This is a genomic window from Streptomyces sp. NBC_01003 (assembly GCF_045162695.1).
Taxonomy (GTDB): domain Bacteria; phylum Actinomycetota; class Actinomycetes; order Streptomycetales; family Streptomycetaceae; genus Streptomyces.
In genome coordinates, this window is sequence record NZ_CP108707.1 from 5659959 (window position 1) to 5773682 (window position 113724).

Consider the following 113724-nt stretch of genomic DNA (forward strand, 5'->3'; position numbering starts at 1 on the left):
CCGCTCGGCCGTGCCGTCGATCGCGGCGGCGATCTGCGGGAGCTGCTCGGCGACGGCGGTGGGGACGCTCGCGTCCTCGCCGTTCATGATCTGCGCGATCTCCACCGTCGACAGCCGGTCGATCTCGGAGAGCTCCGGGCGGAACGCCTCGGTGGTGAGCGTGGCGAGCTGGGCGCGCAGTTCGCTGTAGTTGTCGGCGGCGTCGGTCGTGGAGGTCATGACGTGTGCGGCTCTTTCCGGTGCGGCGGTGGGGTCCGGTGCGGCAGTGGCTTCGGGGTCGGGCGTGCGTCGCCCTAGCGGGAGCCGCGCGGCGTGTGACGGTGCGCGAGCGCCTCGTACGAAGCGGACAGGGCAGGGGCGGCCGTCTCGTACGTACGCTGCGCGACGCCCACGAACAGGCAGTCCACGACGAGCAGCTGACTCGTGCGGGACGACATCGCGGCGGGCCGCAGCTCGCTCTCGCGGGCCGTGGACGTGGTCAGTATGTGGTCGGCGTACTGCGAGACCGGGCCGTCGGGGCGGCCGGTGATCGCGATCGTGGCGGCCCCGTGCTCGAAGGCGACGCGGAGCGGCTCGATCACGTCGCCGGTCGATCCCGAGTGCGTGATCGCGATGGCGACGTCCTTGGCGCGCAGCTGCACGGCGTTGGTGATCGCCAGGTGCGTGTCGCCGTGGGCGTGGGCGATCAGCCCGATGCGCAGGAGCTTCTGGGCGAGGTCCTGGCCGACGAGACTGGACGCGCCGATGCCGTAGATGTCGATGCGGCGGGCGCCCGCCAGCGCGTTCACGGCCGCGCCGAGCTGCACGGTGTCGAGTCCGGCCGCGGTGTCGGCGAGGGTCTGCTGCTCGTCGTACGCGAGCTTCGCGACGACGTCGGCGATGGGGTCGTCGACCGCTATGTCCGCGGTGACGGCGGGGGCGCGGCCCGACTGCTGCTGGGCGGCGAGCCCGGCGAGGGCGAGGCGCAGGTCCCGGTATCCGGGGTAGCCGAGGAGGCGGGCGGTACGGACCACCGTCGCCTCGCTGGTGCCGGTGAGCTCGGCCAGGCCGGTGACCGTGAGGGCCGCGCAGCCGGCCGGGTCACCGGCGACGGCCTCGGCGACCCGCTGCATGGAGCGGGTCATCGACGGCGCGAGGGTCCGCACCTTGGCCGCGAGGGCGGCCGGGGCGGGCGGCGCGTCGCCTGCGAAAATTTCCTTCACGTTGCTGGTCACGTTTGAAAGATATTTTCAGGGGGGTGCGGCGTCAAGAGTCCCTCGGCTGTGCCGTACGGCACGTCTTCCCGGCCCCTCCGGCCGTGTCGGGGGTGGGTGGGCGCGTACACCGAGGGAGGACAATGGCTACATGGAGATCAGCCCCCTGGAACAGGCGCTGCACGCGGCCCGCGCCCTCGTACTCGCCGACCTCGGCTCCGGCGAGATCGCCCACGCCGACGTCGTGTCCCTCGTCGAGGACTCGATAGTGCACCGCCGCTGGTGGGTCGAGCAGTGGCCGGAGGGGGTCGACTACATCGCCGGGCTCGTCGCGCAGGACGTCCAGGACGGACTCCTCGAACGCGCCGGCCGCTGGCCCCTGTGCCCGGTGTGCGCCTCCGGCGAACCCCACGCCCTCGATGTGGAACCGGAGTTGGGCCCCGACCCGCACTGGGTGTGCAGCGAGGCGGGCGTGGTGGTGGCGCCCGTGGGGTCCCTCGGTACCGTCGGGCGATGACCGTCTACATCGATCCGCCGACCTGGCCCGGGCACGGGCGCATGTGGTCCCACCTGGTCAGCGACGTCTCCTTCGGCGAGCTCCATCTCTTCGCCGAGCTGCTCGGCGTCCCGCCCCGCGCCTTCGAGCGCGACCACTACGACCTGCCGTCGCACCGCTACGAGGACGCGGTGCGGGCCGGGGCCGTGCAGATCGGCTCGAAGGAGCTGGTGCGCAGGCTCACCGAGGCGGGGCTGCGGAGGCCGAAGGGGCGTCCTGCGGTGGGGAGTTGAGGCCCGCCTTGGAGGATGTGGCGATCACCTTCGTGGTCGACCGGTGCATGCGCAGTGACACCGCCGTCGCGCCGATCGCCGTGACCGTCATGGCGGCGCCCGCCCACGCCGTCGCCGGGTAGCCGAGCCCCGCGTCGATCACCGTGCCGCCGAGCCACGGCCCGCCCGTGTTGCCCAGGTTGAACGCCGCCGTCGTCGTCGCCCCCGCGAGTGTGGGGGCCGCGCCCGCCACGTTGAACATGCGGGCGTTCAGCGCCGGCGCCGTATAGAACGCCGAGAAGCCCATCAGGAACGACAGCACCACCGCCGCCACCGCGAACCCGCCGAGCAGCGCCAGCGCCACCAGGAACACCGTGGACGCCGCGATCCCGCTCAGCAGCACCCCGAAGAGGTGTGCGTCCGCGACCCGGCCACCGACCGTCGTCCCCACCAGCGCGCCGACGCCGAAGAGCGCGAGGACCGTCGGGACCCAGCCCTCGTCGAGGCCCGCCACATCCGTGAGCAGCGGCGACAGATAGCTGAACGCGCAGAACACGCCGCCCGCCGCCAGCGCCGTCACCGTGATCGAAAGCCAGACCTGGCTGTCCCGGTAGATCGCCAGCTCGCGCCGCGGCTGCGGCTTCTGGGCCGGGAGCGGGATCCGCGGGATCAGCGTCACCACCCCCACCAGCGCGATCGCCGAGGCCACGCCCACCGCCCAGAACGCCGCCCGCCAGCCCAGACCGTCACCGAGGAACGCGCCCGCCGGGACGCCCAGCACGTTCGCGATCGACAGACCGCCGATCATCACCGCCATGGCCCTCGCCCGCTGCGTCACCGGCACCAGGCCGATGGCCACCGCCGCGCCCACGGCCCAGAAACCCGCGCAGGCCAGCGCGCTCACGACCCGCGACGCGAACAGGACCGCGTACGTCGGCGCCAGCGCGCCCGCGACCTGGCCCAGGCCGAACACCGAGATCAGCGCGATGAGCGCGGTGCGGCGCGGCAGGCGCAGCGTCGCCACGGCGAGCAGTGGCGCGCCCACCACCATGCCGAGCGCGAAGGCCGATATCAGCAGGCCCGCCTGCGGGATCGTGACGTCCATGTCGTCGGCGATCGCGGGCAGGATGCCCGACAGCATGAACTCGGACGTGCCCAGCGCGAACACCGCCAGGCCCAGGATGTAGACGGCCGGCGGCATGCGGGTGGGGGCGTCCACAGGGGCAGCCGCGGCGGCGTCCGCGGGGTCTTCGGCGGGGTCTTCGGGAGCTTTCCGAGCAGAGTCAGGCATGACGTGACACAACGCGACGCAGCGTTGCTCAAATTCCCAACAGTTCGTACGCGCAGAGGTCCTCTGTCGTCGGAATCCGTACGAAACCGGCCCGCTCCAGTACCCGTTGGGACGGGCCGTTGTCCAGGTCCGTGTTGGCCGTCACCGCGGTGACGGCCGGCTGCGACAGCGCCCATGCCGCTATCGCCCGCACTGCCTCCGTCGCGTAGCCCCGGCCGCGCGCCCCCTGCGTCACGTCGTAGCCGATCTCGACGCGGCCCTCCTCGTCCGGCGCGCTGTGGAAGCCGATCCCGCCGACCGCGCGTCCGTCCTCGGTCCGCACGATCGCGTACGTTCCCCAGCCCTCGCGGTACGTGCCCGCCGCGTGCGCCTTCACCGTGATCCCGGAGCCGGTCCGGGTGCCGTCCGGTGCGTCGCCGTCCAGCCAGGCGAAGCCGCCCGACCCGCTGTCCGCGTTCAGGTCCCTGGCCGACTCCAGGGACAGCTCGTGCAGGCGTACGCGGGCGGCCGCGATGGTGAGGAGTGTCATGGGGCGAGGATGCGGCAGCCGCTCGCGCCGATCAACCGGTTTGGGGAGTCAGCAGGTCAAGCTCCGCCGTGAGGTTCTCGCGGGCCGGCTCCTCCCAGTGCGCGGCGCCGTACGGGGTGCGGAACAGGCGGGGCAGGGCGAGGAGTTGGTGCAGGACAGCGGCGCGGCCCTCGCGGAACGGTTCGTCCGGTACGAAGCCGTACTCCTCCCGGACCGCCGCCGCGTAGGCCGCGTACGCGTCCGGGGCCGCCGCCAGGATCGCCAGGTCCGCGTCGCACAGGACCTCGCCGTTGTGGTCGTCCTCGTCCGGGTCGTGCGTCACCGTGAGCAGGACCAGGCGGCTCACCTCGTCGATCTGCCGGTCCGTCAGGCCCACTTCCGACAGGGCCCGTTCGGCCAGGCGCGCGGAGCGCTCCTCGTTCGTCGAGCGCTCGGGGAGGTACACCGCGTCGTGGAACCAGGCCGCGAGGCGGACCAGGGCCGGGTCGTCGGCGTGGCCCTCCAGTACGTCGATGTGGTCCAGGACCGCCTTGAGGTGCGTCGTCGTGTGGTAGCGGCGCTGTGGCTCCGACCAGCGGGCCAGGAGGTCGTCCGCGTAGGCGTCCGGGCTAGTGGGTGTGGCTGTTGTGCGCTGGGCCGTGGCGAGTGTCTCAGCCCAGGCCTTCCTCAGGTCGTCCGGCATGCGGCGACCCTAGACCCTGCCGGTGAACCTCGTCGGCAGGCCCCGTCGGCACTCACTGGTCCGGGGGTGGCTCGTACGGGCCTGATCGTCTCTGTACGCCGGCCTCCTCGTCGTACTCGCCCAGAAGGACCACGCCGAGCGCCGAGGTCACGATGACCTTGGCCGCTCGCAGGACGTTTCCGAGGCGGTGGGGGTGGTGGGTTTCTGTGGCTGCGGTGGCACCGTGAGTGAAGGTCATGGTCGTCATGCCTCCATAGTGGAATACGGGCATTCAGTGCACATCGGTCCGGAGGTGTAGGTTGCGGCGGCGGGCGTGCGTCCTTGGGGTGACTCCGTCCCCTAGGGCCCTCACGGCTCCCCGGAAAACGGGAAATAAATGTGTTGGTCGCGCGTTGGGGCGGGAGTAAGGTGGTCCGCCTTGCCCGCCTCCCTCCGTGGAGCGCCGCCGCCCGGACGGAAACCGGCCGGCTGCCGTGTGTAACCGAACCCCCCCCGGAGCCCGGAGGCATCGCCCGTGTCCCTCGACGACCCGCTCTCCCGCGAGCGCGCCCACCTCACGTCGTCCCGTTCCGCCCTGCGCGCCATGCGCGAGGACGTGGAATCCCTCGACATCGCCGACGTCACCGCGAACTGGGTGAACGCCGCCGTTCTGCAGCGCCAGATCGACGACCGGATCAAGGCCCTGGCCGATCTGTCGCACACCCCCTTGTTCTTCGGGCGGCTCGACTACCTGCACGCCCCCGGCGCCGACCAGGCGGAAGGGGCCGGCGGCGAGCGGTTCTACATCGGGCGGCGGCATGTTCATGACGCGGTCGGCGATCCGATGGTCATCGACTGGCGCGCCCCCGTCTCGCAGCCCTTCTACCGCGCCTCGAAGAAGGACCCGATGGACGTCGGGCTGCGCCGGCGGTTCGGGTACACGGGCGGGGACCTCACCGCGTACGAGGACGAGCGGCTGTCCGATCCCGCCGAGGCCGAGGCCGAGGCCGAGGTCGTGAGCGCGCTGCTCCAGGCCGAGATCGAGCGCCCCCGCGTCGGGCCCATGCGCGACATCGTTGCCACCATCCAGCCCGAGCAGGACGAGATCGTGCGGAGCGGGCTCTCGGGGTCCGTGTGCGTCCAGGGAGGGCCCGGTACAGGAAAGACCGCCGTCGGCCTCCACCGTGTCGCCTATCTGCTGTACGCCCACCGCGAGCGGCTCGCCCGCACCGGGACCCTGGTCATCGGGCCGAACCGGTCCTTCCTCCACTACATCGAGCAGGTGCTGCCCGCGCTGGGTGAGCTGGAGGTCAAGCAGGCCACCGTCGACGACCTCGTCGCCCATGTGGAGGTGCGGGGCTCTGACGGCGCGGACACCGCCGTGGTGAAGGGTGACGCGCGGATGGCCGAGGTCCTGCGGCGGGCCGTGCGGTCGCACATCACGCTGCCCGTGGAGCCCGTCGTGGTCGTGCGCGGGTCCCGGCGGTGGCGGCTGCCCGCGTACGAACTGGAGGAGATCGTGCGGGAGTTGATGGCGCGCGACATGCGTTACGGCGCCGCCCGCGACGCACTTCCGCAGCGCATCGCCCACGCCGTCCTCGTACAGATGGAGCGGTCGGGAGAGGCGCCCGACGACCGTGTGCAGGACGCCGTGGCCAGGAACGCGGCCGTCAAGGCCGCCGTGAAGGTCCTCTGGCCCGCCGTCGATCCCGCGAAGCTCGTGCTGCGGCTGCTGTCCGACGCCGAGTTCCTCGCCGAGCACGCGGAGGGTGTCCTCAGCGAGGAGGAGCAGAAGTGTGTGCTGTGGGAGCGGCCGGCGCGCAGTGTGCGGGCCGCCAAGTGGTCCTCCGCCGACGCCGTGCTGATCGACGAGGTCACCGATCTCGTGGCCCGTACGCACTCCCTCGGGCATGTGGTGCTCGACGAGGCGCAGGACCTGTCGCCCATGCAGTACCGGGCCGTCGGGCGGCGCTGCACCACCGGGTCCGCCACCGTCCTCGGCGACCTCGCGCAGGGCACGACGCCCTGGGCCACGCGCAGCTGGGCCGAGGCGCTGCGGCATCTGGGCAAGGAGGAGGCCGTGGTCGAGGAGCTGACCGTCGGATTCCGCGTGCCGCGCGACGTCATCGCGTACGCGTCCCGGCTGCTGCCCCACATCGCGCCCGGGCTCGCCCCGGTCTCGTCCGTCCGTGAGAACCCCGGCGCCTTCGAGGTCCGGGGGGCTGCGCGCGGGACCGACGACGTGGTCGCCGCGTGCGTCGAGGCGCTGGAGCGGGAGGGGTCCGTGGGCCTCATCGCCGCCGACGCCCGCGTCCCGGACCTGGCCGCGGCCCTCGCGGACGCCGGACTCACGTATCTGGGCCCCGGCGAGGAGACCACCGCGCAGACCCGTCTCACCCTCGTACCGGCCTCGCTCGCGAAGGGCCTCGAATACGACTACGTGGTCCTCGACGAGCCCGCCGCCGTCGTCGACGGCGAACCCGACGAGCGGACCGGACTGCGGCGTTTGTACGTGGCGCTGACCCGAGCCGTCTCCGGTCTGGTCGTGATCCACGCCGCGGAGCTGCCGGAGCAGCTGGCGGGGTGACGGCCGCCGGACACCCCTAGGGTCTTTCGTTCGGATCACGCCGGGCTCGCGGGGTCTGGTGCCGTACCTCGCGGCGTTGTCGTCAGTCGCCGACTCCCCCAAGCTCTCGGCTGCGCTCGAGCAGGGGGGACCCCCATGACCCCGCTCCCTGATCCGGCCTGATCCAAACGAAAGACCCTAGGCCCCGGAGTCGACCGCCTCGCGCCACGTGCGGACCGACTCCGTCGACACCGGGGCCGTCCAGCCCCGGGGGCGGGCCGCGCCGCCGATGTGGAAGGCGTCGATGCCCGCCGCCTTCAGGCGCGGCAGGTGGTCGAGGCGGAGGCCGCCGCCGACCAGGATCTGCTGCTCGTAACCAGGTTCGCCCGAGCGGGCCGCCTCTGCCGTCAGGACGTCGAGCCCGGCGTCCACCCCGTCCGGCGAACCGGCCGTCAGGTAGGTGTCGAGGCCCGGCGCGTGCGCGAGGTGCTTGCGCAGGGCGCCGCGGTCCGCGGTCCGGTCGATCGCGCGGTGGAACGTCCAGCGGCAGCCGTCCAGCTCGGCCGTGATCCGTTCGACCGCCGCGAGGTCGGGGCCGCCCGCCGGGTCGAGGAAGCCGAGCACGAACTCGTCGGCCCCCTCCGCGCGCAGCCCGCGCGCGGTCTCGGCCAGCGCGTCCAGGTCGCCCGCGGCGAAACCGTCCGCGAGCCGGATCATGACCCGCAGCGAGATGCCGACGGCCGCGCGGATCCGGCCGAACGTCTCGCGCGACGGGGTGAGCCCGTCCGCCGCCATGTCGGTGACCAGCTCAAGGCGGTCGGCGCCGCCCGCCTGGGCCGCGACGGCGTCCTCGGCGTCGAGCGCGATCACCTCCAGGACTGCACGCTTGCTCATGGGACCCCTTTGTCGGTTGCGAAGGCGGGTGCGGATGCGGTGGTGGCCGGGCCCCAGGGCCTGTCGTCACAACAGGCCTAGAGGTCTAGTCCAATAGGCCAGCCTACGCGCAGACGGCCCGCGCCGACAGACGATCAGTGGCCGTGCCCCTGCGAATGATCACCCGCGCTCTGCCCGGCGTGCACCGTGAATTCCGCCGTCCGCACGGTGCCGTTGTGCTTGAAGTCCAGGAAGAGGCGGTACGTCCCGTTGCTGGGCGCCGTCGCCGTGAACGAGACCTCCGGCCCCGGCCCGCCCTTGTTCGGGTGGACGTGGAGATACGCGAGGTCTCCGGAGCGCAGGGCGACCAGATGCCCGTACGCGCCGAGATAGGGCTGGAGGTCGGTGACCGGCTTGCCGTTCCTCGCGACGCTCAGGGTCAGCTCGCTCGCCGAGCCCGCGCCGAGGTCCCCGCCCAGCCGCACCTCGTAGCCGTCGCCGGCGTCGGTGGTCCGCGAGGCTGCCGGGAGGTCTCGGGGTGCGTACTTTCCGGTGACCGACAGGTCCGCCCCGAGGGTGAGGCCCTCCTTCTCCGCCTGCGGGGCGAAGTCGGCGAAGACCCGGTAACCGCCCGCCTTCGGCAGCTCGACCGGCGTCTTCCAGGTGCCGTCCGCCGCGCGGGCCGGGTGCAGATGGCGGTAGACCGTGAGGTCCCGCGAGGCCACGATCAGGTGCAGCTGCTTGCCGTGCTTCGTCCGGTACGCGGTGACCTTGCGGCCCGTGTCGTCCTTCGTGATCGCGAAACTCAGCTCGGTGCGCTCGCCGGCGGCGATGCGCCGGGTCCGCAGGTCGAGCGTGTAGCCGCGCTCGGAGATCTGCAGCCCGCCGGGGACGGCGGCGGCCGCGGTGTCCGATGCGCCGTGGCCGGCGTGCCCGTCCTGCGCCTTCTCCGTACGTCCTGTCTCCGCATGCCCTCCCGCCGCATGCCCTCCCGCCGCATGCCCTGCCTCCGCATGCCCTGCCGTCTTCTGTTCGCCCGCGGCTATGGGGTCGACGCCCTTGCCCACCCCGTACGCGGTGCCGAAGGTCGCGGCGACGGCGGCTGCGAAGGCGGTGATCTTCAGTCCGGTCTTCATGACGGCTCCTGGTGTGCGGACGGTGCGGACGGTGTCGGTGTCCGGCGAATGATGGTCGACGATACCCCTGGGGGGTATGAAGTCAAGTGGCGGGAACGCTTGCGTTGGATACCCCCCATGGGTATAGATTGGATCTCGTAAGCGATACCCACCCCGGGTACCGGAGCCAGACCGCAACCGAGGAGGCCTCATGTCGGCGCACCCAGCCGCCACCGCGCCCTCCGCCGCCCAGGCGGCAGAGGTGGAACTCGCCATCGGCGGCATGACCTGTGCCTCGTGCGCCGCCCGGATCGAGAAGAAGCTGAACCGGATGGACGGCGTGGCGGCGACCGTCAACTACGCGACGGAGAAGGCGAAGGTCACCTTCGCCGACGGGGTGGCCGTGGCCGACCTGATCGCGACGGTCGAGGCCACCGGGTACACGGCCCAGGAACCGCCCCGGACCGTCGAGGAAAAGGCGGAGGAAGCGGAATCGGACGGGTCGGCCGACTCGCTCGCGCCGCTCCGGCAGCGGCTGATCACCGCCGTGGTGCTGGCCGTGCCCGTCGTGGCGATGGCGATGATCCCCGCCCTCCAGTTCGAGTACTGGCAGTGGCTGTCCCTCACGCTGACGGCGCCCGTCGTGACGTACGCGGCCTGGCCCTTCCACAAGGCCGCCTTCACGAACGCGCGGCACGGCGCCGCGACGATGGACACGCTCATCTCCGTCGGGACGTCGGCCGCGTTCCTCTGGTCGGTGTGGGCGCTCTTCTTCGGAACCGCCGGCATGCCGGGCATGACGCACGCCTTCGAGCTGACCATCGCCCGCAGCGACGGCGCCGGGAACATCTACCTGGAGGCCGCCGCCGGAGTCACCGCCTTCATCCTCGCCGGGCGTTACTTCGAGGCCAGGTCCAAGCGGAAGGCCGGCGCGGCGCTCAAGGCGCTGCTCGAACTCGGGGCCAAGAACGTCACGCTCGTGCGCGAGGGAGGACGTGAAGAGACCGTCCCCGTAGCCGAGTTGAAGGTCGGCGACCGGTTCCTCGTACGGCCCGGCGAGAAGATCGCGACCGACGGCGTCGTGGTCGAGGGCGCTTCCGCCGTCGACGCCTCGATGCTGACCGGCGAGTCCGTGCCCGTGGAGGTCGCAGTCGGGGACGCCGTCACCGGCGCGACGCTGAACGTCGGCGGACGCCTCGTCGTCGAGGCCACCCGCGTCGGCGCCGACACCCAACTCGCCCGTATGGCACGCCTCGTGGAGGACGCGCAGAACGGCAAGGCCGCCGCGCAGCGCCTCGCCGACCGGATCTCCGCCGTGTTCGTGCCGGTCGTCATCGGGCTCGCGCTGGCCACGCTCGGGTTCTGGCTCGGCAACGGCGCCGGGATCACGGCCGCCTTCACCGCGGCCGTCGCCGTCCTCATCATCGCCTGCCCCTGCGCCCTGGGCCTCGCCACACCGACGGCGCTGATGGTCGGCACGGGACGCGGCGCGCAGCTCGGCATCCTCATCAAGGGCCCGGAGGTCCTGGAGACCACGCGCGCGGTCGACACGATCGTCCTCGACAAGACCGGAACCGTCACGACCGGCCGGATGACGCTGCTCGCCACACACGTGGCGGACGGCACGGACACGGGTGAAGTCCTGCGTGTCGCGGGGGCGTTGGAGCACTCCTCGGAGCACCCGATCGCGCAGGCCATCGCCGACGGGGCCCGCGAGAAGGTGGGCGAGCTCGGCGCCGTCGAGGACTTCGCGAACCTTCCCGGGCTCGGCGTGCAGGGCATCGTGGACGGCCACGCCGTACTCGTCGGCCGCGAAAAGCTCCTTGCCGAGTGGGAGATCCGGCTGCCGGTGGAGCTGGAGCGGGCCAGGGCGGAGGCCGAGGCGGCGGGGCGCACGGCCGTCGCGGTGGCCTGGGACGGGGAGGCCAGGGCGGTCCTCGAAGTCGCGGACGCGGTGAAGGAGACCAGCGCGGAAGCGGTACGGCGACTGCGGGCCCTCGGCCTGACACCCATCCTCCTCACCGGCGACAACGAAGCCGTGGCGCGTTCGGTGGCCGCCGAGGTCGGTATCGACGAGGTGATCGCGGAGGTCATGCCGCAGGACAAGGTCGACGTGGTGAAGAGGCTTCAGGGCGAAGGGCGTTCCGTGGCCATGGTCGGCGACGGCGTCAACGACGCGGCGGCCCTGGCGCAGGCCGACCTGGGGCTCGCGATGGGCACGGGCACGGACGCGGCGATCGAGGCCGGCGACCTGACGCTGGTCCGGGGCGACCTGAGGGCGGCGGCCGACGCGATCCGCCTGTCCAGGCGGACGCTGGGGACGATCCGCACCAACCTGTTCTGGGCGTTCGCCTACAACGTCGGCGCGCTGCCGCTGGCCGCGGCGGGCCTGCTGAACCCGATGATCGCGGGCGCGGCGATGGCGTTCTCGTCGGTGTTCGTCGTGGGCAACAGCCTGCGGCTGAGGAACTTCAGGCCGCAGTCGTAGCGACAACTGGCAAGGCGAGGGCCCGTCCACACACGGTGGACGGGCCCCGCTTGCTGACGGTCAGCTGCCCTGCTCGCCCGCGAGGAGTTCGTCCGCGTCGACGATCCGGTACGCGTAGCCCTGCTCGGCGAGGAAGCGCTGGCGGTGCGCCGCGAAGTCCTGGTCGATGGTGTCGCGGGCGACGACGGAGTAGAAGCGGGCCTCGTGCCCGTCGGCCTTCGGGCGCAGGACGCGGCCGAGGCGCTGTGCCTCCTCCTGCCGGGACCCGAAGGTGCCGGACACCTGGATCGCGACCGTGGCCTCGGGCAGGTCGATGGAGAAGTTGGCGACCTTGGACACGACGAGCACGGAGATCTCGCCGTTGCGGAACGCGTCGAACAGCTTCTCGCGCTGGGCGTTGCTGGTCTCGCCCTTGATGACGGGGGCGTCCAGATGCTCGCCCAGCTCGTCGAGCTGGTCGATGTACTGCCCGATGACGAGGGTCTGCTCACCCTGGTGCTTGCGCACGAGGGCCTCCGTCACCTTCCGCTTGGTCGCGGTGGTGGCGCAGAAGCGGTACTTCTCCTCGGCCTCCGCGGTCGCGTAGGCGAGCCGCTCGCTGTCGGTCAGATTGACGCGCACCTCGACACAGTCGGCGGGCGCGATGTAGCCCTGGGCCTCGATCTCCTTCCACGGAGCGTCGAAGCGCTTGGGGCCGATCAGCGAGAAGACGTCCGACTCGCGCCCGTCCTCACGCACCAGCGTCGCCGTGAGGCCGAGGCGCCGCCGGGCCTGGAGGTCGGCGGTGAACTTGAAGACGGGCGCGGGCAGCAGATGCACCTCGTCATAGATCACGAGCCCCCAGTCGCGGGAGTCGAAGAGCTCCAGATGCGGATAGATGCCCTTCCGCTTCGTGGTCAGCACCTGATACGTGGCGATGGTGACGGGCCGGATCTCCTTCTTCGTCCCGCTGTACTCGCCGATCTCGTCCTCGGTCAGGCTCGTCCGCTTGACCAGCTCGTGCTTCCACTGCCGGGCGGAGACCGTGTTGGTGACGAGGATGAGCGTCGTCGCCTTGGCCTCGGCCATGGCACCGGCGCCCACCAGCGTCTTACCGGCGCCACAGGGCAGCACGACCACGCCGGACCCGCCGTGCCAGAAGCCCTCGACGGCCTGCTTCTGGTACGGGCGCAGCGCCCAGCCGTCCTCCGCGAGATCGATCTGGTGCGCCTCGCCGTCCACGTAACCGGCGAGGTCCTCGGCGGGCCACCCCAGCTTGAGGAGCGTCTGCTTGATCTGGCCGCGCTCCGAGGGGTGCACGGCGACGGTGTCGGCGTCGATGCGGGCGCCGACCAGCGGGGCCACGCGCTTGGAACGGAGGATCTCCTCGAGCACCGGCCGGTCCGTGGTGGTCAGGACGAGGCCGTGCGCCGGGTGCTTGGACAGCGTGAGACGCCCGTACCGGTCCATGGTCTCGGCGATGTCGACCAGGAGCGCGTGCGGGACGGGGTAGCGGCTGTACTCGACGAGGGCGTCCACGACCTGCTCGGCGTCGTGGCCGGCGGCCCGCGCGTTCCACAGCCCGAGCGGCGTCAGCCGGTAGGTGTGGATGTGCTCCGGGGCGCGCTCCAGCTCGGCGAAGGGCGCGATGGCGCGACGGCAGGCGTCGGCCTGGTCGTGGTCGACCTCCAGGAGCAGCGTCTTGTCACTCTGGACGATGAGCGGTCCGTTCACGTGTATCCCTTCCACCGCGCTCCGCGAGGCGCGGGGCCAAACGTCCAGTGTGCCGCATGGCGCGTACGAACCGCGTACGGTCGGCCGCCGACGACGGGACGTGGGGGCACGGACCCCGGCGTCAGGCCTCGGCCTCCAGCTCGGCCACCCCGGTCACCCGGTGCAGCGGATACGTCCGCACCTCGTCCGCCGTGTGGTCGTACGCGGTGACGAACCCGCCCTCCACCCGGATCGGGGCGATCACGCGCTGGCTGGCGGAGCCCTCCGCGTTCACATAGCCGATCCACACGGCCTCACCCGTCAGGACGGCTGCCTGCATCGTGGCCAGCGTGTCCGCCGCGCTGGTGCGGGGAAGCGCCCCGCTCTGCTCGCCCGGCGCGTGCTTGCGCGGCGTCGTGGAGGCGAGGTCACCCGCGCGGATCGCGCGCACGGCGGCGGTCAGGAGCGTGCCGTCCGGGACGGGCGGCCCCTCCGGGACGGGCTCGGGGGCGCTGCGCGGCGGAGTGCGGTGGGCGTGGGCGCGGGTGATCAGCACATCGCCCTCGGGAGTCTCCGCGGCGGGCGCGAACCCCATCTGCCGCAGGCCCTCCAGGAGCGCCGCGGGGTCGGCCTGCGCGGCGAGGACGGTCGGCGCGAGCCGCCGCAGGCGCAGGGCGGCGGAGCGCTTGTCGGCGAGGATCTCGCCCAGGAGCACGTCGTCGTCGCAGCGCACGTACGCGGAGGCGGCGCCGATGCGCAGATGCCCGTGCTTACGGGCCACGTCGTCGATGAGGTACGCGAGGGGCTGCGGGACGGGCGTACGGGAGTGCGTGTTCAGGAAGTCGTGCAGGTCGGAGGCGGTGCGGCCGGAGTCGAGTGCGCGCCGTACGGACCCGGGGGTGAACCGGTAGACGGTCGCGCCGCCCTTGGACTCCACGTCGGCGAGGACGGAGAGCGCCTCGGCGAGGGGCCGTTCCAGGGGCCCGGGGGCGACCGCGGTCAGGTCGGCCTGAAGAAGGACATGGTCCAGCGGCTCGGGCAGCAGCGGAGCGAGCAGAGCGACGGCGGCCGCCTCCGCATCAGTCGTGACACCGTCCTCAAGGAGCGCCCGCCCATGCTCGGACAGGGCACCCCGACCCGTGAAGCCGAGCAGCTCCGCCTCCGTGAGGGTCCACCGGGCGATGCGGGCGCGCAGGTCGTCGGGGTCACCGGCCTCGTCGGAGGAGGCGGCGGCGCCGCGCAGGGGCCGCTCCCAGCGGAGCCGGGCGAGGAGGGTCTCGGGAGCCGGGGAGGCGCCTTCGGGCAGCTCGGAGAGGAGCGCGAGCACGCGGCGGCGGACCTCGGGGGCGGCCGAGCGGTCGAGGTGCGGCCCGAGCACGGAGAGGGTGCGCCCGGCGGCGGCGACGCCGCCGTCGCGCCCGGCGACGAGCCCGGGTGTACGGGTGGCGGGGAGCCAGGCGGCGACGAGCCGCGCCCAGCGCTCGGCGGCGGGCTGCTCCAGCCAGTTGTCGTAGGCGGGCGTCGCGGCGTACTGCTCGTCGGCCTCGCCGTCGGACGCGATGAGCCCGGCCGCGTAGGCGAGTTCGACCCAGAACGCGGCGAGGGGCTCGGTGGTGTCGAGGGCGGCGGCGGTGCGCTTGAGGTCGCGCACGCTGAGCCCGCCGGCGCGGAGAACGGCGGGCCCGCCCTCGTCCCAGTCCTTGAGCAGCTCCTCGACGGTGGCGAGCGCGGTGTAGGCCTGCCCGGCGCCGGTCGCGTTCACGACGGTGGGGCGGTGGGTGGCGGCGGGTTCGACGGCGGGGGGTACGGGTTCCAGGGCGCGGTGGGCGCGTCCGCCGCGCAGGTGGAGGGCGGCCTCGCGGGGCAGCACGACGGTCCCGGGGGCGGTCGGCAGGAGGAGTCCGCGGTCGAGGAGCCAGCGCAGATGGGCGGCGGGCTCGGCGGTGACCTGGCCGTAGGGCGGGCCCCAGACGAGCCGGGAGAGGACCTCGACGGCGTCCGCGGGCGCCTCGTCGAGGAGGGCCGACATGCGCGGCCGGTCGGTGAAGAGCGCGGTCAGCGAGGCGACGGCGGAGACCGGGTCGTGCGTGGAGGCGAGGCCCGCGGCCGTCACGATCTCCTGGACGCGGCCGGGGGACATGCCCGCGGTGGCCTCGGCGACGGTGGGGCCGAGGCCGGTGGGGGAGGGCCGCTGGGGTGCGGGGGCGAGCAGTTCACGGGCGGTGCGCACGAGGCGGAGCCGGTCGTCGGGCCCCCAGAGCAGGGCCTGTTCGCGCAGGGCGGCGACGGCGTGCGGCAGAGCGGCGGAGACCGTACGGGCTTCCGCTCCCGCGTCGTCACCCTCGTCCCCGGCGAGCAGGGCGAGGAGGGTGCCGTACGTGGCGGGTTCCGGGGCGACGGCCAGCGCCTCCGCGGTCTGGAGCGTGAAGCGGTCCAGGTGCTCGAGCGCACGGATCACGGAGGCGCGGGTGCCCGCACGGGTGGCGAGCTGCGTGAGGTCGCCGGGAACGGGGTTGAGCAGATCGGGGCGGGCGCGCAGGAGTGCGCCGAGGGAGGCGTCGTCGCGGGCGCGCAACGCCTCGGCGAGGGACCGGGGGGCCGTACTCCCCGTCCCGCTCCCGTCCTCGGCGGCGCGGTCCGGCTCGTGAGTGCTCATCCGGGCCACGGTAGCGCCTGACCGGCCCGCCGGGCGGCGGCCCCGCTGGGCCCGGAAGAGGCCCCCGGTGCCGCGCCGGGCACGGTAACGTCGTAAAACGGGTGAACGAACCGTCAACACCGCCACCCCGGAGGGGACTTCGTGGGGATCGAGAGCGATCAGCTCGTCTTCGACTATCTGAGCCGGGTCGGCGACCTGGCCCAGCAGCGTCAGCTGCCCTCCGGCACACGGATGCGCCTGGTGTCGGAACTGCGCAACGAGATCGAGACGCGGCGCGCGAAAACGACGGTGGACAGCCCGGCTGCCGTGCGCCGGATCCTGGAGCGCCTCGGCACGCCGGACGAGGTGGTGATGGGCGCGGGCAGGGGCCGCGGTCCGGCGGAGCCGGAGGCGCCGCGGGCGGCGGTGCCCGTGCAGAGGTCGAAGGAGCAGCGGCCCAAGGAGCCCCGTCCGAAGGGCCTTCGGCGGATCGTGCCGGGCCCGCGCGCGCAGCCGCAGGAGGACGAGGAGGTGCGGGACGCGCCGTCGCCGCCGCATCTGGCGGGGACGGACGAGCTGGGGGAGCCGGGTTCGGAGCCGGACTGGTGGCGCGTGGACAGCAGCCCGTTCGGCGTTGCGGACAGCGTGCCGGGATTCGTGGGCGGCGTCGAGATCCCGGAGATACTCAAGCCGCCGGGCAAGGACGACCCGCTCCTGCCCAAGGCACGCAAGGCCGTGGCCGCGACGGAGGACGAACTCCCGGACGACGAGCCGGAGACGGGCACGGAGAAGACGTCCCGGGGGCGCCGCCTCCCGTTCCTGCCCGGCTGGTCGAACCCGCTCCTGCTGCTCGCCGCCGCGCTCCTCGTGGCCGGCGCGGTCATGGGCAACTGGTTCGCGCTGGGCCTCGGCTGGATCATCGCGTACGGGTCGCGGCGCCTCAGCGTGGGCGAGTCGAAGGTGGCCGTGCTGTGGCTGCCGGGGCTCGCGGTGACGGCCGGGCTCGTGTGGCTGTGGGGCCGTAACACCGGGCGTTGGGGCGAGCCGATCGCCGACGGGCGGATGAGCGACGCGATCGGCACGACGTGGCCGTGGGTGGTGCGGGGGGCGGCCGTCGCCTCCGCGCTCTTCGTGGTGTGGAGATCGCAGCGGCAACGGCCGTGACGCGAGGGCCTGTTACGCGGTGAGGTCCTTCTGGAACTCGTCGAGGATCTGGTGCGCGGCGGTGTAGCCGATGCCCGCGATCCACAGGTTGTCGTCGACCTCGAAGACCTTGCCGTCCCTGGACGCCCTGAGGTTCTTCCACAGGCCGCTCTTCATCGTCCGGGTCGCCTTGGCCTTGCCCGGGTCGCCGTAGGTCGAGGTGAAGATGACGTCCGCGTCCGCGAGGTCGATCTTCTCGGGGCTCACGTCGTACGAGAACCCGTCCTTGGCCTTGTCGGTGACGGCGGGGCGGCCGACGCCGAGGTCGGCGAGGATCGAGCCGATGTAGTTCTGCCTGCCGTAGATGCGGATGTCGGCGCCCTCGACGAAGCGGACGAAGTTGATGTCCGTCGCGGCGGCCTTCTCCTTGCCGCCGATCGCGGCGGTCGCCTTCGCGACGTGCGCGTCGTAGTCGGCGATGACCTTCTTCGCCTCGGCCTTCCTGCCGAGCGCGTCGGCGTGGACCTGGAAGTTCTCCTTCCAGGCGGTGCCGGTGGACTCCGTCATCACGGTCGGGGCGATGGCGCTGAGCTGCTCGTAGCGGGCGCCGTCGCGGACCTTGCTGGTGAGGATGAGGTCGGGCTTGAGGGCGGCGACGGCCTCCATGTCGGGGTTGGCGATCTCGCCGACCTCCTTGATGCCCTTCACCTCGTCTCCGGGCAGGTACGAGGGGAGGCCCTCCTCCGTCGCCGCGTGGGTCGCGCCGACGGGCTTCACGCCGAGGGTGAGCGCGGAGTCGAGCTCGCCGGTGTCCAGCACGACGACGCGCGTGGGGTGTTCGGGCACCTTCACGTCACCCATCGCCGTACTGACGGTGTGCGTCTTCGGGGATGTCGAGGCAGCCGCGTCGGAGCCGGAGTCCCCGCCGGACGAGCCGCAGGCGGTCAGGGCCAGGGCGCCGGTCAGGACGAGCGCTCCGGCGGTGAGGGCGCGGTGGTCGCTGCGGGTCATGTGGCTGCCTTCCGGGAGAGGGAGTCGGACGGGGCGGCGGGCCGGGCAACGGACCGTCCGCCGGGCCGGGCGTCGGCCTGCCAGGGGGCGCCGGGCACGATCAGCGGCGAGCCGGTCACCGGGTCGGGGACGACCACGCAGTCCAGGCCGAACACCTCCCGTACGAGGTCCGCCGTGACGACCTCGGCGGGCGGGCCCTCGGCGACGATGCGGCCGGACTTCATGGCCACGAGGTGGTCGGCGTAGCGCGCCGCCTGGTTGAGGTCGTGCAGGACGAGGACGACGGTGCGGCCCTTGTCGTGGTTCAACTGGCTTACCAGGTCGAGGACTTCGACCTGGTGGGCGATGTCGAGATACGTGGTCGGCTCGTCGAGGAGCAGCAGTTCGGTCTCCTGGGCGAGCGCCATGGCGATCCAGACGCGCTGGCGCTGGCCGCCGGAGAGCTCGTCGACGGAGCGGTCGGCGAGGGCCGCGACGTCGGTGCGTTCCATGGCCTCGGTGACGGCGCGCTCGTCGGCGTCGGACCACTGCTGCCACCAGTGCTGGTGGGGCTGGCGGCCGCGGGCCACGAGGTCGGCGACGGTGATCGCCTCGGGCGCCACGGGCGTCTGCGGCAGCAGCCCGATCTGCTGGGCGATCTTCTTGGTGGGCAGCCTGGTGAGCGCTTCGCCGTCGAGGAGTACGGAGCCGCTCTTCGGCTTGAGGAGCCGGCCGAGGGCGCGCAGCGTGGTCGACTTGCCGCAGGCGTTGGGTCCGACGATGACGGTGACGCGGCCGTCGGGGACGGCGAGGTCGAGGTCGTGGACGACGGTGCGGTCCTCGTAGGCGAGGGTGAGCGCGCTGGTGCTGAGCCGGGTCACCGGTTTCCTCCCGTGCGGCTGCGGATGATGAGCCAGATCAGGTACGGCGCCCCGACGGCGGCCGTGAGGACACCCACCGGGAGTTCGGTGGGGGAGAACAGGCGCCGGGCCAGCAGGTCGGCCACGACGACGATGAACGCGCCCAGGAGCGCCGAGCACAGGAGCGGGATCTGGGCGGTACGGGTCACCCGGCGGGCGATCTGCGGGGCCAGGAGCGCGACGAAGTCGACGGGCCCGGCGGCGCCGGTCGCGACGGACGCGAGGACGACGCCGAGCAGGACGAGGCCGAGGCGTACACGGCCGAGGCGGACGCCGAGCGCGGTCGCCGTGTCGTCGTCCAGGGCCACGGTGCGCTGGGCGCGCGCGGCCCACGCGACGAACGGGACGAGGACGAGGAGGGTCCAGCCGAGCGGGGCGGCCTCCGCCCAGCCGCGGCCGTTGAGCGAGCCCGTCATCCAGATCTGCGCCTGCTGGGCGACGAGGTAGTCGCCCTTCGTCATGAAGAGCGTCGTCACCGACCGCAGCGCGATGGCGAAGCCGATGCCGATGAGGACGAAGCGCGTCGCGTGGAGTCCGCCGCGCCAGGCGAAGGCGTACACGAGGAGCGCCGCGAGGAGGCCGCCGAGTACGGAGAGGTAGGGCAGGACCGCGTACGACGTGACACCGAACGTCATCGCGCCGACGGTCAGCGCGCTCGCGCCCTGGCTGATGCCGATGATGTCGGGGGACGCGAGGGGGTTGCGGGCGACGGTCTGGATGAGGGCGCCCGCGACGCCGAACGCGGCGCCGACCAGGAGGCCGACGACCATGCGGGGGGCGCGCAGCGTGCCGACGACGAGTTCGTCCGGCGACGGCCGGCCGGTGATGACCCTGAGGACTTCGCCGGGGGCGATGAACGACTCGCCGACGCAGAGGTAGGCGAGGCAGGCGGCAGCGAGGAGGACCACCAGGGACGCGGCGGCGACGGCGGCCCTGCGGTGCAGGAGGAAGGCGGCGCCGCCCGCCCGGACGACGGAGTACCCGGCGGGGCGGACCCGGGGCGCGGTGGTCGTACTCATGCGGGAACCGCCTTGCGCCGGACCAGGGTGACGAGGAACGGGACGCCGATCAGCGCGGTCATCACGCCCGCGGGCACCTCGCTCGGCGGGAAGACGACGCGGCCCACGGTGTCGGAGACGAGGAGCATGACGGGGCCGATGAGGGCCGCCATCGGCAGGACCCAGCGGTGGTCGCTGCCCACGACGGCCCGGGCTATGTGCGGAACGGCCAGGCCGATGAAGGCGATCGGACCGGCCGCGGCCACTCCGACGCCGGTGAGGACGGTCGCGCCGAGGCCGCCGACGATCCGTACGGTCGCGACCCGCTGGCCGAGGCCCTTGGCGACGTCCTCGCCGAGCGCGAGCGCGTCGAGGCCGCGCGCGACGGACAGCACGAGGAGCACGCCGACGACGAGGAACGGCCAGATCTGGCCCACGATGTGCGCGTCCCTGCCGGACAGCGAGCCCACCTGCCAGAACCTGAACTCGTCCATGGCGGACGCCTTCGTGGTGAGGACGGCCGTGGTGACGGAGACCAGGAGCGCGTTGATCGCGGCGCCCCCGAGCGCGAGTTTCACCGGCGTCGCGCCGCCGCGCCCGCTGGAGGCGATGGCGTAGACGGCGACGGACGCGAGCGCGGCGCCCGCGAACGCGAACCAGACATAGCCGGTGAGCGTGTGGATGCCGGCGAACGCGATCGCGAGGACGACGCCGACGGACGCGCCCTGGCTGATGCCGAGGATCCCGGGGTCGGCGATGGGGTTGCGGGTGATGCCCTGGAGGACGGTCCCGGCGAGGGCGAGCGCGGCGCCCACCATCAGGCCGACCAGCGTGCGCGGCAGCCTCAGGCCCCTGATGACCTCGGCGTCGTCGCTGTGGCCGCCGTGCACGAGCGCGTCGAGGACCGCTGACGGGGCGATCGCGCGGGCGCCCACGGCGAGGCTGAACAGGACCGCGAGAACGAGGGCCACGAGCGCGGCCGCCGTCCAGACGATGCGTCGCCGCGCGGCGGGGGCGGCTGAGATCTGACCCATGGACCAATCCGAGGTTGGTAAGGCTTGGCTAAGCGGCAATCGTACGCCCAGGCACAATGGCTCCTATGGGTGCATACGAGAGCGCGAACGGATCAGCTTCGGGACCGACGGTCGGCTTCGACCTCGACATGACGCTGATCGACTCACGGCCGGGAATCAGGGACACGTGGCTGGAACTCGCCCAGCGCACCGGCGCGCAGCTCGACGCCGATCTCATCGTGACGCGGCTCGGCCCGCCGCTGGAGCAGGAGCTCGCGTACTGGTTCCCCGAGGAGCGGATCCCGGAGATGGCCGACCTGTACCGGGAGCTCTACCCGGCACACGCCATCACCGGGACGTACGCGATGCCGGGCGTGCACGAGGCCGTCGCCGCGGTGCACGCGGCGGGCGGCAGGGTGATCGTCGTGACGGCGAAGTACGAGCCCAGCGCGAAGCTCCACCTGGAACACCTGGACATCGCCGCCGACGAGGTCATCGGCAATCTGTGGGCCGAGGGCAAGGCGACGGCGCTGCGCGAGCACGGTGCGTCCGTGTACGTCGGTGACCACACCGGCGACGTGCGCGGCGCCCGCGCCGCCGAGGCGCTGTCCGTCGCGGTGACGACCGGGCCGTGCGACGCGGCGGAGCTGCGCGAGGCCGGCGCGGACGTGGTGCTCGCGGATCTGACGGAGTTCCCCGCCTGGCTGGAGGCCTACGTCGCCGAGCGGGCCTGACGGCGCTGCACGGCGATCCCGCGCAGCACTCCGGCCGCGGAGATCAGGAAGCCGACGCCCATCAGCATGCACACCGCGTAGGCGACGGGCGGGAACGGGTCGGTTCCGAGGAACAGTGGGGCCATCGTGGCCAGGGTGGCCACGGCTCCGACGATGAAGACGATGCCGCCGGCCTTGACGAGGCGGTCGCCGGGTCCTGCGGAATTCGCTTGGGTTTTGTCACGCACCCGACCAGGGTAGTTCCCAGCGCGAGGGAACAATCCGGGTTCCTCGGGCCGTCTTGTCACCGGCTCCTGGACCATTAGCCTGGTGCCGGCGGGTCGGGCGGCCCGCTGCAGTGCTATCCAGAGCCGTTTTCAGCGCCGTTCTTCATCGCTCGGAACGGCATGACGAGTACGAGGACGAGGACTTCACGTGCCTACCGGCAAGGTCAAGTGGTTCAACAGCGAGAAGGGCTTCGGCTTCCTCTCCCGCGACGACGGCGGCGACGTCTTCGTGCATTCCTCCGTACTTCCCGACGGCGTGGACGCTCTCAAGCCGGGCCAGCGTGTCGAGTTCGGCGTCGTCGCGGGACAGCGCGGCGACCAGGCGCTCTCCGTGACGATCCTCGACCCGACCCCGTCCGTGGCCGCGGCACAGCGCCGCAAGCCGGACGAACTGGCCTCGATCGTCCAGGACTTGACGACGCTCCTCGAGAACATCACGCCGATGCTGGAAAAGGGCCGCTACCCGGACAAGGCCTCCGGCGCGAAAATCGCGGGCCTGCTGCGGGCGGTGGCCGACCAGTTGGACGTCTGACCGCGTTACGGGAACGCGAGCGCACCCGGGCCGAGGGCGGGCACAAGGCCCTCGGCCGCAGCGCGAGTCAGCGGACCGCGGATCGCCGTGGCCCCGCTTTTCTGCCGCCCTCGCGCCGCTTCGCAGGCTTCGGGCGGCTGTGCCGGACTCCGTCCGGCCGGTGCGTTCAGGGGAATGACAGGGCGCCGGGGGGAAGTGCGGGGACCAGGCCCTCGGCCGCAGCGCGCGTCAGCAAGCCTCGGATCGCCGCGTATCCGTTCTCGCCGAGGTCGGCTGTGAACTCGTTGACGTACAGGCCGATGTGCTGGTCCGCGACGGACGGGTCCATCTCCTGGGCGTGTTCGAGGACGTAGGGGCGGGAGGCCTCCGGGTCGTCCCAGGCCATGCGTACCGACGTGCGGACCGTGTCGGCGAGTTGGCGCAGGCGGTCCTCGCCCAGGCTCCGCTTCGCGATGATCGCGCCGAGCGGGATGGGCAGCCCGGTCGTGTTCTCCCAGTGCTCACCCATGTCGGCGAGGGAGTGCAGACCGTAGTTCTGGTACGTGAAGCGGGCCTCGTGGATGACGAGTCCGGCGTCGACCTTGCCGTCCCGCACGGCGGGCATGATCTCGTCGAACGGCATCACGACGACCTCGCCGACCCCGCCGGGCACGACGTCCGCGGTCCACAGGCGGAACAGCAGGTACGCCGTCGACTTCTCGCTGGGGACGGCGACCGTCTTCCCGCTCAGGTCGACGCCCGGCTCGCGCGTGAGCACGAGGGGGCCGCAGCCCCGGCCGAGCGCGCCGCCGCAGGGCAGCAGCGCGTAGTCGTCGAGGACGTACGGCAGGACGGCGTACGACACCTTCAGCACGTCGAAGTCGGGGGAGCGGCGCTCGGCGACGCCGTTCGTGATGTCGATGTCGGCGAAGGTCACGTCGAGGGCGGGCGCCCCGGGGACGCGGCCGTGGGCCCACGCGTCGAAGACGAACGTGTCGTTCGGGCAGGGCGAGAAGGCGATCCGGAGTTCTTCGGGGTGCGTCATGTGCGGTTCCAACTCTCCAGTACGGGCGCGGACTTCCCGAACGCTTCGGTCAGCGCCGCGAGTGCGTCGCCGATGCGCCAGGCCGCGCGGTCGCGGGGGCCGACGGCGTTGGAGACCGCGCGGATCTCCAGGACGGGCACGCCGTGCGCGGCGGCCGCCTCGGCGACCCCGAAGCCCTCCATCGCCTCGGCGGCGGCGCCGGGGTGACGGCGTTGCAGTTCGGCGGCGCGGGCCGCGGTGCCTGTCACGGTGGAGACGGTCAGGACGGTGCCGGTGAGCGCACCGGTGGCCGCGGCGACGTCCCGTACGAGGGAGGGCGGCGGGCGGTGCGTGACTGTGCCGAAGCCGAGCTCGGTGACGGGCAGGAAGCCGTCGGGGGTCTCGGCGCCCAGGTCGGCGGCGGTCAGCGCGTCGGCGACGACGACGGAGCCGAGCGGGGCGTCCGGCTGGAACCCGCCGCCGATGCCGGCGGAGACGACCAGGCCGTACGGCCGCCCCGACAGGGCGGCGGTGGTGAGGGCGGTGGCGGTACCGGCCGCCGCGGCGGCGGGCCCGACGCCCACCGCGACGACATCGACGGCAGGGTGCGCGGCGCCCGCCTCGGACAGGCCCCTGGCCACCGCGTCCCGCTCCGCGGGGACGGCGGTGGCGATCAGGACCCGCCCGCTGTCCGTCAGGCGTCCTTCTTGAGCTTGAACGACCACAGGCCGGTCGCGTTCGAGCCGCTGCCCTCGACGATGGAGACCGTCGTGGAGCTGCCCGTGGCGCCGTACTGCTGGTTGAAGAACACGCTGCCCGGGACGGTGCGGTAGGTCTTCTTGCTGGCGTCGGTCAGCGCCTGACCGTTCATCAGCAGGGTCCAGCCCTTCTTCGCGATGTCCGGGTCGACGCCGAAGCGGACCGTCGCGTCGGGGTCGACCTTGATGGACTTGATGTCCTTGTTCTTGAGGCAGTCCTTCAGCGCGGTGGCGTCCAGGGCCTTGCCGTCGTTGTAGCAGGCTGCTTCCGACGTCACCGTGGAGCGGCCGACCGTGATGGTCGCCAGCGGCGTCGGCTTGTCGCAGGCCGAGAGGACGAGCAGCCCGGCAGCGACGGCGCCGGCGGCTGCCACGGTGCGGCGGTTGCGCACGGTGAAACGCAGGGAGGTCATGCGGGCAGGCTATCTGGCGGCCCGCGCACACTCGCCATGCGGGTGCGGCGTGCCGCATGCTCACGCCATCCGGGGCGGATCTCCGGCTCTCCCGGCCGTCCCTCACGCCACGCGGCTGCGTGCCTGGCCGCCGTGGCGCGCGGCGGCCAGCAGGCCCCGTACGGTCGTCAGCCAGCCCGTTCCGACGATCGCCGCGGCGACACCGAGGCCCAGTGCTCCGTTCAGGGGCAGCGCGATGCCGATGGCGCCGCCGAGGACCCACGCCATCTGGAGGAGGGTCTCGGAGCGGGCGAACGCGGAGTTGCGGACCTCCTCGGGGACGTCGCGCTGGATCAGGGCGTCCAGGGACAGCTTCGAGAGGGCCTGCGCGAACCCGGCGACGGCCGCAAGGCACGCCGTGAGGAACGCGGTGAAGAACAGCGCGGCCGTGATCGCCACGCCAAGGACCACCGCCACCACCGTCACGATGATGATCTCGGGCGCCCGTGATTTGAGCCATGCCCCGACGGCCGTGCCCAGCGCGTTGCCCGCGCCCGCCGAGACGCCGACGATGCTGAGCGACACGGCGGCGCTCTGCCCCGACATGGGGTGCTCGCGCAGCAGGAACGCCAGGAAGAAGATCAGGAAGCCGGAGAGGCAGCGCTGCGAGGCGTTGACGAACAGCGCGTGCGTCACGGCCGGGCCGACCGTGCGCAGACCGGGGCGCTTCTGCTTGGTGGCCTCTTTGTGCGGCCCGTGCAGATGCTGCTCGTCGGCCGCCAGGAGCGCCTTCCCCTCGCCCTTCGCGGAGTCCACCTTGTGCGGCAGCTGGAAGGACAGCACCATCCCCGAAATGAAGATCACAAACGCGCCGTAGAGGGGCCAGCGCGGCCCGAGCAACTGGAGCCCGGCGCCGACCGGCGCGGCCACACCGGTGGCGAGGAGTCCGCCGAGCGTCACCCGCGAATTGGCCTTGACCAGGGAGAAGCGGGGCGGCAGCAGGCGCGGCACGACGGCGCTGCGGACCACTCCGTACGCCTTGGACGCCACCAGGACGCCCAGCGCCGCCGGGTACAGCTCCACGCCGCCGCTGACCACCGCCCCGGACAGGACGATCGCGAGGAGCGCCCGAGCCAGCATCGAAGCGGCCATCGCGGCGCGCCGCCCGTGCGGCAGCCGGTCCAGGAGCGGCCCGATGACGGGTGCGAGGAGTGTGAAGGGCGCCATCGTGATGCCGAGGTACAGGGCGACGCGCCCGCGCGCCTCGTCCGTCGGTACTGAGAAGAACACCGTGGACGCGAGCGCGATGGTGATCATGACGTCGCCGGCGCCGTTCACCGCGTGCAGTTCGATCAGTTTTCCCAGACCCGACTCGCCCGCGCCGTGCGCGTGGGTCGCTTTGCGAATCCCGCGCGCCGTACCGGTGAACGGCAGGTGCAGGGCGCGCCCGAGCCCGCGGACCGCCCTGAGCACCGGGCCCGATCCGCCTGCTGCGCGCGCCGACGACCTCGCGGAAGTCACTCAGCCATAGTGCCCCCGGAAGGTGGTGACTAGTGCCGATATCGGCTGAGCGGGTCGCCGGTACGACCCCCCGGAACCGCCCCGCCGCGTGGTGCAGGACACAGCTAGTTGTACGTCGGTGTGGGCGCACGGGCCGGGAGAAGGTAGCGTGCGTAACGCGCCTGCGGCAGCTGTCCTCGGCCGCGCGCCTCTCGGTCATCCCGCAGAATGGGTGACGTAGGTGCGCCCGAGGGCGTTCGGGCGCGGACGTCGACGCGGCCCCTTGGTCCGCTCCGTCCGTACCCCCGCGCAAGGGTGGCGCACTCGTGAGACGGCGTAGGAGAGAAGCGATACCTGTGAGCGCAGCGACAACGCGAAGCCGCACCCCTGACCGTCTGTGCGCCGAGGCGGTAGGCCTCGCGCGGACCGCGGCCGAGGAGGCCGCCGCGCCAGGAGTCGTGGGCGAGCACGTCGACGTCGTCGTCGAGGGCGACCGGGTGGTCACGCATCTCTTCGAGTGCAAGGAGTTCGGCTACCGCGGCTGGCGGTGGGCCGTGACGGTCGCTCGGGCCTCCCGCGCCAAGGTCGTCACCCTCGACGAGACGGTTCTGCTGCCCGGCCCCGACGCGCTCCTCGCCCCCGAGTGGGTGCCGTGGAGCGAGCGGCTGCGGCCCGGCGACATGGGCCCCGGGGACCTGCTCCCGACCGACGCCGAGGATCTTCGGCTCGAGCCCGGCTATTCGGGTGAGGACTTCCCGCCGCCGAACTCCGCGGTGTCCGAGGAGATGGCCGAACTCGTCGAGGCGGAGGACGCCGAGCTGACGGTGGGACCGCCCGCGGAACTGCCCATCGCGCCCGAGCGCGGCTCCATCGCGTCGGTCGCCGAGGAGCTCGGCATGCGGCGCGCCCGGGTCCTGTCCCGGTACGGCCTGCACATCGCGGCAGACCGCTGGGACGAGGCGTACGGGGCGAAGACGCAGATGGCCCAGGCGGCGCCCGCCACCTGTGTGTCCTGCGGCTTCCTCGCCCCGATCGGCGGCTCGCTCGGCCAGGCCTTCGGCGTCTGCGGCAACGAGTTCTCCCCGGCGGACGGCCGGGTCGTCTCCCTCTCGTACGGCTGTGGTGGCCACTCCGAGGCGGCCGTCATGCCGAAGCCCCCGCGCCCGGCCCCGCCGGTGATCGACGAAACGCGCGTGGACCCGTTCCCGCTGCGCCCGTCGGCAGACTCGGGCTCGGTCCCGACGACCCCGGACGGCACGGAGGACCTCGGCCACTCGTAGCCCTCGCAGTTCTCTTTCCGCGAGCGCGGTAGCGTCTGCGTCGCCAGGGTTGGCCTGGGTGAACGGCAGAGGGAGACCACACCGTGAGCGTGAGCAAGATCGTGCGCCCGGCAGCCGAGGGGATGGACCCGTTCGGGACGGCCCGTCTGCGGCGTGGGCTGCTCGATGCCTGGGCAGGCAGCCCGGCCCGCTTCCGTGAGGACGCCAACGCCGAGGAGGACCTCGCCCTCGGCGGCTACCGCGACCGTCTTGTCGTCGAGCTCGCCCAGAACGCCGCCGACGCCGCCGCCCGCGCCGGTGGCACCTCAGGTGGTCGCTTCTCCCTGACCCTGCGCGACGGTGTGCTCGTCGCCGCGAACACCGGCGCGCCGCTGGACGCCGCCGGTGTCGAGTCGCTGTCCACGCTGCGGGCCTCCGCCAAGCGTGAGCAGAGCGACGGCGCGGTGGGCCGGTTCGGCGTCGGGTTCGCCGCCGTCCTCGCCGTGACCGACGAGCCCGCGGTCGTCGGCCGCACGGGCGGGGTGCGCTGGTCGCTCACCGACGCGCGCGGACTCGCCGCCGACACCGCGCGGCACAGCCCCGGCCTCGGCGACGAACTGCGCCGCCGGGACGGCCATGTGCCGCTGCTCAGGCTCCCGTTCGCCGCGGAGGGCACCGCCCCGGACCCGTACGAGACCGTCGTGATCCTGCCGCTGCGCGACGCCGCGGCACAGGCGCTCGCGGCGCGGCTCATCGACGCCATCGACGACACGCTGCTCCTCGCCCTGCCCGGCCTCGACGAGGTCGTCGTGGAGACCGAGTCCGGTACACGCATCCTGCGCCGCAGGACCGAGGGACCGTACGTGGCGGTGGACGACGAGCGCGAGGACGCCGTGTCCGGCAGGCGCGAGAGCGTCACGACCCGCTGGTGCGTCCTCACCCGCAACGGCCCGCTCGAAGCCGCACTCCTCGCCGACCGGCCCCTCGAAGAGCGCCTGCGCCCGCACTGGTCCGTGACCTGGGCCGTGGCGGTGGACGCGGACGGCGCCCCCGAGCCGCCCCGCAGCGCGCCCGTGCTGCACGCGCCCACCCCCAGCGACGAGCCGCTCGGCGTGCCCGCGCTTCTCATCGCGTCGTTCCCCCTCGACACGACCCGGCGGCACGCCGCCCCCGGGCCGCTCACCGACTTCCTGGTGGAGCGCGCCGCCGACGCCTACGCCGAACTCCTCGCCGGGTGGCGCCCGGTGAGCCCCGCGATCCTCGGCCTCGTGCCGGGCCCGCTCGGCCGGGGCGAGCTGGACGGCAGCCTCCGCGGCGCGATCCTGGCCCGGCTGCCCCGCACCGCGTTCCTGCCGCCCGCGCTGCCGCGCACGAAGGACGACGCCGACGGGCTGCCCGAGACGCTGCGGCCGCGCGAGGCCGAGGTCGTCGAGGGCGCCGGCGCCGAGACCGTGAAGGTCCTCGCCGAGGTCCTGCCGAGCCTGCTGCCCGCGGGCCTGGAGCGCCGCGTCGAGCTGCGGACCCTGGAGGTCGCCCGGGTCCCGCTGACGGAGGCCGTCGACCGGCTCGCCGGTCTGGAGAAGGAACCGGGCTGGTGGCGGCGCCTGTACGACAGCCTCGCGGGCGTCGACCCGGACCGGCTCACCGGGCTTCCGGTGCCGCTGGCCGGGGGGCGTACGACGATCGGGCCGCGGCAGGTGCTGCTGCCCATGCCGGACGCGACACCGGCCGAGACGCTGGCCCGGCTCGGCCTCAAGGTCGCCCACGTGGACGCCGCGCACCCCCTGCTCGAGAAGCTGGGCGCGCTGCCCGCGACGCCCCGCGCCGTCCTGACGACCCCTCAGGTACGGGCGGCCGTCGCCGGTTCGCTCGACGACGACGCCTGGTCCCTCGACGACGACGGCCCGGTCGGCGTGGACGAACTGGCCGAGCTGGTCCTCACCCTCGTACGGGACGCGAATCTGGAGCCCGGGGACGAGCCGTGGCTGGGCGCGCTCGCGCTGCCCGACGACGAGGGCGAACTCGCGCCCGCCGGTGAACTCGCGCTGCCCGGCAGCCCGTTCGCGCAGGTCGTCCGCGAGGGTGAGCTCGGCATGGTGGACGGCGACCTCGCCGAGCGGTGGGGCGAGCAGCCGCTCGCCGCATGCGGTGTCCTTGCCGGGTTCGCCCTGGTCCGCGCCACCGACGTGGTCCTCGACCCGGACGAACTCGACCCGCGCGAAGGCGACTTCGCGGAGCCGGACGACGCGGGTCTGCTCGACGCGGTCGACGTGTGGTGCGAGGACGTACTCGACCGGCTGCCCGACACTCCCGTGCCGCCCGTCGCCACCGAACTCGTCGCCGTACGCGACCTGGACCTCGTCGACGACGACCGCTGGCCCCAGGCCCTCGCCCTTCTCTCCCGCCCGCCGCTGCGCGACGCCCTCACCCAGCCCGTACGGGTCCTGCTGCCCGACGGCACGCACGAGATTGTCCGCCCGTACACGGCGTGGTGGCTGCGTGACCACCCCGTCCTCGACGGCCGCCGGCCGGCCGGTCTGCGCGCGGCCGGCGGTGACCCGCTGCTCGCCGGGCTCTACGACCCGGCGGACGCGACCGGCTTCGAGGACGAGCAGGTGCTGCGCGCACTCGGCGTCCGCACGTCGGTCGCCTCGCTCCTCGACGAGCCGGGCGGCGCGGCCGAGCTCCTCGACCGCCTCGCCGACCCGGAGCGCGAGGTCGGTGCGTCCCAACTCCACGCCCTGTACGGGGCGCTGGCCGATCTCGACCCGGAGCAGGTGACCCTGCCCGACGAGCTGCGGGCCGTGGTGGACGGCGAGGTCAGGGTCGTGGACGCGGCCGACGCCGTCGTCGCGGACGCGCCCGATCTGCTGCCCCTGGCCGGCGGTCTTGCGCTGCTGCCGGTGAGCCCGGGGCGGGCCGCGGACCTGGCGGAACTGTTCCAGGTGCGGCGGCTGAGCGCGACCGCGGACGCCGAGGTCACGCAGGAGGGTGCCGAACACCCGGTGCCGGAGTCCGTACGGACCCTGCTCGGGCCGGCGACCCCGCAGGCGTACGTCGAGCACGAGGAGCTGTTCGTCGCCGGGGTGGAGGTCGACTGGCGGCGCACGTCCGACGGCACGGTCCACGCGTCGACCCTGGAGGGCGTGGCGGCGGGCCTGGCGTGGGCGGCGGCGCAGTGGCCGCGCCGCTTCGAGGTCGCGGCGCTGCTGGAGGACCCGTCGCGCACGGCGGAGCTGGCGCGGGACCGCTGGTTCGACTGAGGCGGTGAGGGCCGGCGCGCCCGAACCGTAACGGGGAGGCCGGGGTTGCGTAAACCGGTCACAAAATCTTCATCTCCCGTACAACCAGCCCCTCCTGTCGCATGTCTGATCTTGCGAGCCAACAGGCTCCTAGATCACTTGGGTCCCGCGTGACGGCACCAGCACCGCGGGACCCCTTCTCCAACTTGGGGAACACATGCGTATTCGTGCCACTGTGGCCGCGTCTCTCGGCGCCCTGGCCCTGACGGCCATCGCAATCCCGGCCGCGCAGGCCGCTGATCACTCCGGTGTGCGCGGCGCCGCGTCGCAGGCCACCACGTTCGCCGCGAAGGCCACCTCGCAGACGGCGAAGGCCACTGCGTTCTCGGCGGCGTCCGCCTCGGACGACCAGGTCGGCGACACCGCCATATCGAACGTCGTCGTCAACGGCGGCAAGGACGTCGTGCTCGGCACCACCGCCACGAAGACCATCACGGTCACCTTCACGGCCACGGACGACTCCGGTATCGACACGAGCACGGGCTATGCCGTCCTGTACCACGGCACGGACATGGACAACTCCGACGCCGGGGCCGTCCCCAGCCAGCAGGTCGGTGACGCGACCAACTGCAAGACGACCGGTGCCACCACCGCGACCTGCACGATGACCATCACGATCGACCCGCGCGCCAACCTCGCCAACTACGCGGCCGGCTCGTGGAAGACGTGGGCGATCGCGGGCGGCACGGACGGCGACTACTCCCAGAAGGAGAACGCCAAGACGTTCAGCGTCAAGCGTTACTCCAAGCTCACCACCAACGCCTCCCCCGAGCCCGTCACCAAGGGCAAGACCATCACGGTCACCGGCTCCCTGACGCGCGCCAACTGGGACACGAGCAAGTACATGGGCTACACCAAGCAGCCCGTGAAGCTCCAGTTCAAGAAGAAGGGCGCCGCCAGCTACTCCACCGTCAAGACGGTGACGTCGTCCTCGACCGGCGGCCTGAAGACCACCGTCACCGCCGCCTCCGACGGTTACTGGCGCTACTCGTTCGCCGGCACCTCCACCACCCCGTCCGTGACGTCGACCAGCGACTTCGTCGACGTGCGCTAGTCACACGGGAAAGCGGCGGTCGACCCAGCGCCAGACGAATTCCAGGGCGACCGCCGCCACCGCCGCGATGCCGACCGCCGTCCACGGCATCGACGCGCCCACCAGCTTCAGCGCGAAGAAGTCCTGGAGCCACGGCACCACGAGGACGAGCAGGAACGCCGCGCCCATCGCGGCCACCAGGCACACCCGCCACCACGTGTAGGGCCGCGCGATGATGGCGAGCACCCACATCGAGACGAGGAACAGCGTCAGCGTCGCCGAACTCGTCTCGGCGTCGAGCGCGCCGGATCCCGTGTAGTAGTGCCGGGCGATCACGTACGTCACGAAGGTTGCGGTCCCGGCGACGACGCCGCCCGGGATCGCGTACCGCATCACGCGCTTCACGAACTGCGGTCTGGCGCGCTCCGTGTTGGGCGCGAGAGCCAGGAAGAACGCGGGGATGCCGATCGTCAGCGTCGACAGCAGCGTCAGGTGCCGCGGCAGGAACGGGTACTCGATCTGGAAGCAGACCACGAGGACGGCGAGCAGCACCGAGTAGACCGTCTTGACCAGGAACAGGGACGCGACGCGCGTGATGTTCCCGATGACGCGGCGGCCCTCGGCGACGACCGACGGCAGCGTGGAGAAGCTGTTGTTGAGGAGCACGATCTGCGCCACGGCCCGGGTCGCCTCCGAGCCCGAGCCCATGGAGACGCCGATGTCGGCGTCCTTGAGGGCGAGCACGTCGTTCACGCCGTCGCCCGTCATCGCGACCGTGTGCCCCTTGGACTGCAGCGCGCCGACCATGTCGCGCTTCTGCTGCGGGGTGACGCGGCCGAACACCGTGTTCTCGTCGAGGGCCTTGGCCATCCCGGCCTGGTCGGCGGGGAGCGTACGGGCGTCGACCGTGTCCTGCGCGCCCGCGAGGCCCAGCTTCCCGGCGACGGCGCCCACCGACACCGCGTTGTCCCCGGAGATGACCTTCGCGTGGACGCCCTGGTCGGCGAAGTACCGCAGCGTGTCCGCCGCGTCGGGCCGCAGCCGCTGCTCCATGGCGACCAGGGCGACGGCCTTGGCGCCCTCCTTGACCGCCGGGTCGTCGAGGTCGGCGCGGGCGCGGGCGAGCAGCAGGACGCGCAGGCCCTGGTGGTTGAGCTCCTCGGTCTCGGCGAGCACCGGGTGCCCGGCCGGCAGGAGTACGTCAGGCGCGCCGAGCAGCCACGCGCTGGCGGTGCCGTCGCCCTCGCTGAACGCGGCGCCGCTGTACTTGCGGGCCGAGGAGAAGGGCAGCGACTCGGTGCAGCGCCACTCCTCGCTGTCGGGGTAGGCGTCGATGATCGCCTGGAGCGAGGCGTTGGGCCGCGGGTCGGACTCGCCGAGCGCGCCGAGGACCTTGCGTACGTAGCTCTCCTCGGCGTCGCCGAGCGGGCGCAGCTCGGTGATGTCCATGCCGCCCTCGGTGAGGGTGCCGGTCTTGTCGAGGCAGACGGTGTCGACGCGGGCGAGGCCCTCGATGGCGGGGAGTTCCTGGACGAGGCACTGCTTGCGGCCGAGGCGGATCACGCCGATCGCGAAGGCGACGGAGGTGAGCAGGACGAGCCCCTCGGGGACCATCGGCACGATGCCGCCGACGGTCCGCGCGACGGAGTCCTTGAAGTCGTTCTCCTTGACCACGAGCTGGCTGATGACGAGGCCGATCGCGGTCGGGACCATCATCCAGGTGACGTACTTGAGGATGGTCGAGATGCCGGTGCGCAGCTCGGACTGGACGAGGGTGAAGCGGCTGGCCTCCTCGGCGAGCTGCGCCGCGTATGCCTCGCGGCCGACCTTCGTCGCGGTGAAGGCGCCGCCGCCGGCGACGACGAAGCTGCCGGACATGACCGGGTCGCCGTGTTTTTTGACGACGGGGTCGGCCTCGCCGGTGAGCAGGGACTCGTCGATCTCCAGGCTGTCGGCCTCGGCGCACACACCGTCCACGACGATCTTGTCGCCGGGGCCGATCTCGATGAGGTCGCCGAGGACGATCTCGGAGGTGGAGATCTCGGTGGCCTGCCCGTCGCGCCGGACCGTCGGTTTCGCCTCGCCGATGACGGCGAGTGAGTCGAGGGTCTTCTTGGCACGCAGCTCCTGGATGATGCCGATGCCGGTGTTCGCGAGGATGACGTAGCCGAAGAGGCTGTCCTGGAACGGCGCGACGAACAGCATGATCAGCCACAGGGCGCCGATGATCGCGTTGAACCGCGTGAAGACGTTCGCGCGGATGATCTCGGTGGCCGAGCGGGAGCTGCGGACCGGTATGTCGTTGACCTCGCCGCGCGCGACGCGCTCGGCCACCTCGGCGGTGGTGAGCCCCCTCGCCCGCTCGGGGACCGGCACCGGGTGGACCGGGTCCAGCTCGGCGCCCGCGTCGATGTGCGTCATGCAAACGACAGTACGGGCGGATTTGCGGCTTCACCCCTCGGGTGCGCCAAAGATCCGACTCGGGGAGGACGCGGCGGCGAGGGGGCCGGTCCCGTGGTGGTACGCGGGCGGTGCGCCGGCCGCTACTCGGGTGCCGGGCCCGCCTCGGCGGCCGCGCGCTTGAGCGCCGCGTCGCGCCCCCGTACGTACCAGATACCGATGAGTCCGAGCCCGGCGCCGGCCAGGCAGGTCCAGATCCACCAGGTGTGACCGTGGTCGTCGAACCAGCCGTAGAACGGCAGCTGCACCAGGAAGAGGACGAACCACAGGATCGTGCCGCCCGTGATGGTGGCGACCACGGGCCCTTCAAGGGGCTCGGGTGCCTCGTGCTTGGGGGTCCACTTCTCCATGGGCACAGCTTACGAGGAGCACGAAACGACATCTTCAGTCACCCCGGAACCCTTATGGGTCAAGTGTCTACGCGCGGAGATAGCCATTTCTTGCTCATATGTTCATACTGAAACGGCCTGAGTCTGGCCACTTCTGTTCGTAGAAAACGCCAAACAGCACCCCCACCAGCACACCGATTCAGAGGTCATCCATGTCCAGCTCGGCCCCCGCACCGGTCGATCTCACCGAGCCGCCGTCGGCCCCCCAGAACGGCCTCGACCGCTTCTTCAGGATCTCCGAGCGGGGCTCGACGGTCAGCCGCGAGATCCGCGGCGGCTTCGCCACCTTCTTCGCGATGGCCTACATCATCGTGCTGAACCCGATCATTCTCGGCAGCGCGAAGGACATGTACGGGCACCAGCTCGACAACGGCCAGCTGGTCACCGCGACCGCGCTCGCCGCCGCCTTCACGACCCTGCTCATGGGCGTCATCGGCAACGTCCCGATCGCGCTCGCCGCCGGACTCGGCGTGAACACGGTCGTCGCCCTCCAGCTCGCGCCCCGCATGTCGTGGCCCGACGCGATGGGCATGGTCGTCCTCGCGGGCTTCGTCGTGATGCTCCTGGTGGCGACCGGCCTGCGCGAGCGCGTCATGAACGCCGTGCCGCTCGGCCTGCGCAAGGGCATCGCGATCGGTATCGGCCTGTTCATCATGCTGATCGGCCTGGTCGACTCGGGCTTCGTCTCCCGCATCCCGGACGCCGCGCACACCACGGTGCCGCTCCAGCTCGGCGCCGACGGTCACCTCAACGGCTGGCCCGTCCTCGTCTTCGTGCTCGGCGCGCTGCTCACCCTCGCCCTGATCGTGCGCAAGGTGCCGGGCGCCATCCTGATCTCCATCGTCGTCATGACACTCGTCGCGATGGTCATCGACGCCGTCGCCAACGTCCCGAGCTGGGGTCTGACGACGCCCAAGTGGCCCGGCAACCCGGTCGAGATGCCGGACTTCGGGCTGGTGGGCCAGGTCAGCCTGTTCGGCGGCTTCGACAAGGTCGGCATGCTGACCGGCATCCTCTTCGTCTTCACCGTGCTGCTGTCGTGCTTCTTCGACGCGATGGGCACGATCATGGGCGTCAGCGACGAGGCCAAGCTGACCGACAAGAGCGGTCAGATGCCCGGCATGAACAAGGTCCTCTTCATCGACGGCATCGCCGTCGCCGCGGGCGGCGCCTCGTCCTCGTCGGCCACCACCTGCTTCGTGGAGTCCACCGCCGGCGTCGGCGAGGGCGCACGCACCGGCTTCGCCAACGTGATCACCGGCGGTCTGTTCGCCGTCGCGCTGTTCCTCACGCCGATCGCCACGATGGTCCCGTCCCAGGCGGCCACGCCCGCGCTGCTCGCGGTCGGCTTCCTGATCCTGTCGGGCTCGATCGGTGCCATCGACTGGAGCGACTACACGATCGCCATCCCGGCCTTCTTGACGATGGTGATGATGCCGTTCACGTACTCGATCACCAACGGCATCGGGATCGGCTTCATCAGCTTCACCCTGCTGCGGGTCGCGGCGGGCCGCGCCCGTACGGTGCCGGTCGCGATGTACGTCGTCGCGGCGGTCTTCGCCTTCTACTACCTGATGCCGGCGCTGGGTCTGACCTGAGCGCCCTGAAGGGGCGCCAGGGGCGCGGGGAACTGCGCGACCAGCCACAGACGGCCCGCGGGCGGAGGGGTCACGCCGCCCCGTAGAACTTCTCTGTCTCCTCGACGGACGTCGCAAAGCGTTCGTCGAAGTCGTCTCGAATGAGCGTCCGGACCACATAGTCCTGGACGCTCATTCCTCTTTTGGCGGCGTGGGTCTTGAGCCGGTCGAGCAGCTCACCGTCTATCCGCAGGCTGAGCACTGTCGATCCCATGCGCAACAGGGTCGCGGGCCCCTGTCCGCCCGTGTGTCACTTTTCGTGGCCACATCACTCATACGGGTGACGGAGGGGGTCTCGGAGGATTCAGTGGGGGGAGTCACGGGAATCCGGTTGGTCTTTAGAGAGAGTAATGAGTTAAGCTAAGGACATGCCGGACCTCTCCCATGGTGACGACGCAGCCGCAGTGAACGCACTGCGCTCAGCGGTGATGCGCCTGTCGCGCCGACTCAAGCACCAGCGGGTCGACGAGTCGCTGAGCCCCACAGAAATGTCGGTGCTCGGCACCCTCGCCCGCTGCGGCAGCGCGACTCCGGGCGAACTCGCCCGCAAGGAGCACGTGCAGCCGCCGTCGATGACCCGCATCGTCGCGCTGCTCGAAGCCAAGGGGCTCGTCCGGCTGGAGCCGCATCCCGAGGACCGGCGACAGAAGGTCGTCACCTCCACCGAGCAGGCCGAGGCCATGCTCGAAGAGAGCCGCCGCAAGCGCAACGCGTGGCTGGCCTCGCTCGTGGAGAACCTGGACGAGGACGAGTGGGCCAAGATCCGCGCCGCCGCCCCCGTCCTGGAGAAGCTCGCCCACCTGTAAGGCCCTTCGGGGCGTACGTTGACCTGCCGTTCACGGCCGCCAAGGAGGCGAACCCGCATTGAGTACGGGATCCGGAGCAGACTCCGCCCCCGCACCAGCCGCCCTCGACACGACCGACCGCCCCCGCAAGAGCTCGATGTTCAGCTCGCTGAAGATCCGTAACTACCGGCTCTTCGCGACCGGGGCCGTCGTTTCCAACACCGGCACCTGGATGGCCCGCATCACCCAGGACTGGCTGGTGCTCAGCATCACCGGCTCCTCGGCCGCCGTCGGTATCACCACGGCCATGCAGTTCCTGCCGATGCTCCTGTTCGGCCTCTACGGCGGCGTCATCGCCGACCGTTTCGCCAAGCGGAACCTCCTGTTCGTCACCCAGGGCGCCATGAGCCTGTCCGGGCTCTTCCTCGCCGCGCTCACCCTCACGGGGAACGTCCAGGTCTGGCACGTCTACCTCGCGGCCTTCTTCACCGGCCTCGTCACCGTCGTCGACAACCCGACCCGCCAGTCCTTCGTCTCCGAGATGGTCGGCCCCGACCAGGTCCGCAACGCGGTCAGCCTGAACTCGGCGAACTTCCAGTCGGCACGCCTGATCGGTCCCGCGGTCGCGAGTGGACTCACCGCTGCCGTCGGTCCGGGCTGGGCGTTCCTCGCCAACGGCCTGTCCTTCCTCGCCCCGCTCACCAGCCTCTGCCTGATGCGCACCCGCGAACTTCACCACACCCCGCGCGCCCCGCGCGGCAAGGGCCAGCTCCGTGAGGGCCTCAACTACGTCTCCAAGCACCCCGAGCTGATCTGGCCGATCGTCCTCGTCGGCTTCGTCGGCACGTTCGGGTTCAACTTCCCGATCTGGCTGAGCGCCTACGCCGACGACGTCTTCCACGGCGGGGTCGGAATGTACGGCGTCTTCAACACGCTCATGGCCCTCGGCTCGCTGGCCGGCGCGTTGCTCGCCGCGCGGCGCCGCTCCACCCGGCTGCGCGTCCTCGCCGGAGCCGCGGTCGGCTTCGGTGTCCTGGAGGTCGTGGCCGCGTTCGCGCCCGACGTCTGGGTCTTCGCGCCGCTGATCGTGCTGCTCGGCATCCTCGGCCTCACGGTCAACGTGACCGCGAACTCGTCCGTCCAGATGGCGACCGACCCAGAGATGCGGGGCCGCGTCATGTCCCTGTTCATGATGGTGTTCACGGGCGGTACGCCGCTCGGCGGGCCCCTGTTCGGCTGGCTCGCCGACCAGTACGGGGTCCGGCTCAGCTTCGCCATCGGCGGCCTTGTGTGCGCCACGGCCGCGCTCGGCGTCGGACTGATGCTGGCCCGCGCCGCGAACCTGCGGCTCAAGCTCGACCTGCGCCGGGGACGGCAGCACGTCCAGTTCGTACCGCGCGAGCACCTGGCCACGGCGGCGTGAGCCGAGAGGCCTGACCGTCAGACGCGCCGGGCCAGGACCTGGCCCGGCGCGTGCCGTCGAGCGCGGTGAATGAACGATTAGGTGCGGGCGAAGCCGTTCGGCTCGTGGAACGCGACGCTTGCCGTCGTCGCCCGCTTGACGTCCTCTTCAGCCCGGAGGATGGAGATTCCGGTCCGTACCGCTGCGCGGTACCACCACGGGTTCCTGTTTCACTGGCCTCTGCCGACCGGTGAGGGTCGGTCTTACAGGGCCTCCGCAGGCCTGACTTCCCGCCCGTCCGGCGGTAGGTCCGACAACTCCGTTGTCGGACAAGGTGACGTTAGCAGCGCGGCTGCGACCCTTCGGGCCGCTACAAGCGGGATGCCCTTCACTCCCACCCTGAAGGGTGGATCACTGGACAAGAGTTCGGATCCATGGCGCCGTCGAACCGGCCGAGGATCACGGGAATGTCCCCGGTGCCGCCCTTTCTGATCTCTATGCGGGGACACTAACCCGGTGAGACTTTTCGCAGCGGTGCTTCCGCCGGACGAGGCGCTGGCCGAACTGGCGCTTGCCGCCGACCAGTTGAGGGACTCCGAGGGGGCCGAGGGACTGAGGTGGACCGGCCTCCCCGGCTGGCACTTCACGCTCGCCTTCTACGGGGAGGTGCCCGAGGAGACCGTGCCCGAACTGTCGCGCCGCCTGGAAAGGGCGGCGGCCCGCACCGCGCCCTTCCCGCTCGCCCTGCGCGGCGGCGGGCACTTCGGGGACCGGGCCCTGTGGGTGGGCGCGTCCGGTGACGTGGCGGCGCTGCGGCGCCTCGCCGAGCGGGCCGGGGCCGCGGCCCGCAAGGCCGGACTCGACACGGAGGACCACCGCCACTACCGGCCGCACCTCACGCTGGCCCGTGGCTCCGGCACCGTCCACCTCAAGCCGTACGCGGCCGCCCTCGACTCCTTCACCGGCGCGCAGTGGACGGTGGGTGAGCTGGCACTCGTCCGGAGCAGGCTGCCGAGGTCCGGGGTGCGCGGCGAGCAGCCCCGCTACGAGAAGGTCGGCGGCTGGCCGCTTTCGGCCACCGGTTAATCTCGAAGCGTGGACCCGAAGAGCCGTAACCGGATCATGGCCGTTGTGCTGGTACTGATGTTCGCCGTCGTCGCAGTGGCGGCCGCGGTCGGAAAGTGACCGCGGCCGCACCGCGCCGTACCCGCAGCCGCGCGGCTACCGGGCCACGCGAGACCCCGGCTCGACCGGGCGACCGCCTCCGGTGACGGCCCCGGGCTCGGGCTGTGCCGTCCCGGGGGGCGACCCCCGGACCCCAGGCCGTTCGCGGCGCGAGGCTCCCGCTCTACCAGGCGAACGCCTCCGGTGACGGCCCCGGGCCCGGGCTGTGCCGTCCCGGGGGGCGACCCCCGGACCCCAGGCCGTTCGCGGCGCGAGGCTCCCGCTCTACCAGGCAAAAGCCTCCGGTGACGGCCCCGGGCCCGGGAAGATCTCGTCCAGGCCCGTGAGGACCTCCTCGCTCAGTTCGAGCTCGACCGCGCGCAGCGCCGAGTCGAGCTGCTCCGAGGTGCGCGGGCCGACGATGGGACCGGTGACGCCGGGACGGGTCAGCAGCCAGGCCAGCGCCGCCTCGCCGGGGGCGAGGCCGTGCTTGTCGAGCAGGTCCTCGTAGGACTGGAGCTGGGCGCGCGTCTCCGGGTTCGCGAGCGCGTCCGCGGCCCGGCCGCTCGCGCGACGTCCGCCCTCGACCTCCTTCTTGACGACCCCGCCGAGCAGACCGCCGTGCAGCGGCGACCAGGGGATGACCCCGAGGCCGTACTCCTGCGCGGCCGGGATGACCTCCATCTCGGCGCGGCGCTCCGCGAGGTTGTAGAGGCACTGCTCGCTGACGAGGCCGAGGGTGCCGCGGGCGGCCGCCTTCTCGTTGGCCTGGGCGATCTTGTAGCCGGGGAAGTTCGACGATCCGGCGTAAAGGATCTTGCCCTGCTGGATCAGGACGTCGATGGCCTGCCAGATCTCCTCGAAGGGGGTCTCGCGGTCGACGTGGTGGAACTGGTAGATGTCGATGTAGTCCGTGCCCAGCCGCTTGAGGCTGGCCTCGACGGCGCGGCGGATGTTGACCGCGGAGAGCTTGTCGTGGTTGGGCCAGGGCGAATCGGTGCCCGCGCCGGCCATGTTGCCGTAGACCTTCGTGGCCAGGACCGTCTTGTCCCGCCGGTCGCCGCCCTGGGCGAACCAGCTGCCGATGATCTCCTCGGTACGGCCCTTGTTCTCGCCCCAGCCGTAGACGTTGGCGGTGTCGAAGTAGTTGATCCCCGAGGCCAGCGCCGTGTCCATGATCGCGTGGCTGTCGGCCTCGTCGGTCTGCGGGCCGAAGTTCATCGTGCCGAGAACGAGCCGGCTGACCTTGAGTCCTGTGCGTCCGAGCTGCGTGTACTTCATGAGTCCCAAGCCAACGGCGTGGAGTGGACTCTAGGCAAGGCCCCCGCGCGAGGCGCCCACCGGACCCCACGCCTGACGCATCGCCAGGGCGAACGTGTCCGCGAGCTTGCGCTCACCGCTCGCGTTCGGGTGCGTGCCGTCGTACGTGTCCTGGTGGATGTCGTACGACTCCGGCACCGACGCGAGGAGCAGGGGGGAGGGGCCCGAGTCGAGGTCGGCGACCGCCTTCGCGAGGAGCGTGTTGAAGTGCGCGACCTCCGCGGCGAACGGCGCGTCCGTCTCGGCGCGCACGTTCGGGATGACCGGCAGCAGGACCATCCGCACCCGCGGGTTCGCGGTGCGGGCCCCGGCGACGAAGCGGCGCACGTTCTGGGCGGTCTGCTCCGCGTTCGTGTAGAAGCCGAGGTCGATCAGGCCGAGCGAGATGAGCAGGACGTCGGTGCGGGCGAGCGCGACCGCCTCCTCGATGACGGGCGCCATGTGCAGCCAGCCCTCGCCCCAGCCCGCGAGATGGTTGCGCGGGAAGGCGGGGTCCGCGTCCGCGTAGTCGTGCGACACCGGGGCGTTCGCCGTCTTGTCGTGGAGCGTCTCGCGCGGCCCGGCGATCTCGAACGCGCCGTCGCCGTACGCGGCCCGCAGATGCTGCCACATCCGGTAGCGCCAGGTGAGTTCGCCCGCGCTGCCTATCGTCATCGAGTCGCCGACGAATGTGAACCTGAGCATCCGCTCATCATTGCGGATCAGGGGCGGGTGGAGTGTGTGACGCTGAGCACGCCCTGGCAAGCTGGGGGGCATGCGTTCGTTTCTGGGTGCGGCCGGAGCCGCCGTCGTTCTCGCGTTCGGTGCCACCGCTCCCGCCGTGGCGGACGACCCCGGCAGCGACGGGTTCACCATCAAGGACCCGCGGATCACCGAGTCCAGCGGCCTGGCCGCGTCCCGGCTCCACCCGGGCATCTACTGGACCCACAACGACAGCAGCGACGGCGCGTACCTGTACGCGGTCGACGGCAGGACCGGCGAAACCGTCGCCACCCTCACCCTGACCGGCGTCGGCGCCCCGCGCGACGTCGAGGCCGTCTCCATCGGCCCCGACAACAACCTCTACGTCGGCGACATCGGCGACAACCTCGGCGGCAAGTGGTCCCACGTGTGGATCTACAAGCTGCCGGAGCCGAAGGAACTGCGCGACCAGACGGTGCGGGCGACGCAGTTCACCGTCCAGTACGCGGACGGGCCCCGCAACGCCGAGGCGCTGATGGTGCATCCGAAGACCGGCCGCGTCTACATCGCCGAGAAGAACGAGGACGGCGGCGGCCTCTACGAAGGGCCCGAGAACCTGTCCGCGTCCGGCACGAACGTCTTCCGCCGCGTCTCCGGGATCGACCTGTGGGTGACGGACGGCGCGTTCTCACCCGACGGCGAGCACCTCGCCCTGCGCGGCTACTTCGGCGGGATCTCGTACGCCTGGAAGGACGGCAAGCCCGAGCGCGACGGGCAGTTGAACGTGCCGATGCAGCCGCAGGGCGAGTCCGTCACCTACACCGCCGACGGAAAGACGCTGCTCTACGGGAGCGAGGGCAAGGGCAGCTCGGTGGAGCCCGTGCAGGCCGCGGACGGGTCGGGCTCAGACTCGAAGTCGCCCTCGGAGGACGGCGATTCGGGCGACGGGCGCATCCACACGGGCCTCAGTGCGAGCGCGGTCGGGCTCATCGCCGTGGTGATCGCCGTGTTCGGGATCGGGCGGCTGCTGCGGCGGCCCAAGAAGTAGTCACTCCTCGAGGACCCGTACCTCGTAGTGCAGCGTCCTGTCCCGCTGCACCTTGTGCGCCAGCGGGACCGCGACGCCGTGCATCACCGGGTGCTTGTGGCGGAGCAGTTTCGCCGCGTGCCTCGCCTCCTCGCCACCCTCGTCGAGAAGCCGGACCCGGGCCTTGAACTCGGGGCCCGTGGGGGCGCCGCGCAGGGTGGAGGGGGCGATCTCCACCTCGGGGTCGCGGCGCAGACGCTTGACCTTCCACGCCTTGCCGTACGTGCGGAAGTACGCGTGGTCACCCTCGACGACGAGGTTCACGGGGGTGCCGACGCCCGTGCCGTCCTTCTTGTGGGACGTGAGCAGGACCGTGTACTGCTTGACCAGGGGTGCGAGCACTGGGCTCGTCGGTTCAGTCGTCATCCCTCCATAGAGGCACTCCGCGGGCCTCCTGTCACCCTTTACGCCTGACGCCGATGGGGCGCCCGGCGTAGTGCCGGGCGCCCCATCGACGTAGAACAGGTGTGACTAGAGCTTCTCGATCACGTAGTCGATGCACTTCGTCAGCGCCTCGACGTCCGCCGGGTCGATCGCCGGGAACATCGCGACGCGCAGCTGGTTGCGGCCCAGCTTGCGGTACGGCTCCGTGTCGACGATGCCGTTGGCGCGCAGCACCTTGGCGACCGCCGCCGCGTCGATCTCGTCCGAGAAGTCGATCGTGCCGATGACCTGCGAACGCTTCGCGGCGTCCGTGACGAACGGCGTCGCGTACTTCGAGTCCTCGGCCCAGCTGTACAGGCGCGTCGACGAGTCCTTGGTGCGGGCCGTCGTCCAGGCGAGACCGCCCTGGCTGTTCATCCACTCCAGCTGCTCACCGAGCAGGAACAGCGTCGCGAGCGCCGGGGTGTTGTACGTCTGGTTCTTGCGGGAGTTGTCGATCGCCGTCGGCAGCGAGAAGAACTCCGGGATGTGGCGGCCCGACGCGTGGATGCGCTCGGCGCGCTCCAGTGCGGCCGGCGAGAACGCCGCCAGCCACAGGCCGCCGTCCGACGCGAACGACTTCTGCGGGGCGAAGTAGTAGACGTCCGTCTCGGCGATGTCGACGGGCAGGCCGCCGGCGCCGGAGGTCGCGTCCACCAGGACGAGGGCGCCCTCGTCGGCACCGGCCACGCGCTTGATCGGGGCGGCGACACCGGTGGAGGTCTCGTTGTGCGTGAGGCCGTACACGTCGACGCCCGCCTCGGCCTGCGGCTCGGGGTGCGTGCCGGGCTCGGAGGCGATGACGGTCGGCTCGGCCAGCCACGGGGCCAGCTTCGAGGCCTTCGCGAACTTGGACGAGAACTCGCCGAAGTTCAGGTGCTGCGACTTGTTCTCGATCAGGCCGTGCGTCGCCACGTCCCAGAAGGCGGTGGAGCCGCCGTTGCCCAGGATCACCTCGTAGCCCTCGGGGAGCTGGAAGAGGTCCTTGACCCCTTCGCGCACCCGGCCGACCAGGTTCTTGACCGGGGCCTGGCGATGGGAGGTGCCGAGCAGGGACGTGCCGGTGGCGGCCAGGGCGTCCAGCGCCTCCGTGCGCACCTTGGAGGGGCCCGCGCCGAAACGTCCGTCGGCGGGCTTGATGTCAGCGGGAATCTGGATCTCAGCCACGGGGCGAGCCTAGCGGCTCGCGGGAGACTGGAATCACCGTGTCCGCCCGGTGAGACTCACGGTCCCGCCACGGGGCTCCGCCCCGGACCCCGCGCTCCTCAAATGCCGGAGGGGCTGGATATGCCCGTCCTGGACGGGTCGGCCCTCAGCCCAGAAGCCGTACCGGCAGCTCGAACAGGTCGTTCTGCGTCACTACCGGCTTGTGGCGCAGGGACGTGGGCGGGACGGCGAGGGTGAGGTGGGGAAAGCGGGCGTACAGCGCGGGCAGCGCCACCGCCGCCTCCAGGCGGGAGAGCGCCGCGCCCGGGCACACATGGGGGCCGTGGCCGAACGAGATGTGGCGGTTCGGGGACGTGCGTGTCACGTCGAACGCGCCCGCCGTCGGGCCGTGCGCCTGCTCGTCCCGGCCGATGGCCCCGTACGACACGATCAGCGCGTCGCCCTTCGCGATCACCTTGCCGCCGACCGGTACGTCCTCGGCGGCGAAGCGGATCAGGACGTGCGACGTCGGCGTGGAGTGGCGCAGCGTCTCCTCGACCACGGCCTCCCACGGGACGTCGCCGGAGAGGACCTGTGCGAGCTGTTCGGGGTGGGCGGACAGGTTCACCACGGCGTTGACGATCAGCGAGATCGTCGTCTCGTGGCCCGCCGCGACCATCAGCTGGAGCGTGGAGACGATCTCCTCGTCCGTGAGCCGGTCGCCGTCGTCGCCCGACGCCAGGATCAGGGCGCTCGTCAGGTCGTCGCCGGGCTCCGCGCGCCGGGAGGCGACCGTGGCGGCCATGATCCCGGCCAGCTCCGTCAGCGTCGCGACGACCTCCGCCGGCGGGGTCTGCGTGGAGAAGAACTTCTCGAACAGGACCTTGAGGCGGGGGAGCGCCGAGTCGTCGATGCCCATGAGGTCGGCGATCACGTACATGGGGAGGGGGTAGGCGAACGCGGCCTTGAGGTCGACGGTGGTGCCGTCCTCGGCCAGGGCGTCCAGGAGCTCCTCGGTGCGCAGCGCGATCCGGTCGCGCATCAGCTCCACCCGGCGGGGCGTGAGGGCCTGCGCCACGAGCGTGCGCAGCCGGCGGTGGTCCTCGCCGTCGACCGTCAGCATGGAACGGCCCGGGTTGGCGAGCCCGATCAGCGGCCAGTCGGCCGGGATCTCGCCGCGCCGCCACGCGCCCCACACCTCGATGTCCTTCACCAGGCGCCGGTCCGTGAGGAGTTGACGCGCCTCCGCGTGGTGCGTGACCGCCCATACCGGTACGCCGCCCGGCAGCTCGGCCTCGGCGAGGGGTCCCGCGGCGCGCAGCGCGGCGCTCTCGGCGTCCAGGTCGGTGACGAACGGGTCGAGGGCTATGCGGGGCATGGGAGTTGCTCCTGTCGTGGCGAACTGTTGTCGTTCCCGGGGGAGATGCATGCTGGGAGGCATGGCTGCCACCGTGGGAAACCAGGACCCGGAAGGTATCGCGAGGGCGTTGCGCGGCGTCGTGCGCGGGGAGGTCGACTTCTCCGCGGCCGCGCGGGCGCTGATGACCATGGACGCGTCCAACTACCGGAGAGTCCCCGTCGGGGTCGTGGCGCCGCGCGACGCCGACGACGTGGCGGCCGTGCTCACGGTCTGCCGGGAGCACGGGGTGCCGGTCGTGGCGCGCGGGGGCGGTACGTCGATCGCGGGGCAGGCGACCGGGACGGGCGTCGTCATGGACTTCACGCGGCACATGAACCGGATCGTGTCGGTCGACCCGGAAGCACGAACTGCCGTGGTGCAGCCGGGAGTTGTTCTCGACCGGTTGCAGGAAGCGGGCGCGCGGTACGGACTTCGGTTCGGGCCCGATCCGTCTACGCACAGTCGATGCACTGTGGGCGGGATGATCGGGAACAACTCGTGCGGGTCGCATTCGGTGGCCTATGGAACGACTGCTGACAATATCTGTTATCTGTCATCTGTCATCCGTCAATCCAACGGTGATTTTCGTCAGCGCACCCTGGGTCGGGGCTGGCAAGGCGCCCCCGACTCCCTCCGCCCGCTGATCGAGGGTGAGTTGGCGCTTCTGCGCACCGGCTTCCCCGACCTGCCGCGTCGTATCTCCGGGTACGCCGCCGACGCCCTGCTCCCCGAGAACGGTGTCGACCTCGCCCGTTTCCTCTGCGGCACCGAAGGCACCCTCGGCATCGTCACCGAGGCGACCGTCCGGCTCGTCGAAGCGCCACGCGCGCGTGCCCTCGCGGTGCTCGCCTACGCCGACGAGAGCGCCGCCGCCGAGGCCGCCGCGGGGCTCCTGCCGTACAGGCCGCTCACCGTTGAGGGCATGGCCGCCGACCTCGTACGGGAACAGGCCGGCCTGCCGAAGGGCGGCGCCTGGCTGTTCGTCGAGACCGGCGGCGACACCCCGGCACAGGCACGCGCGCGTGCCGGGGCGATCGTGCGGGCCGCGGCCGACGGCACGACGGACTCTCTGATCGTGGACGACCCCGCGGGCCAGCGCGCCCTGTGGCGCATCCGCGAGGACGCCTCCGGCACCGCCACCCGTATGCCCGACGGCACCGAGGCGTGGCCCGGCTGGGAGGACTGCGCGGTGCCGCCCGCCCGCCTCGGCCCGTATCTGCGGGACTTCAGGGGGCTCCTGGCGCAGCACGGCCTGCGCGGCACCCCGTACGGGCACTTCGGGGACGGCTGCATCCACGTACGCATCGACTTCGACCTGCTCAGCGAGACCGGGGTGCGGCGCTTTCGGCACTTCTCCGAAGATCTCGCCGAACTCGTCGTCGCGCACGGCGGATCGCTGTCCGGGGAGCACGGCGACGGGCAGGCCCGCGCCGAACTCCTGCCGAAGATGTACGGGCCCGAGCTGGTGGACCTCTTCGGGCGGATCAAGGACGCGTGGGATCCGGACGGTCTCCTCAACCCCGGCATTCTCGTACGCCCCGCCCGCCTCGACGAGAACCTGCGTTTCGCCGTCCTGCCGCGCGGTCCCGTCGACGTCGAGTTCGCCTACCCGCACGACGGCGGTGACTTCTCCGCCGCGGTACGCCGTTGTGTGGGTGTCGCCAAGTGCCGTACGGAATCCGCCCCATCGGGTGGTGTCATGTGCCCGTCCTTCCGGGTGACCGGCGAGGAGACGCACTCCACGCGCGGGCGCGCGCGCCTGCTGCACGAGATGCTCGCCGGCGAGGTGGTCACGGACGGATGGCAGTCCACGGAGGTACGGGACGCACTCGACCTGTGCCTGTCGTGCAAGGGGTGCCGCACGGACTGCCCGGTCGGCGTCGACATGGCCACGTACAAGGCGGAGTTCCTGCATCACCACTACGAAGGGCGCAGGCGGCCCGCGGCGCACTACTCCATGGGGTGGCTGCCGCGCTGGCTGCGGGCCGTGCACCACGCGCGCGTGGCGGGCGTCGTCAACACCCTCGCGCGCGTGGGGCCGTTGGCCGACCTCGGCAAGCGGCTCGGCGGGATCGCCTCGGAGCGGAAGATTCCGCGGGTCGCCCCCGAGACGTTCAGCGCGTGGTGGCGGCGGGATCTGCGGCGGCGGGTGCAGGTGGCCCGGCGGGGCGGGGCGGCGCGGTTCGGGGGCGACGGGCCCGAGGTGGTCCTGTGGCCGGACACGTTCACGGAGCATCTCGCGCCGCAGGTCGGGCGGGCCGCCGTGCGGGTACTCGACGAGGCGGGGCTCTCCGTGCTGCTGCCCCCGACGCGGGTCTTCGACTACAGGCCGGACGGGCTGGCGGCGGTCGCCGGGCTCCTTCCGTCGCGGCGCGGCCGCGTCTGCTGCGGCCTCACGTACGTCTCCACGGGCCAGCTCGACCGCGCCCGCGCCGTCCTGCGCCGCACCCTCGACCTGATGCGGCCGGTCATCGACTCCGGGCTGCCCGTCGTCGTCCTGGAGCCGAGCTGCGCCGCCGCGCTCCGCACCGATCTGCCGGAACTGCTGCCCGACGAACCCCGCGCCCGCCGCCTCGCCGACTCCGTACTGACATTTGCCGAGGCCCTGGAGCGGTTCGCCCCGCACTGGGACCCGCCCCGCGTAGACCGCCCCGCCGTCGGCCAGACCCACTGCCACCAGCACGCGGTCCTGGGTGACGCCGCCGAGCGGAGGCTGCGGGAAAGGGCCGGCCTGGAGGGCGAGTTGAGCGGGGGATGTTGCGGCCTCGCGGGCAACTTCGGCTTCGAGAAAGGGCATTACGACGTGTCGGCGGCCTGCGCGGAGGAACAGCTCCTGCCCGCCGTCCGTGCCGCCGACGACGGGGCCGTGGTCCTCGCGGACGGCTTCTCGTGCCGCACACAGCTGGAGCAGCTGGAGCGGGAAGGCGGCCGGCCGGGGAGACATCTGGCCGAGGTGCTCGCGGAGGCGTTGGGGTTCAGTTCGTAGGGCGCGCGCCGGCGGGCGGCATGGCCTGCGGGGTGAGTTCGTAGGGCGCGTTCCGCCGGGCGGCATGGCCTGCGGGGTGAGTTCGTAGGGCGCGTTCCGCTGGATGGCATGGCCTGCGGGGTGAGTTCGTAGGGCGCGTTCCGCTGGATGGCATGGCCTGCGGGGTGAGTTCGTAGGGCGCGTTCCGGCGGGCGGCATGACCTCCGGGTCACTCCGTAGGACGCGTTCCGCCGGACGGTACGACCTCGTGGGCGAGTTCCACCAGGTCCCGTACGGCGGGGTGACGCGGGCCGGCGTCGCGCCAGGCGAGTACGACGGGCAGGTCGGGGGCGTCGGTCAGCGGGACGTAGACGACGCCCGGGTGCGGGTGCATGCCGGGCGTGGCCGTCGTCGTGACGCCCACCGCGCGGTCGGCCGCGATGGCCGCGAGCCAGTCGTCCGTGTTCGCCACGGTGATCGTCGCGGTGGGCCGGGCGGCGGGCGGCCAGAGGTCGAGGGCGGTGGTGCCGGAGACGGTGTTCACGGCGATGGTGTGGCCGGAGAGGTCGGCGAGTGTGAGCGCGCGGCACGCGGCGAGGGGGCTGTCGGACGGTACGGCCGCGACCCGGCTCTCCGTGTGCAGGAGCTCGGTGACCAGGCCCGGCGCGTCCACGGGCCCGCGCAGCAGTGCCACGTCGACGGCGCCGCGGGTCAGTCCGGCCGTGCGGTCGTCGATGCGCAGGAGTTCGAGCGGCACGTCGGGGTGCCGCTCGCGCCAGCGCCGCAGCAGGGGCGTGGTGTACGGGCCCGCCGCCGACCAGGCGTGCCCGAGCCGCAGCGGGCGCCGCACGGCGCGGACGGAGTCCAGGGCGTCCTCGAACGCGGCGACGGCGGCCGCCGCGCTCTCCTGGAACGCGCGCCCTTCGGCGGTCAGGGCGAGGTGGTGGGTGGAGCGGTCGACGAGCCGTACGCCGAGCGCGTCCTCGAGGGTCGCGAGGGTGCGCGAGACGGCGGGCTGGGTGAGGCGGAGCCGGGCGGCGGCGCGTGTGACGTTGCCCTCCTCGGCGATGGCGAGGAAGCAGCGCAGATGGCGCAGCTCCAGCGAGTGGAGGGCATACGGACCGCTCATGTCTGCGGAGCATAACGGGAGCGCAGTCGGCATTTCACGGACCGCGCGCGGCGGTCTTAGCGTGGCAGGTGGGCTTGCGTCGCGCTGAACGTGCAGGCGGTGGCACGTCAGCCGTAAAACGTGTCCACGATCATGACGTGGTGTACTACCTTGGACGGTGGAGTCCACCCTATTGAACTGTGGGGGGTGGCGGTGAAAGGGAAGGCTCAGGCGTGAACGTCTCACGGACCGATCGGGCGGCGACCGGCGCCGACGCGGCGGTCGCCGCACTGGTGCAGCCGGAGGCCGCGGTGGCGCAGCCGGAGGTGGCGGGCGCTCCCGCCGCACCCGAGGGTGCCGCGCCGAACGGCTCCCGCTGGGGCGCGCTCGGCCCGGTCGGACTCGTGCTCGGCGGCTGTGTGTCGGTGCAGTTCGGCGCGGCCGTCGCGGTGTCGCTGATGCCGCGCGCCGGTGCGGTGGGCGTGGTCACCCTGCGCCTGGTGTTCGCCGCGATCGTGCTGCTCATCGTGTGCCGGCCGAAGCTGCGCGGTCACTCGCGCGCCGACTGGGGCACCGTCGTCGCCTTCGGCGTCGCCATGGGCGGCATGAACATGCTCTTCTATCAGGCGGCGGAGCGGATCCCCCTGGGCCCGGCCGTCACCCTGGAGGTGCTCGGCCCGCTCGCCCTGTCGGTCTTCGCCTCCCGCCGCCTGGTCAACGCGATCTGGGCCGGCCTCGCGCTCTGCGGCGTCTTCCTCCTCGGTGGGGGCGGCTTCGGCGGACTCGACCTGGTCGGCGCGGCCTTCGCCGTCTCGGCGGGCGGCATGTGGGCGGCATACATCATCTTCAGCGCCCGTACGGGGCGCAGGTTCCCGCAAGCGGACGGGCTCGCCCTCGCGATGGCGGTCGCGGCCGTGCTCTCCCTGCCGCTCGGCATCGCGGCGTCCGGCTCGAAGCTCGTCGTGCCGACGACGATGGCCCTCGGCGCGGCCGTCGCCGTCATGTCCTCGGTCCTCCCGTACACCCTCGAACTCCTCGCCCTGCGCCGCCTGCCCGCGTCCACCTTCGCGGTCATGATGAGCCTCGAACCGGCCATCGCCGCGCTCGCCGGATTCCTCATCCTCGACCAGGCCATGTCCGCCCTCGGCGCCCTGGCGATCGCCCTGGTCATCGCGGCCAGCATCGGCGCGGTGCGCACACAGGTGGGCCGGGGGAGGGCGAAGATGCCCGAGCCGGAGGCCAAGAAGGTGCCCGCGTCGGAGGACAGGGGAATGCCCGCGCCGGAGACCAAGTAGGCCGAGCGTCAGGTTGGTTGACGCGCGGGTGCGGCGGACGTCGGTGGAGGGCTGAGCAGAGCCCGCCGACGTCCGCCGCACCCGTTTTGCATCGCCTCCCCCTGGCCACTTTTCATACAAGCACGCTTGATTGTTTCTCCGGGCGCTGCCATGCTCCGGGGCACGCCGTCGTGCCCCGGAGGGGAGCGCATCGTGTCCGACCCGTTGGCCGTGCTCGAGGACCTGCGCAGTGAGAGCGCCGAACTCGACCGGATCGTCAGTGAGCTGAGCGAGGACCGATGGGCCCTCGCCACGCCAGCGCCCGGCTGGAGCGTGGCCCACCAGATCGCGCATCTGGCCTGGACCGACCACTCCGCCCTGCTCGCCGTCACGGACGCCGACGCGTTCGCCGCCCTCGTGCGGGACGCCGTCGCCGCGCCCGACGCCTTCGTCGACGCGGGGGCGGAGGAGGGCGCCGCGCTGCCGCCCGCCGAACTGCTCGCCCGCTGGCGCGCGGGCCGCGAGGAACTGCTCCGAGCCCTGGTCGCCGCCCCCGCAGGCACGCGTTTCCCCTGGTACGGGCCACCCATGTCGGCCGCCTCCATGGCGACGGGCCGCCTCATGGAGACCTGGGCCCACGGTCAGGACGTGGCCGATGCGCTGGGCGTCGAACGCAAGCCCGGCGACCGGCTGCGGCATGTGGCCCGCATCGGGATCCGGGCCCGCGACTTCGCCTTCACCGTACGCGGGCTGACTCCGCCCGCGGAGGAGTTCCGCGTCGAACTGACCGCCCCCTCCGGCGACCTGTGGACGTACGGGCCCGAGGGCGCGGCGCAGCGCGTGACGGGATCCGGGCTCGACTTCTGCCTGCTGGTGACGCAGCGGGCGCACCGCGACGACGTCGACGTACGGGCCGAAGGTGCCGACGCCGACCGGTGGCTGGACATCGCCCAGGCCTTCGCGGGACCGCCGGGACCGGGGCGTGAGGCGAAAGGGGCCGGGCGGTGACCGAGGACGTACTGCGCATAGGCAACGCCTCCGGCTTCTACGGCGACCGCTTCGACGCCCTGCGCGAGATGCTCGAAGACGGCCCCCTCGACGTCCTGACCGGCGACTACCTCGCCGAACTGACCATGCTCATCCTGGGCCGCGACCGCCTGAAGGACCCCGCGCGCGGCTACGCCCGCACGTTCCTGCGCCAGCTGGAGGAGACCCTCGGCCTGGCGCTCGACCGGGGCGTGCGGATCGTCGCGAACGCGGGCGGGCTCAACCCGGCCGGACTCGCCGACGCGGTACGGGAGTTGGCGGGGCGGCTCGGCCTCCACGCGCGCGTGGCGCACGTCGAGGGCGACGACCTCTCCCCGGGTGGGCGCTTCCCGGGCGCCCTCGCCGCCAACGCCTACCTCGGCGGCGCCGGGATCACCGCCTGTCTCGCCGCCGGCGCCGACATCGTGGTCACCGGCCGCGTCACCGACGCCGCCCTGGTCACCGGGCCCGCGGCCTGGCGCTTCGGGTGGGAGCAGGACGCGTACGACCGGCTCGCGGGGGCCGTCGTCGCCGGGCACATCCTGGAGTGCGGGACCCAGGCGACGGGCGGCAACTACTCCCGCTTCGCCGGGCGGGCCCGCGATCTGCGGCGCCCCGGCTTCCCCCTCGCCGAACTCCACGCGGACGGCTCCTGCGTCATCACCAAGCACCCCGGCACGGGCGGGCTCGTGACCGTGGGGACGGTGACGGAACAGCTCCTCTACGAGACCGGTGGCGCCCGGTACGCCGGGCCCGACGTGACGGCGAGGCTGGACACCGTACGGCTCACGCAGGAGGCCCCGGACCGCGTCCGTGTCGACGGCGTACGAGGCGAGGCCCCGCCCCCCACCCTCAAGGTCGGCCTCAACCGGCTCGGCGGCTTCCGTAACGAGGTCGTGTTCGTGCTGACCGGTCTCGACATCGAGGCCAAGGCGTCGCTCGTACGGGAGCAGATGGACGAGGCGTTCGATCGTGCCAAGTCCCGCCCTGCACACGTGACGTGGGAGCTGGCGCGCACGGATCGGGCGGACGCGGACACCGAGGAGACCGCGAGCGCGCTGCTGCGGCTCGTCGTCCGGGACGGCGACGCGGACGCGGTGGGCCGCACCCTCAGCAGCGCCGCGATCGAACTGGCACTCGGCAGCTACCCCGGCTTCCACGTGACGGCCCCGCCCGGGAAGGGCGCGCCGTACGGGGTGTTCGAGGCGGCGTACGTGGACCGGGGAGAGGTCGAGCAGGTCGCCGTACTGCCGGACGGCGAGCGGAAGTTGATCACGTACGGCGGCCCTGCACGCGCGCTGACGGACGTGGAAGAACCACCCCTGCCCGCGCCCCTGCCGCCCGGCCCCACCCGGCGCGCCCCCCTCGGCCTCGTCGCGGGCGCCCGCAGCGGCGACAAGGGCGGGGACGCGAATGTGGGGGTGTGGGTGAGCGGGAGCGGGGGCTTGGACGGCGACTGGGCCGGAGCCGGAGCCGGAGCCGGAGCCGGAGCCGGAGCCGGGGACGAAGCCGGAGCCGGGGGCGAAGCCGGAGCCGGGGACGGGGACGAGATCGGGGACGAGGCCTGGCGGTGGCTCGTGCATGAGATGACAGCTGACAGATTTCAGAATCTGATATCTGAAAGCCGTCATCTGACAGTTGTCCGGCACGTGCTGCCCAACCTCCGCGCCCTCAACTTCACCATCACCGGCCTCCTCGGCCAGGGCGTCGCCTCCCAGCACCGTTTCGACCCCCAGGCCAAGGGGCTCGGCGAGTGGCTGCGCTCCCGTCATCTGGACATACCGGAGGTGCTCCTATGACCGTTCTCGCCTCGGCTCTGGACGTCGGCGGTGCCGACTTCGCCGCTCACCGCGAGGCCATGATCGGCAAGCTCGACACGCTCGACGCCGAGCACGCCAAGGCGCTCGCGGGTGGCGGCGAGAAGTACGTCCAACGGCACCGTGAACGCGGCAAGTTGCTCGCCCGCGAACGTATCGAGCTGCTTCTCGACCCCGATACGCCCTTCCTCGAACTCTCCCCCCTCGCGGCCTGGGGCAGCGACTACGCCGTCGGCGCCTCCCTAGTCACCGGCATCGGCGTCGTCGAAGGCGTCGAGTGCCTGGTCACCGCGAACGATCCGACGGTGCGCGGCGGAGCCAGTAACCCCTGGTCACTGAAGAAGGCCCTGCGCGCCAACGAGATCGCGTTCGCCAACCGGCTGCCCTGCATCAGCCTCGTCGAGTCCGGCGGCGCCGATCTGCCCTCCCAGAAGGAGATCTTCATCCCGGGCGGCGGCATCTTCCGCGACATCACGCGCCTCTCGGCCGCCGGGATCCCCACCGTCGCCGTCGTCTTCGGCAACTCCACCGCCGGTGGTGCGTACATCCCCGGCATGTCCGACCACGTGATCATGGTCAAGGAACGGGCGAAGGTCTTCCTGGGCGGGCCGCCCCTGGTGAAGATGGCGACCGGCGAGGAGAGCGACGACGAGTCGCTCGGCGGCGCCGAGATGCACGCCCGTACCTCCGGGCTCGCCGACTACTTCGCGCTCGACGAGCGGGACGCGATCCGGCAGGCCCGCCGCGTCGTCGCCCGTCTCAACCACCGCAAGGCGTACGCGGATCCACAGCTCGTGGAGCCGCCCAAGTACGACAGCGACGAACTCCTCGGCATCGTGCCCGGCGACCTCAAGGTCCCCTTCGACCCGCGCGAGGTCATCGCCCGGATCGTGGACGGCTCCGACTTCGACGAGTTCAAGCCGCTGTACGGGTCGAGCCTGACAACCGGCTGGGCGTCCCTGCACGGCTATCCGGTCGGCATCCTCGCCAATGCGCAAGGGGTTCTCTTCAGCGAGGAGTCGCAGAAGGCCGCCCAGTTCATCCAGCTCGCCAACCAGCGCGACATCCCGCTCCTGTTCCTGCACAACACCACCGGCTACATGGTCGGCAAGGAGTACGAGCAGGGCGGCATCATCAAGCACGGCTCCATGATGATCAACGCCGTCAGCAACAGCCGCGTGCCGCACCTCTCGGTCCTCATGGGCGCCTCGTACGGGGCGGGTCACTACGGGATGTGCGGGCGGGCCTTCGATCCCCGCTTCCTCTTCGCCTGGCCGAGTGCCAAGTCGGCCGTGATGGGACCGCAGCAGCTCGCCGGTGTCCTGTCGATCGTGGCCCGCCAGTCCGCCGCCGCGAAGGGGCAGCCATACGACGACAAGGCTGCCGAGGCGGACGCGGCGCTGCGCGCGATGGTGGAGCAGCAGATCGAGTCCGAGTCCCTGCCGATGTTCCTTTCCGGGCGGCTGTACGACGACGGGGTCATCGACCCGCGCGACACCCGGACCGTGCTCGGCCTGTGCCTGTCCGCGATCCACACGGCGCCCGTGGAGGGCGCGCGCGGTGGATTCGGCGTGTTCCGGATGTGAGGCCCATGACCACGCGAATGATCACCTCTGTACTCGTCGCCAACCGCGGCGAGATCGCCTGCCGCGTCTTCCGTACCTGCGCCGAGCTGGGCATCCGGACCGTCGCCGTGTACTCGGATGCCGACGAGAACGCCCTCCACGCGCGCGTGGCCGATGCCGCCGTACGGCTTCCGGGGGCGTCGCCCGCCGAGACGTATCTGCGCGGCGACCTGATCGTGAAGGCCGCCCTGGCCGCGGGCGCGGACGCCGTGCACCCCGGCTACGGGTTCCTGTCCGAGAACGCCGGCTTCGCGCGCGCCGTCGCCGACGCGGGCCTGACCTGGATCGGTCCGCCGCCCGAGGCGATCGAGGCGATGGCGTCGAAGACGCGCGCCAAGGAGCTCATGGGCATCGAGCCCCTGAAGGCCGTCACGGACAAGGACCTGCCCGTCCTTGTGAAGGCAGCCGCAGGCGGCGGCGGGCGCGGCATGCGTGTCGTACGTGAACTGGGCGAGCTGGACACGCAGTTGGCTGCCGCCGGGGCCGAGGCGCTGAGCGCCTTCGGGGACGGTGAGGTGTTCGTCGAGCCGTACATCGAGGGCGGCCGGCACGTCGAGGTGCAGGTCATGGCCGACGCGCACGGCACCGTGTGGGCGCTGGGCACCCGCGACTGCTCGCTCCAGCGGCGGCATCAGAAGGTCATCGAGGAGGCGCCCGCACCCGGTCTCACGCCTGAACTCGAGGCGTCTCTGCGGGAGATGGCCGTGCGCGCCGCACGCGCCACCGACTACCGGGGCGCCGGAACCGTCGAGTTCCTCGTCGCCGACGGCACGGCGCACTTCCTGGAGATGAACACCCGCCTCCAGGTCGAACACCCCGTCACCGAGGCCGTGTTCGGTGTCGATCTCGTGGCGCTGCAACTACGCGTCGCCGAGGGCGAGCCCCTGGGTGAAGAGGCGCCCGTCGCGCGCGGACACTCGGTGGAGGCCCGTCTGTACGCGGAGGATCCGGCCGCCGGCTGGGCCCCGCAGACCGGCATGCTGCACCGGCTGTCCGTCCCGGAGGCCGTACGCCTGGACACCGGGTTCACCGACGGCGACCCGATCGGGGTGCACTACGACGCGATGCTCGCCAAGGTCGTCGCGCACGCGCCGACCCGCGCCGAGGCCCTGCGCAAGCTGGCGGGCGCCCTGGAGCGGGCCGTCGTGCACGGCCCGGTCACCAACAGGGAGCTGCTCGTACGGTCGCTGCGGCACCCGGAGTTCACCGCGGGCGGCGCGGACACCGGGTTCTACGACCGGCACCTGGCCGCGCTCACGGCGCCGGACCCGGACCCGTACGCGCCGCTCGCCGCGGCCCTCGCCGACGCGCACGGCCGCTCCCGGTTCGGCGGCTGGCGCAATGTGGCGTCGCAGCCGCAGGTCAAGCACTACCGCACCGAACCCGACGGGACCGAGCACGAGGTGCGCTACCGGCACACCCGCGACGGTCTGGCCGCGGACGGAGTGCGCGTCGTGCGCGCGACCCCGGCGCTCGTCGTGCTCGAAGCGGACGGCGTGGTGAGGAAGTTCGACGTCGCGGTCCATGGGGAGCGCGTGTATGTGAACGGCACCGCGCTCACCGCCCTGCCCCGCCTCCCCGAGCCCGTCGCGCGCCAGGAGCCGGGATCCCTGCTCGCGCCCATGCCCGGCACCGTCGTCCGGCTCGCCGAAGGGCTCGCCGAGGGCGTCACGGTCGCCGCGGGGCAGCCCCTCGTCTGGCTGGAGGCGATGAAGATGGAGCACCGCATCACCGCTCCCGCCTCCGGCACGCTCACCGCCCTGCACGCCGCGCCCGGCCGCCAGGTCGAGGTCGGCGCCCTGCTCGCCGTCGTACAGGAGGATCAGTCGTGAACGCTCCCGTCCTCGAATCCGAGGAGCATCAGGCCCTGCGCTCCGCCGTCGCCGCTCTCGGCAGCCGCTTCGGACGCGACTACATGACCCGCGTCGTCCGCGAGGAGGGCCACCCCGAGGAGCTGTGGGCGGAAGCCGCGAAGCTCGGCTACCTGGGCGTGAACCTGCCCGAGGAGCACGGCGGCGGGGGCGGCGGCATGTATGAACTGTCGCTGGTCCTTGAGGAGTTGGGCGCATCCGGTGCGCCCCTGCTGATGATGGTCGTGTCGCCCGCTATCTGCGGAACCGTCATCTCCCGCTTCGGGACGCCGGAGCAGAAGGCAGCCTGGCTGCCGGGGCTCGCCGACGGCAGCCGCACGATGGCGTTCGGGATCACCGAGCCCGACGCGGGCTCCAACTCGCACCGCATCACGACCACCGCCCGCCGCGACGGGGACAGCGGCGACTGGATCCTGTCCGGGCGCAAGGTGTTCGTGTCCGGCGTCGACATAGCCGATGCCACCCTCATCGTGGGCCGCACCGAGGACGCGCGTACGGGCAGCCTCAAGCCGTGTCTGTTCATCGTGCCGCGCGACGCCGAGGGCTTCGGGCGGCGGCAGATCGACATGGAACTCCAGGCGCCGGAGAAGCAGTTCGAGCTCGTCCTCGACGACGTACGGCTCCCGGCCGACGCGCTCGTCGGCGACGAGGACGCCGGCCTGCTCCAGCTGTTCGCGGGCCTCAACCCCGAGCGCATCATGACGGCCGCGTTCGCGATCGGCATGGGCCGTTTCGCGCTGGCCAGGGCCGTCGGGTACGCGAAGGAGCGCACCGTCTGGAAGTCGCCCATCGGCGCGCACCAGGCCATCGCACACCCGCTCGCGCAGGCCCACATCGAGCTGGAGACGGCCCGGCTGATGATGCAGAAGGCGGCCCATCTGTACGACGCGGGCGACGACATCGGGGCGGGGGAGGCCGCGAACATGGCCAAGTACGCGGCCGCGGAGGCCTGTGTGCGGGCCGTCGACCAGGCGGTGCACACGCTCGGCGGCAACGGCCTCACCCGCGAGTTCGGCCTCGCCTCGCTCATCACGGCGTCCCGGGTCGCCCGCATCGCTCCCGTGAGCCGGGAAATGATCCTCAACTACGTGTCCCACCAGACCCTGGGGCTGCCCAAGTCGTACTAGTGACCTGAGCCGCAGATTCGTGCCCCTGGGGGTGTCCGGCGGGTCATGGCCGGGCTCACCCCGTGGGGCGCCGTGAAGTACGTCATAGTCCCGTCGGCGGATCGTGCCGGTCTCTTCGGGGTTGTCGTCGGCAACGGCCCACCCCCGTAGGTGAATCCGAGGGCGCCCCGTCGACCGTCCGGCGGGTAGGCCGCCCCCCGGCCGCGGCAGGGCAACTTAGGTAACCCTTTCCATCGGCTGGGGGTGCCTGGTACTGATGGTCGGGTTCTGCTCAGCTCGTCGGAGGTCCCGCCATGAACCAAGACAATTCCCCTGGCCTCATACCCTTCACGATCGACCTGACCTTCGAGGAGGCCCGGCGCCGTGCCGAGGTCGTGGCCGCGCTCGGCCCCGACTGGGATCCGGCGGCCGTCCTGCGGGGTGAGGACGAGGCGCACGCCCTCCTCTACTCGGGCCTGGACGCCGAGCAGCAGCGCACCTACGACCTTCTGGTGGCGGCCGGTGTCCTGCCGGGAGAGGGGCAGGGTCGTGCGGCTTCCCATTGATCCGCAGGCGGACATCGCCCGGCGCGCCTGGGTGGCCTGCCCCGTCTGTGACGACGCCCGCCACTGTGCGCCCTGCGCCGAGCGCCGCAACTGCCGTGAGCACTGGCGCTACCTGATCTCCAACAAGGGGCCGGTCCTCCACCTCCAGTGCCCGCAGTGCACCCATATGTGGTCCCTGAACACCCGGCCGGGCGTGACCGGGCCCGACGGCAGAACGCTCTGACCCGCGACCGGACGGCCGGAGCCTGTTTCATGCAGGCACGCTTGATTGTTTCTGCGGCCGCTGCCACTCTCTGAACGTCGCACCCACGTGACTGGAGAGGGGCCGTGCCGCGCGCCGCCTCGGGAAAGCTCCTCCGCCGACAGCTCAGGGAGATTTCGTGAGCACTGCCAAGCCCCTGGTCCACTCCTCGCACGAGCGCGGGATCACCACCCTCACCCTCGACTCCCCGGCCAACCGCAACGCTCTCTCGGCCGCGCTCGTCGCCGAGCTGGCGGACGCGCTCACGGCGTGCGGCAAGGACGACGCCGTACGGGCCGTCGTCCTCACCCACACCGGCAACACGTTCAGCGCCGGCGCCGACCTGAAGTCCCCGCCCCCGCCCGATGCCCTGGTCGGGCTCCTGCGGCAGATCGTCGCGCTCGACCGGCCCGTCGTCGCGCGGATCGCCGGTCATGTGCGGGCGGGCGGGCTCGGCCTGCTCGGGGCGTGCGACATCTCGGCCGCCTCGCACGCCGCCTCGTTCGCGTTCACCGAGGTCCGCATAGGGGTCGCGCCCGCCGTCATCTCGCTGCCCCTGCTCCCGCGCACCGACCCGCGCGCCGTCGCCCGCTACTACCTGACGGGAGAGCGCTTCGACGCCGCGGAAGCGGTCCGCATCGGGCTCCTGACGGCGGCGGGCGACGACGTCGACGCGGCCCTCGCCCCCGTCCTCGACGGGCTGCGCAGGTCGTCCCCGCAGGGCCTGGCCGAGACGAAACGGCTGCTCACGGCTAAGGTGCTGGAGGCCTTCGACCGGGACGCGGCCGACCTGAGCGCGCTCTCGGCCCGGCTGTTCTCCTCCGCACAGGCAAGCGAAGGGATGACGGCCTTCCTCGAACGACGGGATCCCGCATGGGTGCTGTGACCTCATCCGGTACGGCTGTGGAGCGCGCCCCCAAACAGGACCGCAGCCGCGCCACCCGCCTACGCCTCCTCGAAGCGGCCGTGTCCTGCCTCGCCGAGCGCGGCTGGTCGGGCTCCACGGTCTCCGTCGTCGCCGAACGGGCGGGCGTCTCGCGCGGCGCCGCCCAGCACCACTTCCCGACCCGCGAGGACCTGTTCACCGCCGCCGTCGAGTACGTCGCCGAGGAGCGCTCGACCGCGCTGCGTGCCCTGCGTCCCCGGGGCCGCACCGAGGTCGTCGCCGCCCTCGTCGACCTGTACACCGGCCCGCTGTTCCGGGCCGCCCTGCACCTGTGGGTGGCGGCGTCGAACGAGCCGCAGCTCGGCGGCCGCGTCACCGAACTCGAGGCCCGAGTCGGCCGCGAGACCCACCGCATCGCCGTGGAACTCCTGGCCGCCGACGAGTCGCGCCCCGGCGTCCGCGAGACGGTGCAGGGGCTCCTCGACATGGCGCGCGGCCTCGGCCTCGCGAACCTCCTCACCGACGACGGGCCACGCCGCGAGCGGGTCGTCGCGCAGTGGGCGGCGATCCTGGACGGGGCACTGGGGTGACGCGGGGCAGATGACGTACGCGAACGGCGCCGCACGGAAGACCGCGCGGCGCCGCTCGCTGTGCCGAGGGAAGTACTCAGCCCGAGATGTCCCCGTACCCCTCGATGTCGCGCGGGTCGCGGGTGCCCGGGCCGATGTAGCGGGCCGAGGGGCGGACGAGGCGGCCCGTGCGCTTCTGCTCCAGGATGTGCGCCGACCAGCCGGCCGTGCGGGCGCACGTGAACATCGACGTGAACATGTGCGCCGGGACCTCCGCGAAGTCCAGCATGATCGCCGCCCAGAACTCCACGTTCGTCGCCAGGACCCGGTCGGGCCTGCGGGCGTGCAGCTCCGCGAGGGCCGCCTTCTCCAGCGCCTCGGCGACCTCGAAGCGCGGGGCGCCCAGCTCACGGGCCGTGCGCCGCAGCACGCGCGCGCGGGGGTCCTCGGCGCGGTAGACGCGGTGCCCGAAGCCCATGAGGCGCTCGCCCTTGTCGAGGGCACGGCGGACGTACGCGTCCGCGTCGCCGGTGCGCTCGATCTCCTCGATCATGCCGAGGACGCGGGAGGGCGCGCCGCCGTGCAGGGGGCCCGACATGGCGCCGACGGCGCCCGAGAGCGCGGCCGCGACATCGGCGCCCGTGGAGGCGATGACGCGCGCGGTGAACGTGGAGGCGTTCATGCCGTGCTCGGCGGCGCTCGTCCAGTACGCGTCGACGGCGGCGACATGCTTCGGGTCGGGCTCGCCGCGCCAGCGCTTCATGAACCGCTCGACGACGGTGTCCGCCTTGTCGATCTCGCGCTGCGGCACCATCGGCCGGCCCTGTCCGCGGGCCGACTGGGCGACGTACGAGAGGGCCATGACGGCGGCGCGGGCGAGGTCCTCGCGGGCCTGCGCCTCGTCGATGTCGAGCAGCGGTTTCAGGCCCCACACGGGCGCGAGCATCGCGAGCGCGGACTGGACGTCGACGCGGATGTCGCCGGAGTGGACGGGGATGGGGAACGGCTCGGCGGGCGGCAGGCCCGGGTTGAAGGCCCCGTCGACGAGCAGGCCCCAGACGTTGCCGAACGAGACATGGCCGACCAGATCCTCGATGTCGACGCCCCGGTAGCGGAGGGCGCCGCCCTCCTTATCCGGTTCGGCGATCTCCGTCTCGAACGCGACGACTCCCTCGAGGCCGGGCACGAAGCCGGGGACAGGGCCGGGGTCAAGGCCGGGGTCGGACATCAGGCGGCTCCTCTGAATGTGTACGACTCTGCGTCTGTACGACTCTGCATCTATCTGTACGACGGTGGACCGCGGTGGTGGCGCGGCTCCGGGGGCTCGCGGGCCGGATCGGTCACCCCGGTGATGCCCCGTTCGGCAGGCGGTCACCCAACCGAAGGGGCGGCGGGACCGACGACGATATCTGCTGGTGCCACCCTTGGGGAGAGTCCGCGGCACTCAGTGCCACTCAGTGATGAACTCCACGCGCCCGACTGCCCCATGCGTACGGCAGGATGACCGCGTGAGCGACCACCACGACCACCACGCGCCCCCGAACCCCGCCGTCATGCGTGCGCAGTACCGCCCGCCGGGTGAGGGGCTCCTGGAGGAGGACGTCCCCGCGCGCCCGATGGAACTGTTCGAGCTCTGGTTCAACGAGGCCTCGCGGGCGCGCGGCGTGCTGTACGAGCCGAACGCGATGGTGGTCTCCACGGCGGACGCGGCCGGCCGGCCGAGCTCGCGCACCGTGCTGCTCAAGGCCTACGACGACCGGGGCTTCGTCTTCTACACGAACTACGGCTCCCGCAAGGCCCGCGACCTGGCGGCGAACCACGAGATCGCACTGCTCTTCCCCTGGCACCCGATGGCCCGCCAGGTCATCGTCTCCGGCACCGTCGCCCACACGAGCCGCGAGGAGACGGCCGCGTACTTCCGCTCGCGTCCGCGCGGCTCCCAGCTCGGCGCGTGGGCCAGCGCCCAGTCACAGGTCCTGGCCACGCGCGCCGAACTCGACACCGCGTACGCCGAACTCGCCGAGCGCTACCCGGAGGGCGAGAACATCCCGGTGCCCGACCACTGGGGCGGCTTCCGCGTCACCCCGCGCACGGTCGAGTTCTGGCAGGGCCGCGAGAACCGCCTCCACGACCGGCTCCGCTACGTCCACGAGCCGTCCGGCGCCTGGCGCGTCGAACGCCTGGGCCCCTGAGCCCGGGTCAGCCGGTACGAGGTTCCGCCGCTACGAGGTGAGCACGCTGTCCAGGAAGGGCTCGATCGCGGAGCGCAACGCCTCCGGCCGGTCGTAGTGCACGAGATGCCCGGCGTCCGCGATCTCCGCGTACTCGCCCCTGGGCAGGACGCGGACCATCTCCTGCGACTCGGCGCGGCCCAGCTCGCCGTCGAGGCCGCGGACGACGAGGGCGGGGCAGCGGACCTGGGCCAGCTCCTCCCAGTGCGCGTCGTAGACCCACGTGGCCCGGGAGGCGAGCATCTGCCGGTGGTCGAACACGGGCCGCCAGCCGTCGGGGCTCTCCGCCATGACCTCGGCGTAGAACTCACCGCGCGAGGGCTGGGGCCGCTCCACCCACGGGTCGTCCTCGCCGAACCACTTCCGTACGTCGCCGAGCGTGGCGAAGGGCAGGGGCCAGGCGTCGAACCAGTCCTCCCACTCCCGCTGGGACGCCGCCCCGAGCGCGGAGGCCCGCATATCGCAGATGATCACGGCCCGTACGAGGTCGGGGCGGCGCGCGGCGAGCTGCCAGGCGGTGAGCGCGCCCATGGAGTGGCCGATGACGACGGCGGGCGCGAGGCCGAGCTGCACAAGGGCGGCCTCGGCGTCCTGGATGTACGCCTCGCGGTCGTAGGGACCCTCGGGGGGTTTCTGGCTCTGGCCGTGGCCGCGCTGGTCGAGCGCGACGGCACGGTGGCGCTCCGAGAGCCAGCGGGCGGTGCTCGCCCAGTGCGAGGCGCGGCCCATGAGGCCGTGCAGTAACAGCACGCCGGGGGACTGGTCGACCTCACCCGTCTTGGGAGGGTCGGCGAACTCCCACGCGGCGAGGCTCACGCCGCCCGCCCCGGTCACGTCGATGCGCCGCACCATAGGCCCTGGCACCCCCTTTTGGTCGCGCCTGCAGTCGCGTACCCGCGCACGCTATCGAACTCTTTTTCGAAAACGCGGTCGTTCTCGGCAACACCCCTCGTTCGAGTGACCTCCCTCAAGGGTTGATCGCCGCCGCCGAGGGGAGATCTTCAGCGGGAGGCGGACCGCTCGGGGAAATCGGTCCGAAGGGGATGACCCTGGGAGCTCGGGGCTCCGGGTCAGCACAGGGGAGGACAGGCCCCGGCGCCGCAAGGCGCCGGGGCCCTCTGTCTGAGTGCGCCCTGTCTGAGTGCGCCCTGTCTGAGTGCGCCCTGTCTGAGTGCGCCCCGCCTGGGTACGTCGGCACATCGTCCTGCCCCCTCCCCGCCCGCGCGGCCGGACCGGTGCGGACCCGAAACCGAGACGGTCAGGAGTCCTCAGGTCATATGCCTCTCGCGACAGCCTTGCACGCAAAACGTCCGCGCGCTGCGATTCCACGCAGTGAATCTTGGTTTCTGCGAGAGTTCTCGGGGAAGGCGGTCACGTCCCAACTGTGCCTGTGGGAACAGGAGTTGACGCGTCAGTAAGTTGCCCGGATGCCTTTTGTCGCGCCCGGCGCCCGGCTCAGCGCTTGGCGACGAACACGTGCGAGGCGACATCCGCCACCAGCTCCGCAGCCTCGCCGCTGCTGCCCACCAGGACCCCGCCCGGCGACGCCGTCACGCTGACCACGGAGCCCGGCTGGATGCCCGCACGCCGCAGCGTGTACATCAGCTGCGCGTCCGTCTGGATCGGCTCGCCGATCCGGCGCACCACGACCGTCTTCCCGTCCGTGCCCGGGTCGAGGTCGGCGAGGGACACCATGCCCTCGTCGAGGAACGGGTCCGCCCCGTCCTTCTCGCCCAGCTCCTCGAGCCCCGGGATCGGGTTCCCGTACGGCGACTCGGTCGGGTGCCGCAGCAACTCGAGGACACGGCGCTCGACCGCCTCGCTCATCACGTGCTCCCAGCGGCAGGCCTCGGCGTGCACCTGCTCCCACTCCAGGCCGATCACGTCGACGAGCAGGCACTCGGCGAGGCGGTGCTTGCGCATGACACGCGTGGCGAGCCGGCGGCCCTCGTCCGTCAGCTCCAGGTGGCGGTCCGTGGCGACGGCCACCAGGCCGTCGCGCTCCATGCGGGCCACGGTCTGGCTCACCGTCGGGCCGCTCTGGTCCAGCCGCTCGGCGATCCGGGCGCGCATGGGGACCACACCTTCCTCTTCGAGTTCGAGGATGGTGCGGAGATACATCTCCGTGGTGTCGATCAGTCCGGACATACGTGCCCCTCGATTAGCTCTGCTAGCTCACCGCTAGCTCGTGCGCTGGCCCTGAACCCAATTCTGACGCATAGCGCCGACAACCGTGCCGCGCCGGGGGAACCGGGCTCCGTACGGCAGGGACGTATTGACAGGGCACTGGTCCGGACCGCAACGTGATGCGCGGCACGCGGGCAGTAAGGGACGACGAAGGGGCTCCGCCGATGAGCGACAGCAAGCTGGCCGGTCAGTACCTCGACGCCGCGATCGGCCTGCTGAGGCGGGTACGCGACGAGGAGGACCGCAACATCGCGGCCGCCGGCACGCTCATCGCCGACACGGTCGCCGAGGGGGGCCGGCTCTTCGCGTTCGGCGCGGGGCACTCCTCGCTCGCCGCGCAGGACGTCGTCTATCGCGCGGGCGGTCTCGCCCTGATGAACCTGCTCTCCGTACCGGGGGTCGTCGGCGTCGACGTCATGCCCGCCACGCTGGGCTCCGCCCTGGAACGTGTCGACGGGCTCGCGGGCGCCGTCCTCGACACCAGCCCGGTCCGCGCGGGCGACACCCTGGTGATCATCTCGCTGTCCGGCCGCAACTCTCTGCCCGTGGAGATGGCCATGAACGCGCGCGCACTGGGCCTGCGCGTGATCGGCGTGACGTCCGTGGCGTACGCCGAGGAGACGAAGTCCCGCCATGTGTCGGGGACGTTCCTCAAGGACCACTGCGACATCGTCCTCGACTCGAAGATCGAGGTCGGCGACGCGGAGCTCACGTACGACACCGTCGACGCTCCCTTCGGGCCGGCCTCCACGATGGTGGCCAGCGCGCTGATGCAGGCCACCATGGCGACGGCCGCGGCCGACCTCGCCGACCGCGGCATCCAGCCGCCGCTCCTGCGCTCCGGGAACGTGGACGGCGGCCACGAGTGGAACGGCCGCGTCTTCAGCGAGTACGGCGACCGGATCTTCTACCGGCACTGACGCCTGGCGCGCGGCTACCGGTCGAGCACCCTCGCCAGGTCGAGCGTCCCGGCGATCCGGGCCGCGACGCTCTCCGCGTACGTGGCGTCGGCCCGCTCGAACTGCGTACGGCTGGGCCCGCGCAGGAACGTCACCACGCCCAGCGTCCGCGCCCGGCTGCGCAGCACCGCGCACAGGGCGTGCACCGTGCCCTCGGGCCACTGTCTCGCCTCGGCCCACTCGCGCGCCCGCGTGGCGTCGCGCCCGCTCGCGCCGGCCCGCACCGAACCCGTGCGCTCCACGCACTGCAGCGCCGGGTGGCCCTCCAGATAGCGCACGGGCAGCGTCGTACGGGACACCAGCAGGCTCGGCCCCGGCGCCCCCGAAGGCGTCGCGGCGGCCCGCGCCAGGCGTACCGGACCCGTACGTTCCCCGTCGGCCTGCTCGTCCCCGACCACCAGATCGATCAGCGCGTGGTCGGCGAACCCGGCCAGCGCGAAGTCGAGATGGACGGTCGCCGCCTCCGCCGGGTCCTCGCACTCGGCGGCGGCCCGCGAGGCCCGGTGCAGCTGGTTGGCCCGGAACCGCAGCTGCGCCGCCTCCTGCTCCGTCTGCTTGGCCTCGGTGACGTCCTGGAACAGCCATCCGACGCCCAGCGGTACGGGTTCCTCGGTCAGCGGTGAGGCGAGCCGCACGAAGCCGCTGCGCCAGCACCTTCGCGCGTCGCCCTCCGGGAGCCGCACCGTCACCCACAGCTCGGCGGGGGCCGGTGGCGCGCCCTCCGCGAGCACATGGGCGAGCGCGCTCTCCAGCTCCTCGACGCCCTGCGAGATCAGGTCGCCGAGGGGGCGTCCGAGCAGCGCGGTACGGCCGGAACCGAGGGCCCGGGCGGCGTGCACGTTCACGACGGCGGGCCGCAGGTCGGCGTCGACGAGGACGACTCCCCAGGAGGCGTCCTCGAAGAGGGCCTCGCTCAGGGCGATCGACCGCTCCAGGTCGATCTGTGTGTGCACCTCGCTGAACGCGCAGTACAGCCCGGCCGGCTTGCCGTCGGGCCCGCGCACGGCGGAGGACTGTGTCCGTACGAGGACGCGCCCGCCGTCTTTGGTGAGCAGGGCGAATTCGTGGACCTGCCGGCCCGGCGCCCGCATCGCGGCCATCAGCCGGGCCTCGACGTCGTCGGCGTCGGCGCTGCGCACCGCCCATCCGGAGAACCCGCGCCGTCCCACGGCCTCGGCCGCGGACCAGCCGAGGATCCGCTCGGCCTCACGGTTCCAATGGGTCACGATCCCGTCGGCGTCGAACGCGCAGAGCGCGGCGTCCATCCCGTCGAGCAACGCGGCGAGAAGATCGGCCCCGTCCCGCTCGGGCTCGTCGGGCCCGAGCTCGTCGGTGGTCCCACTACGCCGGGAAGCACTCACCTGGCACCCCCTGCAGGCTGTGTCCGCGTGTTCCGCACTTCAGATCATTCAACTCGAACGTGACGCAGCACACACGGAGTTCGGGGAAATCGTTGCGTCCCGGAGATCCGGGGGGAACGTTCCGTCCTTGATCACAGCGTACGACCTCGCGGACGGGCCCAGTGGCGGGCCCGTTAATTCGCTTGAAGGCTCCCCGGACCCTTTTTAGAGTGGGGGTACACACGAAGGGAGGTGGTTCGGCAGATGTATGAATACCGGACGCGTGAGGTGACTGCGGGCTAGCAGCCCGGCGTCGCATCTCGATTTCGGCGCCGGACCAGCACGTGAGAGATGCGTGCAGCCGGCCCCAATCCCAAGCAGTCACCCGACCCGCGAGCCGCCGGTACGTCCGGCCGGCTTCCGCCCGTCTCGTACGGGAGGAGACCTGGCTCGCGGGTCGTCTGCGTGTGAGCACGACCCGCGGGCGCACAACCCACGAGCCGAGGACCCGCGCGCGGTGGATCAGGTGAAGACGACCGTCCGGCGCCCGTTCAGCAGGATCCGGTGCTCCGCGTGCCACTTCACGGCGCGGGCGAGTGCCTGGCACTCCACGTCGCGGCCGATCGCCACGAGCTGGTCCGGTGTCACGTCGTGGCCGACGCGCTCGACCTCCTGCTCGATGATCGGGCCTTCGTCGAGGGCGGCCGTCACATAGTGCGCGGTCGCGCCGATCAGCTTCACGCCTCGCGTGTGTGCCTGGTGGTACGGCTTGGCGCCCTTGAAGCTCGGCAGGAACGAGTGGTGGATGTTGATGATCCGGCCGCTCAGCTCCTTGCACAGGTCGTCCGAGAGGACCTGCATGTAGCGGGCCAGGACGACCAGTTCGACACCCTCCGCGCGCACCAGGTCGAGGATCTGCGCCTCGGCCTCGGGCTTGTTGTCCTTCGTCACCGGGATGTGGTGGAAGGGGATGTCGTACGACTTCACGAGCTCGGCGAAGTCCGTGTGGTTCGAGACGACCGCCGCGATGTCGACCGGCAGGGCGCCGATCCGGGTGCGGAACAGCAGGTCGTTCAGGCAGTGGCCGAACTTCGACACCATCAGGACGACGCGCATCCGCTCCGAGGAGCGGTGGATCTGCCAGTCCATGTGGAAGGAGTCGCCGACCGCGGCGAAGCTGGCCCGCAGCTTCTCCGCGGTGACGGGCGCGTCCGCCGAGAAGTGGACCCGCATGAAGAACAGGCCCGTGTCGTGGTCGCCGAACTGCTGGCTGTCCTCGATGTTGCAGCCGGTCATGAAGAGATAGCTCGACACGGCGTGCACGATGCCCCGCTTGTCGGGGCAGGAGAGAGTCAGGACGTACTGCTCGCCGCCGGCGACGCCGGACGCGGGGGACTGCTCATTCATGCAGGCAAGGGTCCCATACACGTAACCCGCGCCGGGCCGCCGTCCCGCTGGTCGGACGGGCTCGCGCGCTCAGGCCGCCCGCGTCATGATCCGCAGGACCTCGAGCGTGCGGGGCGCCGCGTCGGGGTCGTCGCCGTCGCTGGTGGCGAGCACGACGTGCGCGTCCCGCGCGGAGTGCACCGCTTCCGGCCACGCGTGGTGGTCGAGATAGGCGGAGACGGGGGCGTCCGGGCCCACCTGGTGCATGATCCGCAGCACGCGCAGCACCGCGGTGTCGACGAGCTGCGCCTCCTGGGCGTCCCGGAAGATCGTGCCGACGTACTTCTCGGCGGACCAGTTGTCGAGCCAGGTGTCCTCGACGAGGCGGTACACGGCGTCGGTGACGTCCCCGAACCCGTCCACGCCCGCGAGCCAGACGTCCCGCTGGAACGCGGGGTCGGAGAGCATGTGCAGCGCGGAGCGCACATTGCTGCGCCAGCGCCACCACGGCATGTCGTTGAGTGGCATGCCGCCCATGGTGGAGGAGCGACGGCCGCGACGGGAAGACTTCTCCGAGCTTTGCACGGTCATCGATCGTACGTGCCGTCCCCTTCGGCCCGACCTGCCCCCCGTAATTCACCTCCGCGTCACCGCACGTTGACCGCAGGTCACTCGCGGGTTAGGGATGCGGCGGAATCGTGCAGGTTCATGACTGGCCGGCGCCGCACCATCACCCCGCGCACCTCGCGCTCCCTCCGTTCCACCGTGCTTTCGGCGGCGGTGTGGGCGGCTTGTGCGTCGCTCGTCGCCGGCTGCGGGCTCGTCTCCGACATCACCGGGAGCTCCAAGGACCCCATCACGGTGATGACGTGGGCGCCCGAGAAGACGCAGGCGACCAACATGCCCGGCATGCCCGCCATGGCGCGCGCCTACGCGCGCTGGGTCAACGCCCATGGCGGCATAGGCGGCCGCGACCTCAGGGTCATCACCTGCAACGACAACAACGACACCGTGGGCGCCGCCCGCTGCGCCAGGGACGCCGTCGAGCAGCAGGCTGTCGCGGTCGTCGGCTCCTACAGCCAGCACGCCCGCTCCTTCCTCGCCCCGCTGGAGTCCGCCGGCATCCCGTACATAGGCGGCTACGGCGTCACCGACGAGGAGTTCGCCAGCCCCCTGTCGTATCCGGTCAACGGAGGCCAGCCCGCCCTGATGGCCGGAAACGGACGGCAGCTGGCCGCCGCGGGCTGCGACCGCACCTCGCTCGTGCGCCCCGACACCGTCGCCGGCGACCAGCTGCCGCTGCTCCTCGACACGGGCCTGTCCGCGGGCCGCAACGGGGCCTTCGACGTGCGCGCCGCCGAGGACGCCACCGACTACACGGAGCAGGCCCGCCAGGCGCTCCTGCGGGCCGGCGCAGACCCGACCGGGAAGGGCTGCGTGACGGCGGTCCTCGGCGACCGCACGGACACGTTCTTCGACTCGTTCCGCCGCACCCGCGACTCGTATCCGAAGGTGCGGATCTCGACCATCCTCGGCAGTGTCGACCAGACGGTCATCGACCGCTCGGGCGGCAAGTCGGGCGTCTACGAAGGGGCGTACGTCACCGGCTGGTACCCGGTGGCGACCGACCGGCGGTGGGCGACGATGCGCAAGGTCATCAGCGAGCAGGCGTTCGGCGACAACCGGATCGACCCGGCGGATGCCGGCGTGCAGACGACCTGGATCGCCTACACCGTCCTGAAGCAGGTCATCGAGTCACTCGGCAACGGTGACGTGACGTCGCACACGGTGCGTGACGCGCTCGACGGCGGCCTGAAGGTGCGTACGGGCGGGCTGACGCCGACGCTGAGCTGGCGCTTCGAGGACATGATTGCGGCCCGCGGCTTCCCGCGGCTCGTCAACGCCGACGTCACCTTCCAGGTGGTGCGCGACGGGCGGCTCGTGGCCGCGCGCCGCGGACTCGTCGACGTGTCGAGGACGCTGGAGGCGACCCCGATGGGCTGAGCCCGCTCGGCCGCCTCCGTATCGGCTAGAGCTGGAACGGCTTGCGCTGCGGAAGGTTCCACTGCGTCGCGATGGTGTTCCACAGCTTCGACGCCTGGGTCTTCTGCGTGGAGGCCGTGCCGCTCGCCTGGTCGCCCGCGCGGCGCTGCGGGGTGGGCTTGGCGCGGCCCTTGTGGCAGCCGCCCTTGCCCGCGACCTGGTCGGCCCACGCCGCGTAGTGGCTGTCTGCGGAGGCGGACGCCTGCCAGGCCTTGGTGAGGGACTGCGTGAGCGCCGCGTTGCTGGGCAGCTTGTCCACTTCGAGCGCGGCGAGCCGGGTGACGAGCCCGGTGCGCTGGGTGGCGGCGCCGCGCAGGTCACTGGCGGCCTTGCCGAGGTCCTTGCAGGCGCCGATGTTCGCGACGGCCCTGATGACCGTGTCGCGGCTGTTGTTCGAGTCGGCGAGGAGCTTGTCGAGCGCGACGGCCTGCGCCTTGGCGGGGTCGGCGGGCGTCGGTGACGAGCTGCCCGGCTCGCCGGTCGCGGCGGCCGGCTTGGCGTCGTCGCCCTTGTTCTCGTCGCCCCCGCCGCTGATGAGGGCGCCCGCGCCGATGCCGACGACGAGGATGCCGACGCCGATGGCGGCGATGAGCGGCACCTTCGAGCCGGTGCGGTTCTGGCCCTTGCGGGCCGCGGCCCGCCCGGTGGGCTCGTACGGGCCCTGCGGTTGCGCGGCCGGACCGGGTCTTCCCGGTCCGCCCGGTCCGCCCGGTCCCGAGGGTCCGCCGGCGTGCGGGTCGAAGCGGGGCATCTGCTGCGTCGAGGCGGGCGCGTCCGGCTCCGGCTCGGTGCGGAAGAGGCTGTCGAACTCGGCCGGGGGCTGCCGGTCGCCGGGAGCGCCGGGGCGGATGCCGTAGGGCGCGCTCGGCGGCGGCGAGGGCACGGGCGCGATGTACTGCGTGGCATCGCTGTCGGTGCCCGCGGGCGGCATGGGCATGGAGCCGTACGGCTGGTGCTGCTGGTGCTGCTGGTGCTGCTGGTGCTGCTGGGGCTGCTGGGGCGGCAGCGGGCCGGGTGCGTTCGCGCGGCCCAGGTACTGGGTGGCGTCGGCGGGCACCTCGGGCGGCAGGGCCCCCGGAGCGACCGGCGCGATGTACTGCGTGGCGTCCGCGTCGGAGGGCGCGGTGGGGGCCATGTACTGCGTCGCGTCCGAGGCGGAGGCGGGCGGCAGTGGCGCGGAGCCGTACGGGGCGGCGTCCGTCGGCAGCGGGGCGGCCGGGGCTCCGGCGGGCGGCAGCTGCGCCGAGTACTGCTGCTGTGGTGCGGCCGGGGGCAGCGGGGCCGCGGCGTGCGGCGCCTGCTCACCCGGCAGCGCGGGCGACGCGGACGGCGCGCCCCACTCGTACGTGGGCATCGGGCCGCCGGAGGCCGCCTGCGCGGACTCGGGGCCCCACGGCTGGCCCCAGGGGCTGCCGCCCGAGGGGGCGACGTGCGACTGGTCGCCGAAGGTACCCGGCAGCAAGGGCTCGCTGCCGTCGGCGGGCAGCACGACGCCTTCGTGTGCCTGCCGCACCGAGGGAAGGTGCGGATCCTCGCCCTGTCCGCTCTGCTGCGTCACCGGGACTCCTACGACTGGGGGACCTTCGGAATCGTCGGCTCACGCTACCGGGTCCCCGCACACACGTGCCACGCAGCTCAGAACCCCACAGCCTCCCCACACCCTCAAGTAACAAAACAGGCCTGCGGAACGCTGATTAGCGCCCTCCCCAAGCGGGTTGAGGCGTCCGTCACACAAGCTTCACCCGTACGTCTCCTGCGCGCCGCTCACCAAACTTCACGCTGCCTGAAGATCAAGGCGCGCACCGAACTCCCGCACCACGGGTTCGTCCCGGTACGGCTCAAGGCGCTGCCTGAAGTCGTCCAGGTACTCGGCGCCCCGGTTCGAGCGCAGCGTGCCGAGGAGTTCCACCGCGCGCGTCCCCGTCTGACAGGCCTGCTCGACCTCGCGCTGCTGCACCTGCGCCGTGGCGAGCAGCACCAGACCGATCGCCCGGCGCCGCGCCCGCGACTGAGGATGCCCGGCCAGGGACGCCTCGGCCTGCCGTCGCGCCGCCTCCGCCTGCCCCAAGTCCCGGTAGCAGTGCGCCAGTTCGTCCGCGAGATACGCCGCGTCGAAGTGCGCGATCCAGGCCGGGTCGTCGCCCGAGCCCGGCTCGGCCCGCTCCAGCGCGGCCAGCGCGCTGCCCGCCACCGCCTGCGTGGCCCGCGCGTCCCCGAGCAGGGCGTGGCCCCGCGCCTCGGCCGCGTAGAACATCGCCTCCGCGCGCGGGGTCACCCGCCCGCGCGTCCCCTCCTGCGCCGCGCGCGCCAGCTGGGCGATCTCGCGCGGGTTCCCGAGCTGCGCCGCCAAGTGGCTCATGGACGCGGCCAGTACGTATCCGCCGTACCCACGGTCCCCGGCGGCCTGGGCGAGGCGCAGGGACTGGATGTAGTACCGCTGGGCGAGGCCCGGCTGTCCGGTGTCGACGGCCATGTACCCGGCCAGCTCCGTCAACCGGGCGACCGCCGCGAAGAGTTCACGCCCCACGGCCTCCCGGTACGAGCCCGCGAGCAGCCCCGACACCACGCTGTTCAGATAGTGGACGACCACCGGCCGCACATGCCCGCTGCCGTACTGGTGGTCAAGGTCCGTCAGCGCCTGGGTCATCGCCCGCACGGCCGCCACGTCCGACGCCCCGACCCGCGGCCCCGCCGACCGAGCGACCTGCGAGTCGGGTACGGAGATCAGCCAGTCCCGGCTCGGCTCGACCAGCGCGGACGAGGCCACCGACGACCCGGACAGGAAGTCCCTGCGCCCCACGTCGCTGCGCCACAGCTCGCACACCTGCTCAATGGCGCCGAGGACGGTCGGCGAGAACTGGAGGCCGACGCCCGAGGCGAGGTTCTTGCCGTTGGCCATGCCGATCTCGTCGATCGTGACCGCGCGGCCGAGCTTGCGGCCGATGGCCTCGGCGATGATGCCGGGCGCCCGGCCGCGTGGCTGCTGTCCGCGCAGCCAGCGGGCCACCGACGTCTTGTCGTAGCGCAGGTCGAGGCCGTGCTCCGATCCGCACATGTTGACCCGGCGGGCCAGCCCGGCGTTCGAGCAGCCTGCTTCCTGGATGAGCGCCTGCAGCCGTTCGTTGGGCTGTCGCGCTACGAGAGGCCTTGCGGCCATGGCGTACCCCCTGTGTGCACCGTGGACCATCGGGCTGGCTCGGGCAGAGCCCGCCTTGAGGTGATCAATGCCCTGAGATCAAACGGAAGATGCGCCACAAAGAAGGGCAAACACAAGCAAGAGCCCCAACTGGTAGCCGGTCGGTGGACAACACCCTCGTCTGGTCCTCCGGGCTGGCTACCCCCCTGCCGGGGCCATTCCTCCCGCGCGCCCCCGCCCATGCATCCATGCGCCCCACGTGCAGGATCGGTGCCGCAGGCCCCCGCGCGCGTGCGCCCGTAACCCCGGCTGGCGGCGGGAGTTGAGAACGTCGTGGAAGAGACCATCGGAGTCACCTCGGCAGTCACCTCGTCCGTCACCTCGCCTCCCCTGATCCCCAAGCAGCGCGGGGAGACCCTCCTCGACGCCGCCGTGCGCTACGCGGAGGAACGCCACTGGGACGTGTTCCCCGGCACCTGGCTGGAGGTCGACGAGGGCAGGCAGCACTGCTCCTGCGGCGACGCCAGGTGCGCGGCCCCCGGTGCCCACCACGCCCGCGAGGACTGGGCGAACCAGGCGACCGGGAGTGCGACCGCCGCCCGCCGGCTGTGGTCCAAGCACCCCGCCGCCTCGATCCTGCTGCCGACGGGCCGCACGTTCGACGCGATCGACGTGCCCGAGACCGCCGGGTTCCTGGCCCTGGCCCGCATGGAGCGCATGGATCTCACTCTCGGCCCGGTCACCTGTACCCCCGACCGCCGGATGCAGTTCTTCGTCCTGCCGGGCGCCGCCGCGAAGGTCCCCGACCTGGTCCGCAAGCTGGGCTGGCCGCCCGCCTCCCTCGACCTGGACGCGCTCGGCGAGGGCGCCTACGTCGCCGCGCCGCCGACCCGCTTCGGCGCCCGGGGCGCCGTCCAGTGGGCCTGCCGCCCCACCGCCGCGAACCGCTGGCTGCCCGACGCCGAGGAGCTCATCTCCCCACTGGCGTACGCGTGCGGGCGGGAGGGCCGCCGGTAGAACCCCGGCAGTGACCCGCGCGGCCACGTATCGTGCGATGGGGGTCCCCCCTGCTCGAGCGGAGCCGAGAGTTTGGGGGACGGTGACGGCGACGAAGGGCGGCGGGCGGCACAGTGACCGAGGCGGGGACCGAGGCCGGGGCACCGGCCGTACGCGTAAAGGACCTCTGGAAGACGTTCGGCCGGAGCGTCGCCGTCGCGGGTATCGATCTCGCCCTTCCCGCGGGCAAGTTCATCGGCCTCGTCGGGCCGAACGGCGCGGGCAAGACGACCACCCTTTCCATGGTCACCGGCCTGCTCCGGCCCGACCGGGGCACCGTCGAAGTCGTCGGCCACGACGTGTGGCGCGACCCCGTCGAGGTGAAGGCCCGCATCGGGGTACTCCCCGAGGGCCTGCGTCTGTTCGAGCGGCTCTCGGGGCACGAACTCCTCGCGTACACGGGCAGGTTGCGCGGCCTGCCCGGCGCCGAGGTCGACAAGCGCGCCGCCCAGCTCCTCGACGTGCTCGACCTCGCCGGGGCCCAGCACAAACTCGTCGTCGACTACTCGACCGGCATGCGCAAGAAGATCGGGCTCGCCGCCGCGCTCCTCCACAACCCCGAAGTCCTCTTCCTGGACGAGCCGTTCGAGGGCGTCGACCCGGTCTCCGCGCAGACCATCCGCGGAGTCCTGGAGCGCTACACCGGCTCCGGGGCGACCGTCGTCTTCTCCTCCCACGTCATGGAGCTCGTCGAGTCGCTCTGCGACTGGGTCGCCGTGATGGCCGCCGGCCGCATCCGCGCACAGGGGCCCCTCGCCGAAGTGCGCGGCGACGCGCCCTCCCTCCAGCAGGCGTTCCTCGAACTCGTCGGCGCGAACAGCCGCGACACCACCTCCGACCTGGACTGGCTGGGAGGCGGCAGCCGGTGACCACGACGACCGTCACGCTGGTCCGCCTCAAGCTGGCGCTCCTGCGCAACGGACTGCGCGGCTCCACGGGCCGCCGCGCCGCCTACATCGCCACGCTCGTCGTCGTACTGCTCGTCGCCGCGCTCCAGCTCATCGGCCTGATCGCCCTGCGCGGCAGCACCCACGCGGCGACCCTCTGCGTCATCCTCACCGCCGTACTCGCCCTCGGCTGGGCGGTGATGCCGCTCTTCTTCCCCTCCGGCGACGAGACCCTCGACCCGACCCGCCTCGTCATGCTCCCGCTGCGGCCACACCCCCTCGTACGGGGTCTGCTCATCGCGTCCCTCGTCGGGATCGGTCCCCTGTTCACGATCTGTCTCGCGGTCGGCGCGGTGATCGCCCTGGCGCACGGGGCCGCTGCGTCCGCCGTCGCGGTCCTGGCCGTCGCCCTCACCCTGCTCACCTGCGTCGCCCTCGCGCGCGCCGTGGCCGCCGCCAACATCCGGCTGCTCACCAGCCGCAAGGGACGCGACCTCGCCGTCCTCAGCGGGCTCGTGATCGCCGTCGGCGCGCAGGTCGTCAACTTCGGTGCGCAGCGGCTCGGTTCGTCCGGCGGCCTCAGGGCGCTCGATCCGGCGGGCGACGTACTGGCCTGGATCCCGCCCGCGTCCGCGATCGGCGCCGTCGACTCCGTCAGCCACGGCTCGTACGGCGTCGCGGCGGCCCGCCTCGTCCTGTGCGCGGCCGCACTCGCCGGACTTCTGTACGCGTGGCAACGCGCCCTGACACGTCTCATGACGTCCCCCGACGGCTCCACGCTCCAGGCCGCCGAACCCACCCGCCGCAGGCGCACGTCCCGCGGCCCCCGCCTCCTGCCCGACGGCCGCACGGGCACGGTCATGGAGCGCGCCCTGCGCTATGTGTGGCGCGACCCGAAGACCAAGGCGGCCTGGGTGACGTCCCTCGCCATCGGCCTGATCGTGCCGGTCTTCAACGCCCTCCAGGGCACCGGCTCCATCTACTTCGCGTGCTTCGCCGCCGGAATGCTCGGCATCCAGATGTACAACCAGTTCGGGCAGGACACCTCGGCGTTCTGGATGGTCGCCATGACCATCTCCTCGCCGCGCGACGCCTACGTCGAACTGCGCGGCCGCGCCCTCGCCCTCCTGACGATCACCCTGCCGTACGCGACGCTGGTCACCGTCGTCACGACCGCGCTGCTCGGCGACTGGCGGGCCCTGCCCGAGGTGCTCGGCCTCTCCTTCGCGCTCCTCGGCGCGATGCTCGCCACCGGCGCCTGGTCGTCGGCCCGCTTCCCGTACTCGATCCCGCAGGAGGGCTACAAGAACGTGGCCCCGGGGCAGGCGGGCCTCGCCTGGATATCGATCTTCGGCGGGATGGTCGCGGCGGCCCTGCTGTGCGCGCCCGTCATCGCCCTCGCGATCTGGCTGCACGTGTCGGGCGCCGAGTCCGCGACCTGGCTGCTGCTGCCGATCGGCGCCGCGTACGCGGCGGGGATCACCCTGGCGGGCCTGCGCCTGGCCGCCCCGCGCACGGCGGCCCGCCTGCCGGAGATCCTCGCGGCGGTCAGCAAGGGATGACGCGTGCCGCAGGGCGTGTCCCGCGTATCCCCTGGAGCGCGTCACATCCTGCTGAGCGCCGCCGTCGCGTACAGGACGTCGTGGATGGCCTCGCGGTCGCCGTCCTGTCCGGCGGCCGCCTCCTCCGGGGTGACGTGACCGGCCGCCAGGCGGCAGAACTCGGCGCCGTCCAGGGCGACATGGGCGACCTCGCGCTCCGCCGAGCCGACCGCGCCGGGCGAGTCCAGGGCGATGAGCCACTCGCCACCGCCCGCCCCCTCGACCTCGAGGCGCAGCGTGCGGCCCGGCGCGCCCGCGGCGACCAGGCCGCGGGCCGGTGCGGCGAGGCCCGCGCGGCGGCGCCCGGCGAGGGAGTCGGGAAGCAGCCGGGCCGCCAGGTCGATCATGCGGTTCAGATGGCGGGCCGACGGCGGCTCGTACGGGTAGTCCACCGCCTCGGCGATGTCCTCGGCGTGCACCCAGCACTCGAAGGCGCGGTCCAGCATCGAGTCGCGCAGCGGCAGGGTGAAGTCCCCGTACGGGACCGCCAGTTGACCCGACGAGCGGGTGCGGCCCGAGGAGCCGCTCGGGTCGGCCGCGAACGACACCGTGCGGATCACGGCGTGCGACTGCTCGCGCCAGGGGCCGCGGACGGCACGGGTCGGCGGGAAGTGCGAAGCCTTCCAGAACGTCTCCGTGCGGCTCTCCGGCGTGCGGCGCTCCTCGGGTGCGACGCCGAACAGCGGGTCGTCGAGGCCGAGCGCGACGGCGACCAGGCCGTCCACGCTCATCAGGTGCGCGAGGACGCCGGCGACGGTCGTCTTGCGGCTGACCCGGTCGTCTCCCTCGTACCAGCGAAGCCGTACGGGCGCGTGCCACTCGGAGTCGCCGATGTCCTTGAGCAGGGCGTCGAGGCGGGCGGTCTCCGCGTCGTACGGGGTGGCCCACTCGGGGACCGGGATGCGGGGCGGGCGGCGGGTGAGGCAGCCCTCCAGGACGCGGGAGCGCAGCATCGGGTCGAGGTCGAGGCTCTCCTCGGAGTGCAACAGGCCCACGGCGTCCCGCAGCCGCAGCGCCTCCTCGGCACACGGGCCGCAGTCGCCGAGGTGCTCCTCCACGGCGACGCTCTCCGCGGCCGAACACGCGGCGAGCGCCCACGCGCCGAGGAGGGACTTGAGGACGCGGTGCTCCAGGACGAGCGGCTCGGGGACGTGGTCCGGCAGCGGGCGCCGGGTGTCCTCCACGGAGGAGCGCGGCGTCGGTATCCGGGCGCTCGCGGCGGCGTCGGAAGGCCCGGCACCCTCGAAGCCTTCGGGTTGCCCGGAGCCGTCGGGGTTGTCGGGGTTGTCGGGCTGGTCGGCGTTGCCGAAGGGGCTGGGCCCGCTCACAGCGCCCTCCCGTGTCCGGGAGATCCCGGCGGGGTGCCGGACGTGCCGCTGTCGTGGGCCGTGGACAGGAGCTGGAGTCCGAGGCGCAGGCGGCGGCGCGCCTCGTCCTCGGTGACGCCGAGGTCGACCGCGGTCTGGCGGTAGTCCCTGCGCTGGAAATAGGCCAGCTCCAGCGCGGCGCGCAGCGGGGCGGGCATCGAGGTGACGATGTAGTCGGCGCGGGCGGCGGCGGAGGCGTGCCGCACCTTGCGCTCCAGGTCCTCCGTGGTGCCCTCGCCGCTGCGGACGAGGGCGGCGGACTCGGTCTGGCGCAGGCGGTGGACCGCGCGCCGGTGGGTGAGGGTGGCGATCCAGGAGCGCAGGGGCCCCTGCTTGGGGTCGTACGCGTCGGGGTTCTCCCAGACGTGGGTGAAGACGTCGCGCGTGATGCGGTCGGCCGCGGCCTCGTCACCGAGCACGCGGTGCGCGAGCCCGTGCACGAGTGACGCGAAGCGGTCGTACAGCTCACCGAGCGCCGCGGCCTCCCCGTGCGCGAGCCGCTGCTGCATCCTCCGGTCCCACCGGGTCGGAGTCTCCTTGGCCATGCGGCCCCCTCACCGTGTGCGTTCTCTCGAATGTAGTCGGACGCGCCGACAACGCACCTGCCTTTGCGCCAAAGGTCGACATGGCCGGATGCGGATGGTAAGGAGGCGGTCACGTTGCGCGGACCTTTGGCGCCGAAAACAGGTCAAAATCCGATCACTTAGGCCTTAACCGGGCCATATGTGATACGTGTGCGGTGGTGTTTCAGCACCCCGCGGTCGGGCAGCCGCGAAAGAAGACAACCGTAAGCAGAGGTTCCGGATCAACGGGAGGAGTGGCGCGTGACGCTCAGGGTGACCGAGGGACAGCAGGGTGGCTGGGCCGTCGTGCGGGTGTCGGGCGAGATGGATCTCGCCACCTCTCCCGCGCTGCGCCAGCAGGTGCACGACGCGGTCGCGGACGGCCGGCACAGCCTCGTCCTCGATCTCTCGCAGGTCCTCTTCTGCGATTCGAGCGGGGTCGGCGTACTGATCGCGGCCCGTCGGCTGATGCGTTCCTGCCGCGGCGAGCTCCGGCTGATCCTGCCCGCCAAGGGGGCCGAGGACGGCTCGCACGTCAACCGCGTCCTGTCGGCGCTCGGCGTGCGCCGCCTCTTCGAGGTGTACCCGGACGTGCTGAGCGCCGTGAACGACGAGGCGTCGCCCCTCTCGGCCTGACCGCGCGGATCCGACCGGCGCAGACCCGTGCGTCCGGGCGGCCTGGCGCGGAAGTTGTTGCGGAATTTTTCCGGTCTTGGCACAAGCGTCGCTGTGAGGGCCCCCGGCGCCGCTCCACGACGTACGCTCCCTGGCGAGGGGACGGGCAGGACCCGTACCACCACCGATGCGAGAGGCGGCAGAGGGGACATGGACCACGCCGAGAGCACCGATCACGCCGAGTACGAGCGCAGGATCGCTGCCCGCTTCGCCGGCTTCGACCAGGACGGCAACGGCTACATCGACCGCGAGGACTTCGTGACCGCGGCCAAGGGACTGCTGGCCGAGTTCACCACGGCGGCGCGCTGCGACAAGGGCCAGGCGCTCTACGCGGGTGCCGAGGCCTTCTGGCAGGGCATGGCAGGCATAGCGGATGTGGACGGCGACCAGCGCGTCTCCCGCGAGGAGTTCGTGACGGGCGCGGTGAAGCGGCTGCGGGACAACCCGAAGCGGTTCGCGGAGATCGCCCGCCCCTTCCTGCGGGCCGCCATCGCCGTCGCCGACCAGGAAGGTTCCGGTATCACCCCGGCGGCAGCGGAGCGCATCCTGCGCGTCCTCGGTGTCGACCCGTCCGTGGTGGGCCCGGTGGCCGCCGCGCTGGACTCGGACGGCGACGGGCGGATCTCCGAGGAGGAGATCGTCATCGCGTTCGCCCACTACTTCACCGTTCCGGAATAGCGTTCACCGGTCCTGTTTCCGAATAGCGCTCGCGCAGCTTGTACTTGAGCACCTTGCGCAGGGTGTCGTTGCGCGGAAGGGCGTCCACCAGTTCCAGCTGCTCGGGCAGCTTGTGCGTGGACAGCCCTTCCGACCGCAGATGGGACGCCATCGCCTCCAGGGTCAGCGGCTCGGTGCCGTCGCGCTGGACGACGACCGCGCACACCCGCTCGCCGCGCTCGGGGTCCGGGAGCCCCACGACCGCCGCGTCGCCCACCGCGGGGTGCGCGTGCAGCAGGTCCTCGATCTCCTTCGCGGAGATGTTCTCGCCCTTGCGGATGATGATGTCCTTGGCCCGCCCGGTGAGCACCAGATGCCCGGTGTCCCTCACATGCCCGAGGTCGCCGGTGACGAGGAACCTGTCGCCGTCGAACGCGGCAGCCGACTGCACGGGGTCCAGATAGCCCTGGCAGACGGCCTCCCCGCGCAGCCTGACCTCGCCGTCCACGCCGTACGGGAGCTGCTTGCCGTCCGCGTCCGTGACCCGGATCTCCATGCCCTCGGGGGGCTTTCCCTCCGTCGTCGCGAGGTTCTCGGCGGTGTCGTCGGGGGCGCCCATCGTGATCATGGGGACCTCGGTCATGCCGTACCCGTGGGTGAGCTGACAGCCCATCTCCCGTACCACCGCGTGGTAGATCTCGGGCGGCTTGGGCGCGCCGCCGCCCGCGAGGAGCCGCAGCGTCGGGATGAGCCGGTCCTCGGGGGACTTGCGCTGTTCGGTCAGGAACATGGAGTAGAAGGCCGTGGAGCCGCCCGCGACGGTCACTCCGTGCCGCCGGTAGCCGTCGAGAGCGTCCGGCAGCGCGAACTGCTCGAACATCACCGCGGGGAACCCGTACAGGAGCAGCATGACCGTGTAGTCGGGGCCGGCTATGTGCGCGAAGGGGAACGCCATCGAGCCGACGTCGGACGCCGACAGGTGCAGGGCGTGCGCGAGGCAGGAGCCGCCGGCGATCAGTGAGCGGTCCGTGTGGAGGACGCCCTTGGGGTCGGAGGTCGTGCCGGAGGTCCAGTAGATCCAGCGCACGGCCGTGCCGTCGGCGGGCGCGGGCGGCAGTACGGAGGGATCGCCGTCGGGCAGCGTGTCGTAGGCCTCGAAGATCCCGCGGGCGCCGAGGCGCCGGGCCATCTCCGTGTGGTCGAAGCCCCGCCACACGCCCGGGGTCGCGAAGAACTCGGCCTTCGACTCGCGCAGCGCGAAGCCGACCTCGCGGTCCCGGTAGAAGGGGATGACGGGGGACTGGACGGCGCCGATGCGGGCGAGCGCGAAGGAGAGCAGCGCGGTCTCGATGCGGGTCGGTAGCTGCCAGGCGACGACCGTGCCGGGGCGTACGCCCATGTCGTACAGGCCGGCGGCGACCCGCTCGCCGCGCTCGCGTAGCTCGCCGAAGGTCAGGCGCCGGTCGTCCTCGGCGTCGGGGGCGGACTGGATCAGTACGGGGGTGTCGGGGGTGAGGGCGGCGCGGCGCTCGATCAGCTCCCAGAGCGTCCCGGCGGCGCCCAGGGCGTGTGCGGTCTCGTTCACTGCTCCCCCTCGAAACGGCAGACCGTACCTGACGGTTAGTCAGATCGTGCGCAGAGCGTAGAGCGCTGCGCCTTGTCGGTCCAGGGGTGCGGGGCTAGCCTGCTATCTGACGACCCATCAGAAACGCCATCAGAAACTGTCAGGTGAGGGGACACGATGGACCCGATGGAACTGCCCCGGATCATCAGCGTCGACGACCATGTGATCGAGCCCGCGCACCTCTTCTCGACCTGGCTGCCGGCGAAGTACCGGGACCGGGGGCCGCAGCCGCTCACGGCCGGGATCGGCGAGCTCGCCTACGTGGCGGGCAAGTACCAGATCACCATGGACCCGGACGGGCCCCCGACGGACTGGTGGATCTACGAGGACCTGAAGTTCCCGTACAAGCGCAACATCGCCGCCGTCGGTTTCGACCGCGACGACATGACCCTCGAAGGCATCACGCGCGCGGAGATGCGGCGCGGCTGCTGGGACCCGAAGGCCCGCCTGGAGGACATGGACCTCAACCATGTCGAGGCCAGCCTCTGCTTCCCCACCTTCCCGCGCTTCTGCGGCCAGACGTTCGCGGAGGCCAAGGACAAGGAAGTGGCGCTCGCCTGCGTGCGCGCCTACAACGACTGGATGGTCGAGGAGTGGTGCGGCGACAGCGGGGGCCGCCTCATCCCGCTCTGCATCATCCCCCTGTGGGACATCGACCTCGCCGTCGCCGAGATCCGGCGCAACGCCGCGCGCGGCGTCAAGGCCGTGACGTTCTCCGAGATCCCCACCTACCTGGGGCTCCCGTCGATCCACTCCGGCTACTGGGACCCGTTCTTCGCCGTGTGCCAGGAGACCGGGACGGTCGTCAACATGCACATCGGCTCCAGCTCGCAGATGCCCGCCGCGTCCCCGGACGCCCCGCCCGCCGTCCAGGCCTCGCTCAGCTTCAACAACGCGATGGCGTCGATGATGGACTTCCTCTTCTCCGGGGTCCTGGTGAAGTTCCCGACGCTCAAACTCGCCTACTCCGAGGGTCAGATGGGCTGGATCCCGTACGCCCTGGAGCGCGCGGACGACGTCTGGGAGGAACACCGGGCCTGGGGCGGGGTGCGCGACCTCATCCCCGAGCCGCCGTCGACGTACTACTACCGCCAGATGTTCTGCTGCTTCTTCCGCGACAAGCACGGGGTGGCGTCCCTCGACGTCGTCGGCCGGGACAACGCGACCTTCGAGACGGACTACCCGCACGTCGACTCGACCTTCCCGCACACCAAGGAGGTCGCCCTCGACCATATGAAGGGCCTCGACTCCGAGACGGTGTACAAGCTCATGCGGGGCAACGCGATCCGCATGCTCGACCTGGACCTCGACAGGTAGCGGGCCGCGCCGTGGATCTGACGTACACGGACGAGGAAGAGGAGTTCAGGGCGCGGCTGCGGGAGTGGCTCGCGTCCGTCCTGCCGGGGCTGCCCCCGAAGCCGTCGCCGAACGACTGGCCGGGCAGGCGCGCCTACGACCTCGGCTGGCAGCGCAGGCTGTACGACGCCGGGTACGCGGGCCTGCACTGGCCCGCCGACGCGGGCGGCCGCGGTGCCACGCCCACGCAGCACCTCATATTCCTGGAGGAGACCGAGAAGGCGGGCGCGCCCTACGTGGGGGCCAACTTCGTCGGACTGCTGCACGCAGGGCCGACGATCGCGGCCGAGGGGACACCGGAGCAGCGGGCGCGCTGGCTGCCGCCCGTCCTGCGCGGCGACGAGGTGTGGTGCCAGGGGTTCAGCGAGCCCGACGCCGGGTCCGATCTCGCGGCGCTGCGCACGCGCGCGACACGGGACGGCGACCACTACGTGGTCAGCGGGTCCAAGATCTGGACCTCGCACGCGGAGGTCGCCGACTGGTGCGAACTCCTCGTGCGCACCGACCCGGCCGCCCCGAAACACCGCGGCATCTCCTGGCTCGCCATGCCGATGGACTCGCCCGGGATCACCGTACGACCGCTGCGCACGCTCGCCGGGTCCGCCGAGTTCGCCGAGATGTTCCTCGACGACGTACGCGTCCCGGTTTCCCACCGGGTCGGCGAGGAGAACGACGGCTGGCGCGTGACGATGGTGACGCTGTCCTTCGAACGCGGCACCGCGTTCGTGGGCGAGGTCGTCGCCTGCCGCCGCGTCCTCGGCGAACTGGCCGCGCAGGCCCGTAAGAACGGCCGCTGGGACGACGCCGTGCTGCGCCGCAGGCTCGGCCGCCTCAACGCCGAGTTCCGCGCGCTGTGGCGGCTCACCCAGTGGAACGTCAGCGAGGCGGAGCGGGCGGCCGGCGTCCCCGGCACCGGCGGCTCGGTCTTCAAGCTGCGGTACTCGCACGCCCGTCAGGAGCTGTTCGACGCCGCGGCCGAGGTGCTCGGCGTCGCGGGCGCGCTCGACACGGACCAGGAGTGGACCCTCGACCGCCTGTCGTCCCTCTCGTACACGATCGCCGCCGGCACCTCCCAGATCCAGGGCAACATCGTCGCCGAACGCATCCTCGGCCTGCCGAAGGACCGGCCCGGCCAACGGCCGAAGGATCTTCAGAAGGGAGGGCGGTGAGCATGCGCTTCCAGCTCACCGACGACCAACGCGCCCTGCGCGACGGCGTACGGGACCTGCTCGCCGGACGCTTCGACCGCGACGCCCTGCGCGCCGCCGTGGACACGCCCGGGCACCTGGACCGGGCGCTGTGGCGGGCCCTGGGTGACGCGGGCTTCTTCGCCCTGTGTCTCCCGGAGGCGGACGGCGGCGTCGGCCTGGGGCTGCCCGAGGCCGTCCTCGTCTTCGAGGAGGCGGGCCGGGTCCTGCTGCCGGGCCCGCTCGTCGCCACGCATCTCGCCGCGGGCACCGTGCCGGGCGCCGCCGCCGGCGAGGCCGTCGTGACGGCGCCCGCCGGGGAACTCCTCCCGTGGCGGGACGCATCGGACGTCGTCCAGGGCGACGCGACCGGCGCCGTACCCCTGGCCTCCGTCGACCCGCTCACACCCCTGCACAAGCTGCCGGGCCCGCACGCGCCCCGCAGCCCACGGGCCGTACTCCTCACCGCCGCCGAGCAGCTCGGCTCCGCCACGCGCACCTGCGAGCTGGCGGTCCGATACGCCCGCGAGCGCGAGCAGTTCGGGCAGCCCATCGGCGCGTTCCAGGCCGTGAAGCACCTGTGCGCCCAGATGCTCGTACGGGCCGAGCTGGCCCGTGCGGCCGTGTACGCGGCGGCTGTCACGGCCGACCCGGTGGAGACCGCCGCCGCCGAACTGCTCGCCGACGAGGCGGCCGTGCGCAACGCGCGCGACTGCGTCCAGGTGCACGGCGGCATGGGCTTCACCTGGGAGGCAGACGTGCATCTGCATCTCAAGCGGGCCTGGGTGCGCGCCGGAACGGGCCGTACGGCGCGCGAGACGGAGGAGGAGCTGGCGGCGGCGCTGTGACGTCCGGGGCCCGCGCTCAGCGCGGGGGCGAACCCATGTACGGACGGTCACGGAACGTCGATATCGGGTTGTGTCCTGCGCGGGACTCGTCACGGCACGGAGTCGGGGTCCCGCTCGGGTACCTTGTGTGGGATGCGAGTGGTTCCGAGTCCGAGCCATCCCGGTGTTGCCCCTGAGGCGGCTCCGGATCCGGCGATGCGCGCCGTTCGCAGCGCACGGGAGGGCCGCACGCCCGCCCGTTCGACTCCCCGCAGGGCGCGTCGCACAGTATGGCGCACGCGTACTCCTTCGCGCTGGAATATGCCCGAAGCGCTTGTTGGGGTGACTGTACGTCAACCATGCTGTCTCCCAAGGGGATCACGGTCCGTGAGCTCCTTGACTTGTCACAGTCCCGAGGCGATGTGTCCGCCGGTTCGGATGGTGTGAGCGGTGCAGGTGCTTCAAGTTCAGCTGGAGGTCGGGGCGGATCCCGCAGAGGTGGGGCGAGCCCGCAGGTGGGCGCGCTCGCGCCTCGCAGGGTCAGGGATAGAGGCCGATGAGCCACTGGCGGAGACGCTCATCCTGATCGTCTCCGAGCTCGTCACCAACGCCGTGGTGCACACCGGTTGTCCGGCCGTCCTGCGCATGCTGCTGCCGGGCGTCCCGGCGGAGGCCAGCGCCGGCACGGTGCGCGTGGAGGTGGCCGACGCCAGCGACCGGCCCCCCGCGCCGCGGCACGCCGACGGGGATGAGACGAACGGCCGCGGCCTGGAACTCGTCGACGGCCTGGCGGACCGCTGGGGCTGGCGGCCCGAGGGCACGGGCAAGGCCATCTGGTGCGAGATCGACCGCTGCGGCGCGCAGGGCGCGGGGGCGGGGACGTATCAGGGGATGGCGTACGAGGCCGTGTAGTTCCGCCTCCCGCTGCGTCAGTTCCGCCTCCCGGTGCGCCGGCGTGCCTCGGCGCGCGTCGGTTCGCGCCGGGCGTGCGCTGTCACAAACATCACATAACTGGCAAATCTCCTTGCGGGTGTTGACGCCGGGTGTCCGTTTGATCACGCTTGTGGTCAGCGATTCGTGGCGAGGGGACGCCAAGGGTTCCGGTGACGGGAGCCCTCGGTGAGTACGGGTCGTGCCGCGGCGGGCGGCTCTCCCAGGGGCCGGGGGAGCAGGGCCCGGGCGCCGGGGGCCGGACGGCGGTGCGAGCGCATCGCCGCCCGGCCCTGAACTCCCTTACGGGACCGGCCTCTTGACGCCTAAAGGATCGCGACCGGGGCCACGGGTGTGCCCGTGCCGCCCACGAAGGGCTCGGGCATCGCCGACAGCAGGAACGCGTAGCGCGCATCTTGTGCACAGGCTGTGGACAAGTTCTCCAGATTCCAGTTCTGGCCCTGGATCATGCCCATTTCGACCAGGTCGAGGGCGTGCACCGGCAGCCACAGGTTCTCGTGCTCCGGCGGGAAGATCTCGAAGGTGAGGGTGTCGTTCGCGACGGCGGCCACGTCGCGCGCGTGGAACCACTCGGGCGTGCGCACGGACAGGCCGGGGGACGGATAGCCGTACGCGTGCTTGTCGCCCGCGAGATACGTCTGGATCTGGCCGGTGCGGACGAGGACGATGTCGCCGGCGCGGACGGTGACGTGGCCGAACTCCTCGGCCTCGGACAGGTCTTCGGGCGTCACGGCGTGGTCGCCCGGCAGCCGGTCCACACCCTTCGCCGCCGCGACGTCGAGCAGGACGCCGCGCGAGACGATGTACGGGGCCTTGTCGATGCCGCTGAACCGCGCGCCGCCGTGCGCCGTGATCGTGTCGGCGGGGCGGCCGTTGTAGATCCGGCCCGAGTGCGAGATGTGCGTGAGGGCGTCCCAGTGTGTGGCCGCCTGGAGCCCCATGGTCACCGCGTCGTCGCTGGTGGCGACGGTGCCGGGGCCGAACAGCTCGTGGTTGATCTGGACCATGGTGTGGAGCGGGTTGACGCGGCCCGGGATCAGTCCGGTCTGCACCCCGTCCTCCTTGAGGGGCAGCGCGAGCGGTACCCGGTGGCCCGTGCGGACGGTCGACGCGGCCTCGCGCACGACCTCGTCGGTGACCAGATTGAGCGTGCCGATCTCGTCGTCGGCGCCCCAGCGGCCCCAGTTGTTGACGCGCTTGGCCATTTCGTGGAACTCGGCAGGCAACGACATGAGTGCTCCCCGGGGCTTGTCTTCCAGTATCTGACGAGTCATAGAATCTAACGGTCCGTCAGAAACCGCGGGAAGGGGCCGGACGTGGGGAACTTCTTGGCAGGCAAGGTGGTGGCCGTCACCGGGGCCGGGCGCGGCATCGGCAGGGCCGTCGCGCTCGCCTGCGCCGCCGAGGGCGCACGGGTCGTCGTCAACGACTACGGGGTGTCCATCGAGGGCGGCGAACCGGCGAGCGAGATCGCCGAGTCCGTCGTCAAGGAGATCGAGGCGGCCGGCGGCGAGGCCGTCGCCGTCGCCGACGACATCTCGACCATGGCGGGCGGTCAGCGGATCGTCGACGTGGCGCTCGCCCGGTACGGGCGGATCGACGGCGTCGTGTGCGTCGCCGGGATCCTGCGCGAGCGGATGCTGTTCAACATGTCCGAGCAGGAGTGGGACCCGGTGGTCGCCACGCACCTGAAGGGCACGTTCACCGTGTTCCGGGCGGCGTCCGCCGTCATGCGCAAGCAGGGGTCGGGCACGCTCATCGGCTTCACCAGCGGCAACCACCAGGGGTCCGTGGCGCAGGCCAACTACAGCGCCGCCAAGGGCGGGATCATCTCGCTCGTGCGCAGCGCCGCGCTCGGGCTGCACAAGTACGGCGTCACGGCGAACGCGGTCGCGCCCGTCGCCCGTACGCGGATGTCGGCGAACGTGCCCATGGAGCTCAAGGAGATCGGGGAGCCGGAGGACGTCGCCGCGCTCGTCGTCTATCTGCTCAGTGAGCGCGCCCGCGCCGAGAAGATCACCGGGCAGGTGTACACGATCGCCGGGCCGAAGATCGCGGTCTGGGCCCAGCCGAGGGAGCTGCGTTCGGGCTACGCGGAGGGCGGCTGGACGCCGGACAAGATCGCGGACTTCCTGCCGGGCACCGTGGGCGTCGATCCGATGCCGATGCTCGCGCAGCTGGAGGCGATGGCCGAGGCGGCCGCCGCGAAAGCGCGGCCCAATCAGTGACGTCGAGGCCGGGGGCGGAGGCGCGTTGTGGAGTTCGGGTTCGGGGATGAGGACGAGGCGTTCCGGCGGGAGGCCCGCGCGTGGCTCGCGGAGCACCTCACCGGCGAGTACGCCGTCGCCCGGGGGCGCGGCGGGCCCGGGAGCGAGCACGAGGACGCCGGCGTACGGCGGTCCTGGGAGCGGGAGTTGGGCGCGTCCGGGTGGATCGGGCTCGGCTGGCAGCGCGGCGGGTACGGCAACCGGGTCGCCTCACTGACCCAGCAGGTCGTCTGGGCCGAGGAGTACGCGCGGGCCCGCGCGCCCGCACGCCACGGGCACATCGGCGAGAACCTGCTCGCCCCGACCCTTATCGCGTACGGCGACGAGGAGCAGCAGCGGCGCTTCCTGCCGCCGGTCGCCTCCGGCGAGGAGTTGTGGTGCCAGGGCTACAGCGAGCCCGGCGCCGGTTCCGACCTCGCGAACCTGCGCACGACCGCCGTACGTGACGGGGACACGTACCGCGTCACCGGGCAGAAGGTGTGGACGTCGCTCGCGCACGAGGCCGACTGGTGCTTCGTGCTCGCGCGCACCGAGGCGGGCTCGCGGCGCCATCACGGCCTGTCGTTCCTCCTCGTGCCGATGGACCAGCCGGGCCGGATCGAGGTGCGGCCCATCCGGCAGCTCACCGGCACGAGCGAGTTCAACGAGGTGTTCTTCGACGGGGCGCACGCGCGCGTGGAGCACGTCGTCGGCGGCGAGGGGAACGGCTGGCGGGTCGCCATGGGGCTGCTCGCCCTGGAGCGCGGTGTCTCGACGCTCGCCCAGCAGATCGGGTTCGCCGCCGAACTCGCCGAGGTCGTACGGACAGCGGTGCGTACAGGCGCCGCCGAGGACCCGCTGCTCAGGGACCGCCTCGTACGGCAGTGGGCCGAGCTGCGCGTCATGCGGTTCAACGCGCTGCGCACGCTCGGCGGCGCGCAGGACCCGGGCGCCCCGAGCGTCGCCAAGCTCCTGTGGGGCCGCTGGCATCAGCGTCTGGGCGAACTCGCCCTCCAGGCGCGGGGCGCGCTCGCCGCCGCCGGGCCCGGGGACTGGACGCCTGACAGTCCGTACGAACTCGACGCCGCACAGCGGCTGTTCCTCTTCAGCCGGGCCGACACGATCTACGGCGGCTCGGACGAGATCCAGCGCAACATCATCGCCGAGCGCGTGCTCGGGCTGCCCAGGGAGACGAGGGAGTCGTCATGAGGGGTGTCGTGTTCGACGGGGTCCGGGCCGACGTGGTCGACGATCTCGAAATACGCGATCCGGGGCCGGGCGAGGTGCTCGTCGACGTCGCCGCCGCCGGGCTGTGCCACAGCGACCTGTCGGTGATCGACGGGACCATCCCGTTCCCGGCGCCGGTCGTGCTCGGACACGAGGGCGCGGGCGTCGTGGAGGCCGTCGGCGCGGGCGTCACGCATGTGGCGCCCGGGGACCATGTGGCGCTGTCCACGCTCGCCAACTGCGGCGCCTGCGCGGACTGCGACCGGGGGCGGCCGACCATGTGCCGCAAGGCGATCGGGATGCCCACGCAGCCGTTCTCGCGGGGCGGCACACCGCTCTACCAGTTCGCCGCGAACTCCTCGTTCGCCGAGCGGACCGTCGTGAAGGCCGTGCAGGCCGTGCCGATCCCCGCCGATATCCCGCTGACGTCGGCCGCGCTCATGGGATGCGGGGTGCTGACCGGCGTCGGCGCCGTCCTCAACCGGGCGCGCGTCGACCAGGGCGACACCGTCGTCGTCATCGGGACCGGCGGGATCGGCCTCAATGTGCTCCAGGGCGCCCGGATCGCGGGCGCGTCCCGGATCGTCGCCGTCGACGCGAACCCCGACAAGGAAGCGGTGGCGCGGCAGTTCGGCGCGACGGACTTCCTGACCTCGGCCGCCGGGGTCAGGGACGTCCTGCCGCACGGCGCCGACCACGTCTTCGAGTGCGTCGGCCGCGTCGAGCTGGTCCGGCAGGCCGTCGACCTCCTCGACCGGCACGGCCAGGCCGTACTCCTCGGCATGCCGGGCGCCGACGCGGAGGCGTCCTTCGTCGTCGCCTCGCTCTTCCTCGACAAGTCCATCCTGGGCTGCCGCTACGGCTCTTCGCGGCCCCAGCGCGACATCAGGCTCTACGCCGACCTGTACCGCCAGGGCCGGCTGCTGCTCGACGAGCTGGTCACGCAGACGTACCCGGTCGAGGACTTCGCGAAGGCGGCACAGGACGCGCGGCAGGGGAGGGTGGCGCGGGGGGTGCTGGTGTTCTGAGCTGGGCCTACGTGTCTTGAATCGCGCCCTGCATGGTCGTGGCGTGGAACGTGCGGCGGTACGCCGTCGGCGTCACGCCCAGTGCCGCCTGGAGGTGCTGCCGCATCGACTGCGCCGTGCCGAAGCCCGACTCGCGCGCCACCTGGTCCATCGACAGGTCGCTCGACTCCAGGAGGTGCCGGGCCCGCTCCACCCGCTGCTGGGTGAGCCACTGGCCCGGGCTGACGCCGGCCTCTTCGCGGAAGCGGCGCGTGAAGGTGCGTACCGACATCGCCTCCTGGGCGGCCAGGTCGCGCAGCTGGAGCGGTTCGTGAAGGCGGGCCAGCGCCCAGGCGCGCGCCTTCGTCGTCGTCGCGAGCTGGGGTTCGGGGACGGGGCGGTGGATGTACTGGGCCTGCCCGCCGTCGCGGTGGGGCGGGACGACGGTGCGGCGGGCCACCTCGTTGGCCACCGCCGTGCCGTGGTCGCGGCGGACCAGGTGCAGGCAGAGGTCGATGCCCGCGGCGACGCCGGCCGACGTCAGGACGTCCCCGTCGTCGATGTACAGGACGTCCGCGTCGACCTTGATCTTGGGGAAGAGCCGCTGGAAGTGCTCCGCCGACGCCCAGTGAGTGGTCGCCGGGCGCCCGTCCAGATAGCCGGCCGCCGCGAGGACGTAGCTGCCGGTGCAGATCGACACCATCCGCGTACCGGGCCTGACCTGCGCGAAGGCCGCCGCCAGCTCGTCGGTGAGTACGCCCTCGTCGAGGACGGGGCCGCGCTCGTACGACGCGGGCACGACCACGGTGTCCGCGGTGGCGAGCGCCTCCGGGCCGTTTCTGATCAGGACGGCGAAGTCGGCGTCCGTCTCCACGGGGCCGGGTTCCCTGACCGAGCACGTCACGACCTCGTAGAGCGCCCGGCCCTCGGTGTCCCTGGCGCGGGTGAAGATGCGCTGGGTGATGCCGAGTTCGAAGGGGAGCACGCCGTCGAGGGCCAGGACGACCACACGGTGGGGGCGCTGCGTCCGGGGCGCGGGAGTCTCGGGCATGGCCCCGAGTGTATGGCCCGATCCTAGCGAAGGCTGTCTTTCGGGCCACTCGTCCTGGGCGGGCCCGTGATCCGATGCTGTCTGCTGTGACGCACACAACCGACATCGACGCCGCGGCCAAGGGCTCGCCCGGCGCGGGCGCATCCCGTCCGCCCCGGCCCCGTCCCCGTATCCACCGCGCCTGGTTCGTGGCCGCCGTCACCTTTGTGACGATCATCGGAGCCGCCGCCTTCCGGTCCCTGCCGGGGCTCTTGATCGACCCGCTGAACGAGGAGTTCCACTGGTCGCGCGGCACCATCGGGCTCGCCGTCTCCATCAACCTCGCGCTGTACGGGCTGACCGCGCCCTTCGCCGCCGCCCTCATGGACCGGTTCGGCATCCGGCGCGTGGTCGCCGTCGCCCTGGTCGTCATAGCGGCCGGCTCCGGCCTGACCGTGTGGATGGACTCGGCCTGGCAACTCCTGCTGTGCTGGGGCCTGCTCGTCGGACTCGGCTCAGGGTCGATGGCCCTCGCCTTCGCCGCGACCGTCACGAACCGGTGGTTCACCGCCCGGCGCGGGCTCGTCACCGGGATCCTCACGGCCGCTTCCGCGTCGGGGCAGCTCATCTTCCTGCCGCTGCTCTCGTGGATCGTCGAGGCGCACAAGTGGCGGCCCGCGGCCGTGACGGTGGCGCTCGCGGCCCTCGCCGTCGTGCCGTTCGTGTGGCTCCTGCTGCGCGACCACCCGGCCGACGTCGGGACCACCCCGTACGGCTCCGCGGAGTTCGTCGAGAAGCCGCCGCCCGTCACCGGGGCCGCCCGCCGCACCTTGGACGTGCTCTTCAAGGCCGCCCGTACGGGTCCCTTCTGGCTGCTCGCCGGGACGTTCGCGATCTGCGGCGCCTCCACGAACGGGCTCGTCCAGACGCACTTCGTACCGGCCGCGCACGACCACGGGATGCCGATCACCGCGGCGGCCTCGCTGCTCGCCGTGGTGGGAGTCTTCGACGTCGTCGGGACCGTGGCATCGGGCTGGTTCACCGACCGCTTCGACCCGCGGCGGCTGCTCGCGGTGTACTACGCGCTGCGCGGGGTCTCCCTGCTGTTCCTGCCGATGCTCCTCGCCCCGTCCGTCCACCCGCCGATGATCTTCTTCATCGTCTTCTACGGGCTCGACTGGGTCGCCACCGTGCCGCCCACCCTGGCCCTGTGCCGTGAGTACTACGGCGCGGACAGCGCGATCGTGTTCGGCTGGGTGCTCGCCTCGCACCAGGTGGGTGCCGCGCTCGTCGCCTTCCTCGGCGGCGTCGCCCGTGACACGTTCGGCTCGTACGACGTCGTCTGGTACGCGTCCGGCGCGCTGTGCGCGGCGGCGGCCCTGATGGCGCTGGTCATCCGGCGCCGGAACGCCGATGCCGATGGCCTCCTGGTGGCCGACCTCGCCTGATCAGTGCTCGAAGCGGCCGAACGCGCCCTTGTGGAACAGCAGCGGGGACGCCTCGCCCTCCGCCGTCCCGAGCGCCTCCACCCGGCCCACCACGATGAGGTGGTCCCCGCCCGTGTGGACCGCGTGGATCGTGCAGTCGACCCACGCGGGCGCGCCCGCGAGCCGCGGCGAGCCCGTCACCGGCGCCGCGTCGTGCTCGACGCCCGCGAACTTGTCCGCGCCGCTCACCGCGAAGGACCGGCACAGCGCGCCCTGGTCCGCGCCCAGGACGTTCACGCAGAAGACGCCGGCGCTCGCGATGCGCGGCCAGGTCGTGGACGTACGGGCCACCATGAACGCCACCAGCGGAGGGTCCAGGGAGAGCGAGGAGAAGGACTGGCAGGCGAAACCGGCCGGGGCAGCGCCGGGATGCGGGGGCGGCGCCGTGACGACCGTGACGCCGGTGGCGAAGTGGCCGAGGACGCGGCGGAACTCGCCTGGGTCCAGCGGCGCTCGTTCGTCCTCGCCCACGGCCCGTAGCTCCGGACGCGGCAGTGCGTCCACCGGTTCGGCCGACATGGGCGCACCGACCGACCGGAGGTACCTGACCACCGTGGCTGCCATTCCTGCGTGTCCCATCACACCCACGATTGAAGCTGACGGAGCGTCAGATGGGAAGTGGGCGTACGACCTTGATGTTGAGGTCGTAACCGCCGAGCGCGTCCGCGATGCCCAGGAACAGCAGCGCGAAGTGCTCCTGGCCGCGCGCCGTCCCGACGCCGCCCAGGTCCAGATGGCGCGACTCGGGCCGGCCGAGGTCCGTGAGCAGGGCGGCCCAGGTGACGGGACGGGGTGCCCGGGGCGGATGTCTTACGCTCCCGTCGCACCGTCCTCCCGCTCCTTACCGCCCCTCCTCACCGCCCCTTGTACGTCGGGTCGCGCCGCTCCTTGAAGGAGGCGACGCCCTCCTGCGCGTCCGCCGTCGTCATGTTGATCTCCTGTGCCGTCGCCTCCGCCGCGAACGCCGTCGCGCGGTCCGACTCCAGGGAGGCGTTGACCAGTTGCTTGGTCATGGCGATGGCCCGCGTCGGACCGCTCGCCAGGCGCGCCGCCCACTCCTGGGCCGTCTTGCGCAGCTCCCCGTCCAGGACCGTGCGGTTGACCAGGCCCAGGCGTTCCGCGTCCGCGGAGGAGAGCGCGTCGCCGAAGAACATCAGCTCCTTGGCCCGCTGCGGCCCGATCAGGCGCGGGAGCAGATAGGCGCCGCCCCCGTCCGGGACCAGGCCCCGGCGCGCGAACACCTCGATGAACCGGGCCGATTCAGCGGCTATCACCAGGTCGCAGGCGAACGCCAGGTGCGCGCCGATGCCGGCCGCCGTCCCGTTGACCGCCGCGACGACCGGCTTCTCGCAGTCCATGACCGCCGCGATCAGGCGCTGCGCGCCCAGCCGGATCGTGCGGGCCACGTCACCGGGCACGCGCGGCCCCGAGGCCGGCGCGCCCCGCAGGTCCGCCCCGGCGCAGAACCCCCTGCCGGTCGCCGTGAGGACGACGGCGCGCACGTCCGGGTCCGCGGAGGCGCTGTTCAGGATGCCGATGATCTCCTCGCGCTGGTCCCAGGTCAGCGCGTTCATGGCCTCGGGACGGTTGAGCGTGATCCAGGTGACGGCGTCGGCGGTGGTGCACTCGATGGTGGCGGACATGACCTCTTCTTCCGGTAGACGGGGGCTCAGTGGCAGACGGCCAGCGCGTCGAGCGCCACCGCGCCCTGGCCCCGGGGGAGCACCATCAGCGGGTTGATGTCCAACTCCGCGAGTTCGTCGCCCAGTTCGAGGGCCATCCGCTGGACCCGCAGGACGACCTCCACCAGCGCGTCCATGTCCACGGGCGGCGCCCCCCGCATCCCGTCCAGAAGCGGCCTGCCCCGCAGTTCGTCGAGCATCGCCCGCGCCTGGTCCTCCGCGAACGGCGGCACCCGCACCGCCGTGTCCCGCAGCACCTCCACGAGTACGCCGCCCAGGCCCACCGTCACCGTCGGGCCGAACAGGTCGTCCTGCGTGACCCCGACGACCATCTCGACGCCCCGCTCGACCATCTGGCAGACCAGGACGCCGTCCAGGTCGAGGCCCTCGTAGCGGGCGATGTCGGTGAGTTCCCGGTAGGCGTCCCTGACCTGGCTGGCCGAGGTCAGGCCGACCTTGACCAGGCCCAGGTCCGACTTGTGGGCCAGCCGCGCCCCGGACGCCTTCATGACGACGGGGTAGCCGACCTGCCCGGCCGCCCGTACGGCCGCCGCGGCGCTGGTGACGAGCTGCTCGCGCGGTACGCGGATGCCGTACGCCCGCAGGAGCTGCTTCGCTGCGTGCTCGCTGAGCTGGCGGCCCGGGCGCATCAGGGCCTGCGCCTTGCGGAAGGAGGGGGAGGGCGTGCGGGGCGCCTCGGTGAAGGGCGAGCGGTAGGCGGCCGTGAACCGGTGGTGGTCCAGATAGGCGCGCACGGCCGTGATGCAGTTCCCGAACGTGCGGAACGTCGCGAGGCGTGAGGAGCCGAGAAGCGTCTCGCGGTAGGCGTCCTCGGTGCCGAGGGGCGAGCCCCAGACGACGCAGATCAGCTTGTCCGTGCGCTCCGCCGCCTCTGCCAGGTCCCGGGCCAGCTTGTCGCTCATCGGGGGGAACGGGCCGGTGATCGGGCAGATCAGGACGCCAATGGACGGGTCCTGGAGGATCGACTCGATGATCTTGGGGCCGCGCCAGTCGCCCACGGGGTGGCCGCCGTTGTCGATCGGGTTCGCGACGTTGAGGTACTCCGGGATCCACTGGTGCAGCTCCTGCTGCTTCGTCTCGGACAGCGCCGGCAGGGTCAGTCCCGCGCGCGTGGCAAGGTCGGCGAAGTGGGCGCCGGTGCCGCCGGATATCGAGTAGACCGCCACGCCGTCGGCGCGCGGGGGCCGCGCCCGCGCCAACAGGGCCGCCGTGTCCTGGAGTTCGTCGAGTCCGTCGACCCTGATCACGCCGAACTGGCGCATCGCCGCGTCCACCACCGTGTCCGCGCCGGTCAGCTTGCCCGTGTGCGAGGCCGCCATGCGGGCGCCCGTCTCGGTGCGGCCGACCTTGACGGCCACGACGGGTACGCCGTTGCGCGCCGCGCGGTCCGCCGCGAGCAGGAAGCCGCGCCCGTCCTTGAGGCCCTCCACGTAACACGCGATCGCCCCGACCTCCGGGCGCTCGGCGAAGTACGAGATGAAGTCCGCCGTCTCCAGGTCCGCCTCGTTGCCCGTGGGCGCCCAGTGCGAGAGCCGTACGCCCAGCTCCTGCATCGTGTAGAGGGGGCGGCCCTGGTGGCCGGACTGCGTGATCAGGGCGATGGCCGGCCCTTCGAGGTCCTCGCGGAACTCGGAGAACGCGTTCAGGTTGGTGTTCGGGCCGAGCAGGCGCATACCCGAGCGGCTGACCGCCGCGGACAGGGACGACTGCGCGGCCGCTCCCTCCTCGCCCGTCTCGGCGAAGCCCGACGCGAAGGCCACCGCGAACTTCACCTTGGCCTGGGCCAGTTCCTCGATGACCGGCAGCGGGTCCGAGATGAGGAGTACGGCGAGGTCGACGGGTTCGGGCAGCGCGGAGACGCCCGGCGAGCACGGGATGCCGAAGACGGTCTCGCGGGTGGGATGCACGGGGTGGAGGCGGGCGCCCACGCGCTCCGCCCACGCGATCAGCTGCCGCGTGATGCCGGTGTTCGGGCGGCCCTCGGCGTCGGACGCGCCGATGACCGCTATCGATTCGGGCCGGAAGAAACGGTCCAGGTCGGGCACCTCGCGGTGCAGTGGCCTGCCGCTCACGTCCAGGTCGTCCGCCCTGCTGTGCACGGCGGGTGCCGGCTGCTCTCCGCAGGCGATCGTGCGGGCCCGGCGGGGGTCGGTGGTCAGGGTGCCGTATGTCGATCCAAGCATCGGGTCCGCCCGCTCCTCGACTGGTGCTCACGTAACTGACGTAGTGTCAGATTACTGAACTGACGCTGTGTCAGGAACAGGGCTGCACGCAAAGGCTCACATGGCGCTTTGGTGTTCGTGGCGGTACGTGGCGTGTTGTCGTCGTGGCGTCCGGTCTTCGTAAGGACTGGATATGAGTTCTGGGATCGAATGCGTGACCTCCCACGAGTGGTGTCGTTGATCGGATGACAGCACCAGAGGTGGTGGGGAGGGCCAGTGAGTCGTAGGGTGCCGCTTGCTGTGGGCGAGGCCGCTCGGACCGCTGGTGCCCCTGGCCTGCTGCGTACGGGTGTTGATGAGAGGTCCGGTGAACTCTTGCCCGCGCCTGTGCTGGCGGAGCGGGTTAGCTGGTGTGCCGCTCTGGTGGCAGGTATTAGCGCGGGGCTGCTGGCCGGGCACTGGAACGCCGCTGATGTTGATGTGCTGGCCTCGGGGGAGGATGCCGGGGGTCGGCGTCTGCCGTCGAATGCGTGGATGGCGCTGCGCCGCCTGGGCTGGACCGCCGTGCCGGATGAGGGCGTCAGGGTCAATGACCGGATCGTGCGCATGGCGCAGGAGCAGGCCGGACGCATATTGCGTGCGGTGAAGTGGCGTGCCGACCTTGCCGCAGGGGTTCTCGGTACGTGGCCGGCCGATCCGGCTAAGCGGACTGCGGGGGAGTGGGACGTGGTGCGCGATGCGGTGCCTGGGGGGCGGTCTGTGCCGTCCAGTGCCATCGTCTCCCGGACTCGACAGATCGCCGCGTTTGCGAGGAAGCATGGCCGGATGCCGGTCGATCTGTTCGAGGTGGAGGCCGCGCCCCGCGCTGCACGGATGCTGCTGCTGGCAGCATGTGACGGGCAGCAGGCCACGATCGAACGGGCCGATGGGTCGGAGCGGGCGCTGCTGCGCCTTCAGCTGCCCACCCGGCGCGACCCGCGGTCGTACCGGGACTGGACCTGGGTGGCCTGCTCGATCAAGCTGCCCCCGACGATTCCTCCGGGTGCGGTGCTGCACCTGCCCACTCTGCGCATCCGTGAGGGTCGCGTCCGCGCTGATCTCGCGTTCAGCTACCCAGTCGCGAAGGCCGCCCGTACTGGTCACCGGGTTGCGCTGGGGGTGGACTGGGGCCTGAACACTCTGCTGTCCGCAGGGGCGGCTCGAGTGCACGACGACGGTCGGATCACCACCCTCGGCGCCGGAGGCATGTTCCGAGCTGCCGGAGTTCTGGCGAAGCAGCACCGCCTGCGCCGCGAGAGTGAGTACCTGCACGCCAAGGCCGACCACTACCAGCGGCTCACCAGCGGCGACGAGAAGCATGCGTTGACCGCCAAGTGTGCGGTCCTGGCCGCGGAGATGAGGTACGTCCGCGACCGGCGTTCGAACCTCAACGATGCCCTGGCATGGGCTGCCGCCCGCTGGACCGTCGACCAAGCCATCGCCGCCTCGGCCACAGTCATCTACATCGAAGACCTCCGCTCGATGGAAGCGCGGGGCATGGGACGCAGCGTCAACACCCGCCTCTCCCAACAGGTGCGCGGGAAGATCGTGGACCGCATGCAGCACCTCGCCGCCGAAGTGGGTATCGCCCTCGTCACCGTCCCGGCCCGCAACACCTCCAAACACTGCCCCCAGTGCCTCGTTCCGCTGCGGCACCGCAAGGCACCCGACCGCCCCACAGCATCCGGCTGGAAATGGGCTATCTGCCTGTCGTGCCGCTGGCAGGGTGACCGCGACCAGGGCGCGTGGCGGCGTATCGCCGCCCGTGGCCTGACCCATCAGGCCAAGACCGTCACCGACCGCACCGCGGGCACGATGTCGATCCGCACGGTCGTGGACAAACTCGAGGCGAGCGCGGTCATCACGCCGAAGACCAGCCGGAACGACCGGTCCAAGACCGGACCCACCCGGCGACAAGCAACACGCCCCACGCCCAGGCGACGCAGGGCACCCTCCCCCACCGGGCCGCAAGGACTGGCGGGCAAGCGTCCGGAGGGACACGCTCACACGGACCGGCCCCAGCTGCCCCGCGCAGTCCACCGGCACCAGGGCGCGACGACGACCAGCAGACCCGCCAAACGGCACCAGCCGCGAGGGACAGCACTGGGTGCGGGCTTCCACTTCCACGCCCATGCCACCCCTCCACGGTGGGGAGATCCGCTGCCGGACCCTAGGTCCGACATGCGATCGCTCAGCTGATCAGAGACGCTGTTACGGGTGTTCCCCTACAGGGCCTGGTTCGAACGGATGGATACGGTCACGGTCATGACCCGTACGATGATGAACCTCGCTCTCATGAGTGGCAGCGTGCGCGCCGGATCGACCGATACCCCGTCGCGCGGACGCGGTTGAAGGTCGCGGAGCCGTGGGCCAGGTCGGTTGCCCACGAGGGCATGGGGCTGCTTCCGCATTTCAATCTCGATGACGATCACGAGCCGCGGGACCGGGAAGGGGTGCGGCTGCGGGGGTGGTCGCGAGTGCCGATGCTCTGCTGATCTGCACGCCCGAGTTTGCAGAGGATCTGCTGGGGTCCTTCAAGAATCCGCTCGCTGGACCGTCGACGGCACGGAGATCGTGGGCAAGCCCGGGGGTGGATCAACACCTCCTCCTCGCCGACCGGGGGCCGAAGGGGCCTGTTGCGTCTTGCGCACCGTCCTCGGCTACACCGGTGCCGTCGTCGACGCCGCTTGTGTACCGGTGCCCGTGGAGCGGCGTGTGGTCGAGGGCGGGGTTGTTGTGGACGGCGGGGTGCGGGCTGCGGGCGCGGACGTTGACGAGTGGTCTTCGGACGTCTGGGTTAACTGGCGATCGCCTTCGCGATCTTCCGTGCGTCCAGGGCCAGTTCGCGGAACATGCCGCTGATCGGGTTCGTGTAACCCGTGAAGTAGAGGCCGGGCGCGGCGGGATCGGTCCGCCGGCCGTGCGTGGTCGGGCGGCCCCGGTCGTCCAGGACGCCGAGGCGACCCACCAGGTCCTCCAGTGCGCGGCGGTAACCCGTCGCCGCGATCACCGCGTCGGGGGCGATGTGCGTGCCGTCCGCCAGGACCACCTTGCCGCCCTCGAACGATTCGACGGCCGCGACGGGTTCGACCCGGCCCGTGCGTACAGCGTCGATCAGGCCGACGTCCTGCACGGGGATCGCGCCCTCGCGCACCCGCGAGTAGAGGCCGGTCGTGGGTCTGGGCAGGCCCTGTTCCGCCAGGTCGGGCACGCTGAGCTTCGCCATGGGGCGGGCCAGGCGGTCCACGATCGCCACCGGCAGCCTGCGGCACAGGATGCCGGTCCGCTGCGCGGGCCAGCCCGCGGTGGACCGGCGCACGATGTGGGGCGCCGTGCGGACCGCGAGCCGGACGCGGGATGCGCCGCCCTCGGCGAGGTCCACGGCGATCTCGGCGCCGGTGTTGCCGACGCCGACGACCAGTACGTCACGGCCCGCGTACGGCGTCGCGTTGCGGTAGTCGCCCGCGTGGAGGAGCTCGCCCGTGTACGAGGGGCGGCCCGGCCAGTCGGGCAGGCGCGGGGTGTGGTTGTAGCCCGTGGCGACCACGACGGCGCTCGCGGCCAGTTCGCGGCCGCCCGAGGCGCGTACGAGCCAGCCGTCCTCCGTGCGTTCCACGCGCGAGACCGCCACACCGGTGACGATCTCCAGCTGGTGGTACTCGGCGTACTTCTCCAGGTAGCGCACGACGTCGTCGCGGGACACCCAGCGGCCGAAGCGGCGCGGGATCGCGAGGCCCGGAAGCCCGGAGAGCTTGCGGGTGGTGTGCAGGTGGAGGCGGTCGTAGTGGCGGCGCCAGGACGCCCCGACGTGCTCCGACTTCTCCAGGATCACGGCCCGTACGCCCCGCTCGCGCAGCGCCGCGGCCGCGGCGAGGCCACCCGGGCCGCCCCCGATGACGTACACGGGGCGGTCCTGGTTGCGTGCGGCGGGCGCGGGGGTGGTGACCATGAGTGCGAGCGTAATCACGGTTCGATTTGATGGGTCTCGGTCAAGACCGGAATCGGTTGCGAATTCATCACGGCGTACGCCCCTTGCGGTGGCGCCCCCACGTGCGCTGAACTGACGTCCCGTCAGCAACGGAGAGGAGGGCCCCGGTCGTGGACTCGATCTGGCTCGACGGCGTCGAATGGCTGGCCGTGCTGCGCATAGGCCTCGGACTGTGGTGGCTGGAGAGCTGGCGGCACAAGGACAAGAAGGGCTGGTTCGAGCGGGGCACCGGCATCGCCTGGGCCGCCGACGTCGCCGCGAAGCACCGGTGGAACGCCGTGCGCAGCGGCTTCGGCGCGGTCGTCACCCCCCGGCCGAAAGTGATGGCGTACATCGTCGTCTACGCCGAACTGGCCCTGGGTCTCGGGCTCGTGGTGGGCCTGCTGACACCCGTGGCCCTCATCGGCGGGCTGCTCCTGAATCTCCTGTACCTGGTCCTGATGATCCACGACTGGGCCGAGCAGGGACAGAACGCGATGATGGCCCTCATCTCGCTCGTGGCGCTCTTCGCCATGTCCTGGCAGGCCTGGTCTCTCGACGCGGCGATCGGACTCTTCCTGTGACTCTTCCCGCGACCGTACGGTTCGACCTGCCCGAGCCCGACGCCTTCACCCGCCCCTACTGGGACGCGGCCGCCGGCGGGACGCTGCTGCTGCGCCGCTGCCGCGCGTGCGAGCGGGCCCATCACTATCCGCGCGAGTTCTGCCCGCACTGCTGGAGCGAGGACGTGACATGGGAACGGGCGTCCGGGACGGCCGTCCTCTACACGTGGTCCGTCGTCCACCGGAACGACCTGCCCCCCTTCGGCACCCGCACCCCGTACGTCGCAGCCGTCGTCGACCTCGCGGAGGGCCCGCGGATGATGACGGAAATCGTGGACGCGGAGGGCGACGAACTGCGCGCAGGAATGCCCCTGGAGGTCACCTTCCGCCAGGTGGAGGGCTTCTCCGTCCCCGTATTTCGCTCGCGGACATGAGGGGACGGGCGGCACCATGCGGTCATGACAGAGAGCCCCGCTCCCCCGCCCGGCTGGCACCTCACCGCTGACGTCGACGACTTCCTCGCCCGCGCGGGCGACTACCTGCGCGCCGAGCCCGCCCTGCACACGGTCGCCCTGAGCGTCACCGCGAGCCTGCGGGAACGGGGGCCGGCGGTGTACGGGGCGCGGGGGCAGCTCTTCGGGGTGCTGTACGGGCCGGACGGCCGCGTGAGCGGGACGTTCCTGTGGACGAAGCCCTTCAGGCTCAGCATCAGCCCCCTGGACAGGGAGCAGGCCGACGCGCTCGCCGTCGCGCTCCAAGGGCGGGCGCTGACCGGCGTGTTCGGGGTCGACGCGGCCTCGGCCGCCTTCGCCGACGCCTGGCAGGCCCGTACGGGAGCACGGGCCCACCGCGCCGTCGAGCAGCGCCTCTACCGGCTCGGCGACCTCACCCCGCCCCTGCCCGCGCCCGCCGGGCGCCCCCGTGTCGCCACCGCGGGCGACCGGGAGCTGCTGGCCCGGTGGCATGACGCGTTCGCCGCGGACACCCGCGCTCCGGGCGGCGCAGCGGGCTCGCGGGAGTGGGCCGACGAGCGGATCTCGTACGGCGGCGTCACCCTCTGGGAGACCGAGGACGGTGTGCCCGTCTCCATGGCCGGGGTGACCCGCGAGGCCGCCGGAGCGGTCCGGGTCGCGCCCGTCTACACACCGAAGGAGCTGCGCGGACGCGGGTACGCGGGAGCGGTCACCGCGGAGGTCAGCCGCGCCGCGCGGGCCGCGGGCGCGAGCGAGGTGCTCCTTTTCACCGACCTCGCCAACGCGACCAGCAACGGCCTCTACCTGCGCATCGGCTACCGTCCCGTGCGGGACTTCGCCGTCCACACCTTCACCGCCCCCGAGAACGGCTGACAGCTCATGACCGACACCCCTGAGATACGTGGCCACGGACTGCTTCTGCGGGCCTGGCGGGCCGGGGACGAGGGGGACGCCGCCGCCGTGCTGCGCGGCCTCGGCGACCCCGAGTTCCTGCGCTGGAACACCCCGCTCACCCCGGTCGACGACCTCGCCGGCGCCCATGCATACCTGCGCTCACGCGAGGAGGCGCTCAAGAGCGGCGAATCCGTGTCCTGCTGCGTCACCGACGAGAGCACGGGGGAGGTGCTCGGGCACATCGGCATCAACGCGATCATGCCCGAGTTCAGCACCGCCCACGTCGGCTACTGGGTGCTGCCCGAGGCCCGCGGGCGCGGGGTCGCGACGCGTGCGCTGAGCCTCGCTTCGCGGCTGGCGTTCGGCGAACTCGGCCTCCACCGGCTCGAACTGGGGCACGCCCTCGGGCACGAGGTGTCCTGCCGGGTCGCCGAGCGCGGCGGATACCGGTACGAGGGCACGCTGCGGGGGGCGATGTTCGAGGCGGGGCGGCAGGACGCCTTCCGTGACGCGCACCTGCACGCCCGCCTCGCCTCGGACCCCGAGCCGCCGGTGGCGTGAGCCGGCCGCGTCACGGCCAGAGCAGCTCCCGTACCCAGCCCGTCTCCGTGCTGCGGTACCTGAGGCGGATGTGGCGGCGGCGGGTGTCGCCCTGGAAGAACTCCACCTCGCGCGGGGCCAGCGCGTACGCCGTCCACGTGGGGGCGGGGGCCTTCGGGTCGGCTTGAGCACGCTCCCAGGCCGCGACCGACGCCCGCTCCAGCTCCTCCGGTGAGCCCAGGACGTCGCTCTGGTGGCCGACCAGGGCCGCGGCCAGCGCTCCCGTCGAGCGGACGTGCAGGTCGGCCTGGCTCACCTCGGGGGACTCCGTGGTGACATCACCACGAACACGGATCTGGCGGCCCTGCGACGGCCAGTAGAAGCCGAGCGCGGCCCGGGGGTGCGCCGTGAGCTGGCGGCCCTTGGCGCTGCCCGCGTGGGAGGCGAAGTGGAAGCCGTCCTCGTCGGCGCCGTGCAGCATCACCGTACGGACGTCGGGCAGGCCGTCCCCGTCCACCGTCGCCAGCGACATGGTGTGCGGCTCGGTCTGGCCGGCGGCCACCGCCTCGGCGAACCACTCGACGAAGAGCGGCAGCGGGGCGGACGGGGCCGCGGACGGGTCGAACGCGGGCAGTTCGGTGTCCCAGACGCGCAGGGACTTCAGGATCTCTTGCAGTTCGGGCATGCACCGATTCTCGCGGTGAACGCGAGCGCCCCGCCGACCGGTCCGTCCGGAGGGCGGGGCGACGCGTACGACAGGCGAGTCCCGTCGGATGAGTCGCGTCAGATGAGGTCCATCGCCGCGACCTCGTCCGGGCTGCCGTAGCTGACCGGGCCCTGGAAGCGGCGGCGGGCCGTCGCGAACCACCACACCGTCGCGATCACGAGTACGGCGACCAGGGCGATCGGCGCGTAGTTGAACGACGTCGCGTTGATCGGGGACGCCTGCGGCAGCATGAACAGGACGCTGCTCGCCACGATCCAGACCACCGCGATCGCGGCGACGGGCTTGCCCCAGCGGCCCAGGTTCCACGGCCCCTGCTGGAAGTCGTCGTGGCGCAGGCGCAGATAGATCGGGACGGCGTACGCGAGGTAGAGACCCACGACGTTCACGCTCACGATCGCGGTGAACGCCGTGTGCGACCACCAGCCCGGCACCACGAGGACCAGCGAGCAGGCCGCCGCGAGCCACACGGCCTTCACGGGCGTGCGCGTGCGCGACGAGACCGAGTGCCACCAGCGGGAGCCCGGCATGGCGCCGTCACGCGAGAAGGCGAAGATCTGACGGGTGTTGCTCGTCATGTTGGCCAGGCCGCAGAACAGCATCGAGCCGATCACGATCAGCAGCAGGAGCTTCGCCGTCGTCATGCCGAGCGCGTCGATGAGGATCTGCACGGGCGGCGCCGACGCGCTCGCCTCCGCCGCGTAGTCCCCGATCGCGAAGACGAGGGCCAGCATCAGGATCAGGCCGGTGACGGCGGAGTAGCCGATCGCCCGCATGATGCCCTTGGGCGCGTTGACCGTCGCCTGGACCGTCTCCTCCGACATGTGGAAGCTGCCGTCGAAGCCGGTGAACGTCCAGCTGGTCACGAGGAGGCCGAGCAGGGCCGCGTAAATCCCGTTGGAGAAGCCGGTGTTGTTGGTGAACTGCGTGACGACCGACGCCGACTGGTGGTGGTCCGGTACGGCGATCAGCGCGACCACGATGATCACCATGCCGACGAGGAGCCACCACACGGAGATCCGGTTCACCAGTGCCACCAGTTGCACCGTGTACGTGTTGGCGAGCGCCTGGAGCAGCAGGATCACCGCCGTGATCAGGACCGTCTGCTGCGCCGTCGCGTGGTACGACGGCCACTGCATGACGACGAACGCCTGGATGAACGTCGCCGCCGCGTAGCCCGTCGCCGCCGTGCCGCCGACCTGTCCCACGAAATTCAGCCAGCCCGTGTACCAGGACCAGGCACCCTTGTGCCGTTTCGCCAGCTTTCCCGCCGAGAAATAGAGCGCCCCGCTCGTCGGATACGCCGATGCAATTTCGGCCATCGACGCTCCGACGAAAAGCACCATGGCCGCGACGGCTATCCAGCCGAACACGAGGATGCGCGGCCCGCCGGCGTTCATTCCGAACCCGAAGGAGGAGAAGATGCCGGAGATGATGTTGATGATCGTGAAGGAAATCGCGAAATTGTCGAACGCCTTGAAGCGCCGGGTCAGCTTCCGCGGGTAGCCCATCGCGTGCAGCGTCGCGTCGTCGTCGAGCGCGGCGGCGGGCCGCCCGGATCTGGTGGGGGACGTGGGGGGAGTGGGTGCGCTGGTCAGGGGGTCGGACACAACCTCGGCCTTCCGGTGTGGGGGAATTTCCGAAACCTGTGGGGCGGGTGGGGGTCAGGTGCCGTGGGGGACCGGCAGGCCGCACGCGCGCCGCGCCCTGCTGAGCTGTTCCCCGGGGTCACCGAAGACGCTCCACGGCATGCGGGACGCGTACGGGCCCATGGCCGTGAGCACCGCCCGCGCCTCGAAGACGCATTGCGCCATGTGCAGCGCGTGCGCCAGATACGCCAGGTCGAGCACCGGCGTGAAGCGGTAACCGGCCACCTGCGGCAGCCAGTTCCGGTACGCGCCGAGGGCCGTCGCCTTCCACTGCGGCTGGTCCCAGGTGTGCTCGGCGAGGAGGTGCGCCGGGTTGTGGCCCTCGACGAGGGTGACCAGGGGCAGCAGGCGCAGCGGCGACGAGGCCGGGGCGCGCTGGCTCAGATACGCGGCCACGTCCCAGGCCGCGTTCGCGGTGCCGCCGTGCCGGGTGAAGAAGAACGCCAGGAACTGGTGGTGGGCCTCGCGGTGCCAGGGGTCGAGGCGCGTGACGTGCTCGAACTGAGCCCAGGGGCCGCGGGGCTCGGTGAGCAGGCCCTGCGGCGCGCGGTCGCGGGGCCGCTGGAGGCGGGCCATGGAGAGCCGGGCGGCCCACGGGGTGGGGTCTTTGGGCGCGAGGTCCGCGGCCCGGTCGCAGGCGGCGAGCGCTATCCGGCCGAGCGCCCCGATGCGCCGGTCGTGCGACTGGGCGGCGCGCAGGGTCCGGAACACGGCGACGCGCGCCCACAGCAGGGCGGCGTCGGGGCCGGGCTCCTCCTCCAGCCAGCGTTCCGCGAGGTCGGAGTCGGCGGCGACGGAGGCCAGGACGAGGGAGCGGTGGGCGCGCAGTCCGAAGTCGCCGTGCGTCTCCTTGAGGACCGAGTGCGCGCCGAAGTAGCGGCCCGCCTTTAAGTCCGTGCAGGCCCTGGCCAGCTCTCGGTCGTCGGCGGCGGGATGCCAGACGTACTGTCCTTCGAACGAGCCGGCGGTCATGCTCCCCTGCCACTGTTCTGCTTTTCCGTACGGACGACGGGGAGCACCCTACTCAGGATCATGCCCTACGGAAACTGTGTATCCGAAATAACAGGGTCCGGGTTATTTATGACGCGGCGCGCGTCTCACGATCCGATTTCGGGTTCGCGAGCGGTTTATTGAAATTGCAAATTTATTGTGCCGGTTCCCCGTTTCTTATGGACGCGGCCTCCTGGACTAGGCCTCAGGATGTGCCGAGCACCACCGTTCCCGATGAGCAGAACCATCCGCCCGTGCCGGACGCCACCGCGAGCCGCGGCAGCCGCCCGCCCTCCTTGCGCACCTGGCGCTCCCCGGCCTCGCCCCGCAGCTGTCGTACCGCTTCCACCAGCAGGAACAGGCCCCGCATTCCCGGGTGTTGGGCCGACAGGCCACCGCCGTCCGTGTTCGTGGGGAGCCCGCCGTCCCGCAGCAGCCGTCCCTTCTCCACGAACGGTCCGCCCTCGCCCTTCGCGCAGAACCCCAGATCCTCCAGGGTCACCAGCGTCATGTACGTGAAGGCGTCGTAGATCTCCGCGAGGTCGATCTCGTCGGGCGTGACGCCCGCCCGCTCGAAGGCGAGCTTTCCGCTGACGGCCGCCGGGGACACGGTGAAGTCGTCCCACTCGGACATCGTCGTGTGCGACACGTACTCGCCCGAACCGAGCACCCACACCGGGGACTTGGCGCAGTCGGGGAGCAGGTCCTCGGCGACGAGCAGCACGGCGGCGCCGCCGTCCGAGCGTATGCAGCAGTGCAGTTTGGTGAACGGGTCCGCGATCATCGGCCCGTCGAGCACGTCGTCCACGGTGACCGGGTCGCGGAACATGGCCTCCGGGTTCAGCGCGGCGTTCGCCCGCGCCTGCACGGCGACCTCGGCGAGCTGCTCAAGGGTGGTGCCGTACTCGTGCATGTGGCGCCGCGCCGCCATCGCGTACTTGGCGATCAGCGAGTGCCCGTACGGCACCTCGAACTGGAGGGGGCCGCGGGCGCCGAAGCTCAGGTTCGACGTGCGCCGTCCGGCCTTGATGTCGGCGCGGGCCGTCGACCCGTAGACGAGCAGGACCGCGCGGGCATGGCCCTGGGCGATGGCGTCCGCCGCGTGCGCCGCCATCACCTCCCAGGTGGAGCCGCCGACCGAAGTCGAGTCCACCCAGCGGGGTGTGAGCCCCAGATACTCGGCCACCTCGACCGGCGCGAGGATGCCGAGGCCCGCGCTGGCGAACCCGTCGACGACGTCGGGGGTGAGTCCGGCGTCGGCCACGGCGCGGCGGGCGGCCTGGGCGTGCAGGGCATAGGGAGTGGCCTCGTCCACGCGGCCGCAGTCGGAGAGGGCGATGCCGGCGATGGCGACCCGGCGGGAACCGTGAAGTGCGGCAGTCATGAATCTGACGGTACATCAGATCGACTGATCCGCCAGAGGGTCTCTCTGTGTGTACGCCCGCGCACACCTCTGCACTTACGTCTGTGCATACCGCTGTACATACCTCTGCGCATATCTCTGTGCATCCCGTCCCCGCCGCCCTAACATGACGCCCCGTCAGAACAGGGGGTCCGGGGTCGCCGGACCCCGGGGAGGAGCCCGTATGGACGCCGCCTTCACCGCGGAACAGGACGAGATCCGCCGCACCCTGCACGAACTCATGAACAAGCGCTGCGGCCCAGAGGACGTCAAGGCCGCGGTCGGCACCCCCGCCGGCTACGACCCGGCCCTGTGGGCGGCCCTCGGCGGTGAACTGGGCCTGCCCGGCCTGGCCCTCCCCGAGCAATACGGCGGAGTCGGCTGCGGGACCACCGAACTGGCCCTGGCCTGCGAGGAGTCGGGCCGCGCACTGGCCCCCACTCCGCTCCTGGCCACGGCGGCGCTCGCCGCCCCGCTCGTCCTCGCCCTCGGCACCGAGGCCCAGCGCGCCGAACTGCTGCCCCGCATCGCCTCGGGCGCCCTGACCGCCACCCTCGCCGTACCCGGCGAGGGCCTCGCCACCGCGCTGGGCCTGACCGGCGACAATCGCGGCGACTGGTCCGGCGGTGGCCGCGCGGGCGGCGTCCAGGCCAGGCAGGACGACCGCCATGACGGTGGCTGGAGGCTGTACGGGCAGGCCGACCAGGTCCTCGACGGACACAGCGCCGGCCTCCTGATCGTCGCCGCGCACACCGGCGGCTTCGCCCGCTCACGCACCCTGCTCTTCCTCGTGGACGGCGACGCGGAGGGAGTCGTCAGGACCCGCCAGACGTCCCTCGACGAGACACGCCCCCGCGCCCGGGTCGAACTACGGGACGTGGCAGCCGAGTTGCTCGGCTCAGGAGAGGGCGGGGGCGGCGAGGTGGCCGGCGTCCTCTCCGCCATGGGCGACGCGGCCGCGACCGTACTGGCCGCGGAAGCCGTCGGCGCCGCCGAGCGCGCCCTGGAACGGACCGTCGAGCATGTGCGCCAGCGCGAGCAGTTCGGGCGGCCCATCGGCTCCTTCCAGGCGGTCAAGCACCGCCTCGCGGACGTCTACGTCCAGGTGCAGGCGGCGCGCTCCGCGGCGTACTACGCGGCCTGGGCGGCGGGCTCCGGGAGCGGCGAACGGACGGGCGGTCTCGCTCTCGCCCAGGCCCTGGAAGCGCTGCGCACCGCAGCGTCCGAGGCCGTCCAGCTGCACGGCGGCATCGGCTTCACCTGGGAGCATGACGCCCACCTCTACCTCAAGCGCGCGACCGGCGACGAACTCCTCTTCGGCCCCGTCCACCTGCTGCGCGCACGCGCCGCGGAATCCGCCGAGCTCTTCACCCGCCAGGAGGCGACCGCCTGATGGCACCACCCGGAGCAAGACTGCTGCAGAAGGTCTCGTCGACCCGCGCCTTCGCCCGCGTGGCCCCCCACTTCATCCCCGCGATGGACCGCACCGTGCACCGGCTCACCCGGGGAAAGGTGCTGCTCAGCGCCCAGATGCTGCCGGGGGTCATCCTGACCGCGCGCGGCGCGAAGAGCGGACTGCCACGGCGTACGCCACTCGCCTGCATGCCTGAGGGCGAGGCGGGCACCTGGCTGCTGATCGGGTCCAATTTCGGCCGCCCGGGACACCCCGCGTGGACGGCGAACCTGATGGCCCACCCGGACGCCGACATCAACTGGAAGGGCGAGGACATCCCGGTCACCGCGCGGCTGCTCGACTCCGGCGAGCGGGCACAGGCCTGGGCGGCGGTGCTCACGTTCTGGCCGCCGTACGCGAAGTACCAGGCGAGGGTGGAGCGGGAGATCAGGCTCTTCCGGCTGGTGCGCCGATAGGGCGGACCAGCGGCAGGAACTGCAACAGCGGCGGCTCACGTGAGACGCGAACCGCCGCTGCTCGACAGGACCGGGAAACCCGAAGGACCGCTTCGGGGTTACTTCGTCGGCTTCTTGCCGGTGACGCCCAGATGCACCAACAGGGCCAGATTGGGCTTGAGTTCGGCCTGCTTGACGCCCCAGGTCTGGAAGCCCTTCTGATGGGAGGCCACTGCCGCGAGCATCGCGACGAGCGAACCGGCCATCGCGGCGGGGCTCACGTCCTTGTCGACCTTGCCCTTGGCCTGGAGCTCCTTGACCGTATCCGTAAGGGAGTTGTTCACGGAGTTCAGGATCTTCATGCGGATCTTGTAGAAGCGCTTGTCGCCCTCGGCCGCGCCGAGGTCGACGACGCGCAGGATCGCATCGTTCTTTCGCCAGAACTCGAGGAACCCGTCCACGAGTTCCTGCGAGGTCTGCCAGCCGGCCTTGCCGACCCACGAGCGGCCCTCGAGGAGCTGGGTCAACCCGGCGCCCTCCGTGGCCATTTGCTCGGCAATCTCCAGGACGGCACCCTCGACGTCCGGGAAGTACTGGTAGAAGGTCGCCGGTGAGGTGCCTGCCTTCCGGGCCACATCAATGACTTTGACGTCCCGGTAGGGCGAGGAGCTGAGCATCTCGCCGAGGCACTCCAGCAGCTTCTGACGCGTCGCCTGACCACGCCGTCCGGCCACTCGGCCGTCGACGGTACGTACTTGTCCTGTCATGCCGTCAGCTTACCGAGGGGTGATCGGAGCGCGATTCGGCCGACTGCAAATGGGGTTGGGGGCTCCGGCACATGGGTTGATGAGGGGCCGCCCGGGGCTTTTGCGCATGTGGGGGCCGGTGGGATCGCACACGTTATCAACAGCCTGTGGAAAACTCCGTGGATAAAATTGGCCAAGTGTTCGAATTGAACGTGTCGCCGGCCCGCGGACGCGGCACCCTGCCACCCAGGGGACACCCGTCCCCATAGTGACGTACGGCACACCTGCGTACGGCAGGTGAACAGGAAGGACGCAGGCCGATGGAGTTCGCCGAGGGCGCCCCCTGCTGGGCCGACGCCGCGCTCCCCGACGTGGAGTCGGGCAAGCGCTTCTACGGCGACCTCTTCGGCTGGACCTTCGACGAGGGCGCGGGCGCGGAGTACGGCTACTACACGCAGGCCTACAGCGGCGGCAGGAGCGTCGCCGCCCTCGCCCCGGACCGCGACGGCCGCACGCCCACCGGCTGGACCGTCTACTTCAAGGCCCGCGACGCGGAGACGCTCGCCTCCGCCGTGCGGGACGCCGGCGGGCGGCTGCTCGTCGAACCCCTCTCCATCGGCCCCTTCGGCACGATGGCGCTCGCGGCCGACCCCGAAGGCACCGTCTTCGGTCTCTGGCAGCCCGGCACCCACATCGGCTTCGAGGTGCAGGGGGAACCCGGCACGTTCCGCCGGACCGAGCTCCACGCGCGCGACAGGGCGACCGTCGCCCCCTTCTACGCGTCGGTCCTGGGCCACGGCGCCACCGACCTCGGCTCATCCATCGCCACTGGCGACGCCCCCGCCCACTTCCTCGTCCACTTCGCCGTCACCGACTGCGAGGCCACGGCCGACGCCGCCACCCGCCTCGGCGGCCGCGTAGAGGAAGAACCGTTCGACACCGCGTACGGACGCGTGGCCGTCCTCACCGACAACCAGGGCGCCGCCTTCGCCCTCCACCAAGGCTGAACGGGTCCCTCCGCGCCCCTCCCACTCCCTCCCGCTCCTCTTCCTCCCTCGCGGAATCCACCCGTAATGCGGCACCTCTCCCGTGACACCCCGATTTGCCCCCGGGTTCGCAACCGGAGGCCCGTACAGGAAGAATCGGGGTGCGTGCCGCCGTAGCGCTTCGGTGGTGAGACGCTGACCGGGGACTGTGCACAGCGACCCGGTCCCGTACGGGGAGGCAGGCAAGTGGTGGATCAGCTGACGCAGCACGATCCGAGGCGGATCGGCCCGTTCGAGGTCCTGGGACGGCTCGGCGCCGGTGGCATGGGACTCGTCTATCTCGCGCGCTCGGCATCCGGCCGGCGCGTGGCGATCAAGACCGTGCGGACCGAACTCGCCGAGGACCAGCTCTTCCGCGTCCGCTTCACCCGCGAGGTCGAGGCGGCCCGCGCCGTATCCGGCTTCTACACGGCAGCCGTCGTCGACGCCGACCCGCGCGCCGCCGTGCCGTGGCTCGCCACCGCCTACGTCCCCGCGCCTTCCCTCGAAGAAATAGTGAACGAGTGCGGGCCGCTGCCGGCCCAGGCGGTGCGCTGGCTCGCCGCCGGAATCGCCGAGGCCCTCCAGTCCATCCACGGCGCGGGCCTCGTCCACCGCGACCTGAAGCCGTCGAACGTGCTCGTCGTCGAGGACGGCCCCCGCGTCATCGACTTCGGCATCGCGTCCGGCGTCTCCAACACCCGCCTGACCATGACGAACGTCGCCGTCGGCACCCCCGCCTACATGTCGCCCGAGCAGGCCAAGGACTCCCGGAGCGTCACCGGGGCCTCCGACGTCTTCTCCCTCGGCTCCACCCTCGTCTTCGCCGCCACCGGACACGCCCCCTTCCACGGCGCCAACCCCGTCGAGACCGTCTTCATGCTGCTGCGCGAAGGCCCCGACATCGAAGGACTGCCCGCCGAGCTGCGGCCGCTCATCGAGTCCTGCATGAAGATGGAGGCACCGCTGCGGCCCTCGCCCGCGGACCTCCAGGCCCAGCTCGCCCCGCACCTCTTCGGCTCCGGCAGCGACGACAGCGGCACCGCGTCTGCCTGGCTCCCCGAGCGCTCCGTCGCGCTCATCGAGGAACGCAGGGGCGGACGGCCCCCGGTCAAGAGCAGCGGTCCCGGCCGCGGCGGCAGCGGCGGACGGGGCGTGCACGGCGGCTCGCCCGGCCCCATGCCGGCCATGCCTGCCCAGCCCCCCGGCCCGCCCCCGTCCCACGCCCCCGGCACCGGCGGCTGGCGCCCCACGCCCGTACCCCCACCCGTCGCCGCCACCTCGGGCCTCGCACCCGACGCCGGGCCCGTCCGCCTGGCCGGGGCGCAGGTCCCGATCGGCCCCGGCCCGCGCGTCGCCGACGCCCGC

At 72.0% G+C, this 113724-nt stretch carries 101 protein-coding genes and 1 pseudogene (2 of these 102 running past the window's edge); 51 read left to right on the forward strand and 51 right to left on the reverse strand.

Translation table 11 applies throughout. From position 1 onward, the window contains the following. Window positions 1–219 carry the beginning of an N-acetylmuramic acid 6-phosphate etherase gene (gene murQ / locus OG698_RS26015; RefSeq protein ID WP_406105766.1) on the reverse strand. 735 nt of this gene lie to the left of the window's left edge, so 219 of the gene's 954 nt are visible here — the first part of the coding sequence; the start codon lies at window positions 217–219; the stop codon falls past the left edge of the window. Window positions 220–293: 74 nt separating this feature from the next. Further along, complete coding sequence (locus OG698_RS26020) at window positions 294–1214, reverse strand: MurR/RpiR family transcriptional regulator (RefSeq protein WP_100595723.1); 921 nt, start codon at window positions 1212–1214, stop codon at window positions 294–296. A 130-nt stretch (window positions 1215–1344) separates the two neighbouring features. Here OG698_RS26020 and OG698_RS26025 point away from each other — a divergent pair, with 130 nt between their 5' ends. Together OG698_RS26025 and OG698_RS26030 are read left to right on the forward strand one after the other, a co-directional pair. Next, complete coding sequence (locus OG698_RS26025) at window positions 1345–1710, forward strand: hypothetical protein (protein WP_406105767.1); 366 nt, start codon at window positions 1345–1347, stop codon at window positions 1708–1710. Then, window positions 1707–1982 carry a DUF4031 domain-containing protein gene (locus OG698_RS26030; protein WP_100595725.1) on the forward strand — a complete coding sequence of 92 codons (276 nt, stop codon included), beginning with the start codon at window positions 1707–1709 and terminating at the stop codon, window positions 1980–1982. Before OG698_RS26025 ends, OG698_RS26030 begins: the two co-directional genes overlap by 4 nt. Here OG698_RS26030 and OG698_RS26035 read toward each other — a convergent pair. The 4 genes from OG698_RS26035 to OG698_RS26050 all read right to left on the reverse strand — a co-directional run bounded on the left by OG698_RS26035 (window position 1930) and on the right by OG698_RS26050 (window position 4710). Beyond that, a complete protein-coding gene (locus OG698_RS26035; protein ID WP_406111281.1) occupies window positions 1930–3162 on the reverse strand; it encodes a Cmx/CmrA family chloramphenicol efflux MFS transporter in 1233 nt (410 codons plus the stop codon). The genes OG698_RS26030 and OG698_RS26035 overlap by 53 nt on opposite strands. A gap of 118 nt (window positions 3163–3280) precedes the next feature. Further along, window positions 3281–3781 (reverse strand): GNAT family N-acetyltransferase, encoded by a 501-nt coding sequence (locus OG698_RS26040; protein WP_406105769.1) that lies wholly within the window; start codon window positions 3779–3781, stop codon window positions 3281–3283. Window positions 3782–3812: 31 nt separating this feature from the next. Next, entirely contained in the window at window positions 3813–4463 is a 651-nt protein-coding gene (locus OG698_RS26045) for a hypothetical protein (protein ID WP_406105771.1), read from the reverse strand. A 52-nt stretch (window positions 4464–4515) separates the two neighbouring features. Then, window positions 4516–4710 (reverse strand): hypothetical protein, encoded by a 195-nt coding sequence (locus OG698_RS26050; protein WP_399974968.1) that lies wholly within the window; start codon window positions 4708–4710, stop codon window positions 4516–4518. Window positions 4711–4977: 267 nt separating this feature from the next. Between OG698_RS26050 and OG698_RS26055 the strand changes: the two genes are divergently transcribed. Continuing rightward, window positions 4978–7029, forward strand: coding sequence for a HelD family protein (locus OG698_RS26055; protein WP_406105773.1), 2052 nt, complete (start codon window positions 4978–4980; stop codon window positions 7027–7029). Window positions 7030–7206: 177 nt separating this feature from the next. On the opposite strand, the gene OG698_RS26060 is transcribed toward OG698_RS26055, so the two are convergent. Then, a complete protein-coding gene (locus OG698_RS26060; protein WP_406105775.1) occupies window positions 7207–7902 on the reverse strand; it encodes a copper homeostasis protein CutC in 696 nt (231 codons plus the stop codon). Window positions 7903–8036: 134 nt separating this feature from the next. Then, entirely contained in the window at window positions 8037–9017 is a 981-nt protein-coding gene (locus OG698_RS26065; protein ID WP_406105777.1) for a hypothetical protein, read from the reverse strand. Between the two features lie 190 nt (window positions 9018–9207). Between OG698_RS26065 and OG698_RS26070 the strand changes: the two genes are divergently transcribed. Next, the gene (locus tag OG698_RS26070) at window positions 9208–11484 is read left to right on the forward strand and encodes a heavy metal translocating P-type ATPase (protein WP_406105780.1); all 2277 of its coding nucleotides are present in this window, start codon (window positions 9208–9210) and stop codon (window positions 11482–11484) included. A 60-nt stretch (window positions 11485–11544) separates the two neighbouring features. Here OG698_RS26070 and OG698_RS26075 read toward each other — a convergent pair whose 3' ends face one another. Together OG698_RS26075 and OG698_RS26080 are read right to left on the reverse strand one after the other, a co-directional pair. Beyond that, window positions 11545–13197, reverse strand: a complete 1653-nt coding sequence (locus OG698_RS26075; protein WP_100595733.1) for a DNA repair helicase XPB — start codon at window positions 13195–13197, stop codon at window positions 11545–11547. 121 nt (window positions 13198–13318) lie between these two features. Further along, window positions 13319–15832, reverse strand: a complete 2514-nt coding sequence (locus OG698_RS26080) for a helicase-associated domain-containing protein (RefSeq protein WP_406105782.1) — start codon at window positions 15830–15832, stop codon at window positions 13319–13321. A 141-nt stretch (window positions 15833–15973) separates the two neighbouring features. Between OG698_RS26080 and OG698_RS26085 the strand changes: the two genes are divergently transcribed. Beyond that, window positions 15974–16975 (forward strand): hypothetical protein, encoded by a 1002-nt coding sequence (locus OG698_RS26085; RefSeq protein ID WP_406105783.1) that lies wholly within the window; start codon window positions 15974–15976, stop codon window positions 16973–16975. Window positions 16976–16987: 12 nt separating this feature from the next. On the opposite strand, the gene OG698_RS26090 is transcribed toward OG698_RS26085, so the two are convergent. The 4 genes from OG698_RS26090 to OG698_RS26105 are packed head-to-tail and all read right to left on the reverse strand — an operon-like array spanning window position 16988 to window position 20896. Continuing rightward, the gene (locus OG698_RS26090) at window positions 16988–17965 is read right to left on the reverse strand and encodes an ABC transporter substrate-binding protein (protein WP_406105784.1); all 978 of its coding nucleotides are present in this window, start codon (window positions 17963–17965) and stop codon (window positions 16988–16990) included. After that, window positions 17962–18825 carry an ABC transporter ATP-binding protein gene (locus tag OG698_RS26095; protein WP_406105787.1) on the reverse strand — a complete coding sequence of 288 codons (864 nt, stop codon included), beginning with the start codon at window positions 18823–18825 and terminating at the stop codon, window positions 17962–17964. Before OG698_RS26095 ends, OG698_RS26090 begins: the two co-directional genes overlap by 4 nt. After that, a complete protein-coding gene (locus OG698_RS26100; RefSeq protein WP_406105789.1) occupies window positions 18822–19883 on the reverse strand; it encodes a FecCD family ABC transporter permease in 1062 nt (353 codons plus the stop codon). Before OG698_RS26100 ends, OG698_RS26095 begins: the two co-directional genes overlap by 4 nt. Beyond that, a complete protein-coding gene (locus tag OG698_RS26105) occupies window positions 19880–20896 on the reverse strand; it encodes an iron ABC transporter permease (protein ID WP_326775202.1) in 1017 nt (338 codons plus the stop codon). Before OG698_RS26105 ends, OG698_RS26100 begins: the two co-directional genes overlap by 4 nt. 65 nt (window positions 20897–20961) lie before the next feature. Here OG698_RS26105 and OG698_RS26110 point away from each other — a divergent pair, with 65 nt between their 5' ends. Further along, window positions 20962–21609 (forward strand): HAD family hydrolase, encoded by a 648-nt coding sequence (locus tag OG698_RS26110; RefSeq protein ID WP_406105791.1) that lies wholly within the window; start codon window positions 20962–20964, stop codon window positions 21607–21609. Here the strand turns inward: OG698_RS26110 and OG698_RS26115 are convergent. Continuing rightward, entirely contained in the window at window positions 21588–21836 is a 249-nt protein-coding gene (locus OG698_RS26115) for a hypothetical protein (protein ID WP_100595741.1), read from the reverse strand. The genes OG698_RS26110 and OG698_RS26115 overlap by 22 nt on opposite strands. 187 nt (window positions 21837–22023) lie before the next feature. Here OG698_RS26115 and OG698_RS26120 point away from each other — a divergent pair, with 187 nt between their 5' ends. Then, complete coding sequence (locus OG698_RS26120) at window positions 22024–22407, forward strand: cold-shock protein (protein WP_100595742.1); 384 nt, start codon at window positions 22024–22026, stop codon at window positions 22405–22407. A 166-nt stretch (window positions 22408–22573) separates the two neighbouring features. On the opposite strand, the gene OG698_RS26125 is transcribed toward OG698_RS26120, so the two are convergent. From OG698_RS26125 to OG698_RS26140, 4 genes are all read right to left on the reverse strand, one after another. Next, window positions 22574–23431 carry a 1,4-dihydroxy-6-naphthoate synthase gene (locus OG698_RS26125; RefSeq protein ID WP_406105793.1) on the reverse strand — a complete coding sequence of 286 codons (858 nt, stop codon included), beginning with the start codon at window positions 23429–23431 and terminating at the stop codon, window positions 22574–22576. Beyond that, complete coding sequence (locus OG698_RS26130) at window positions 23428–24135, reverse strand: futalosine hydrolase (RefSeq protein WP_406105795.1); 708 nt, start codon at window positions 24133–24135, stop codon at window positions 23428–23430. The genes OG698_RS26125 and OG698_RS26130 overlap by 4 nt, the downstream gene beginning before the upstream one ends. After that, window positions 24105–24581: a DUF2771 domain-containing protein gene (locus OG698_RS26135; protein ID WP_406105797.1), complete on the reverse strand. Its 477-nt coding sequence runs from the start codon at window positions 24579–24581 to the stop codon at window positions 24105–24107. The genes OG698_RS26130 and OG698_RS26135 overlap by 31 nt, the downstream gene beginning before the upstream one ends. 102 nt (window positions 24582–24683) lie before the next feature. Then, window positions 24684–26033 (reverse strand): MFS transporter, encoded by a 1350-nt coding sequence (locus tag OG698_RS26140; RefSeq protein WP_406111284.1) that lies wholly within the window; start codon window positions 26031–26033, stop codon window positions 24684–24686. A 383-nt stretch (window positions 26034–26416) separates the two neighbouring features. Here OG698_RS26140 and OG698_RS26145 point away from each other — a divergent pair, with 383 nt between their 5' ends. The 3 genes from OG698_RS26145 (at window position 26417) to OG698_RS26155 (ending at window position 31675) form a co-directional block, all read left to right on the forward strand. Beyond that, window positions 26417–27340, forward strand: a complete 924-nt coding sequence (locus OG698_RS26145) for a DUF3027 domain-containing protein (protein ID WP_399975008.1) — start codon at window positions 26417–26419, stop codon at window positions 27338–27340. 89 nt (window positions 27341–27429) lie between these two features. Next, window positions 27430–30582 (forward strand): sacsin N-terminal ATP-binding-like domain-containing protein, encoded by a 3153-nt coding sequence (locus tag OG698_RS26150; protein ID WP_406111286.1) that lies wholly within the window; start codon window positions 27430–27432, stop codon window positions 30580–30582. A 196-nt stretch (window positions 30583–30778) separates the two neighbouring features. Beyond that, a complete protein-coding gene (locus OG698_RS26155; protein ID WP_406105798.1) occupies window positions 30779–31675 on the forward strand; it encodes a DUF5707 domain-containing protein in 897 nt (298 codons plus the stop codon). Here the strand turns inward: OG698_RS26155 and OG698_RS26160 are convergent, their stop codons facing one another. Both OG698_RS26160 and OG698_RS26165 read right to left on the reverse strand, forming a co-directional pair. Then, on the reverse strand, window positions 31676–34075 hold the full coding sequence (locus OG698_RS26160) for an HAD-IC family P-type ATPase (RefSeq protein ID WP_406105800.1): 2400 nt from the start codon (window positions 34073–34075) through the stop codon (window positions 31676–31678). A 122-nt stretch (window positions 34076–34197) separates the two neighbouring features. Continuing rightward, complete coding sequence (locus OG698_RS26165; RefSeq protein WP_356274069.1) at window positions 34198–34464, reverse strand: DUF2530 domain-containing protein; 267 nt, start codon at window positions 34462–34464, stop codon at window positions 34198–34200. A 191-nt stretch (window positions 34465–34655) separates the two neighbouring features. On the opposite strand from OG698_RS26165, the gene OG698_RS26170 reads away from it, so the two are divergent. Next, window positions 34656–36101 (forward strand): NCS2 family permease, encoded by a 1446-nt coding sequence (locus OG698_RS26170; protein WP_406105802.1) that lies wholly within the window; start codon window positions 34656–34658, stop codon window positions 36099–36101. 70 nt (window positions 36102–36171) lie between these two features. Here OG698_RS26170 and OG698_RS26175 read toward each other — a convergent pair whose 3' ends face one another. Next, window positions 36172–36354: a ribbon-helix-helix protein, CopG family gene (locus OG698_RS26175; protein WP_383086450.1), complete on the reverse strand. Its 183-nt coding sequence runs from the start codon at window positions 36352–36354 to the stop codon at window positions 36172–36174. 154 nt (window positions 36355–36508) lie between these two features. Here OG698_RS26175 and OG698_RS26180 point away from each other — a divergent pair, with 154 nt between their 5' ends. The 3 genes from OG698_RS26180 to thpR all read left to right on the forward strand — a co-directional run bounded on the left by OG698_RS26180 (window position 36509) and on the right by thpR (window position 39413). Beyond that, entirely contained in the window at window positions 36509–36946 is a 438-nt protein-coding gene (locus tag OG698_RS26180) for a MarR family winged helix-turn-helix transcriptional regulator (protein ID WP_100595753.1), read from the forward strand. A 58-nt stretch (window positions 36947–37004) separates the two neighbouring features. Next, complete coding sequence (locus tag OG698_RS26185) at window positions 37005–38348, forward strand: MFS transporter (protein WP_399975021.1); 1344 nt, start codon at window positions 37005–37007, stop codon at window positions 38346–38348. Between the two features lie 495 nt (window positions 38349–38843). Continuing rightward, the gene (gene thpR / locus OG698_RS26190) at window positions 38844–39413 is read left to right on the forward strand and encodes an RNA 2',3'-cyclic phosphodiesterase (RefSeq protein ID WP_406105803.1); all 570 of its coding nucleotides are present in this window, start codon (window positions 38844–38846) and stop codon (window positions 39411–39413) included. Window positions 39414–39776: 363 nt separating this feature from the next. On the opposite strand, the gene OG698_RS26195 is transcribed toward thpR, so the two are convergent. Then, on the reverse strand, window positions 39777–40772 hold the full coding sequence (locus OG698_RS26195) for an aldo/keto reductase (protein ID WP_406105805.1): 996 nt from the start codon (window positions 40770–40772) through the stop codon (window positions 39777–39779). Between the two features lie 30 nt (window positions 40773–40802). Next, window positions 40803–41567: a GDSL-type esterase/lipase family protein gene (locus OG698_RS26200; RefSeq protein ID WP_406105807.1), complete on the reverse strand. Its 765-nt coding sequence runs from the start codon at window positions 41565–41567 to the stop codon at window positions 40803–40805. Between OG698_RS26200 and OG698_RS26205 the strand changes: the two genes are divergently transcribed. Continuing rightward, window positions 41566–42540 carry a WD40 repeat domain-containing protein gene (locus OG698_RS26205; protein WP_406105809.1) on the forward strand — a complete coding sequence of 325 codons (975 nt, stop codon included), beginning with the start codon at window positions 41566–41568 and terminating at the stop codon, window positions 42538–42540. The two genes, OG698_RS26200 and OG698_RS26205, sit on opposite strands and share 2 nt — an antisense overlap. Here the strand turns inward: OG698_RS26205 and OG698_RS26210 are convergent, their stop codons facing one another. The 3 genes from OG698_RS26210 to OG698_RS26220 form a co-directional block, all read right to left on the reverse strand. Continuing rightward, window positions 42541–42945: a PPOX class F420-dependent oxidoreductase gene (locus tag OG698_RS26210; protein WP_406105811.1), complete on the reverse strand. Its 405-nt coding sequence runs from the start codon at window positions 42943–42945 to the stop codon at window positions 42541–42543. It lies immediately after the preceding gene. 105 nt (window positions 42946–43050) lie between these two features. Further along, the gene (serC, locus tag OG698_RS26215) at window positions 43051–44169 is read right to left on the reverse strand and encodes a phosphoserine transaminase (protein WP_100595761.1); all 1119 of its coding nucleotides are present in this window, start codon (window positions 44167–44169) and stop codon (window positions 43051–43053) included. Between the two features lie 145 nt (window positions 44170–44314). Then, window positions 44315–45526: a cytochrome P450 gene (locus OG698_RS26220; protein WP_406105813.1), complete on the reverse strand. Its 1212-nt coding sequence runs from the start codon at window positions 45524–45526 to the stop codon at window positions 44315–44317. 61 nt (window positions 45527–45587) lie between these two features. Here OG698_RS26220 and OG698_RS26225 point away from each other — a divergent pair, with 61 nt between their 5' ends. Next, window positions 45588–48533, forward strand: coding sequence for an FAD-binding and (Fe-S)-binding domain-containing protein (locus OG698_RS26225; RefSeq protein WP_406105814.1), 2946 nt, complete (start codon window positions 45588–45590; stop codon window positions 48531–48533). 208 nt (window positions 48534–48741) lie between these two features. On the opposite strand, the gene OG698_RS26230 is transcribed toward OG698_RS26225, so the two are convergent. Beyond that, window positions 48742–49674, reverse strand: a complete 933-nt coding sequence (locus OG698_RS26230; protein WP_406105815.1) for a LysR family transcriptional regulator — start codon at window positions 49672–49674, stop codon at window positions 48742–48744. Window positions 49675–49946: 272 nt separating this feature from the next. Here OG698_RS26230 and OG698_RS26235 point away from each other — a divergent pair, with 272 nt between their 5' ends. The 10 genes from OG698_RS26235 (at window position 49947) to OG698_RS26280 (ending at window position 60622) form a co-directional block, all read left to right on the forward strand. After that, the gene (locus tag OG698_RS26235; RefSeq protein WP_406111288.1) at window positions 49947–50915 is read left to right on the forward strand and encodes an EamA family transporter; all 969 of its coding nucleotides are present in this window, start codon (window positions 49947–49949) and stop codon (window positions 50913–50915) included. Window positions 50916–51107: 192 nt separating this feature from the next. Beyond that, window positions 51108–51902, forward strand: a complete 795-nt coding sequence (locus tag OG698_RS26240; protein ID WP_406105817.1) for a TIGR03084 family metal-binding protein — start codon at window positions 51108–51110, stop codon at window positions 51900–51902. Next, window positions 51899–53719 (forward strand): acyclic terpene utilization AtuA family protein, encoded by a 1821-nt coding sequence (locus tag OG698_RS26245; RefSeq protein ID WP_406105819.1) that lies wholly within the window; start codon window positions 51899–51901, stop codon window positions 53717–53719. Before OG698_RS26240 ends, OG698_RS26245 begins: the two co-directional genes overlap by 4 nt. After that, a complete protein-coding gene (locus OG698_RS26250) occupies window positions 53716–55323 on the forward strand; it encodes an acyl-CoA carboxylase subunit beta (protein WP_406105820.1) in 1608 nt (535 codons plus the stop codon). The genes OG698_RS26245 and OG698_RS26250 overlap by 4 nt, the downstream gene beginning before the upstream one ends. 17 nt (window positions 55324–55340) lie before the next feature. Further along, window positions 55341–57194 (forward strand): acetyl/propionyl/methylcrotonyl-CoA carboxylase subunit alpha, encoded by a 1854-nt coding sequence (locus OG698_RS26255; protein ID WP_406111290.1) that lies wholly within the window; start codon window positions 55341–55343, stop codon window positions 57192–57194. Further along, window positions 57191–58360 carry an acyl-CoA dehydrogenase family protein gene (locus tag OG698_RS26260; protein WP_100595768.1) on the forward strand — a complete coding sequence of 390 codons (1170 nt, stop codon included), beginning with the start codon at window positions 57191–57193 and terminating at the stop codon, window positions 58358–58360. The genes OG698_RS26255 and OG698_RS26260 overlap by 4 nt, the downstream gene beginning before the upstream one ends. Window positions 58361–58653: 293 nt before the next feature. Then, on the forward strand, window positions 58654–58905 hold the full coding sequence (locus OG698_RS26265) for a DUF6400 family protein (RefSeq protein WP_389539844.1): 252 nt from the start codon (window positions 58654–58656) through the stop codon (window positions 58903–58905). Next, window positions 58889–59128, forward strand: a complete 240-nt coding sequence (locus OG698_RS26270) for a hypothetical protein (protein ID WP_399975063.1) — start codon at window positions 58889–58891, stop codon at window positions 59126–59128. The genes OG698_RS26265 and OG698_RS26270 overlap by 17 nt, the downstream gene beginning before the upstream one ends. Before the next feature lie 157 nt (window positions 59129–59285). Next, window positions 59286–60032 carry an enoyl-CoA hydratase family protein gene (locus OG698_RS26275; RefSeq protein WP_406105822.1) on the forward strand — a complete coding sequence of 249 codons (747 nt, stop codon included), beginning with the start codon at window positions 59286–59288 and terminating at the stop codon, window positions 60030–60032. After that, on the forward strand, window positions 60020–60622 hold the full coding sequence (locus OG698_RS26280) for a TetR/AcrR family transcriptional regulator (protein ID WP_406105823.1): 603 nt from the start codon (window positions 60020–60022) through the stop codon (window positions 60620–60622). The genes OG698_RS26275 and OG698_RS26280 overlap by 13 nt, the downstream gene beginning before the upstream one ends. Before the next feature lie 76 nt (window positions 60623–60698). On the opposite strand, the gene OG698_RS26285 is transcribed toward OG698_RS26280, so the two are convergent. Continuing rightward, entirely contained in the window at window positions 60699–61829 is a 1131-nt protein-coding gene (locus OG698_RS26285) for a citrate synthase 2 (RefSeq protein WP_100596006.1), read from the reverse strand. A 232-nt stretch (window positions 61830–62061) separates the two neighbouring features. Between OG698_RS26285 and pdxH the strand changes: the two genes are divergently transcribed. After that, window positions 62062–62793: a pyridoxamine 5'-phosphate oxidase gene (gene pdxH, locus OG698_RS26290; protein WP_399975071.1), complete on the forward strand. Its 732-nt coding sequence runs from the start codon at window positions 62062–62064 to the stop codon at window positions 62791–62793. 30 nt (window positions 62794–62823) lie between these two features. Here the strand turns inward: pdxH and OG698_RS26295 are convergent, their stop codons facing one another. Continuing rightward, window positions 62824–63684 carry an alpha/beta fold hydrolase gene (locus OG698_RS26295; RefSeq protein ID WP_406105825.1) on the reverse strand — a complete coding sequence of 287 codons (861 nt, stop codon included), beginning with the start codon at window positions 63682–63684 and terminating at the stop codon, window positions 62824–62826. Between the two features lie 603 nt (window positions 63685–64287). Beyond that, complete coding sequence (locus OG698_RS26300) at window positions 64288–64980, reverse strand: metal-dependent transcriptional regulator (RefSeq protein ID WP_100596009.1); 693 nt, start codon at window positions 64978–64980, stop codon at window positions 64288–64290. A 203-nt stretch (window positions 64981–65183) separates the two neighbouring features. Here OG698_RS26300 and OG698_RS26305 point away from each other — a divergent pair, with 203 nt between their 5' ends. Beyond that, a complete protein-coding gene (locus OG698_RS26305) occupies window positions 65184–65939 on the forward strand; it encodes an SIS domain-containing protein (protein ID WP_406105827.1) in 756 nt (251 codons plus the stop codon). A 14-nt stretch (window positions 65940–65953) separates the two neighbouring features. Here OG698_RS26305 and OG698_RS26310 read toward each other — a convergent pair whose 3' ends face one another. From OG698_RS26310 to OG698_RS26320, 3 genes are all read right to left on the reverse strand, one after another. Further along, window positions 65954–67339 carry a PAS domain-containing protein gene (locus OG698_RS26310; protein ID WP_406105828.1) on the reverse strand — a complete coding sequence of 462 codons (1386 nt, stop codon included), beginning with the start codon at window positions 67337–67339 and terminating at the stop codon, window positions 65954–65956. Between the two features lie 501 nt (window positions 67340–67840). After that, complete coding sequence (gene purU, locus OG698_RS26315; protein ID WP_406105830.1) at window positions 67841–68725, reverse strand: formyltetrahydrofolate deformylase; 885 nt, start codon at window positions 68723–68725, stop codon at window positions 67841–67843. 69 nt (window positions 68726–68794) lie between these two features. Next, window positions 68795–69295 (reverse strand): hypothetical protein, encoded by a 501-nt coding sequence (locus tag OG698_RS26320; protein ID WP_406105832.1) that lies wholly within the window; start codon window positions 69293–69295, stop codon window positions 68795–68797. A gap of 117 nt (window positions 69296–69412) precedes the next feature. Between OG698_RS26320 and OG698_RS26325 the strand changes: the two genes are divergently transcribed. Continuing rightward, on the forward strand, window positions 69413–70708 hold the full coding sequence (locus tag OG698_RS26325) for an ABC transporter substrate-binding protein (RefSeq protein WP_406105834.1): 1296 nt from the start codon (window positions 69413–69415) through the stop codon (window positions 70706–70708). 25 nt (window positions 70709–70733) lie between these two features. Here OG698_RS26325 and OG698_RS26330 read toward each other — a convergent pair whose 3' ends face one another. After that, window positions 70734–72305: a hypothetical protein gene (locus OG698_RS26330; RefSeq protein ID WP_406105836.1), complete on the reverse strand. Its 1572-nt coding sequence runs from the start codon at window positions 72303–72305 to the stop codon at window positions 70734–70736. Window positions 72306–72521: 216 nt separating this feature from the next. Next, window positions 72522–73904 (reverse strand): transcriptional regulator, encoded by a 1383-nt coding sequence (locus OG698_RS26335; RefSeq protein ID WP_406105838.1) that lies wholly within the window; start codon window positions 73902–73904, stop codon window positions 72522–72524. A 312-nt stretch (window positions 73905–74216) separates the two neighbouring features. Between OG698_RS26335 and OG698_RS26340 the strand changes: the two genes are divergently transcribed. The 3 genes from OG698_RS26340 to OG698_RS26350 all read left to right on the forward strand — a co-directional run bounded on the left by OG698_RS26340 (window position 74217) and on the right by OG698_RS26350 (window position 77388). Continuing rightward, window positions 74217–74900: a bifunctional DNA primase/polymerase gene (locus OG698_RS26340; RefSeq protein ID WP_406105840.1), complete on the forward strand. Its 684-nt coding sequence runs from the start codon at window positions 74217–74219 to the stop codon at window positions 74898–74900. A gap of 113 nt (window positions 74901–75013) precedes the next feature. After that, window positions 75014–75808: an ABC transporter ATP-binding protein gene (locus OG698_RS26345; RefSeq protein ID WP_406105842.1), complete on the forward strand. Its 795-nt coding sequence runs from the start codon at window positions 75014–75016 to the stop codon at window positions 75806–75808. After that, window positions 75805–77388, forward strand: coding sequence for a transporter (locus OG698_RS26350; RefSeq protein WP_406105843.1), 1584 nt, complete (start codon window positions 75805–75807; stop codon window positions 77386–77388). Before OG698_RS26345 ends, OG698_RS26350 begins: the two co-directional genes overlap by 4 nt. Window positions 77389–77429: 41 nt before the next feature. Here the strand turns inward: OG698_RS26350 and OG698_RS26355 are convergent, their stop codons facing one another. Together OG698_RS26355 and OG698_RS26360 are read right to left on the reverse strand one after the other, a co-directional pair. After that, window positions 77430–78755 carry an MDMPI N domain containing protein gene (locus OG698_RS26355; protein WP_406105844.1) on the reverse strand — a complete coding sequence of 442 codons (1326 nt, stop codon included), beginning with the start codon at window positions 78753–78755 and terminating at the stop codon, window positions 77430–77432. Then, window positions 78752–79339: a sigma-70 family RNA polymerase sigma factor gene (locus tag OG698_RS26360; protein WP_406105845.1), complete on the reverse strand. Its 588-nt coding sequence runs from the start codon at window positions 79337–79339 to the stop codon at window positions 78752–78754. The genes OG698_RS26355 and OG698_RS26360 overlap by 4 nt, the downstream gene beginning before the upstream one ends. A gap of 279 nt (window positions 79340–79618) precedes the next feature. Here OG698_RS26360 and OG698_RS26365 point away from each other — a divergent pair, with 279 nt between their 5' ends. Next, a complete protein-coding gene (locus OG698_RS26365) occupies window positions 79619–79993 on the forward strand; it encodes an STAS domain-containing protein (RefSeq protein WP_100596019.1) in 375 nt (124 codons plus the stop codon). Between the two features lie 189 nt (window positions 79994–80182). Continuing rightward, window positions 80183–80710 carry an EF-hand domain-containing protein gene (locus OG698_RS26370; protein ID WP_406105846.1) on the forward strand — a complete coding sequence of 176 codons (528 nt, stop codon included), beginning with the start codon at window positions 80183–80185 and terminating at the stop codon, window positions 80708–80710. On the opposite strand, the gene OG698_RS26375 is transcribed toward OG698_RS26370, so the two are convergent. Further along, window positions 80694–82274 carry a class I adenylate-forming enzyme family protein gene (locus tag OG698_RS26375; protein WP_406105847.1) on the reverse strand — a complete coding sequence of 527 codons (1581 nt, stop codon included), beginning with the start codon at window positions 82272–82274 and terminating at the stop codon, window positions 80694–80696. The genes OG698_RS26370 and OG698_RS26375 overlap by 17 nt on opposite strands. A gap of 156 nt (window positions 82275–82430) precedes the next feature. Between OG698_RS26375 and OG698_RS26380 the strand changes: the two genes are divergently transcribed. The 4 genes from OG698_RS26380 to OG698_RS26395 all read left to right on the forward strand — a co-directional run bounded on the left by OG698_RS26380 (window position 82431) and on the right by OG698_RS26395 (window position 86595). After that, window positions 82431–83630 carry an amidohydrolase family protein gene (locus OG698_RS26380; RefSeq protein ID WP_399975115.1) on the forward strand — a complete coding sequence of 400 codons (1200 nt, stop codon included), beginning with the start codon at window positions 82431–82433 and terminating at the stop codon, window positions 83628–83630. An 11-nt stretch (window positions 83631–83641) separates the two neighbouring features. Further along, the gene (locus OG698_RS26385; RefSeq protein ID WP_406105848.1) at window positions 83642–84838 is read left to right on the forward strand and encodes an acyl-CoA dehydrogenase; all 1197 of its coding nucleotides are present in this window, start codon (window positions 83642–83644) and stop codon (window positions 84836–84838) included. 2 nt (window positions 84839–84840) lie between these two features. Continuing rightward, entirely contained in the window at window positions 84841–85704 is an 864-nt protein-coding gene (locus OG698_RS26390; protein WP_406105849.1) for an acyl-CoA dehydrogenase family protein, read from the forward strand. A gap of 429 nt (window positions 85705–86133) precedes the next feature. Then, on the forward strand, window positions 86134–86595 hold the full coding sequence (locus tag OG698_RS26395; protein ID WP_326775243.1) for an ATP-binding protein: 462 nt from the start codon (window positions 86134–86136) through the stop codon (window positions 86593–86595). A 344-nt stretch (window positions 86596–86939) separates the two neighbouring features. Here OG698_RS26395 and OG698_RS26400 read toward each other — a convergent pair whose 3' ends face one another. After that, a complete protein-coding gene (locus tag OG698_RS26400; RefSeq protein WP_406105850.1) occupies window positions 86940–87866 on the reverse strand; it encodes a cyclase family protein in 927 nt (308 codons plus the stop codon). Between the two features lie 84 nt (window positions 87867–87950). Between OG698_RS26400 and OG698_RS26405 the strand changes: the two genes are divergently transcribed. Genes OG698_RS26405 through OG698_RS26415 form a run of 3 tightly spaced genes read left to right on the forward strand, consistent with a single transcriptional unit; the run spans window position 87951 to window position 91135 of the window. Beyond that, entirely contained in the window at window positions 87951–88862 is a 912-nt protein-coding gene (locus OG698_RS26405; protein ID WP_100596028.1) for an SDR family NAD(P)-dependent oxidoreductase, read from the forward strand. Between the two features lie 27 nt (window positions 88863–88889). Further along, complete coding sequence (locus tag OG698_RS26410; protein ID WP_406105851.1) at window positions 88890–90089, forward strand: acyl-CoA dehydrogenase family protein; 1200 nt, start codon at window positions 88890–88892, stop codon at window positions 90087–90089. Further along, window positions 90086–91135: a Zn-dependent alcohol dehydrogenase gene (locus OG698_RS26415; protein ID WP_406105852.1), complete on the forward strand. Its 1050-nt coding sequence runs from the start codon at window positions 90086–90088 to the stop codon at window positions 91133–91135. The genes OG698_RS26410 and OG698_RS26415 overlap by 4 nt, the downstream gene beginning before the upstream one ends. A 7-nt stretch (window positions 91136–91142) precedes the next feature. Here the strand turns inward: OG698_RS26415 and OG698_RS26420 are convergent, their stop codons facing one another. Continuing rightward, on the reverse strand, window positions 91143–92165 hold the full coding sequence (locus OG698_RS26420) for a GlxA family transcriptional regulator (protein WP_399975132.1): 1023 nt from the start codon (window positions 92163–92165) through the stop codon (window positions 91143–91145). 86 nt (window positions 92166–92251) lie between these two features. On the opposite strand from OG698_RS26420, the gene OG698_RS26425 reads away from it, so the two are divergent. Further along, a complete protein-coding gene (locus OG698_RS26425; protein ID WP_406105853.1) occupies window positions 92252–93592 on the forward strand; it encodes an MFS transporter in 1341 nt (446 codons plus the stop codon). On the opposite strand, the gene OG698_RS26430 is transcribed toward OG698_RS26425, so the two are convergent. The 4 genes and pseudogenes from OG698_RS26430 to OG698_RS26445 all read right to left on the reverse strand — a co-directional run bounded on the left by OG698_RS26430 (window position 93593) and on the right by OG698_RS26445 (window position 97517). Further along, on the reverse strand, window positions 93593–94210 hold the full coding sequence (locus tag OG698_RS26430) for a flavin reductase family protein (RefSeq protein WP_406105854.1): 618 nt from the start codon (window positions 94208–94210) through the stop codon (window positions 93593–93595). Window positions 94211–94238: 28 nt separating this feature from the next. After that, window positions 94239–94412: pseudogene (locus OG698_RS26435) on the reverse strand (oxidoreductase); the annotation flags it as partial. Between the two features lie 73 nt (window positions 94413–94485). Beyond that, window positions 94486–95274, reverse strand: coding sequence for an enoyl-CoA hydratase/isomerase family protein (locus OG698_RS26440; RefSeq protein WP_406105856.1), 789 nt, complete (start codon window positions 95272–95274; stop codon window positions 94486–94488). Window positions 95275–95300: 26 nt separating this feature from the next. After that, window positions 95301–97517, reverse strand: coding sequence for an acetate--CoA ligase family protein (locus tag OG698_RS26445; protein ID WP_399975146.1), 2217 nt, complete (start codon window positions 97515–97517; stop codon window positions 95301–95303). Window positions 97518–98321: 804 nt separating this feature from the next. Between OG698_RS26445 and OG698_RS26450 the strand changes: the two genes are divergently transcribed. Beyond that, window positions 98322–99734 (forward strand): zinc ribbon domain-containing protein, encoded by a 1413-nt coding sequence (locus OG698_RS26450; RefSeq protein WP_406105857.1) that lies wholly within the window; start codon window positions 98322–98324, stop codon window positions 99732–99734. A gap of 598 nt (window positions 99735–100332) precedes the next feature. Here the strand turns inward: OG698_RS26450 and OG698_RS26455 are convergent. After that, entirely contained in the window at window positions 100333–101484 is a 1152-nt protein-coding gene (locus OG698_RS26455) for a flavin-containing monooxygenase (protein WP_406105858.1), read from the reverse strand. A gap of 149 nt (window positions 101485–101633) precedes the next feature. Here OG698_RS26455 and OG698_RS26460 point away from each other — a divergent pair, with 149 nt between their 5' ends. The 4 genes from OG698_RS26460 to OG698_RS26475 are packed head-to-tail and all read left to right on the forward strand — an operon-like array spanning window position 101634 to window position 103993. Next, on the forward strand, window positions 101634–102086 hold the full coding sequence (locus OG698_RS26460) for a DoxX family protein (protein ID WP_116512441.1): 453 nt from the start codon (window positions 101634–101636) through the stop codon (window positions 102084–102086). Next, entirely contained in the window at window positions 102083–102499 is a 417-nt protein-coding gene (locus OG698_RS26465) for a Zn-ribbon domain-containing OB-fold protein (RefSeq protein ID WP_406105859.1), read from the forward strand. Before OG698_RS26460 ends, OG698_RS26465 begins: the two co-directional genes overlap by 4 nt. 24 nt (window positions 102500–102523) lie before the next feature. Beyond that, entirely contained in the window at window positions 102524–103411 is an 888-nt protein-coding gene (locus tag OG698_RS26470) for a GNAT family N-acetyltransferase (RefSeq protein ID WP_406105861.1), read from the forward strand. A gap of 6 nt (window positions 103412–103417) precedes the next feature. Continuing rightward, entirely contained in the window at window positions 103418–103993 is a 576-nt protein-coding gene (locus OG698_RS26475; protein ID WP_406105862.1) for a GNAT family N-acetyltransferase, read from the forward strand. A gap of 10 nt (window positions 103994–104003) precedes the next feature. On the opposite strand, the gene OG698_RS26480 is transcribed toward OG698_RS26475, so the two are convergent. From OG698_RS26480 to OG698_RS26495, 4 genes are all read right to left on the reverse strand, one after another. After that, window positions 104004–104657 (reverse strand): pyridoxal 5'-phosphate synthase, encoded by a 654-nt coding sequence (locus tag OG698_RS26480; RefSeq protein ID WP_406105863.1) that lies wholly within the window; start codon window positions 104655–104657, stop codon window positions 104004–104006. Window positions 104658–104755: 98 nt separating this feature from the next. Beyond that, entirely contained in the window at window positions 104756–106207 is a 1452-nt protein-coding gene (locus OG698_RS26485; RefSeq protein ID WP_399975256.1) for an amino acid permease, read from the reverse strand. 153 nt (window positions 106208–106360) lie between these two features. Continuing rightward, entirely contained in the window at window positions 106361–107317 is a 957-nt protein-coding gene (locus tag OG698_RS26490; RefSeq protein ID WP_329572827.1) for a hypothetical protein, read from the reverse strand. A gap of 223 nt (window positions 107318–107540) precedes the next feature. Continuing rightward, a complete protein-coding gene (locus OG698_RS26495) occupies window positions 107541–108719 on the reverse strand; it encodes a thiolase C-terminal domain-containing protein (RefSeq protein WP_406105865.1) in 1179 nt (392 codons plus the stop codon). A 202-nt stretch (window positions 108720–108921) separates the two neighbouring features. Here OG698_RS26495 and OG698_RS26500 point away from each other — a divergent pair, with 202 nt between their 5' ends. Both OG698_RS26500 and OG698_RS26505 read left to right on the forward strand, forming a co-directional pair. Further along, the gene (locus OG698_RS26500; RefSeq protein WP_406105867.1) at window positions 108922–110130 is read left to right on the forward strand and encodes an acyl-CoA dehydrogenase family protein; all 1209 of its coding nucleotides are present in this window, start codon (window positions 108922–108924) and stop codon (window positions 110128–110130) included. Beyond that, complete coding sequence (locus OG698_RS26505) at window positions 110130–110606, forward strand: nitroreductase family deazaflavin-dependent oxidoreductase (protein WP_399975167.1); 477 nt, start codon at window positions 110130–110132, stop codon at window positions 110604–110606. Before OG698_RS26500 ends, OG698_RS26505 begins: the two co-directional genes overlap by 1 nt. Window positions 110607–110704: 98 nt before the next feature. Here OG698_RS26505 and OG698_RS26510 read toward each other — a convergent pair whose 3' ends face one another. Beyond that, on the reverse strand, window positions 110705–111352 hold the full coding sequence (locus OG698_RS26510) for a TetR family transcriptional regulator (RefSeq protein ID WP_100596046.1): 648 nt from the start codon (window positions 111350–111352) through the stop codon (window positions 110705–110707). Between the two features lie 299 nt (window positions 111353–111651). On the opposite strand from OG698_RS26510, the gene OG698_RS26515 reads away from it, so the two are divergent. Both OG698_RS26515 and OG698_RS26520 read left to right on the forward strand, forming a co-directional pair. Further along, window positions 111652–112338 carry a VOC family protein gene (locus OG698_RS26515; RefSeq protein ID WP_406105869.1) on the forward strand — a complete coding sequence of 229 codons (687 nt, stop codon included), beginning with the start codon at window positions 111652–111654 and terminating at the stop codon, window positions 112336–112338. A 225-nt stretch (window positions 112339–112563) separates the two neighbouring features. Next, window positions 112564–113724 carry the beginning of a PQQ-binding-like beta-propeller repeat protein gene (locus OG698_RS26520; protein WP_406105871.1) on the forward strand. Its footprint extends 1254 nt past the window's final position, so the window shows 1161 of its 2415 coding nt (coding positions 1–1161); it begins with the start codon at window positions 112564–112566; its stop codon lies beyond the right edge, outside the window.

Coding starts and splice junctions, on each gene's coding strand:
- OG698_RS26025 (WP_406105767.1), top strand. CDS start 1,345: ATGGAGATCAGCCCCCTGGAACAGGCGCTGCACGCGGCCCGCGCCCTC.
- OG698_RS26030 (WP_100595725.1), top strand. CDS start 1,707: ATGACCGTCTACATCGATCCGCCGACCTGGCCCGGGCACGGGCGCATG.
- OG698_RS26035 (WP_406111281.1), bottom strand. CDS start 3,162: ATGCCGCCGGCCGTCTACATCCTGGGCCTGGCGGTGTTCGCGCTGGGC.
- OG698_RS26040 (WP_406105769.1), bottom strand. CDS start 3,781: ATGACACTCCTCACCATCGCGGCCGCCCGCGTACGCCTGCACGAGCTG.
- OG698_RS26045 (WP_406105771.1), bottom strand. CDS start 4,463: ATGCCGGACGACCTGAGGAAGGCCTGGGCTGAGACACTCGCCACGGCC.
- OG698_RS26050 (WP_399974968.1), bottom strand. CDS start 4,710: ATGACGACCATGACCTTCACTCACGGTGCCACCGCAGCCACAGAAACC.
- OG698_RS26060 (WP_406105775.1), bottom strand. CDS start 7,902: ATGAGCAAGCGTGCAGTCCTGGAGGTGATCGCGCTCGACGCCGAGGAC.
- OG698_RS26065 (WP_406105777.1), bottom strand. CDS start 9,017: ATGAAGACCGGACTGAAGATCACCGCCTTCGCAGCCGCCGTCGCCGCG.
- OG698_RS26070 (WP_406105780.1), top strand. CDS start 9,208: ATGTCGGCGCACCCAGCCGCCACCGCGCCCTCCGCCGCCCAGGCGGCA.
- OG698_RS26080 (WP_406105782.1), bottom strand. CDS start 15,832: ATGAGCACTCACGAGCCGGACCGCGCCGCCGAGGACGGGAGCGGGACG.
- OG698_RS26090 (WP_406105784.1), bottom strand. CDS start 17,965: ATGACCCGCAGCGACCACCGCGCCCTCACCGCCGGAGCGCTCGTCCTG.
- OG698_RS26100 (WP_406105789.1), bottom strand. CDS start 19,883: ATGAGTACGACCACCGCGCCCCGGGTCCGCCCCGCCGGGTACTCCGTC.
- OG698_RS26105 (WP_326775202.1), bottom strand. CDS start 20,896: ATGGGTCAGATCTCAGCCGCCCCCGCCGCGCGGCGACGCATCGTCTGG.
- OG698_RS26110 (WP_406105791.1), top strand. CDS start 20,962: ATGGGTGCATACGAGAGCGCGAACGGATCAGCTTCGGGACCGACGGTC.
- OG698_RS26125 (WP_406105793.1), bottom strand. CDS start 23,431: ATGACGCACCCCGAAGAACTCCGGATCGCCTTCTCGCCCTGCCCGAAC.
- OG698_RS26135 (WP_406105797.1), bottom strand. CDS start 24,581: ATGACCTCCCTGCGTTTCACCGTGCGCAACCGCCGCACCGTGGCAGCC.
- OG698_RS26155 (WP_406105798.1), top strand. CDS start 30,779: ATGCGTATTCGTGCCACTGTGGCCGCGTCTCTCGGCGCCCTGGCCCTG.
- OG698_RS26160 (WP_406105800.1), bottom strand. CDS start 34,075: ATGACGCACATCGACGCGGGCGCCGAGCTGGACCCGGTCCACCCGGTG.
- OG698_RS26165 (WP_356274069.1), bottom strand. CDS start 34,464: ATGGAGAAGTGGACCCCCAAGCACGAGGCACCCGAGCCCCTTGAAGGG.
- OG698_RS26170 (WP_406105802.1), top strand. CDS start 34,656: ATGTCCAGCTCGGCCCCCGCACCGGTCGATCTCACCGAGCCGCCGTCG.
- OG698_RS26175 (WP_383086450.1), bottom strand. CDS start 36,354: ATGGGATCGACAGTGCTCAGCCTGCGGATAGACGGTGAGCTGCTCGAC.
- OG698_RS26180 (WP_100595753.1), top strand. CDS start 36,509: ATGCCGGACCTCTCCCATGGTGACGACGCAGCCGCAGTGAACGCACTG.
- OG698_RS26195 (WP_406105805.1), bottom strand. CDS start 40,772: ATGAAGTACACGCAGCTCGGACGCACAGGACTCAAGGTCAGCCGGCTC.
- OG698_RS26205 (WP_406105809.1), top strand. CDS start 41,566: ATGCGTTCGTTTCTGGGTGCGGCCGGAGCCGCCGTCGTTCTCGCGTTC.
- OG698_RS26200 (WP_406105807.1), bottom strand. CDS start 41,567: ATGCCCCCCAGCTTGCCAGGGCGTGCTCAGCGTCACACACTCCACCCG.
- OG698_RS26210 (WP_406105811.1), bottom strand. CDS start 42,945: ATGACGACTGAACCGACGAGCCCAGTGCTCGCACCCCTGGTCAAGCAG.
- OG698_RS26220 (WP_406105813.1), bottom strand. CDS start 45,526: ATGCCCCGCATAGCCCTCGACCCGTTCGTCACCGACCTGGACGCCGAG.
- OG698_RS26225 (WP_406105814.1), top strand. CDS start 45,588: ATGGCTGCCACCGTGGGAAACCAGGACCCGGAAGGTATCGCGAGGGCG.
- OG698_RS26230 (WP_406105815.1), bottom strand. CDS start 49,674: ATGCCGACTGCGCTCCCGTTATGCTCCGCAGACATGAGCGGTCCGTAT.
- OG698_RS26250 (WP_406105820.1), top strand. CDS start 53,716: ATGACCGTTCTCGCCTCGGCTCTGGACGTCGGCGGTGCCGACTTCGCC.
- OG698_RS26255 (WP_406111290.1), top strand. CDS start 55,341: ATGATCACCTCTGTACTCGTCGCCAACCGCGGCGAGATCGCCTGCCGC.
- OG698_RS26265 (WP_389539844.1), top strand. CDS start 58,654: ATGAACCAAGACAATTCCCCTGGCCTCATACCCTTCACGATCGACCTG.
- OG698_RS26280 (WP_406105823.1), top strand. CDS start 60,020: ATGGGTGCTGTGACCTCATCCGGTACGGCTGTGGAGCGCGCCCCCAAA.
- OG698_RS26285 (WP_100596006.1), bottom strand. CDS start 61,829: ATGTCCGACCCCGGCCTTGACCCCGGCCCTGTCCCCGGCTTCGTGCCC.
- pdxH (WP_399975071.1), top strand. CDS start 62,062: ATGAACTCCACGCGCCCGACTGCCCCATGCGTACGGCAGGATGACCGC.
- OG698_RS26295 (WP_406105825.1), bottom strand. CDS start 63,684: ATGGTGCGGCGCATCGACGTGACCGGGGCGGGCGGCGTGAGCCTCGCC.
- OG698_RS26300 (WP_100596009.1), bottom strand. CDS start 64,980: ATGTCCGGACTGATCGACACCACGGAGATGTATCTCCGCACCATCCTC.
- OG698_RS26305 (WP_406105827.1), top strand. CDS start 65,184: ATGAGCGACAGCAAGCTGGCCGGTCAGTACCTCGACGCCGCGATCGGC.
- purU (WP_406105830.1), bottom strand. CDS start 68,725: ATGAATGAGCAGTCCCCCGCGTCCGGCGTCGCCGGCGGCGAGCAGTAC.
- OG698_RS26320 (WP_406105832.1), bottom strand. CDS start 69,295: ATGACCGTGCAAAGCTCGGAGAAGTCTTCCCGTCGCGGCCGTCGCTCC.
- OG698_RS26325 (WP_406105834.1), top strand. CDS start 69,413: ATGACTGGCCGGCGCCGCACCATCACCCCGCGCACCTCGCGCTCCCTC.
- OG698_RS26335 (WP_406105838.1), bottom strand. CDS start 73,904: ATGGCCGCAAGGCCTCTCGTAGCGCGACAGCCCAACGAACGGCTGCAG.
- OG698_RS26360 (WP_406105845.1), bottom strand. CDS start 79,339: ATGGCCAAGGAGACTCCGACCCGGTGGGACCGGAGGATGCAGCAGCGG.
- OG698_RS26370 (WP_406105846.1), top strand. CDS start 80,183: ATGGACCACGCCGAGAGCACCGATCACGCCGAGTACGAGCGCAGGATC.
- OG698_RS26380 (WP_399975115.1), top strand. CDS start 82,431: ATGGACCCGATGGAACTGCCCCGGATCATCAGCGTCGACGACCATGTG.
- OG698_RS26390 (WP_406105849.1), top strand. CDS start 84,841: ATGCGCTTCCAGCTCACCGACGACCAACGCGCCCTGCGCGACGGCGTA.
- OG698_RS26400 (WP_406105850.1), bottom strand. CDS start 87,866: ATGTCGTTGCCTGCCGAGTTCCACGAAATGGCCAAGCGCGTCAACAAC.
- OG698_RS26415 (WP_406105852.1), top strand. CDS start 90,086: ATGAGGGGTGTCGTGTTCGACGGGGTCCGGGCCGACGTGGTCGACGAT.
- OG698_RS26420 (WP_399975132.1), bottom strand. CDS start 92,165: ATGCCCGAGACTCCCGCGCCCCGGACGCAGCGCCCCCACCGTGTGGTC.
- OG698_RS26430 (WP_406105854.1), bottom strand. CDS start 94,210: ATGGGACACGCAGGAATGGCAGCCACGGTGGTCAGGTACCTCCGGTCG.
- OG698_RS26440 (WP_406105856.1), bottom strand. CDS start 95,274: ATGTCCGCCACCATCGAGTGCACCACCGCCGACGCCGTCACCTGGATC.
- OG698_RS26445 (WP_399975146.1), bottom strand. CDS start 97,517: ATGCTTGGATCGACATACGGCACCCTGACCACCGACCCCCGCCGGGCC.
- OG698_RS26450 (WP_406105857.1), top strand. CDS start 98,322: ATGCCGGTCGATCTGTTCGAGGTGGAGGCCGCGCCCCGCGCTGCACGG.
- OG698_RS26455 (WP_406105858.1), bottom strand. CDS start 101,484: ATGGTCACCACCCCCGCGCCCGCCGCACGCAACCAGGACCGCCCCGTG.
- OG698_RS26470 (WP_406105861.1), top strand. CDS start 102,524: ATGACAGAGAGCCCCGCTCCCCCGCCCGGCTGGCACCTCACCGCTGAC.
- OG698_RS26475 (WP_406105862.1), top strand. CDS start 103,418: ATGACCGACACCCCTGAGATACGTGGCCACGGACTGCTTCTGCGGGCC.
- OG698_RS26480 (WP_406105863.1), bottom strand. CDS start 104,657: ATGCCCGAACTGCAAGAGATCCTGAAGTCCCTGCGCGTCTGGGACACC.
- OG698_RS26485 (WP_399975256.1), bottom strand. CDS start 106,207: ATGGGCTACCCGCGGAAGCTGACCCGGCGCTTCAAGGCGTTCGACAAT.
- OG698_RS26490 (WP_329572827.1), bottom strand. CDS start 107,317: ATGACCGCCGGCTCGTTCGAAGGACAGTACGTCTGGCATCCCGCCGCC.
- OG698_RS26495 (WP_406105865.1), bottom strand. CDS start 108,719: ATGACTGCCGCACTTCACGGTTCCCGCCGGGTCGCCATCGCCGGCATC.
- OG698_RS26500 (WP_406105867.1), top strand. CDS start 108,922: ATGGACGCCGCCTTCACCGCGGAACAGGACGAGATCCGCCGCACCCTG.
- OG698_RS26505 (WP_399975167.1), top strand. CDS start 110,130: ATGGCACCACCCGGAGCAAGACTGCTGCAGAAGGTCTCGTCGACCCGC.
- OG698_RS26510 (WP_100596046.1), bottom strand. CDS start 111,352: ATGACAGGACAAGTACGTACCGTCGACGGCCGAGTGGCCGGACGGCGT.
- OG698_RS26515 (WP_406105869.1), top strand. CDS start 111,652: ATGGAGTTCGCCGAGGGCGCCCCCTGCTGGGCCGACGCCGCGCTCCCC.